Annotated in this window: 110 protein-coding genes and 1 riboswitch (1 of these 111 running past the window's edge); of the genes, 46 read left to right on the plus strand and 64 right to left on the minus strand. The window is 65.1% G+C overall.

The annotated features are described in order from the left end of the window. Positions 1-327 (plus strand): hypothetical protein (locus Q322_RS0101590; RefSeq protein ID WP_029475275.1); only part of this gene is annotated, 327 nt, incomplete at its 5' end. Here the strand turns inward: Q322_RS0101590 and Q322_RS22110 are convergent. The 9 genes from Q322_RS22110 to Q322_RS22980 form a co-directional block, all read right to left on the minus strand. After that, on the minus strand, positions 314-760 hold the full coding sequence (locus Q322_RS22110) for a GIY-YIG nuclease family protein (protein WP_084147713.1): 447 nt from the start codon (positions 758-760) through the stop codon (positions 314-316). The two genes, Q322_RS0101590 and Q322_RS22110, sit on opposite strands and share 14 nt — an antisense overlap. 17 nt (positions 761-777) lie before the next feature. After that, positions 778-1,959 (minus strand): acetyl-CoA C-acyltransferase, encoded by a 1,182-nt coding sequence (locus Q322_RS0101595; RefSeq protein WP_029475277.1) that lies wholly within the window; start codon positions 1,957-1,959, stop codon positions 778-780. Between the two features lie 55 nt (positions 1,960-2,014). Beyond that, the gene (locus Q322_RS22970) at positions 2,015-2,275 is read right to left on the minus strand and encodes a hypothetical protein (protein ID WP_156952821.1); all 261 of its coding nucleotides are present in this window, start codon (positions 2,273-2,275) and stop codon (positions 2,015-2,017) included. A 68-nt stretch (positions 2,276-2,343) separates the two neighbouring features. Next, positions 2,344-2,853 carry a hypothetical protein gene (locus Q322_RS22975; protein WP_156952822.1) on the minus strand — a complete coding sequence of 170 codons (510 nt, stop codon included), beginning with the start codon at positions 2,851-2,853 and terminating at the stop codon, positions 2,344-2,346. Positions 2,854-2,869: 16 nt separating this feature from the next. Further along, positions 2,870-4,963 (minus strand): 3-hydroxyacyl-CoA dehydrogenase NAD-binding domain-containing protein, encoded by a 2,094-nt coding sequence (locus Q322_RS0101605; protein WP_029475279.1) that lies wholly within the window; start codon positions 4,961-4,963, stop codon positions 2,870-2,872. A 205-nt stretch (positions 4,964-5,168) separates the two neighbouring features. Then, positions 5,169-5,642 (minus strand): OmpH/Skp family outer membrane protein, encoded by a 474-nt coding sequence (locus Q322_RS0101610; RefSeq protein ID WP_029475280.1) that lies wholly within the window; start codon positions 5,640-5,642, stop codon positions 5,169-5,171. 94 nt (positions 5,643-5,736) lie between these two features. Beyond that, a complete protein-coding gene (locus Q322_RS0101615) occupies positions 5,737-6,228 on the minus strand; it encodes an OmpH/Skp family outer membrane protein (protein WP_029475283.1) in 492 nt (163 codons plus the stop codon). Between the two features lie 78 nt (positions 6,229-6,306). Beyond that, entirely contained in the window at positions 6,307-6,891 is a 585-nt protein-coding gene (locus Q322_RS0101620) for a 3'-5' exonuclease (protein WP_051667991.1), read from the minus strand. A gap of 9 nt (positions 6,892-6,900) precedes the next feature. Next, the gene (locus tag Q322_RS22980) at positions 6,901-7,497 is read right to left on the minus strand and encodes a hypothetical protein (RefSeq protein WP_156952823.1); all 597 of its coding nucleotides are present in this window, start codon (positions 7,495-7,497) and stop codon (positions 6,901-6,903) included. A gap of 149 nt (positions 7,498-7,646) precedes the next feature. Between Q322_RS22980 and fdhF the strand changes: the two genes are divergently transcribed. The 5 genes from fdhF (at position 7,647) to Q322_RS24740 (ending at position 13,865) form a co-directional block, all read left to right on the plus strand. Continuing rightward, positions 7,647-10,718, plus strand: a complete 3,072-nt coding sequence (fdhF, locus tag Q322_RS0101630; protein WP_029475289.1) for a formate dehydrogenase subunit alpha — start codon at positions 7,647-7,649, stop codon at positions 10,716-10,718. Positions 10,719-10,776: 58 nt separating this feature from the next. After that, entirely contained in the window at positions 10,777-11,280 is a 504-nt protein-coding gene (locus Q322_RS0101635; protein ID WP_029475291.1) for a helical membrane plugin domain-containing protein, read from the plus strand. Positions 11,281-11,300: 20 nt separating this feature from the next. Further along, positions 11,301-12,104 (plus strand): formate dehydrogenase accessory sulfurtransferase FdhD, encoded by an 804-nt coding sequence (locus tag Q322_RS0101640; RefSeq protein ID WP_029475293.1) that lies wholly within the window; start codon positions 11,301-11,303, stop codon positions 12,102-12,104. 192 nt (positions 12,105-12,296) lie between these two features. Then, positions 12,297-13,718, plus strand: coding sequence for an OFA family MFS transporter (locus Q322_RS0101645; RefSeq protein WP_029475296.1), 1,422 nt, complete (start codon positions 12,297-12,299; stop codon positions 13,716-13,718). A gap of 18 nt (positions 13,719-13,736) precedes the next feature. Beyond that, positions 13,737-13,865 (plus strand): MFS transporter small subunit, encoded by a 129-nt coding sequence (locus tag Q322_RS24740; protein WP_281173605.1) that lies wholly within the window; start codon positions 13,737-13,739, stop codon positions 13,863-13,865. Positions 13,866-14,027: 162 nt separating this feature from the next. Here Q322_RS24740 and Q322_RS0101655 read toward each other — a convergent pair whose 3' ends face one another. Beyond that, on the minus strand, positions 14,028-14,828 hold the full coding sequence (locus Q322_RS0101655; RefSeq protein WP_245593101.1) for an alpha/beta hydrolase: 801 nt from the start codon (positions 14,826-14,828) through the stop codon (positions 14,028-14,030). A gap of 69 nt (positions 14,829-14,897) precedes the next feature. Here Q322_RS0101655 and Q322_RS0101660 point away from each other — a divergent pair, with 69 nt between their 5' ends. The 9 genes from Q322_RS0101660 to Q322_RS22985 all read left to right on the plus strand — a co-directional run bounded on the left by Q322_RS0101660 (position 14,898) and on the right by Q322_RS22985 (position 24,748). Next, positions 14,898-15,641 (plus strand): AzlC family ABC transporter permease, encoded by a 744-nt coding sequence (locus Q322_RS0101660; protein WP_029475298.1) that lies wholly within the window; start codon positions 14,898-14,900, stop codon positions 15,639-15,641. Further along, positions 15,638-15,934 carry an AzlD domain-containing protein gene (locus Q322_RS0101665; RefSeq protein WP_029475300.1) on the plus strand — a complete coding sequence of 99 codons (297 nt, stop codon included), beginning with the start codon at positions 15,638-15,640 and terminating at the stop codon, positions 15,932-15,934. Before Q322_RS0101660 ends, Q322_RS0101665 begins: the two co-directional genes overlap by 4 nt. Before the next feature lie 383 nt (positions 15,935-16,317). Next, entirely contained in the window at positions 16,318-18,093 is a 1,776-nt protein-coding gene (locus Q322_RS0101670) for a PASTA domain-containing protein (RefSeq protein ID WP_029475302.1), read from the plus strand. A 46-nt stretch (positions 18,094-18,139) separates the two neighbouring features. Then, complete coding sequence (locus Q322_RS0101675) at positions 18,140-19,273, plus strand: cysteine desulfurase family protein (protein ID WP_029475304.1); 1,134 nt, start codon at positions 18,140-18,142, stop codon at positions 19,271-19,273. Then, positions 19,258-19,869, plus strand: coding sequence for an HD domain-containing protein (locus Q322_RS0101680; protein ID WP_029475306.1), 612 nt, complete (start codon positions 19,258-19,260; stop codon positions 19,867-19,869). The genes Q322_RS0101675 and Q322_RS0101680 overlap by 16 nt, the downstream gene beginning before the upstream one ends. Before the next feature lie 50 nt (positions 19,870-19,919). Next, positions 19,920-21,512, plus strand: coding sequence for a GMC family oxidoreductase (locus Q322_RS0101685; protein ID WP_029475308.1), 1,593 nt, complete (start codon positions 19,920-19,922; stop codon positions 21,510-21,512). A gap of 121 nt (positions 21,513-21,633) precedes the next feature. Then, the gene (locus Q322_RS0101690; protein WP_342667649.1) at positions 21,634-22,023 is read left to right on the plus strand and encodes a ComEA family DNA-binding protein; all 390 of its coding nucleotides are present in this window, start codon (positions 21,634-21,636) and stop codon (positions 22,021-22,023) included. Positions 22,024-22,026: 3 nt separating this feature from the next. Further along, entirely contained in the window at positions 22,027-24,246 is a 2,220-nt protein-coding gene (locus Q322_RS0101695) for a DNA internalization-related competence protein ComEC/Rec2 (protein ID WP_084147719.1), read from the plus strand. Positions 24,247-24,550: 304 nt separating this feature from the next. Continuing rightward, positions 24,551-24,748, plus strand: coding sequence for a hypothetical protein (locus tag Q322_RS22985; RefSeq protein WP_156952824.1), 198 nt, complete (start codon positions 24,551-24,553; stop codon positions 24,746-24,748). Here the strand turns inward: Q322_RS22985 and Q322_RS0101705 are convergent. Together Q322_RS0101705 and Q322_RS0101710 are read right to left on the minus strand one after the other, a co-directional pair. Then, the gene (locus Q322_RS0101705; protein WP_029475316.1) at positions 24,745-25,746 is read right to left on the minus strand and encodes a Gfo/Idh/MocA family protein; all 1,002 of its coding nucleotides are present in this window, start codon (positions 25,744-25,746) and stop codon (positions 24,745-24,747) included. The two genes, Q322_RS22985 and Q322_RS0101705, sit on opposite strands and share 4 nt — an antisense overlap. 45 nt (positions 25,747-25,791) lie before the next feature. Then, a complete protein-coding gene (locus Q322_RS0101710; protein WP_029475318.1) occupies positions 25,792-26,871 on the minus strand; it encodes a methyltransferase domain-containing protein in 1,080 nt (359 codons plus the stop codon). 218 nt (positions 26,872-27,089) lie between these two features. Between Q322_RS0101710 and Q322_RS0101715 the strand changes: the two genes are divergently transcribed. The 3 genes from Q322_RS0101715 to Q322_RS0101725 all read left to right on the plus strand — a co-directional run bounded on the left by Q322_RS0101715 (position 27,090) and on the right by Q322_RS0101725 (position 30,798). Beyond that, complete coding sequence (locus Q322_RS0101715; protein WP_051668024.1) at positions 27,090-28,499, plus strand: TrkH family potassium uptake protein; 1,410 nt, start codon at positions 27,090-27,092, stop codon at positions 28,497-28,499. Positions 28,500-28,626: 127 nt separating this feature from the next. After that, entirely contained in the window at positions 28,627-30,003 is a 1,377-nt protein-coding gene (locus tag Q322_RS0101720; protein ID WP_029475323.1) for a TrkH family potassium uptake protein, read from the plus strand. Positions 30,004-30,138: 135 nt separating this feature from the next. Next, positions 30,139-30,798, plus strand: a complete 660-nt coding sequence (locus Q322_RS0101725; RefSeq protein WP_029475325.1) for a potassium channel family protein — start codon at positions 30,139-30,141, stop codon at positions 30,796-30,798. Positions 30,799-30,857: 59 nt separating this feature from the next. Here the strand turns inward: Q322_RS0101725 and Q322_RS0101730 are convergent, their stop codons facing one another. Further along, positions 30,858-31,631 carry an SDR family NAD(P)-dependent oxidoreductase gene (locus Q322_RS0101730; protein WP_029475327.1) on the minus strand — a complete coding sequence of 258 codons (774 nt, stop codon included), beginning with the start codon at positions 31,629-31,631 and terminating at the stop codon, positions 30,858-30,860. Between the two features lie 43 nt (positions 31,632-31,674). Next, positions 31,675-31,824: a hypothetical protein gene (locus Q322_RS22990; RefSeq protein ID WP_156952825.1), complete on the minus strand. Its 150-nt coding sequence runs from the start codon at positions 31,822-31,824 to the stop codon at positions 31,675-31,677. A 191-nt stretch (positions 31,825-32,015) separates the two neighbouring features. On the opposite strand from Q322_RS22990, the gene Q322_RS0101740 reads away from it, so the two are divergent. Together Q322_RS0101740 and Q322_RS24020 are read left to right on the plus strand one after the other, a co-directional pair. Further along, positions 32,016-33,335 carry a S8 family serine peptidase gene (locus tag Q322_RS0101740; protein WP_245593102.1) on the plus strand — a complete coding sequence of 440 codons (1,320 nt, stop codon included), beginning with the start codon at positions 32,016-32,018 and terminating at the stop codon, positions 33,333-33,335. A gap of 105 nt (positions 33,336-33,440) precedes the next feature. After that, positions 33,441-33,611 carry a hypothetical protein gene (locus Q322_RS24020; RefSeq protein WP_169739072.1) on the plus strand — a complete coding sequence of 57 codons (171 nt, stop codon included), beginning with the start codon at positions 33,441-33,443 and terminating at the stop codon, positions 33,609-33,611. On the opposite strand, the gene Q322_RS0101750 is transcribed toward Q322_RS24020, so the two are convergent. From Q322_RS0101750 to Q322_RS0101760, 3 genes are read right to left on the minus strand one after another with little or no spacing between them, the layout of a single operon-like run. Continuing rightward, positions 33,612-34,448 (minus strand): hypothetical protein, encoded by an 837-nt coding sequence (locus Q322_RS0101750; RefSeq protein WP_029475332.1) that lies wholly within the window; start codon positions 34,446-34,448, stop codon positions 33,612-33,614. A 4-nt stretch (positions 34,449-34,452) separates the two neighbouring features. Then, on the minus strand, positions 34,453-35,076 hold the full coding sequence (locus Q322_RS0101755) for a deoxynucleoside kinase (RefSeq protein WP_029475335.1): 624 nt from the start codon (positions 35,074-35,076) through the stop codon (positions 34,453-34,455). A 40-nt stretch (positions 35,077-35,116) separates the two neighbouring features. Then, on the minus strand, positions 35,117-35,728 hold the full coding sequence (locus Q322_RS0101760; protein ID WP_029475337.1) for a deoxynucleoside kinase: 612 nt from the start codon (positions 35,726-35,728) through the stop codon (positions 35,117-35,119). An 81-nt stretch (positions 35,729-35,809) separates the two neighbouring features. Here Q322_RS0101760 and Q322_RS0101765 point away from each other — a divergent pair, with 81 nt between their 5' ends. After that, entirely contained in the window at positions 35,810-36,049 is a 240-nt protein-coding gene (locus Q322_RS0101765) for a hypothetical protein (protein WP_156952826.1), read from the plus strand. Between the two features lie 3 nt (positions 36,050-36,052). Continuing rightward, positions 36,053-36,334 (plus strand): hypothetical protein, encoded by a 282-nt coding sequence (locus Q322_RS0101770; RefSeq protein ID WP_029475341.1) that lies wholly within the window; start codon positions 36,053-36,055, stop codon positions 36,332-36,334. 204 nt (positions 36,335-36,538) lie between these two features. Here the strand turns inward: Q322_RS0101770 and Q322_RS0101775 are convergent, their stop codons facing one another. Beyond that, positions 36,539-37,651 carry a S1C family serine protease gene (locus Q322_RS0101775; protein ID WP_029475343.1) on the minus strand — a complete coding sequence of 371 codons (1,113 nt, stop codon included), beginning with the start codon at positions 37,649-37,651 and terminating at the stop codon, positions 36,539-36,541. Next, entirely contained in the window at positions 37,648-37,977 is a 330-nt protein-coding gene (locus Q322_RS24880) for an FmdB family zinc ribbon protein (protein WP_029475345.1), read from the minus strand. The genes Q322_RS0101775 and Q322_RS24880 overlap by 4 nt, the downstream gene beginning before the upstream one ends. Positions 37,978-38,588: 611 nt before the next feature. On the opposite strand from Q322_RS24880, the gene glmS reads away from it, so the two are divergent. Next, the gene (glmS, locus tag Q322_RS0101785; RefSeq protein ID WP_029475348.1) at positions 38,589-40,409 is read left to right on the plus strand and encodes a glutamine--fructose-6-phosphate transaminase (isomerizing); all 1,821 of its coding nucleotides are present in this window, start codon (positions 38,589-38,591) and stop codon (positions 40,407-40,409) included. Positions 40,410-40,664: 255 nt separating this feature from the next. Continuing rightward, on the plus strand, positions 40,665-41,855 hold the full coding sequence (locus tag Q322_RS0101790; RefSeq protein ID WP_245593103.1) for an O-antigen ligase family protein: 1,191 nt from the start codon (positions 40,665-40,667) through the stop codon (positions 41,853-41,855). On the opposite strand, the gene Q322_RS0101795 is transcribed toward Q322_RS0101790, so the two are convergent. From Q322_RS0101795 to Q322_RS0101860, 17 genes are all read right to left on the minus strand, one after another. After that, positions 41,773-42,690, minus strand: coding sequence for a hypothetical protein (locus Q322_RS0101795; protein ID WP_029475352.1), 918 nt, complete (start codon positions 42,688-42,690; stop codon positions 41,773-41,775). The genes Q322_RS0101790 and Q322_RS0101795 overlap by 83 nt on opposite strands. A 37-nt stretch (positions 42,691-42,727) precedes the next feature. After that, on the minus strand, positions 42,728-43,477 hold the full coding sequence (locus tag Q322_RS0101800; protein ID WP_029475354.1) for an SDR family oxidoreductase: 750 nt from the start codon (positions 43,475-43,477) through the stop codon (positions 42,728-42,730). Next, the gene (locus Q322_RS0101805) at positions 43,474-44,028 is read right to left on the minus strand and encodes a dTDP-4-dehydrorhamnose 3,5-epimerase family protein (protein WP_051667993.1); all 555 of its coding nucleotides are present in this window, start codon (positions 44,026-44,028) and stop codon (positions 43,474-43,476) included. Before Q322_RS0101805 ends, Q322_RS0101800 begins: the two co-directional genes overlap by 4 nt. Next, the gene (rfbA, locus tag Q322_RS0101810; protein WP_029475357.1) at positions 44,025-44,924 is read right to left on the minus strand and encodes a glucose-1-phosphate thymidylyltransferase RfbA; all 900 of its coding nucleotides are present in this window, start codon (positions 44,922-44,924) and stop codon (positions 44,025-44,027) included. The genes Q322_RS0101805 and rfbA overlap by 4 nt, the downstream gene beginning before the upstream one ends. After that, positions 44,921-45,955 (minus strand): dTDP-glucose 4,6-dehydratase, encoded by a 1,035-nt coding sequence (gene rfbB / locus Q322_RS0101815; RefSeq protein ID WP_156952827.1) that lies wholly within the window; start codon positions 45,953-45,955, stop codon positions 44,921-44,923. Before rfbB ends, rfbA begins: the two co-directional genes overlap by 4 nt. Positions 45,956-45,966: 11 nt before the next feature. Next, the gene (locus Q322_RS0101820; RefSeq protein ID WP_029475361.1) at positions 45,967-46,890 is read right to left on the minus strand and encodes a glycosyltransferase family 2 protein; all 924 of its coding nucleotides are present in this window, start codon (positions 46,888-46,890) and stop codon (positions 45,967-45,969) included. Then, entirely contained in the window at positions 46,887-47,813 is a 927-nt protein-coding gene (locus Q322_RS22125) for a glycosyltransferase family 2 protein (protein WP_084147721.1), read from the minus strand. The genes Q322_RS0101820 and Q322_RS22125 overlap by 4 nt, the downstream gene beginning before the upstream one ends. Continuing rightward, the gene (locus tag Q322_RS22995) at positions 47,806-49,023 is read right to left on the minus strand and encodes a hypothetical protein (protein WP_156952828.1); all 1,218 of its coding nucleotides are present in this window, start codon (positions 49,021-49,023) and stop codon (positions 47,806-47,808) included. Before Q322_RS22995 ends, Q322_RS22125 begins: the two co-directional genes overlap by 8 nt. A gap of 58 nt (positions 49,024-49,081) precedes the next feature. Then, positions 49,082-50,164 carry a glycosyltransferase family 4 protein gene (locus tag Q322_RS22130; RefSeq protein ID WP_084147723.1) on the minus strand — a complete coding sequence of 361 codons (1,083 nt, stop codon included), beginning with the start codon at positions 50,162-50,164 and terminating at the stop codon, positions 49,082-49,084. Beyond that, positions 50,157-51,401 (minus strand): oligosaccharide flippase family protein, encoded by a 1,245-nt coding sequence (locus Q322_RS22135; protein WP_084147725.1) that lies wholly within the window; start codon positions 51,399-51,401, stop codon positions 50,157-50,159. Before Q322_RS22135 ends, Q322_RS22130 begins: the two co-directional genes overlap by 8 nt. A 3-nt stretch (positions 51,402-51,404) precedes the next feature. Beyond that, a complete protein-coding gene (gene wbaP, locus Q322_RS0101825) occupies positions 51,405-52,781 on the minus strand; it encodes an undecaprenyl-phosphate galactose phosphotransferase WbaP (protein ID WP_245593104.1) in 1,377 nt (458 codons plus the stop codon). A gap of 68 nt (positions 52,782-52,849) precedes the next feature. Next, positions 52,850-54,514, minus strand: coding sequence for an AAA family ATPase (locus Q322_RS0101830; RefSeq protein ID WP_084147727.1), 1,665 nt, complete (start codon positions 54,512-54,514; stop codon positions 52,850-52,852). A 966-nt stretch (positions 54,515-55,480) separates the two neighbouring features. After that, positions 55,481-55,789 carry a c-type cytochrome gene (locus Q322_RS0101840; protein WP_029475366.1) on the minus strand — a complete coding sequence of 103 codons (309 nt, stop codon included), beginning with the start codon at positions 55,787-55,789 and terminating at the stop codon, positions 55,481-55,483. Positions 55,790-55,848: 59 nt separating this feature from the next. Continuing rightward, a complete protein-coding gene (locus Q322_RS20495) occupies positions 55,849-57,363 on the minus strand; it encodes a cbb3-type cytochrome c oxidase subunit I (protein WP_245593105.1) in 1,515 nt (504 codons plus the stop codon). Between the two features lie 74 nt (positions 57,364-57,437). Next, complete coding sequence (locus tag Q322_RS0101850; protein WP_051667995.1) at positions 57,438-58,013, minus strand: cytochrome c oxidase subunit II; 576 nt, start codon at positions 58,011-58,013, stop codon at positions 57,438-57,440. Continuing rightward, the gene (locus Q322_RS23000) at positions 58,014-58,190 is read right to left on the minus strand and encodes a hypothetical protein (RefSeq protein ID WP_156952829.1); all 177 of its coding nucleotides are present in this window, start codon (positions 58,188-58,190) and stop codon (positions 58,014-58,016) included. It lies immediately after the preceding gene. Then, complete coding sequence (locus Q322_RS0101860) at positions 58,187-58,624, minus strand: CBS domain-containing protein (protein ID WP_029475370.1); 438 nt, start codon at positions 58,622-58,624, stop codon at positions 58,187-58,189. Before Q322_RS0101860 ends, Q322_RS23000 begins: the two co-directional genes overlap by 4 nt. Positions 58,625-58,770: 146 nt before the next feature. Between Q322_RS0101860 and Q322_RS0101865 the strand changes: the two genes are divergently transcribed. Both Q322_RS0101865 and Q322_RS21480 read left to right on the plus strand, forming a co-directional pair. Then, positions 58,771-60,120: a M17 family metallopeptidase gene (locus Q322_RS0101865; RefSeq protein ID WP_029475372.1), complete on the plus strand. Its 1,350-nt coding sequence runs from the start codon at positions 58,771-58,773 to the stop codon at positions 60,118-60,120. Next, entirely contained in the window at positions 60,120-60,935 is an 816-nt protein-coding gene (locus Q322_RS21480; RefSeq protein ID WP_029475374.1) for a GNAT family N-acetyltransferase, read from the plus strand. Before Q322_RS0101865 ends, Q322_RS21480 begins: the two co-directional genes overlap by 1 nt. Positions 60,936-60,960: 25 nt before the next feature. Here Q322_RS21480 and Q322_RS0101875 read toward each other — a convergent pair whose 3' ends face one another. Next, the gene (locus Q322_RS0101875; RefSeq protein ID WP_245593106.1) at positions 60,961-61,917 is read right to left on the minus strand and encodes a transcriptional regulator; all 957 of its coding nucleotides are present in this window, start codon (positions 61,915-61,917) and stop codon (positions 60,961-60,963) included. Between the two features lie 305 nt (positions 61,918-62,222). Between Q322_RS0101875 and Q322_RS0101880 the strand changes: the two genes are divergently transcribed. Further along, positions 62,223-63,866, plus strand: a complete 1,644-nt coding sequence (locus Q322_RS0101880) for a peptide chain release factor 3 (RefSeq protein ID WP_051667999.1) — start codon at positions 62,223-62,225, stop codon at positions 63,864-63,866. A 24-nt stretch (positions 63,867-63,890) separates the two neighbouring features. Here the strand turns inward: Q322_RS0101880 and Q322_RS21485 are convergent, their stop codons facing one another. From Q322_RS21485 to Q322_RS0101905, 5 genes are all read right to left on the minus strand, one after another. Beyond that, positions 63,891-64,775 carry a GNAT family N-acetyltransferase gene (locus Q322_RS21485; RefSeq protein ID WP_051668001.1) on the minus strand — a complete coding sequence of 295 codons (885 nt, stop codon included), beginning with the start codon at positions 64,773-64,775 and terminating at the stop codon, positions 63,891-63,893. A 47-nt stretch (positions 64,776-64,822) separates the two neighbouring features. Beyond that, entirely contained in the window at positions 64,823-65,161 is a 339-nt protein-coding gene (locus Q322_RS0101890) for a (2Fe-2S) ferredoxin domain-containing protein (protein ID WP_029475382.1), read from the minus strand. A 19-nt stretch (positions 65,162-65,180) separates the two neighbouring features. Next, the gene (locus tag Q322_RS0101895) at positions 65,181-65,969 is read right to left on the minus strand and encodes an ABC transporter ATP-binding protein (protein WP_029475384.1); all 789 of its coding nucleotides are present in this window, start codon (positions 65,967-65,969) and stop codon (positions 65,181-65,183) included. 142 nt (positions 65,970-66,111) lie between these two features. Continuing rightward, the gene (locus Q322_RS0101900; RefSeq protein WP_084147737.1) at positions 66,112-67,080 is read right to left on the minus strand and encodes a FecCD family ABC transporter permease; all 969 of its coding nucleotides are present in this window, start codon (positions 67,078-67,080) and stop codon (positions 66,112-66,114) included. A 107-nt stretch (positions 67,081-67,187) separates the two neighbouring features. After that, entirely contained in the window at positions 67,188-68,048 is an 861-nt protein-coding gene (locus Q322_RS0101905; RefSeq protein ID WP_029475388.1) for an ABC transporter substrate-binding protein, read from the minus strand. 365 nt (positions 68,049-68,413) lie between these two features. Here Q322_RS0101905 and Q322_RS0101910 point away from each other — a divergent pair, with 365 nt between their 5' ends. Both Q322_RS0101910 and Q322_RS0101915 read left to right on the plus strand, forming a co-directional pair. Then, positions 68,414-69,751 carry an HD domain-containing protein gene (locus Q322_RS0101910; protein WP_029475390.1) on the plus strand — a complete coding sequence of 446 codons (1,338 nt, stop codon included), beginning with the start codon at positions 68,414-68,416 and terminating at the stop codon, positions 69,749-69,751. Between the two features lie 40 nt (positions 69,752-69,791). Then, positions 69,792-71,270 carry a glycoside hydrolase family 13 protein gene (locus tag Q322_RS0101915; RefSeq protein ID WP_029475392.1) on the plus strand — a complete coding sequence of 493 codons (1,479 nt, stop codon included), beginning with the start codon at positions 69,792-69,794 and terminating at the stop codon, positions 71,268-71,270. Between the two features lie 60 nt (positions 71,271-71,330). On the opposite strand, the gene Q322_RS0101920 is transcribed toward Q322_RS0101915, so the two are convergent. Next, positions 71,331-72,503 (minus strand): MFS transporter, encoded by a 1,173-nt coding sequence (locus tag Q322_RS0101920; RefSeq protein ID WP_029475394.1) that lies wholly within the window; start codon positions 72,501-72,503, stop codon positions 71,331-71,333. A 165-nt stretch (positions 72,504-72,668) separates the two neighbouring features. Between Q322_RS0101920 and Q322_RS0101925 the strand changes: the two genes are divergently transcribed. After that, positions 72,669-73,247: a hypothetical protein gene (locus Q322_RS0101925; protein ID WP_034417287.1), complete on the plus strand. Its 579-nt coding sequence runs from the start codon at positions 72,669-72,671 to the stop codon at positions 73,245-73,247. A gap of 18 nt (positions 73,248-73,265) precedes the next feature. On the opposite strand, the gene Q322_RS0101930 is transcribed toward Q322_RS0101925, so the two are convergent. The 6 genes from Q322_RS0101930 to Q322_RS0101955 all read right to left on the minus strand — a co-directional run bounded on the left by Q322_RS0101930 (position 73,266) and on the right by Q322_RS0101955 (position 78,419). Next, on the minus strand, positions 73,266-73,793 hold the full coding sequence (locus tag Q322_RS0101930; RefSeq protein WP_029475398.1) for an isoprenylcysteine carboxyl methyltransferase family protein: 528 nt from the start codon (positions 73,791-73,793) through the stop codon (positions 73,266-73,268). A 9-nt stretch (positions 73,794-73,802) separates the two neighbouring features. Continuing rightward, positions 73,803-74,693 carry a hypothetical protein gene (locus tag Q322_RS0101935; RefSeq protein WP_156952830.1) on the minus strand — a complete coding sequence of 297 codons (891 nt, stop codon included), beginning with the start codon at positions 74,691-74,693 and terminating at the stop codon, positions 73,803-73,805. Positions 74,694-74,728: 35 nt separating this feature from the next. Beyond that, complete coding sequence (gene meaB, locus Q322_RS0101940) at positions 74,729-75,670, minus strand: methylmalonyl Co-A mutase-associated GTPase MeaB (RefSeq protein WP_029475401.1); 942 nt, start codon at positions 75,668-75,670, stop codon at positions 74,729-74,731. A gap of 124 nt (positions 75,671-75,794) precedes the next feature. Then, on the minus strand, positions 75,795-76,535 hold the full coding sequence (locus tag Q322_RS0101945) for a histidine phosphatase family protein (protein ID WP_156952831.1): 741 nt from the start codon (positions 76,533-76,535) through the stop codon (positions 75,795-75,797). After that, the gene (gene purM, locus Q322_RS0101950) at positions 76,532-77,596 is read right to left on the minus strand and encodes a phosphoribosylformylglycinamidine cyclo-ligase (protein WP_029475405.1); all 1,065 of its coding nucleotides are present in this window, start codon (positions 77,594-77,596) and stop codon (positions 76,532-76,534) included. The genes Q322_RS0101945 and purM overlap by 4 nt, the downstream gene beginning before the upstream one ends. Positions 77,597-77,669: 73 nt before the next feature. Continuing rightward, the gene (locus Q322_RS0101955) at positions 77,670-78,419 is read right to left on the minus strand and encodes a TVP38/TMEM64 family protein (RefSeq protein ID WP_029475407.1); all 750 of its coding nucleotides are present in this window, start codon (positions 78,417-78,419) and stop codon (positions 77,670-77,672) included. 274 nt (positions 78,420-78,693) lie between these two features. Then, a riboswitch (ZMP/ZTP riboswitch) is annotated at positions 78,694-78,780 on the plus strand. A gap of 59 nt (positions 78,781-78,839) precedes the next feature. Here Q322_RS0101955 and purH point away from each other — a divergent pair. Genes purH through Q322_RS0101970 form a run of 3 tightly spaced genes read left to right on the plus strand, consistent with a single transcriptional unit; the run spans position 78,840 to position 82,423 of the window. Next, a complete protein-coding gene (purH, locus tag Q322_RS0101960; RefSeq protein WP_029475409.1) occupies positions 78,840-80,372 on the plus strand; it encodes a bifunctional phosphoribosylaminoimidazolecarboxamide formyltransferase/IMP cyclohydrolase in 1,533 nt (510 codons plus the stop codon). Between the two features lies 1 nt (position 80,373). Further along, on the plus strand, positions 80,374-81,258 hold the full coding sequence (locus Q322_RS0101965; RefSeq protein ID WP_051668003.1) for a bifunctional 5,10-methylenetetrahydrofolate dehydrogenase/5,10-methenyltetrahydrofolate cyclohydrolase: 885 nt from the start codon (positions 80,374-80,376) through the stop codon (positions 81,256-81,258). Positions 81,259-81,310: 52 nt separating this feature from the next. Beyond that, positions 81,311-82,423, plus strand: a complete 1,113-nt coding sequence (locus tag Q322_RS0101970) for a glycosyltransferase family 4 protein (RefSeq protein ID WP_029475413.1) — start codon at positions 81,311-81,313, stop codon at positions 82,421-82,423. On the opposite strand, the gene Q322_RS0101975 is transcribed toward Q322_RS0101970, so the two are convergent. Together Q322_RS0101975 and Q322_RS0101980 are read right to left on the minus strand one after the other, a co-directional pair. Beyond that, a complete protein-coding gene (locus Q322_RS0101975; RefSeq protein ID WP_029475415.1) occupies positions 82,416-82,967 on the minus strand; it encodes a flavin reductase family protein in 552 nt (183 codons plus the stop codon). The two genes, Q322_RS0101970 and Q322_RS0101975, sit on opposite strands and share 8 nt — an antisense overlap. Before the next feature lie 23 nt (positions 82,968-82,990). Continuing rightward, complete coding sequence (locus Q322_RS0101980) at positions 82,991-84,226, minus strand: phosphotransferase (RefSeq protein ID WP_029475417.1); 1,236 nt, start codon at positions 84,224-84,226, stop codon at positions 82,991-82,993. A 112-nt stretch (positions 84,227-84,338) separates the two neighbouring features. On the opposite strand from Q322_RS0101980, the gene gltX reads away from it, so the two are divergent. After that, positions 84,339-85,772 (plus strand): glutamate--tRNA ligase, encoded by a 1,434-nt coding sequence (gltX, locus tag Q322_RS0101985; RefSeq protein WP_029475419.1) that lies wholly within the window; start codon positions 84,339-84,341, stop codon positions 85,770-85,772. Positions 85,773-85,943: 171 nt separating this feature from the next. Here gltX and Q322_RS0101990 read toward each other — a convergent pair whose 3' ends face one another. Both Q322_RS0101990 and Q322_RS0101995 read right to left on the minus strand, forming a co-directional pair. After that, the gene (locus Q322_RS0101990; protein ID WP_029475420.1) at positions 85,944-88,118 is read right to left on the minus strand and encodes a glutamine synthetase III family protein; all 2,175 of its coding nucleotides are present in this window, start codon (positions 88,116-88,118) and stop codon (positions 85,944-85,946) included. A 293-nt stretch (positions 88,119-88,411) separates the two neighbouring features. After that, positions 88,412-90,652: an ATP-binding cassette domain-containing protein gene (locus Q322_RS0101995; RefSeq protein ID WP_029475422.1), complete on the minus strand. Its 2,241-nt coding sequence runs from the start codon at positions 90,650-90,652 to the stop codon at positions 88,412-88,414. Between the two features lie 190 nt (positions 90,653-90,842). Between Q322_RS0101995 and Q322_RS0102000 the strand changes: the two genes are divergently transcribed. The 7 genes from Q322_RS0102000 (at position 90,843) to Q322_RS0102030 (ending at position 99,665) form a co-directional block, all read left to right on the plus strand. Beyond that, entirely contained in the window at positions 90,843-92,201 is a 1,359-nt protein-coding gene (locus Q322_RS0102000; protein WP_029475424.1) for a glutamine synthetase family protein, read from the plus strand. A gap of 478 nt (positions 92,202-92,679) precedes the next feature. After that, on the plus strand, positions 92,680-93,837 hold the full coding sequence (locus Q322_RS0102005; RefSeq protein WP_029475426.1) for a branched-chain amino acid ABC transporter substrate-binding protein: 1,158 nt from the start codon (positions 92,680-92,682) through the stop codon (positions 93,835-93,837). Positions 93,838-94,209: 372 nt separating this feature from the next. Then, on the plus strand, positions 94,210-95,223 hold the full coding sequence (locus Q322_RS0102010; protein ID WP_029475428.1) for a branched-chain amino acid ABC transporter permease: 1,014 nt from the start codon (positions 94,210-94,212) through the stop codon (positions 95,221-95,223). Next, positions 95,220-96,857, plus strand: coding sequence for a branched-chain amino acid ABC transporter permease (locus Q322_RS0102015; RefSeq protein ID WP_029475430.1), 1,638 nt, complete (start codon positions 95,220-95,222; stop codon positions 96,855-96,857). Before Q322_RS0102010 ends, Q322_RS0102015 begins: the two co-directional genes overlap by 4 nt. Then, positions 96,854-97,702 carry an ABC transporter ATP-binding protein gene (locus tag Q322_RS0102020; RefSeq protein ID WP_029475432.1) on the plus strand — a complete coding sequence of 283 codons (849 nt, stop codon included), beginning with the start codon at positions 96,854-96,856 and terminating at the stop codon, positions 97,700-97,702. Before Q322_RS0102015 ends, Q322_RS0102020 begins: the two co-directional genes overlap by 4 nt. A gap of 83 nt (positions 97,703-97,785) precedes the next feature. After that, positions 97,786-98,496, plus strand: coding sequence for an ABC transporter ATP-binding protein (locus Q322_RS0102025; RefSeq protein WP_029475434.1), 711 nt, complete (start codon positions 97,786-97,788; stop codon positions 98,494-98,496). 149 nt (positions 98,497-98,645) lie between these two features. Next, positions 98,646-99,665 (plus strand): lipocalin family protein, encoded by a 1,020-nt coding sequence (locus tag Q322_RS0102030; protein ID WP_051668004.1) that lies wholly within the window; start codon positions 98,646-98,648, stop codon positions 99,663-99,665. A 25-nt stretch (positions 99,666-99,690) separates the two neighbouring features. Here Q322_RS0102030 and Q322_RS0102035 read toward each other — a convergent pair whose 3' ends face one another. The 3 genes from Q322_RS0102035 to Q322_RS0102045 form a co-directional block, all read right to left on the minus strand. Further along, the gene (locus Q322_RS0102035; RefSeq protein ID WP_029475439.1) at positions 99,691-100,281 is read right to left on the minus strand and encodes a hypothetical protein; all 591 of its coding nucleotides are present in this window, start codon (positions 100,279-100,281) and stop codon (positions 99,691-99,693) included. Between the two features lie 268 nt (positions 100,282-100,549). Then, a complete protein-coding gene (locus Q322_RS0102040; protein ID WP_051668006.1) occupies positions 100,550-101,176 on the minus strand; it encodes a YczE/YyaS/YitT family protein in 627 nt (208 codons plus the stop codon). 19 nt (positions 101,177-101,195) lie between these two features. After that, the gene (locus Q322_RS0102045; RefSeq protein WP_029475444.1) at positions 101,196-101,798 is read right to left on the minus strand and encodes a hypothetical protein; all 603 of its coding nucleotides are present in this window, start codon (positions 101,796-101,798) and stop codon (positions 101,196-101,198) included. 168 nt (positions 101,799-101,966) lie between these two features. Here Q322_RS0102045 and Q322_RS0102050 point away from each other — a divergent pair, with 168 nt between their 5' ends. Both Q322_RS0102050 and hisG read left to right on the plus strand, forming a co-directional pair. Continuing rightward, positions 101,967-103,124, plus strand: a complete 1,158-nt coding sequence (locus Q322_RS0102050; RefSeq protein ID WP_029475445.1) for an ATP phosphoribosyltransferase regulatory subunit — start codon at positions 101,967-101,969, stop codon at positions 103,122-103,124. Beyond that, on the plus strand, positions 103,121-103,774 hold the full coding sequence (gene hisG, locus Q322_RS0102055) for an ATP phosphoribosyltransferase (protein ID WP_029475448.1): 654 nt from the start codon (positions 103,121-103,123) through the stop codon (positions 103,772-103,774). Before Q322_RS0102050 ends, hisG begins: the two co-directional genes overlap by 4 nt. A 13-nt stretch (positions 103,775-103,787) precedes the next feature. Here the strand turns inward: hisG and Q322_RS0102060 are convergent, their stop codons facing one another. Together Q322_RS0102060 and Q322_RS0102065 are read right to left on the minus strand one after the other, a co-directional pair. Continuing rightward, the gene (locus Q322_RS0102060) at positions 103,788-104,987 is read right to left on the minus strand and encodes a MalY/PatB family protein (protein ID WP_034417289.1); all 1,200 of its coding nucleotides are present in this window, start codon (positions 104,985-104,987) and stop codon (positions 103,788-103,790) included. 219 nt (positions 104,988-105,206) lie between these two features. After that, positions 105,207-106,850 (minus strand): ABC transporter ATP-binding protein, encoded by a 1,644-nt coding sequence (locus Q322_RS0102065; protein WP_029475450.1) that lies wholly within the window; start codon positions 106,848-106,850, stop codon positions 105,207-105,209. Between the two features lie 159 nt (positions 106,851-107,009). On the opposite strand from Q322_RS0102065, the gene Q322_RS0102070 reads away from it, so the two are divergent. Further along, the gene (locus tag Q322_RS0102070; protein ID WP_051668008.1) at positions 107,010-107,849 is read left to right on the plus strand and encodes a phosphatase PAP2 family protein; all 840 of its coding nucleotides are present in this window, start codon (positions 107,010-107,012) and stop codon (positions 107,847-107,849) included. Between the two features lie 89 nt (positions 107,850-107,938). Here Q322_RS0102070 and Q322_RS0102075 read toward each other — a convergent pair whose 3' ends face one another. Further along, positions 107,939-108,265, minus strand: coding sequence for an HNH endonuclease (locus Q322_RS0102075; protein WP_029475454.1), 327 nt, complete (start codon positions 108,263-108,265; stop codon positions 107,939-107,941). 133 nt (positions 108,266-108,398) lie between these two features. Further along, positions 108,399-109,427: a DUF1517 domain-containing protein gene (locus Q322_RS0102080; protein ID WP_156952833.1), complete on the minus strand. Its 1,029-nt coding sequence runs from the start codon at positions 109,425-109,427 to the stop codon at positions 108,399-108,401. A 71-nt stretch (positions 109,428-109,498) separates the two neighbouring features. Here Q322_RS0102080 and Q322_RS0102085 point away from each other — a divergent pair, with 71 nt between their 5' ends. Further along, positions 109,499-109,888 carry a hypothetical protein gene (locus tag Q322_RS0102085; protein WP_029475458.1) on the plus strand — a complete coding sequence of 130 codons (390 nt, stop codon included), beginning with the start codon at positions 109,499-109,501 and terminating at the stop codon, positions 109,886-109,888. A 57-nt stretch (positions 109,889-109,945) separates the two neighbouring features. Next, positions 109,946-110,872, plus strand: a complete 927-nt coding sequence (locus Q322_RS0102090; RefSeq protein ID WP_029475460.1) for a hypothetical protein — start codon at positions 109,946-109,948, stop codon at positions 110,870-110,872. Positions 110,873-110,926: 54 nt separating this feature from the next. Here the strand turns inward: Q322_RS0102090 and Q322_RS0102095 are convergent, their stop codons facing one another. From Q322_RS0102095 to def, 4 genes are all read right to left on the minus strand, one after another. Next, the gene (locus Q322_RS0102095) at positions 110,927-111,688 is read right to left on the minus strand and encodes a phosphotransferase family protein (protein ID WP_245593107.1); all 762 of its coding nucleotides are present in this window, start codon (positions 111,686-111,688) and stop codon (positions 110,927-110,929) included. Positions 111,689-111,806: 118 nt separating this feature from the next. Further along, positions 111,807-112,643 carry a 2,5-didehydrogluconate reductase DkgB gene (dkgB, locus tag Q322_RS0102100; RefSeq protein WP_051668010.1) on the minus strand — a complete coding sequence of 279 codons (837 nt, stop codon included), beginning with the start codon at positions 112,641-112,643 and terminating at the stop codon, positions 111,807-111,809. A gap of 76 nt (positions 112,644-112,719) precedes the next feature. Beyond that, complete coding sequence (gene fmt / locus Q322_RS0102105) at positions 112,720-113,664, minus strand: methionyl-tRNA formyltransferase (RefSeq protein ID WP_051668013.1); 945 nt, start codon at positions 113,662-113,664, stop codon at positions 112,720-112,722. A gap of 10 nt (positions 113,665-113,674) precedes the next feature. Continuing rightward, positions 113,675-113,699: the 3' end of a peptide deformylase gene (def, locus tag Q322_RS0102110; RefSeq protein ID WP_051668015.1), read on the minus strand. The gene runs 656 nt beyond the window's last position; only the last 25 of its 681 coding nucleotides appear in the window; its start codon lies off the right edge, out of view — the gene reads right to left on this strand; the stop codon is at positions 113,675-113,677.

Consider the following 113,699-nt stretch of genomic DNA (forward strand, 5'->3'; position numbering starts at 1 on the left):
ATCGCGCAGTATCTGATCAGGCCCGCCAATCTGCACGACACCACGGTGAGTTACGAGCTCAACCGCCGATGGCCCGACTTCGACGGGCCAAAAATCGTGGGCGACAAGGGGTACTGCTGCGTGGGCTACATCTACCCGCCCAAAGTCAACTCCCGATACGACACCGGATGGCGGCCAGACCGCCATCCGAAATTACGAAAACGCATTGAAACGGTGTTCTCGCAACTTGTTGCTGAGGGGATTCGGTCTGTTCAGACCAAAACGCTGGCCTCATTGCGGTTGCGCGTCGTCCTGGCCGTCATTGCCCACAATCTCACCAAGCCCTAAACGGGGTAATCAGCTTAATTTTATTTTGAGAAATTTTAGTCTCTCTGGAGATATCCAAGACCGAAACAGATCTTTCAGACACTCTAGCTAGGATTGTTTCTCTGATGGCATCTTCAGTAACAGAGCCTTCACTCAGCTTCCTTGGACTAGGGTCAACTAAATCCACCGCATAATCCATAATACTGAATAATAAATTCATTTGATCTACAGACTCTCCAAGGTCAAACCACTCACCCAGCTTGCGCGCCCCACTGAACTGCTCGTGAACATAGTTTTCAGCGTATCTCGGGTATGGAGCAAGTCTGTAGTGAATTATCTCCAGTCTCTCTCCCGTCTTCCTCTCCAAATAATTACGCCGTTTATTTACATCTTTGGTATAACCAACCTTGATGTTCCCAGAACGATTAGCTTTCTGTATGGCATATAAATACATCAGCTTTGACTCCTCGTTTACAGCACTTCAAACAACCCCGCCGCGCCCATGCCGCCGCCCACGCACATGGTCACCACCACATGCTTCGCACCCCGGCGTTTGCCTTCCAGCAGAATGTGGCCGGTCAGGCGTGCGCCGCTCATGCCGTAGGGGTGGCCAATAGAGATGCTGCCGCCGTTGACGTTGTACTTCTCCGGATCAATGCCCAGTTGGTCCCGGCAGTACAGCGCCTGCACGGCGAACGCCTCGTTCAGCTCCCACAGATCAATGTCGTCCACGGTGAGGCCGTGGCGTTTCAGGAGCCTCGGCACGGCGTAAATCGGGCCAATGCCCATCTCGTCGGGTTCGCATCCGGCCACAGCAAAGCCCTTGAACAGCCCGAGCGGTTGCAGGCCGCGCTCGCGGGCCATATCCGCGTCCATGACCACCACCGCCGCCGCGCCGTCCGACAGTTGCGAGGCGTTGCCCGCCGTGATCACGCCGCCCTCAATGACGGGCTTGAGTTTCTGGAGGCCCTCCAGCGTGGTTTCCGGGCGGTTGCCCTCGTCCAGCTTGCGCGTCACTTCCTGCTCGGAGATTTCGCCCGTCGCCTTGTCCTGCACCTTCATCGTGGCGGTCATGGGGACGATTTCGTGGTCAAACTTCCCGGCTTCCTGCGCCGCCGCCGTGCGCTGCTGGCTGGTCAATGCGTACTCGTCCTGCGCCTCACGCGAGATGCCGTAGCGCTGGGACACGACTTCCGCCGTTTGCAGCATGGGCATGTAGATGGCGGGCTTGTGCTCCATCAGCCACTCGCCGCGCAGATGGAAGGTGTTGGCGTGTTCGTTCTGGGTCAGCGAAATGCTTTCCAGACCGCCCGCCACGAAGATCTCGCCCTGTCCGGCCATGACGTGGTTGGCCGCCAGCGCAATGGTGTTCAGGCCGCTGGAGCAGAAGCGGTTGACGGTCACACCCGCCACGCTGACCGGAAATCCGGCACGCAGGGCGATCTGGCGGGCAATGTTGCTGCCCGTCGCGCCTTCGGGGTTGCCCGCGCCCATGATCACGTCCTCAATCTCGGCGGGGTCAATTCCGGCCCGCTGAACGGCGTGCGTGACGGCGTGTGCGCCCAGATCAGAACCGTGCGTGTCGTTGAGGAAGCCCCGGTAGGCTTTGCCGATGGGTGTGCGGGCGGTGGAAACGATGACTGCTTCGGGCATGTGTGTGACTCCTATAGAAGGTTGTGGGACTTAGGTTATTAGTCGTGGGGGAAAATCAGAAACTAGGGTTCAGAGACGCGGGTTTAAGAAAAACAATTTCTTCAGACCCGTCTAACTCGCCTTTCAAGCCAGGGCTAAGCTCCGTGACTGAACGGATTTTGGGGGCAGTGATTGGAACGCCCTCCAAGGCAACGGCGATACTTTCGCTAACCAGCTTGAGCAGCTCCTCACGGTCAGGCGCAGTGACGATGCAATGCAATTCAGGAACGAGGGCGTTCCAATTCCGTTTACCGCTATTGATGATGGTTAAGTGCATTCACGCCCCCCCGACTCAGACGATAACTACTGCAAATATTTATCGACACCAAAGTTTACAAAGACATGTTAAACATCTATCGTTCGCAGCTCCCTAATCTGGTCTATAGACTCCATCCAATAGAAACCGTTGGTTACTTCTACCAGTTCTCCTCCTTGGCCATAGACCATTTTTATGGTGGACGAGCCTTTCGCTCGAATGATTGCCTGTGATCCATCAGTGTAGATGGCGAGTTTATGCTCAATTTCAGATTGAGCCAGAAGCTCAGAAATATCTTTAAGCGATTGAAGACTTGCCCAACCAAACCAGCCTAAGTTCACTTGTCGAAACCACTGTACTTTAGGTTCCACCTGATGGGGAATTTTTACAATTTCAAGGACCGTTTTGTCTTCATCACTGAAGTAGAAAATGACTCCATCCAGAGAAGCGATGATCTCACCAGCTTCGATTTCCAGATTCTGTGCATAACTGCCTAGCATTTTTCGAATTTCAGTCAACCCAGTTTGAATCCTGAATAAACCAAACTTTGCGTTCCGCATAGCCGATAAAAATTGTAGCTGTGCTTCAGAAGACTGCATGACAAGTCCTTGAGCCTCAGCTTCTCCCCTTCGCCTTATCCCAGCCCCCAAACGTCCCACCCTCATCGGCCAGCTTCTGAAGCAGGGGCGCGGGCGTCTGGCCGTACTGTTTCAAGTCGGCCACCACGCTTGCCAGGCCCTGCTCATCGGCGTACTGCATGGGGCCGCCCCGGTAGGCGGGAAAGCCGTAGCCGTAGATGTAGATCACGTCAATGTCGCCCGCCCGCTGGGCAATGCCTTCCTCCAGAATCTTCGCGCCCTCGTTGACCAGGCTGTAGGTCAGGCGTTTGGTGGCCTCGTCCTGGCTGATCTCGCGCGGCGTGATGCCCTTCTCCTGGCGGTAATCGGCAATCAGTTGGGTCATCTCGGCGTTGGGTTTGGGCTTGCGGTCCTCGCCGTAGTCGTAGACGCCCGCAGCGGTTTTCTGACCCTTGCGGCCCGTCTCCACGATCCGGTCAATCCAGCCGTCCGGCTTGGGCTGCCCGGCCACCTTCGCCTGATGCTGGCGGATGGCGTAGCCGATGTCCAGGCCCGCCATATCGCCCATCTGGAACGGCCCCATCGGCAGGCCCAGCGCGTTCATGGCGGCGTCCACGTCCTGCGGGTTCGCACCTTCCTCCACCAGTTTGCGGCCCTCGTCGCCGTAGCGGTGAACCATGCGGTTGCCCACGAAGCCGTCGCAGACGCCTACCACCACGCCCACTTTCTTGATCTTCTTCGCCAGCGCCATGCTTGTCGCTAGCACCGAATCTGAGGTCTTGTCAGCCCGCACGATTTCCAGCAGCTTCATCACGTTGGCCGGGCTGAAGAAGTGCAGCCCGATCACGCTTTCCGGGCGCTTGGTGACGCTGGCAATCTCGTTCACGTCCAGCGTGGAGGTGTTGCTGGCGAGAATCGCGCCCTGTTTTGCAATGCCGTCCAGTTTGGTGAAGATTTCCTTCTTCACGTTCATGTTCTCAAAGACCGCTTCAATGATGATGTCGGCGTCTTTCAGATCACCCATGTCCAGCGTGGGCGTCAGCATGGACATGCGTTTTTCCACGTCCTCCATGCTGATGCGGCCCTTTTTGGCGGTGTTCTCGTAGTTCTTGCGGATCACGCCCAGGCCACGGTCCAGCGCGTCCTGCTGGGTCTCTACGATGGTTACGGGAATTCCAGCGTTCAGGAAATTCATGGCGATGCCGCCGCCCATCGTCCCCGCGCCGATGATCCCGGCTGCCCTGATCTCGGTGGTGGGCGTGGATTTGTCAATACCGGGAATCTTGCCCGCCTCGCGCTCGGCGAAGAAGATGTGGCGCAATCCGCGCGACTGCGGGCTGTTCATGGCCTCCATAAATTTGCCGGATTCGGCGTCCCAGCCTTCCTGGAAGGGTTTATTCGCGGCCATTTCCGCCAGATCAACAATCAGCGAGGGCGAGAGCTGGCCCCGGTGCGATTTCTTGATGGCGTCGCGGGCGTCGGCGAAGACTTCGGGGGTGCCGCCTTCTACGCCCTTCTCGCTAATGCGCGGCAGCGGGCGGGCGTCGGCGTGGCTGCGGGCAAAGGCCACCGCTCCGGCCAGCAGATCGCCGTCCACAATCTCATCGATCAGGCCCAGCTTCTGCGCCTCGCCCGCCTTGATCGGGTTGCCGGACAGCATCATTTCCAGGGCTTTCTGTGCGCCCACCACGCGGGGCAGGCGTTGCGTGCCGCCCGCGCCCGGCAGCACGCCCAGCTTGACTTCGGGGAGGCCCACCTGCGCCTCTTTGACGGCCACGCGGTACGAGCAACCCATCGCCAGTTCCAGACCGCCGCCCAGCGCCGTGCCGTGAATGGCGGCGACGGTGGGCTTGCCAAAGGCGTCCAGCTTCTCAATGGTGCCGCGCAAGTCGGGGGCTTCCTCGCGCGGGCGGCCAAAGGTCTTGATGTCGGCCCCGGCCACGAAGGTGCGCCCGCCGCCGATGATCACCACGGCCTTCACGCCATCGTCTGCCGCCGCAACGTCCAGCCCGGCTTTCAGACCTTCCGGGACGCCGGGTGAGAAGGCGTTAACGGGCGGATTGTTGATAGTCAGAATTAAAATCTCACCGTCACGGGACTGTTGAACCATTTCTGCTTGCGCGCTGGTCATGTTTGGAGCCTCCTTGAGTTGTGCCTGGTCTTAAATTGTGCGCGGTGCTGAGGCGTCCATGCTTCCATGCCGCCCGCCTGCGGTCAAATACGTCAACGTTCAGAGTTGACGTGCGCGTTCACTCTGCTGGGGACAGGGCGAGGACGGCAACAAAAAAAGCACGTCCGAGACGTGCCTTTGGTTCAAGACCAGAAGAGGGCGAAAACTACTTCAGGGCCTTGATCACGGCGGCGGTCAGGTCCGTGGTGCTGGTGTTGGCATAGATGACCAGGCGGTTCTGGGCGGCCACGCGCTGGTCCATGACCACGCTGTAGCCGTTGGCCCTGGCGACCTGGGCCACCGCCGCGTTGACCTTGGCGGCCAGCGGCTGGAAGGCTGTGGCAATGCGCCCACCGTAGCCGCTCTGGGCGGTGTTGTATGCCTGCTGGGCGTCCAGCAGCGCCTTGCGGTCCGCCGCGCTGCCGGTGGCCCCGGCCCTGGCCGCCAGATCGTCGATCTTGCCTCGCTTGGTCTTCAGGTCCGCGTCCACACGGGCCGTGAGGTCCAGGTACGCCTTGCTGGCGGGTAGCGCCCTGACGGCGGCCTGCACGTCGACCAGGCCGAGTCGGTTCTTGGCCGACTGGGCCTGCGGCACCGTGGCCAGCAGCGCCAGCGGAAAAAGAATCAGGAATCTATTCATGGAACCAACCTCCGACTTGCAAGCTTGCCTCAGGGGGCATGAAAAAGCCCCGCGCTGGGGCATGCGGGGCATCCTCCCAGCCTGAGCGGCAGAATCAGGGCTTCAGGGCCTTGACGGCGGCGGCGGTGACGTCGGTGCTGGGATCGGCGTAGATCACCAGACCGCTCTTGGCGGCCACGTCGCGGTCCATGACCACCGCGTAACCGTTGGACTTGGCAATCGCGCCCACGGCGGTGTCCACAGCCTTCTCGACCGCCGTGATCTTGGGATCGATCTGCTTGTCGTAGTCGGCGGCCTTGGCCTGGATGGTCTTGACCAGGGTGTCGCGCTGCTGCTTGTCGGCGGCGGTGGCGCTGGCCCCCTTGGCGTCGATGGCCTTGACCTGCTTGTCCAGCGGAGTGATCTCGGCGTCGGCCTTGGTCTGAATGGCCTTGATGTCCTTGTCGTTGGGATGGGCCGCCAGCAGGGTGGCCACATTCACGAAACCAATTTTCTGGGCGGGGGTCTGGGCGTGCGGGGCAAGGGTGCCCAGTCCGAAAGCGGCGACGATGGCGACAGGGGCCAAAGCTCTGGCAGTAATCTTCATGGAACGAAAACTAGCACGCTGTTTCCTGAGCGGAATGAAGTCCTTCACAGCCGCTTCACATGCGCTGTCAGGCCGCCGTCAGCCACCGGACGGGTCAGGGGAGGCCCCGGCTCCGGCCCCCACCAGCCGCAGCAACTCCACATACACCTTGGCCGTCGCGGTGGCGTCCTCCAGCGCGTGGTGGGCGGTGTACTCGATGCCAAAATGCTCGGCCAGTTGCGCCAGCGGCGTGCCCACCCCGTGGGGCAGCACTCCGGCGTGGATCAGGAACTGGGCGGTCAGCTTGGTGTCCACATAACTGCTCCGGAACACCTTGCGGAGATCGGGCAGCAGTGGGCGCAGAAAGCGCAGATCAAAGCCAAAGTTATGCCCGCCCAGCATCACGCGGCCTGGCCCGGCGGCGTACTCGCGCAGGGCAGTGGCCACCTCCTCCGGCGGCTGTGCGGCGCGGTCATGTTCCAGCAGATCAATACCCGTCACTTTCAACGCACCCGGCTCCACGCAGTATTCAGGGTGCCTGACCAGTAGATGAATGGGCCGCGAAATCTGGCCTTCCTCGCCCAGCGTCACGGCCCCCACCGTCAGCAGCGGGTGACGGGCCGGGTCACGGCCCCCGGTTTCCACGTCCAGAAAGATGATCGGCTGACGCAGGGTGATGGACATGGGAGAAGCCTAGCGCCCCATCTGTAGGCGGCGGCGGATCAGCGGGTGCGGGTCTGTTCGCAGACGGCTCAGCACTTCGGGCAGCAAATCAGGCCGGGCCGACAGGGCGAGGCGCACGCTGTACTCGGCGTCGGCAGACAGTTGCGCGATCAGTTCGGCGCTCAGGTCCGGATGTTGCGCCACCGCCGCGCGCAGTTGCCATTCACCCCGCCCGGCCAACTGCCTGAGCCGCTCCTGGCTCAGGCGAGCGCGGCCTGCCACCGCCCAGCGGGCCTGCGGTTCGGGGTGGCGCATCGCCAGGTCCTGCACCCACTCCGGGGCCGCGTCCACCGCCGCCAGCCGGGAGACGGCCAGCCCAGGCCACGTTCTGATCTGCTGCCCGTGTGCCAGCCGCAGCAGCGGCAACGCGGGATTGTCCAGCACCGCTTCCGGATAACGCGCGGCCAGCTCGCCCAGCACCGTGACCGGTGTATTGGGGTGGCGGGCCACGGCCTCCAGAACTCTGGGCGACGCGGCGCTGTGGGCCAGCCGGGTCAATTCGGCGGCGGTGGCATTTGGCGCGGGCAGATCGGTGTTGGGCGGCGTCAGCAGGGCGGGACCGGGCATCACCCGTATTCTGCCGCCCACGCACCGCCGGGAACAGCGCCGCAGACACCATCGCACGCCGCCGTCTTTCCTAACCGGGGGTCCATCTTCTGTGACTCGGCGGCTCCTATACTTCGGGGGCCAAAGGCAATTCAGGGAGGCATTCAAGCATGCAGCAAACGGACCACCTACCCGTTTCCAACGACGCCCATCTCCGTTCCACGGTGGGGCCGACCCGTCTGGCCACTGGGCCAAGTGTAGACATTCAAATCGACGGTGCCGCGTTCACGGCCTTCACGGGCGAACCCCTGGTGGACGCCATCAACCGCGCGCAGATCACGCTGGCCCAGGTCTGCTACCACCCGCAACTGGGGCCGATCCAGACCTGCGACACCTGCTCGGTGGAGATCGACGGACAGCTCGGACGGGCCTGCGGCACAAGGGTAGCAGCGGGCATGGTGGTGCGGACGCAGACGGTCGCGGCGCGCGCAGCCCAGCGGGACGCCTATGACCGGATCGTGGCGAACCATGACCTGTACTGCACGGTCTGCGACAACAACAACGGCAACTGCACCGTGCACAACACGCTGGGCGTGCTGGGCATCGACCACCAGACCCGGCCCTTCCAGCCCAAGGGCTACGCCAAGGACGAGACCAACCCCTTTTACCGCTATGACCCGGACCAGTGCATCCTGTGCGGGCGCTGCGTGGAAGCCTGCCAGAACGTGCAGGTCAACGAGACGCTGAGCATCGACTGGGAGGCCGAGCAGCCGCGCGTGCTGTGGGACGGCGGCAAGCCGATTGGCGAATCGAGCTGCGTGAGCTGCGGTCACTGCGTCACGGTCTGCCCGTGCAACGCCCTCCAGGAAAAGTCCATGCTGGGGCAGGCGGGCCTGTTCACCGGCATTCCGCTGCCGGTGTGGGACGCCGCCATCGACGTGGTCAAGGGCGTGGAGATCAGCGCGGGCCTGAAACCGATCATGAACGTCTCGGACATCGAGTCGGCGGCGCGCGACCGCTACATCAAGAAAACCAAGACGGTCTGTACGTACTGCGGTGTGGGCTGTTCCTTCGACGTCTGGACCGACGAGCGGCACATCCTGAAAGTCGAGCCGGGGCTGGGCCACGCCAACGGCATCAGCACCTGCGTGAAGGGCAAATTTGGCTGGGACTACGTGAATTCCGGCGACCGCCTGACCACGCCCCTGATCCGCGAGGGCGAGGCCTGGCGCGAGGCGACCTGGGACGAGGCGCTGGACTTCGTGGCACGCCGCTTCACCGAGATCCGGGCCAAGCACGGCCCGGACGCGCTGGCCTTTGTGGCGAGCAGCAAGGCCAGCAACGAGGAAGCGTTCCTGGTACAGAAGTTCGCCCGGCAGGTCATCGGCACCAACAACGTGGACAACTGCTCGCGCTACTGCCAGTCGCCGGCATCCAAGGGCCTGGGGCTGACCGTGGGGATCGGCGGTGACAGCGGCACCATCAGGGACATCGAGAATGCCAGCCTGATCATCACGGTGGGCAGCAACACCGCCGAGAGCCACCCGGTTCTCGCCACCCGCGTCAAGCGCGCGCAGAAGCTCGGGCGCACCAAAGTGGTCGTGTTCGACATCCGCGAACATGAACTCGCCACGCGCGCCGATCAATTCCTGCGGCCCAAACCCGGCACGGACTTCGTGTGGCTGGGCGCGATCAGCAAGTTCATCCTCGACAACGGCCTGGAGGATAAAGCCTTCCTGGCAGAGCGCGTGAACGGCCTGGATGAGTTCCGCGAGTCGATCAGGGACTTCACGCTGGAGTACGCCGAGAGGGAAACCGGCCTGAGCGCTGAGGCGTTGGAGGCCCTGGCCCGTCAGATCGCCGCCGAGGAGCGCGTGTGCGTGCTGTGGGCGATGGGCGTCACGCAGCAGTGCGGCGGCACCGATACCAGCGCCGCGATCTCCAACCTGCTGCTGATCACCGGGAACTACGGCAGGCTGGGGACCGGCGCGTACCCGTTGCGTGGGCATAACAACGTGCAGGGCGCGTCCGACATGGGGGCCATGCCCGATCAGGTCAGCGGCTACCAGCCCGTGACCGACGAGCTGACCGTGCAGCGCCATGAGCGCGAGTGGGGCATGACCCTGCGCGCCCAGCGCGGGCTGGACAACACGCAGATGCTCGACGCCGCCATCCACGGGCAACTCAAGGCCATGTGGATTACGGGCGAGGAGATGAGCCTCACCGACGCAAACGCCAACCATCTTCAAGTGGGTTTCGAGGCGCTGGAATTTTTAGTGGTGCAGGACCTGTACTTCACGAACACGGCGCGTTACGCGGACGTGGTCTTTCCAGCCGCCGCGTCGCTGGAAAAGGAGGGCACCTTCACGAATACCGAGCGCCGCATCCAGCGCCTGTACGAGGTCATGCCGCCCCTCGAGGGGACCAAGCCCGACTGGCAGATCTACATGGGCGTGGCCGACCGCATGGGACACCGCTGGGGCTACACCCACCCGTCCGAGATCATGGCCGAGATCGCGCGCCTGACGCCGTTCTTCGCGGGCGTGACGTATGAGCGCCTGGAAGGCTATAAGACGCTGTGCTGGCCGGTCGCCGAGGACGGAACCGATCAGCCGCTGCTGTACACCGAGCGCTTTCATTTCCCGGACGGCAAGGCCCGCCTGTACGCCGGGGAGTACCGTCCCCGCCAGGAGGCCCCGGACGCCGAGTTCGACCTACACCTGAACTCCGGGCGCATGCTCGAACACTTCCACGAGGGCAACATGACCTTCCGGGTGGAGGGCATCGCCCTGAGCGCGCCCGACACCTTTGTGGAGGTCAGCCGTGAACTGGCCGCCGAGCGGCAGATCCAGAGCGGGCAGTGGGTGCGGCTGATCAGCGCGCACGGCGCGGTCCGGCTTCAGGCCCTGGTGACTGGGCGGGTCAGCGGCAACGAGCTGTACGTGCCCATGAACGCCCGCAAAGCCGAGGACGCCGTGAACCACCTGACGGGTTCCGGGGGCGACTCGATCACCAACACGCCCGCCTACAAAGACACCAGCGTCCGCATGGAAATCCTCGGCGAGGTGGGTGAGAACCCGCTGCCCGCCCGGAACTTCCGCTGGGGGCACCCCACGCCCCAGACGGGTGTGGAGGTCGAGCGCAAGTGGTCGCGGCCCGATTACGTCTACCCGGGCGGCGCTCTGCCGATGCTGGGCGATAGCCTCAATGCCCGGACCGACGCCCTGGGCGCGGACGACTGATGTTTGCCACCACCTGATGTTTGACACCACCTGATGTTTCTCACCACAAGGAGTTGCCATGGCCAGAGCGCTTGATTTCACGCCCCGCGAACCGACGCCGCAAGAACGCCTGCACTCGGGCGTCGAGGACTCGACCGCCGCGCTCGAGGAGGGGCTGTACCTGCTGCGGCAGCTCCACGAGCACGGTGTGCTGGACGTGCTGGGCAAGACCGTGCGCGGCGGCGAGGGACTGGTCGCGTCGCTGCTGCACATCAGCGGCGGAGAAAGCGGCACCACCCTGCTGCGCAATGCTACCGAGCTGGGCAAGACGCTGGCAGCCCTCGACCCGCGTGAGGTCAGCATCCTGGGCAGCGCCGTGACGACCGGCGTGAACGAGGGAGCGCGCCACGTCGCCGCCGGGAAGGGCATCGGCCTGGGCGAGCTGCTGGGCCTGCTGAGAGACCGGGACGTGCAGGTGGCGCTGGGGGCGCTGATGGCGGTCCTCAAGGGCGCGGGCCGCGCGCTGCGCGAGGCGAGCGGCGAGACCGAGAAGACCGCCAATCAGGCCGAGGTAGGCCGCTGAACGATCCAGCGGACGGGCAGGTGGATGCAGCGGGCGTCGTCCACCTGCCCGCCTGGCTGTACCGGGATGAAGGGTGGGCGCACCGTGACGACGCCGTCGCGGTCGAGGAACCGCTGGAGTTGCGCCTGCACACCCCTGGGCGCGAGCTGCCGCTGGGCGTGCTGATGCGGACTCCTGGCCACGACCGGGAGCTGCTGCTGGGGTGGCTGGTTTCCGAAGGCTTATGGCCGCAGCACTTCACGCTTGACGCCGATCCAGAGAACGCCAACGTCTGGCACCTGCACACCCCCGAGCACGCGCGGCTGGCGGCGGGGGCCAGGCTGGCCGTGTCGTCAAGCGCCTGCGGGGTGTGCGGGTCGGGGAGCGTCGAGCAGCTCCTGAGCCGCGCCTCTGCCACGCTGTGGACGGCTGGACTGGCCCGCGCCGCCCTACTGGCCGGTCTGCCGGAGCGGCTCCGGGAAACCCAGGCTGGCTTTGGCAAAACCGGCGGGATGCACGGCGCGGCGCTGTTCACCTCGGCGGGTACGTTCGTCTGTGCCCACGAGGATATCGGTCGGCACAACGCCGTGGACAAGGTGGTCGGCTCCCAGATTGCCAGCCTGCCCCTGGTGGACCACGTGCTGGTCGTCAGCAGCCGGGCGGGTTTCGAGATCGTGCAGAAAGCCGTGACCGCCGGGATCGGGGTGGTTGTGGCCGTGGGGGCAGCCACCAGTCTCGCGGTGGATACGGCAGCCGCCTTCAGGGTCACGCTGTGCGGCTTTACCAGGGAAGGGCGGCTGACGGTGTATGCGGGAGCAGACCGGGTGGCGGGACCTTCCGGCTGAACTGCACGGGCTGCTCAAGACCTTCCGTCGGGGACGCGGCGGGTGGTCGTCTCTGGACCACGGCCCGGCAGCCAGCAGGGCATTTGTAGCCGTTTCCACTTCATGAAGAGGGAATCGCTGGCGCGTTTGACACAGCCGCCCGATCACCCGCTAGTATCGCTTCACATCACATAAAAGAGGGCAGGAGATTCTATGGGATTTTTGGACCGTGAACATTCCGTCGCCGGGCCGGGCTGGAGCCGCTGGCTCGTGCCACCAGCGGCGCTGGCTGTTCACCTGAGCATCGGGCAGATCTATGCCTATTCGGTTTTTAACAAACCTCTCTCACGGCTGATCAGCGGCGACGTCAAGGCCGAGGCGGGCGCGCCCGGCGACTGGTCCCTGTTTCAGGTGGGCCTGATCTTCAGCGTGGCGCTGTTCTTCCTGGGGGCGAGTTCGGCGCTGTTCGGCAAGTGGGTCGAGCGCGAGGGACCGCGCAAAACCATGTTTGCCAGCGCCCTGCTGTTCTGCGGCGGCTTCCTTGTCGCGGCCCTGGGCGTCAGACTGCATCTGCTGTGGCTGGTGCTGCTGGGTAACGGCGTGATCGGCGGGATCGGTCTGGGGCTGGGCTACATCAGCCCCGTCAGCACCCTGATCAAGTGGTTCCCGGACCGCCCCGGACTCGCCACCGGGATGGCCATCATGGGCTTCGGCGGCGGCGCATTGATCGGCAGCCCGCTGGGAACGGCGCTGATGTCGCGCTTTATCGGTGACGGCACGCTGGGCGTCGGCTCGACCTTCCTGATCATGGGCGCGGTGTACTTTCTGTTCATGGTCTTCGGCGCGTTCATGGTCCGTGTCCCTGCCGAGGGCTGGGTGCCGGCGGGGTATGTCCCAAAGGTCAATGCGGCGGGCGGCATGATCTCCAACCACAACGTGCTGGTGGACCAGGCCTTCCGCACCCCGCAGTTCTGGCTGCTGTTCGCCGTGCTGTTTCTGAACGTGACCGCTGGGATCGGCGTCCTCGGGCAGGCCAGCGTCATGATCCAGGAGATGTTCAGTGACAAGGTCCTGGGGGCAGGCAACGGCGTGACCGCCGCCGCCGCCGCCGGGTTCGTGGGACTGCTCAGCATCTTTAACATGGCGGGCCGCTTCTTCTGGTCGTCGACCAGCGACCGGCTCGGGCGCAAGCCCACCTACATGATCTTCTTCGCGCTGGGTGCGGTGCTGTACTTCCTGATTCCGCAGTTCGGGAACATGGCCAGCCTGGTGCTGTTCGTGGCGGGCTTCTGCGTCATCCTGAGCATGTACGGCGGCGGCTTTGCCACCGTTCCGGCTTACCTGCGCGACCTGTTCGGCACCGCGAACGTGGGCGCTATCCACGGGCGGCTGCTGCTCGCCTGGAGCGCGGCAGCCATCGTCGGCCCCACCCTGGTGAACGGCTTTCGCGACAGCCAGATCAAGGCCGGGGTGCCCGCCGCGCAGGCCTACTCGACGGTCATGTACATCATGGCGGGCCTGCTGATCGTCGGCTTTCTCGCCAACCTGCTGATCCGTCCGGTGGCCAGCCGCTACTGGGCCAGCGCGCCGGCTGGTCAGGGTTCACCTGCCGGTCAATCCGCTGCCGATGACTAAGCACCCCAGGAGACTGACATGACCCACCGAACACAGGCCGAACAGACCTCTCCCCTGACGTATCTTGCGTGGCTGGTTCCCGGCATTCCCCTGGTGTGGGGCGTGTGGCAGACCCTCATTAAGGTGGCGCAGCTCTTTCAGGGATAGCAGGTCCAGCTCCGTCAGTTGCAAAAATGATGACCTTAAGGCGGGATGCGTGGAGTGTTCAGGAACTAACCGCAAGCCGCAATGACAGCCCCCGCTTGAGAGCAATGGCTCTGAAACCATCCAAGGCCATTGCTGCTTGCTAAAAACGCTCCGCTCTGTTCCTCATGGCGTGAGAATTCCATTCAGAAATGCCCTGACCACCTTCAGGATCTCGTCTTCCGCCGCCGCATGGGTCACGGTGGGCAGGCCGTCGCCCTTCTGAGGCCCGTAGCGCCCGAAAAAGCTGTGAACCGCGCCGGGAATCACGGTCAACTGGGCGCTGGCGGGCAGGCGGTTCAGACCGCCCCGCACATCGGCAGGATTGGCCACCTTGTCCTGCTGGGCCAGCAGCGACAGCACGGGCAGGGTGGTGTCCCTCAGGCTGACGTTGCCTGCCGGGTACGCACCCATGAGGATCATGCCGTTCAATTGATCGGTGTGGCCCCGGGCGTACTGCGCCGCCATCGCCCCACCCAGCGAATGGCCCGCGATAATCACCGATTTGCCCAGGCCAAATTTCTTGATCAGCGCGTCGGCGCGGTTGATGCCCGTCACGGCCAGATCCAGGTGAAAGACGGGGATGACGGTCTGCACGCCGTCTGCGGCCAGAGCGCGGCCCAGCCACTCGTAGGCCTGCGGGCGAACGAGACCGCCGGGATAGTAAACGAGCAGCGTCTTCGCCTCTCCGCCGGGCTTGATGTCGATGAACGCGCCGCCCTCGTTCTCCAGCGTAGATGTCACGCCCACCGCTTGTCCCGCTGGCGGCACCGCGTCCTGTCCCACCACCAGCGGAGGCCGCGCAATAAAACCCTGGGCCAGTGCGATCAGATACCCCAGGACCAGCGCCAGGATCAGGCCCAGCCAGAAGCGCACACGTGGCGGCAGGGCAAGTCGGGTGCGGTTGCGCGAGGTCAGGCGGGTCATGGAAGGCAGGATAGAGGGTGATCCTGATCCCCGCTCCTGACCGGATGGCCAGCCGCTAAGCTCTCGGTCATGCCCGCATCTCCTCAAGCTCCACCTTTCTGGCACGCATTCTGGCGCGGCTTCCGGATCATGGGTCCGCTGTGGCTGGGGATGCTGCCGTTCGCGGTGGCCTACGCGGTCACGGCGCGGGCCTCGGGCCTGAGCGTATGGGAAACCCAGATGATGAGCCTGACCGTCTTCGCGGGAGCCTCGCAGTTCGCGGCGGCGGGCCTGTTCGCGGGGTACGGCGCGGCGGGCGGGGCCTCGGCGCTGGGCATCGTGGCCACCACCTTCTTGCTCAATGCCCGGCACCTGCTGTACGGCCTGAGCCTGTCGCGGCAGGTGGCCCTGAGTCACCCGCAACGCCTGATCGCCGCGCAATTCCTAACCGACGAGTCATATGGCATGGTCACGGTCAGGGGGACGCAGGAGCCGGGCGGCCCCAGCTTCGGCTACGTGCTGGGCGCAGAACTCAGCCTGTACACGGTCTGGAACGCCTCCACGCTGCTGGGCGCGGTGGGCGGCGCGGTGCTGCCCTCGCCGGAAGCGCTGGGCGTGGGCGTGATCTTTCCGCTGGCCTTCCTGGGCCTGCTGGTGCCGATGCTGCGGGGCCGCATGACCATGCTGGTGGCGCTGCTGTCGGGGCTGGGCGCGTGGGGCCTGTCGCGCCTGTTGCCCGGCGGCCTGGTGATCCTGCTGGCGGGCATCGGCGGCGCGTTGCTTGGCGCGTGGCTGACGAGCAAGAAGACCGCCGTTCGGGAGGCGGGCGCATGACCATCGCCGCCGTGATCGTGCTGATGTGGGCCGTGACCTATCCGGCCCGCTGGCTGGGCCTGAATCTGGGCCGGGTCAAGTTGCCGCCGTTCTGGCTGGCCTTCCTGAACTTCGTGCCGGTCAGCGTGATCGCCGCTCTCATTGTTCCCGAGGTGCTGGGCAGCCCGGAATGGCTGCGCCGCCTGCTTGCCAGCGTGGTGGGCGGCCTGACCGTGTGGCGAAGTGGAAACCTGGCACTGGGCATTCTGGGCGGCTTTGCGGCCTACTGGGTGGTGCGGACGCTGGGGGGATAGGGAGCTGGGGAATGGTCTGACCGCTGAAAGGTCTGGAGGTCAGACTGCCGGAGCAGGAGCGGGCTTTTGTCTTTTGCGGTGAAACGGTTTGACTGTTCGCCTTTTCGGGCACTGGTCAAAAGAGCTATCCACTGTTGACCGACCGGGCGGGCAAGCGTCCACCTCGCGAGGAGGAGCGGCCTCATGGGTGTCTGACCATGACGACCGTCTGTTCTGCCCAGGACAGGGAGCAGATTTGACTGAGCCTTGGGGAGCATGGAGGCTTTCAGTTGTCCTCTTTTCTGATGCTGTCATTCGGGCAGTTGCCCTAGACATTCCTTCTCTCTCACCACACGCGCCACACCCCACATCCCACACGCGGCCCGCGCTATGCTGGGCAACGAATGACGGGGCAGGCAAGCGAGGTGGGGGCGACCACCAGAATGACCACCATCGACGGCAAGTACGGCGTGCTGCGGGAGCTGTCTCACCACGGCAACGTGACGCTGTCCGAGGTGCGGGCCGCCGAGGGCGTGACCCGGCAGGTGGCGTGGTTCGAGATTTCCACCCCGGCGGACCGGCAGGCGTTCCACGCGTACCGCTCGGTGCTGCGCGCCCTGAATCCGGCGGGCCTGACCGATATCGTGGCGCGGCCCGGCGCGTATTACGCGGTGTGGCAAACCGTGGGCGGCATCCCGCTGGAGGGCATGCTGGCGCAGCCCAAGAAGCGCCAGGAGACGTTGGACAACATCCGCACCCTGGCCGCCCGGCTGGCCGAACACGGTTACGCCCTCATGGACGCCGACATTGTGATAGAGGGCGACGAGCCGCGCGTGGCCTACCTGCGCGCCCTGCAACTGCCGCGCACTCCCGAGGACATCGCCGCGCGCAACGTGGCGGTACTGTCGGCCCTCAAGGACGGCAAGGTCAGGCGCAAACGGCAGCCCGGCGCGTGGCTGGCCTTCATTCCGGGGTTGCTGTTTCTGGGCGGCGCGGGGTATCTGGGCGCGCAGGCCGCGCAGATCTACCTGAATCCTCCGGTGCGCGAGGTGGCGGGCGTGGGCGGTCAGGAGGCGCGGGCCGCCGCCAGAAAACTGACCGAGGCGGGCTTCCGGGTGGCCTACACCGAGGGACAGGTGGGCAACCAGGGCGTCGGCACGATTATCCGGCAGGACCCGGCAGCGGGCACCAACCTGCCGATAGGCCGTCTGGTCACGCTGACGGTCAACAACCCGCCGTCCATCGAGGTTCCCAAGCTGGAGGAACAGAACCTGGAGCAGGCAAAGAATATCCTCAAGGACCGCTCGATGGTGCTGGGCAAGGTGCTGAAGGTGGACGGCACCCTGACCAACACCCCGGAAGGCCGCATCGTCTCGCAGTTGCCCGAAGCCGGTTCGCCCGCCCAGCGCGGCCAGCCCATTCAGGTGATGGTCAGCACCGGCATCAGCGGCAAGGTGACATTTCTGCCCAATCTGACCGGCCTGACAGTCGAGCAGGCACGCGATTACGCCCGCGCCGCCGGGCTGGTGATCACCAGGGTCAGCGAGCAGCCCAGCGATAAGCCCCCCGGCAGCGTGCTGGAACAGACCCCCGCCCAGTTCGTGCAGGTCGATGTCGGCAGTCCGGTAACCCTGAGCGTGGCAGTGGCCCGCTACAGCGCCCCCAGCCGCGAGGCGGGCAGCCTGCCCCTGCCGCCGCCGCCCCCGGTGCCCACACCGCCTCCCGAACCCGAGGTGCCCAGCGGGCCGCTGCCGCTGCCGCAGGATCCCTCGCCCCTGCCGCTGCCCCTGCCACAGGAGCAGATTCCAGCCCCGCAGGAGCCGCCGGACACCACCGTCCCCACACGCGTCCCCACACCGGACGAGGTTCCGGCCACGCCGCCCGGCACCGCGCCGGACACCACTTCACCGGACACCAATTCAGCAGCCGCCCCAGACACCACCGCGCCGCCCTCCCGCACCGTCAGCTTTCAGTACACCTTCCCCGCCGATCTTCCGGCAGGCACTTATAATGTGGTGGTCAGCGACGCCAGCGGCGAACGCCAGATCCTGCAACCCACCGACGCCTCGCAACTGGCCGGGCGCAACGCCAACAGCTCGCAGCCGCTTCAGGTCACCGGGGAAGCGGTCTTCATCGTGCGGCGCGACGGCGCGGACTACGATACCGTCGACCCCAATTGACGCGCGGCCAGCATGATTTATCTGGCCCTATGATTTACCTGGCCATATGATTTATCTGGACTATGCCGCTACCCATCCCATGACTGCCGGGGCGCTGGCGGCCTACGCGCGGGCGGCGGCGCTGCCCGGCAACCCTGCCAGCATCCACGCGGCGGGGCAGGCGGCGCGCGAGGTGCTCGAAGAGGGCCGCGCCCGGGTCGCCGCCGCCTTTGGCGTGGACGCCCGTACCCTGATCGCGGGCAGCGGGGGCACCGAGGGCGACAACGCCGTGCTGCTGGGCGTGGCGCGGGCCTGGCAGGAGGGGCGCGGCAGGCCCGGCCACCTGATCACCACGCCCACCGAACACTCCGCCGTGCTGGCCCCGGCCCGCTGGCTGGAGGCGCGTGGCTGGGAGGTAACGTGGCTAAGACCTGATCCATTCGGACGCTACTGGCCGCAGGAGCTGGAGGCCGCCCTGCGCCCGGACACCGCGCTGGTGTCCATCCATCACGCCAACAACGAGCTGGGCACCGTGCAGGACACGCCCGCGCTGGCCGCCGTTGCCGCCGCGCGGGGCGTGCCCTACCACAGCGACGCGGTGCAGGCCCCCGGCATACTGCCCGTGAATCTGCTCCAGTGGGGCGTGACCTACGCCACCTTCAGTGCCCACAAGTGGGGCGGCCCGCGCGGAGTGGGCTTCGTGTACGTGCGGCGCGGCGCGGAACTGCCCCCCGTGACCTTCGGCGGCGGGCAGGAGGGCGGCACCCGCCCCGGCACCCAGGACACGGCAGGGGTTTACGCCGCAGGCGTGGCCCTGAGCGCGGCGGAGGCCGAGCGCGGCGAGACGTTCGCCTGGCTCTCTCAACTGCGCGAACGCTTTGTGGCCGCCGTCTCTGATATTCCGGGTCTGCGAATCAACCACCCGCCGGACGCCAGCCCCAAGGTGGCCTCGGTGACGCTGCCGGGGGCGGACGGCGAGGCGCTGCTGATGAATCTGGATCTGCTGGGGGTGGCCGCCAGCGCCGGAAGCGCGTGCAGCGCGGGAACCATGCAGCCCAGCCACGTGCTGACGGCCACCGGCCTGAGCGAGGCGGACGCCCGCGCCAGCCTGCGCTTCAGCTTCGGGCGGGCCACCACCGAGGCGGAGATCGATGGAGCTGCCCAGGCCCTCCGACAGGCGGCTGAATGGAGCCGCCCCTGAAAGTGCCGGACCCTCAGACCGCCGAGGGGCTGCTGCTGGACGCCGCCACCCTGAACCCCGGCGCATGGGTAGATCATTCGCGCCACGTCGCCCTGGCCGCACGGCACATCGCCGCAGCTCACCCCCACCTCGATCCCGCGCGGGCCTACACGCTGGGGCTGCTGCACGACATCGGGCGGCGAACGGGGCCAAACCGCGACCGCCACCTGCTGGACGGATACGATTTTTTGACGGCCCTGGACCACACCGACGCCCGCATCGCCCTGACGCACGCCTTTGTGATTCTCGACATGGACACCTTGCAGGGCGATTGGGACGGTACACCGCAGGAATGGCAGCGCCTGGAGGGTCTGGTGAACAGCGCCCAGCAGACCGACGAGGACCGCCTGATCCAACTGTGCGACATGCTGGGACTGGCAGACGGTTTTTGCACCGTCGAGGAGCGGCTGATGGACATTGCCCTGCGTTACACCTTCAATGCCCGCACCCCCGACAAATGGCGCGCGAAGCTGGCCCTGAAAGCCGAGTTTGACCGCGAATGCGGCGGCAACGTTTACCGGCTGCTGCCGGGATTGGTTGAACGGCTGCTGGCCTAGCTTGGGGACCGATACAGCTCCTCGTACTCGGTTCTCTATACTCAGTCTAAATGACAGCAAAAACTAGGGCAGATGTGATCATCGTCGGGGCCGGATCGGGCGGCTGCGTGGCGGCGCGGCGGTTGCTGGACGCGGGACTGCGGGTGCTGCTGCTGGAGGCCGGAGGCCACGATACCCATCCGTTGATCCGCGCCCCGGCAGGGTTTCCGCGCCTGTTCCGCACGGCGGTGGACTGGAATTTTCAGACCGTGCCGCAGGCCCGCGCCGACGGACGGCGCTTCTACTGGCCGCGCGGCAAGGTGCTGGGCGGCTCCAGCGCCATCAACGCCAGCATCTACATTCGTGGCTCCAGGCGCGATTACGACGGCTGGGGCGAGGGCTGGACCTGGGGGGACGTACTGCCCACCTTCCGGGCGCTGGAGAACTTCCGGGGCGGCGCATCGGCAACGCGCGGCACGGGGGGCGAGTTGCCCGTCGGCGCACGGGCGGCCTCGCACGGCCTGAGCGAGGCGTTCGTGACGGCGGCGGCTGGCGCGCTGCACATCCCGGAGGCCACCAGCTTCAACGACGGCACGCTGGAGGGCGCGGGCCTGCTGGAAAGCAACCACCTGCGCGGCGAGCGCTACAGCGCCTTCCGGGCCTTTCTGAAACCGGTCCTGAAGCATCCCAGCCTGACGGTACTGACCGGCGCGCAGATGCTGGAACTGCTGTGGGACGGCCCGGCTGCCACAACACCACGGGCGGTGGGCGTGCGCTTTCGCTGGCAGGGGCGCACGCTGGACGCCCCGGCAGGCGGCGTGGTCCTGGCGGCGGGCGCGGTGCAGACCCCGCAGTTGCTGATGCTCTCGGGCATCGGGCCGCGCGCCGAACTGGACAGGCACAGCCTGACGGTGCGCCAGCACCTGCCCGGCGTGGGCGAGGGTTTGCAGGACCATCTGGCCGCCCCCGTCATCTTCCGCTCTCACACGCCGTCGCTGGAGGCCATGCCCGAGGCCCTGGCGCTGGCCCACTACCTGCGAAACCGCAGCGGCCCGCTGTCCAGCAACATCGCCGAGGCCGCAGCCTTTGCCCACGCGCGCCCCGGTCTGAACCGGCAGACGGACCATCCGGACCTGCAATACCACTTCGGACCGGCCTATTTCCGGGACCACGGCTTCACCCGGGAGCCGGGTCATCACTTCTCGGTGGGTCCGGTCCTGGTAGGCCCGCACAGCCGGGGGCGTGTCACGCTGGCCTCTGGCAATGTGGGAGACGCGCCGCTGATCGATCCGCAGTATCTGAGCGACGACCGCGACCTGCAAAGCCTGGTCGCCGGGGTCCGGCTGGCCCGCGAGATCGCCGACACCCCGCCGCTGCTGGCCCACCGTCAGGCCGAGGCGCTGCCCGGCGGCGGGATTCGCAGCGACGCGGCCATCGCCGCCCACATCCGGGCCGAATCTGCGACGCTGTATCACCCTGTGGGCACGGCGGCGCTGGGCGACGGGGATGACTCCGTGGTGGACCGCAAGCTGGCGGTGCAGGGCACGCAGGGGTTGTGGGTGGCCGACGCCAGCGTGATGCCGCGCATCATCCACGCCAACACCAACGCCACCGCCATGATGATCGGCGCGCGGGCGGCGGAATTTGCGGCGCGGGGGCTGTAGTGCTGCCAGGCGAAGTTACAGATGTGGACCTTCCGCCTTCATTCAGGATGACAGTTTGACGCCCCCGCTCGTGAATGATCCCCCGACCCTCCGTGCCCGTCTCCCCTACAATGAACGTGTGGTGAGCAATGGGCGCGGCTGGACCCTGGGCCTGGGCGCGGGCGTACTGCTGGTGGGCGCGCTGGCGCTGGGACCGGTGGTGCTGCCCCGTCCGCAGGTGCCGACGGTAACGCGCGTGGCGCTGGCCGCTCCGGGCGCGCCGGCCCTCCCGGGTGCCAGCGCCGAGCCGCCGACATATCCCACCACTGCCAGCATCCAGCCGCTGATTTCGGGGCGGGTCAATCTGAATACGGCCACCCAGGAACAGCTCGAGGCCCTGCCCAAAATCGGCCCGGCGATGGCAGCCAGGATCATCGCCGCGCGGCCCATCCGCTCACAGACCGATCTGGACGCCATCAAGGGTGTGGGCGAGGCGACGCTGAAAGTGCTGGTCCCTCTGGTCAGCTATTAAGACATGACACGGGAAGCGGCCTTTTCCATCACGTCGCTGACCTCCGAAGGAACGGCGGGGCGGCTGGCGTGGTCCGTTCCCGCAGTGTTTGGCGTGATGGGCGGCATTCAACTGGGGCTGGGCGTGTGGTGGGGGGCACTGACGCTGCTGCTGGGCAGCGTGCTGGCGCTGCGTGACGCCCGCCTGCCCCTGGCCGCGCTGGCGCTGCTGGGCGCGGCCCTGGGCTTCGGCTCTGAGCGGCTGGTCACCGGGCGGGCCGATCCGCTGGCCCCCTGGCTGGGCGCACAGGTCACGCTGAGCGGCGAGTGGGACGGGCAATTCCTGACCCTGAAGGCCCCGCGCGCGCGGCTGGCGGTGGCCCCTAAACCCGCCGTCAGGCCGGGCAAACTGGTGGTCAGCGGGCGGCTGGTGGCCCCGGAAGGCCAGCGCACCCCGGGCGGCTTCAATCAGGCGGCGTGGCTGCGCGCCCAGGGCGGCATTTTTCTGACCACGCCGACAGCGGTGCTGGTGGCCGCCAAAGTGCGCGACAGTCAGGCCGAGACAGGACTGCGCGGCTGGTTCCGGCGGGGACTGACGGCGGGCCTCCCACAGCGTGAGGCGGCGCTGATGACCGCCATCGAGCTGGGGGACCGCAACGACATTGGCCGCGAGGAATTTGCAGCGGGCTACGGCATCCGCGACGCCTTTACCCGCTCTGGCCTGGCACACCTGATGGCGCTGTCGGGGCAGAACGTCGCGCTGATCACGGTGGTGCTGATCTGGGGGCTGGGGTGGTTCGGGTTGTCGCCGCTCCTGCGTTACGGCATTCCCGCTACCCTGCTGCTGCCGTATCTGGCGCTGGTGGGCGTCTCCCCCAGCATTACCCGCGCGGTAATCATGGGCTTTACGGTGTTGTTGGCGCTGGCCCTGGGACGCGGGCGGCCCGATCCCTACGGCCTGATGGCGCTGACCGCCGCCGTCTGCCTGCTGCTGTTTCCACTGTGGCTGCTGGACATCGGCTTTCAGTTGTCGTTTCTGGCGGTGCTGGCCCTCACGCTGTCCATGAAGGCCGCCGGGCGGTTGCCGGACCGCTGGCCGCTGTGGCTGCGGCTGGCGCTGGTGGCCACTGTACTGGCCGAGTTCGGCACGCTCCCGGTGATCGCCGCCACCTTTGGGCAGATGCCGCTGGTGGGTCTGCCCGCCAACCTGGCAGCAGGGGTGGTCATGACCGCACTGGTGCCGCTGGGCTTTCTGGCCGGGCTGCTGGGGCCAGCGGCCATTCTGGTCAACTGGCTGGTGGGACCGCTGGCGGCGCTGCTGCTGGGCATCGTGGAAACCTTTGGGCAGGCTCCGGTGCTGACCTGGGGACAGGTCTCGCCCGCCGGATTCGTGGCCTACGCGGTATGCGCGGCGGCAGGGGTGCTGTGGCTGTGGGGCCGGGTGCGTTTCCGGGCGGTGCTGGGCGTGGTGCTGGCCTGCACGCTGCTCACGCTGTTGCCCGCACGACTGCACCCGGCCCGCGAGCTGGTCTTCGTGGACATCGGGCAGGGCGACTGTACCCTGATCCGCCTGCCCCACCTGACCGTGCTGGTGGACGCGGGCGGTTCAGTCGGGTCCGATTACGATGTGGGAGGCCGCACCGTCGTTCCTGCCCTGCGTGCGCTGGGCGTGCGGAAAATCGACGTGATCATCGGCACCCACGCCGACACGGACCACATGGAGGGCATCAGCGGCGTGCTGCGCGCCCTGCCGGTGGGCGAGGTATGGATCGGGCAGCGCAAGACCGATGATCCGGTGCTGACCACCGTGCTGACTGTGGCAAAGGAGGAGGGCGTCCCCGTGCGCGAGGTCCGGCGCGGCGATCAGGTGGCCTCGGACGGGGTAACAGTTACGGTGCTGTGGCCGGTGGGCCAGGTCTGGAGCACCGAGGACAACGAGAACAGCGTGGCCGTGCGCGTGCAGTCCGGCGCGTGGAGCACCGCCATTCTGGGAGACCTGCCGGACCCCACCGAGAACTACCTGGGTCTGGGCCACCTGAGCCTGCTGAAAGTCGCGCACCACGGCAGCCGCTTCAGCACCGACGCCGAGCTGCTGGAGGAAACCACGCCCGGCGACGCCGTCATCAGCGTGGGCCGCAACAATTACGGCCACCCGCACCCGGACGTGCTGGAGCGGCTGGCGACGGCGGGGGTAAAGGTCTGGAGGACCGATCAGATGGGCACGGTCAGGTGGCCGATTCCGTGAACAGGAGCCATCAAAAATGCTGTCATCTTCCAACTCTGCCCTGACTATTGCCACACAGACGACCAGACTCACCCTGAACCGCGAAGGGGCAACCCTGGTGATGTTATGAGATCAACTTGTGCATCTCCGAAACACCGTTGACCAGCTTCCAACGACGATCTGCTGGCCGGACGACTTCGGAGCTTCTCCCACGGTCATGCACCGATACAGGGAACTGAGAACGGTCATCCAGCCACAGTGGCCCGAATTGGGCTTTTATGACATGACAAGTCTGTCTGCCGAAATAACGGCTGACACTTCCGAGATGGGCGACGACCTCGATGACCTCTCTGACCTTGTCAAGGACCTGAGTGAAGCGGTCCAGCTTGCCGCGACTGATCTGGCCGGAAGTCTATCCTGGCTGCGCTTCACGGCTGACACGCATTGGGGTTATCACGCCGACGATCTGATACGCCATCTCAATTTCGTGGTCGCGTATGGAGCGGCCACCGAGCAGGATTAAATTTCCACCCGGTCCCCGGTCCGCGCTGCGCCAAACAGGGCGTCCAGCACCCGCGCGTGCCTCACGCTGTCTTCGGGGGGATACCAGGCGTCTTTCTCACCCAGCACGACTTGCTGAAAGTGTTCCACCATCGCGGTGTAGGCGTTAAAGGGCGGAAATTCCTCCTCGCGGACTCCGGCGGCACTGGTGATGGTGAACTTCACGGGGGCCTGCGGGTTGCTGTTGTACACGCCGTTCATGTCCAGCGTGCCGTGCGTTCCCAGGATGGTCAGGCGCTCGGTGGCCGTGTCGCCCCAGTCGAAGGCGCACTCCACACTTGCCAGCGCCTGCGGATACTCCAGCACACCGCTGAGGCCCAGATCCACGTTTCCTGGCGTCCAGCGGGCGCGGGCGACGGCGGCGGCGGGTTCGCCCAGCAGCAGGCGAATCAGATTGACCGGATAGGTGCCCACGTCATACAGCGCGCCGCCGCCCTTGTCGGCCAGCCAGCGGAAGTCCTCGGGATTGTTCAGCGTAAAGCCGTAGGCCGCCCTGACGGCCCGAATCTCGCCCAGCTCACCGCCCTGCACCAGCTCGCGCAGCCGCGTGATGTGGGGGTGAAAACGGTACGCGAAGGCTTCGAGCAGCACCCGGCCCGTTTCCGCCGCCGCGTCGGCCAGCGTCTGCGCCTCGGCGGCATTCAACACCAGCGGCTTCTCGGTCAACACATGCTTGCCCGCGCGCATGGCGGCCAGGGACCAGGGCAGGTGCAGGTCATTGGGCAGCGGGTTATAGACCGCGTCCAGCTCGGCGTCCAGCACCTCCTGATAGCCGCCTACAATCGGAACCTGCCATTCCCCGGCAAAGGCCCGCGCCCGTTCGGAGGCGGGATCGCGCACGCCCAGCGCCACCACCTCTCCCCCGCTGGCCCGGATGGCCGGAATCAGCGCCCGCGCAATGCGCGCCGCACCCAGCAGGCCCCAGCGGAGTCCGGCACCGGAACGGTCAGTTGTTGTCATGGCTGAGCATGACACGGCGGCGGACAGAGGTCGGGCTTTTCCCACTCACCGCCGATTCAGCAGATACACCTTGGGGTGATGGCCGCCGCTGGACACCTGCAACAGCTCGCGGGCGTTCCACTGGGTATGACCAGTCAGCAGGTCCTCGAACAGGCGGATTTCGTGCGTGATGACGGCCATGCGGCCCTGGCGGCTGAGCAGGCGGTGCATCTCCTGCAAAAAGGCCGGGTACAGCGCCGCGTTGCCGCCGTGGGTGCCGACGGCGTCGCCCCACGGCAGGTCCGCCACGATCAGATCGAAGGAGCGGGCGGAGAGGCCGGTGTGCAGGGCGTCGATGCGCGCCACCTCGATGTCGCGTCCGGCAGCCTCGATGTTGGTCTTGGCGCAGTCCACCGCCGTCCCGTCAATGTCCACGCCCACCAGCGCGTCGCACGGCCCCAGCAGGTCGCGTTCGATCAGCAGGGTGCCGCTGCCGCACATCGGGTTGAAGATACGGTCCACGTCGCGCTGCCCGGCCAGTTTGTGGGTGGCGTAGGCCAGCGTGGCGTTCAGGCCGCCGTGCATGTTGCACACCCGCCAGGGCCGCGCGCTCAGCGGCTTGGGCGTGGTGCGGGCCAGCACCTCCCAGCCAGGGCCGTCCGTCTCGGGGCGCAGGCGGATCAACAACTGGCCGTCTTCCTGGCGGTAAGGCAGCTCCAGGGCGTTCTCCAGTTCCTCGGCCAGGCGCTGCATCACGCCGGATTCCTTGCCCGCCGCGCCCAGCCGGAAGGAGGTCTGACCGCCCACCGCCAGAACCTCACGCAGAAAATCGGTCAGCTCGCCCAGTTGCTGGTGGCCCAGCAGCCCACGCGGGCGCGGCACGTCCCAGGCGCGGATGCGGTACACGGCCAGCGCCGAACGCAGGCGGGTCAGGCGTTCGGGATCCCCGGGAAACCAGAAGCGCAGGCCCCGGAGATCGCGGGCCAGCGGCACGGCCCCCAGTTCGGTGGCGGCGACGTGTTCCAGCCCCGGCAGCACCTCCAGCTCGTACTCGTGGGCGGGCTGGCGGGCGCGGTAATCGGTCTTGGGACGACTTTTCCTCTTCCCGGCGGGCTGAAATCGGTCTGATGGGTGGGGGCGAGGCATAGCAGGGCAGTATAGCCCCCCGTGCGGGTGGGATGGAGGTCCGAGGATCTGGGGAAGGCATTCGCGGCTGACGGGCAGCGTCTCACCGCCAGAAGATGGCGCACTGCTCTGGCGGCTTGCCGGTCAGACGGTTTGACCACACGACCGCCCAGACCGGCTCCACCACCCCACCGCCACACACCGCCTGGCAGCAGGCGTACAATCCGGGCCGCATATATATGACCCGGCCTTCCGCCCCCGATCCGCGTTTTCCGACTCCCAGCGCCACGGGACTGCGGCGCAAGCCCTGGCTCTCGCGGCTGCGCCCACCGCAACTGATCGCGCTGACCTTTCTGCTGGCGATCCTGGTGGGGACCGGCCTGCTGCTGCTGCCGATCAGCCTGGAGCCGGGCCAGAGCATCCGCCCGGTGCAGGCGCTGTTCATGGCGACGAGCGCGGTGTGCGTGACCGGGCTGGCGGTGGTGGACCCCGGCAGCACCTTTTCCAGCTTCGGCGAGGTGGTGATGCTGCTGCTGATCCAGATCGGCGGGCTGGGGCTGATCACGCTGGGCACGCTGTTCGCGCTGGCGCTGCGGCGGCGGGTGGGCATTGCGGACCGCATTCAGGTGGCGCAGCAGGTCAGCGCCCTGGAGCTGGGCGGCGTGGTGAAACTGGTCCGCACGATTGTCCTGAGTTCGGTGCTGGTGGAGCTGGCCGGAACGGTGCTGCTGTCCACCGTCTTCGTGCCGCAGGAGGGGCTGGGACGCGGGCTGTACTACTCGCTGTTCCATTCAGTCAGCGCCTTTAACAACGCGGGCTTCAGCCTGTACGCCACTGGATTGACCGGCTTCGTGACCAATCCGCTGATCAACCTGATCATTCCGCTGCTGATCGTGCTGGGCGGCATGGGTTTTCTGGTGCAACTGAATGTGCTGGCCTACCTGCGTGACCGCCGCCGCAACCGCCTGAACGCCAACAGCAAGTTGTCGCTGACCATGATGGCCGCGCTGCTGATCTTCGGCACCGTCAGTTTTGCCGTGCTGGAGTGGAGCAATCCGGCCACGCTGGGCACATTGCCGCTGGGCGACAAATTGCTGGCCGCGTGGTTTCAGGGCGTCACGCCGCGCACCGCCGGATTCAACACGCTGGACTACAGCACCATGCACTACGGCACTCTGTTCATCACGATTTTGCTGATGTTCATCGGGGCCAATCCCGGCTCCACGGGCGGCGGCATCAAGACCACCACCTTTTACGTGATGATGGCCTCGGCCTGGGGTATGGTGCGCGGGCGGCACGACACCACGCTGTTCCGGCGGCGCATCGACACCACCACCATCCTGCGGGCCATGACCGTGGGGCTGCTCAGCCTGGGCCTGGTCAACCTGGGCTTCTTGCTGATGCTGCTGCTCAACACCAACCCGGACCTGCGGTTCAGCCAGCTCTTCTTCGAGACGATCAGCGCCTTTGCCACCGTCGGCCTGAGCATGAACGCCACGCCGCTGCTCAACCCCGATCAGGAAATCGTGCTGATCTTTCTGATGTTCCTGGGCCGGATTGGCCCGCTGACCTTCGCGGTGGCCTTTAGCCGCCCGGATTCCAGAACGCTGGTGCGCTATCCGGCAGAGCATGACATCCTGATCGGGTGATGGGAGGCATGCGGCGTCTGAAAAAGCAGAGAGGCCCATTCCCGGTGCTCGCGGGAGCACGGCTGGACATCCCACTCTCCCGCCCGTTTGACCCCCTGCCCCCCGCACTCTTAGACTGCCCCGACACGTGACCCGTCGCCCCTCTTCACTGCCCCGCCGCGCCCTGAGCGCCCGCCTGACGCCGCCGCAACTGCTGGCGCTGGTGTACGCGGCGGGCATCTTGATCGGCACCGGGCTGCTGCACCTGCCGGGGGTGCAGCGGGCGGGGGCCACGGCGCTGGACAGCGTAGAGCTGCTGTTCACGGCCACCAGCGCCATCTGCATCACCGGGCTGGTGGTGGCCGACACCGGCGAGGCGTTCACGCGGCTGGGGCAGGTCATCATTATCGCGCTGGTGCAGATCGGCGGGCTGGGCATCCTGACCTTCGGCACGCTGTTCGCCTTTCTGACCGGGAGGCGGCTGAATTTCAGCGAGCGCCAGGGCCTGGTGGCGCAACTGAACGCGCTGAACGTGGGCGGGGTGCTGCCGCTGCTGCGGGCCATCCTGACCTACACCCTGGTCACCGAGCTGATCGGCGCGGTGCTGCTGTCCTTCCGCTTCGTGCCGCAGTACGGGCTGGGCGAGGGGCTGTATCAGGCCGCCTTCCACGCGGTCAGCGCCTACAACAACGGCGGCTTCGTGGTGCTGGCGGGCGGCATGGCCCCGTATGCGGCGGACCCGCTGGTCAGCCTGACCATCAGCGTGCTGGTGATCCTGGGCGGACTGGGCTTTCTGGTGCAACTGAATTACGTCTCGCACCTGCTGCGGCCCCGGCAAAACCGCCTGCTGGTCTACAGCCGCCTGACCATGCTGACCACGGCCATTCTGCTGACGCTGGGAACAGTGATCATCCTGATCCTGGAGTGGCAGAACACCAAGACGCTGGGCGCGCTGTCCACCCCCGGCAAGTTCCTGGCCGCCTTCTTTCAGAGCATGACGCCGCGTTCGGGCGGCTTTGCCACCGTGGATGTCGAGTCGATGAACACCGCCACCATCTTTACCATCATCGGGCTGATGTTCATCGGCGCGAATAGCGGCTCCACCGGCGGCGGCATCAAGACCAGCACCTTTGCCATCCTGGTGGGCAGCGCGTGGAACATGGTGCGCGGGCGCGGCGAACTGATCCTGTTCCAGCGGCGGGTGGAGGGCGAGAACGTGGTGCGGGCGGGCAGCATCACCACGCTGTACACGTTGCTGGTGGCCGGAGCCTTTTTCCTGCTGCTGGCCACCAATCCCAAGCTGGGCTTCACTCACCTGCTGTTCGAGACCGTCAGCGCCGCCGCGACCGTGGGCCTGAGCATGAACACCACCCAGCAGCTCAACGATCCGGGCCTGCTGATCGTGACCGCGCTGATGTACCTGGGACGCATCGGCCCGCTGACCTTTGCCGTGGCCTTCAGCCTGCGCAGCACCCAGCACCGCAACGTCAAGTACCCGCCGGAGCGCGATATTCTGGTGGGATAAGGACTGTCTAACCGTCGAACGGTCTAACCGTCTAAAGCTAAAAATCTTTGCGGTTTGACGATCAGACCTTTAGACGGTTAGACCTCTTCAAAAAAGTGCCAAGCCTCCACCTCCGATCAAAGGAAACCCCATCCCATGAAGACCAAACAATGCCTCGTGATCGGCCTGGGCCGGTTCGGCACCGCCGTCGCCACCACCCTCTACGAGATGGGCCACGAAGTGGTGGCGGTGGACCACAACGAGGAAAACGTGGAACGGGTCATGAATCTGGTGACGCACGCGGCCATCGTGGACGCCAGCGACGAGCGGGCGCTGCGCTCGATTGGCGTGGGCGATTTCGACGTGGTGGTGGTGGCGATTGGCACCGACGTCCAGGCCAATATCCTGGCCACCATGAACGCCAAGAGTCTGGGCGCGTCCTACGTAGTCACCAAGGCGGTGGACGAGATGGCCCGGCGCGTGCTGGAGCGCATCGGGGCGGACCTGGTGATCCGGCCCGAGCACGACATGGGCGTGCGGCTGGCCCGCCAGATCGCCACTCCCAACATCGTGGACACGCTGGACCTGGGCGGCGACTACGCCATCGTGGAGATCGAGGCCAACGAGCGCCTCAAGGGCAGCCTGCGCGATCTGAACCTGACCGGGCGGTTCGGCGTGCAGATCATCGCCATCAGCCGCTCGGGCAAGATCGAGGTCACCCCCCGCGCCGAGGACGAGCTGCGCCCCCACGACAAGCTGGTGTTGATCGGCACCAGCCACAATCTTGATGAGCTGCGGCGGTATCTGGGAGAGTAGCCCCTCTGGCCTACTCAGCGAATCGAACCTCTCTCTGTGGGCTTGTCTGGGACAACTTTTCAGCGGCTTCCATACCGCCGCTCAATGACCACCCGCCGCACAATGCGGTCCGTCAAACCCGGCAGCAGGCTATCGAGCAGCGCTACCGCGCGGTAAATCCCCGGCACGGTCACCTCGCGGCGGGGGCGGTCGAGCACGCTGGCCACGGCGCGGGCCACCACTTCCGGCCCCGGCATGGGCAGGCGGGCGCGGGCGGTCATCTCGCTTTTCACGAAGCCAGGGGCGATCAGGCTGACGTCCACGCCGCTGCCCAGCAACTCGCGCCGCAGGCCCAATGAAAAGCCGCGTATTCCAAATTTGCTGGCGCTGTACATGCCGTTGGTGGCCGCCCGCCCCGCCACCGAGCCGATGTTGACGATGTGGCCGCTGCCGCGCGAGCGCATCTCGGGCAGGACCAGCCGCACCAGTTCGATGGGCGCTTCCAGATTCACGCGCACGACGCGCAACGGATCGGGATCGTCCCACCACCAGCCCTGCTCCACCGTGACCCCGGCGTTGTTGATCAGCACGTCAATGCGCCCGAACCGCGCGTGGGCCGCGTCGATCAAGGCGCGGCGCGAACCGGCGTCGGTCACGTCGGTGGGAACAGCCAGGACGCGCGAGCCGCTGGGATCGAGTTGATGGGCCAGCGCCGAGAGCTGATCTTCCCGGCGGGCCGCCAGCACCAGCGCATGCCCGCGGGCCGCCAGTTCGCGCGCCGTCGCCAGGCCGATGCCACTGGACGCGCCGGTGAGGACCACCACGCGGCGGGCAGGGGTTGAGGTTGAAGTCATGGCCTGGATGCTAGCGCCCCGCCTCCAAGCTATCTGCTGAAGATCAGTACGAGAGGCTGAAGATATACGATCCCCCATTCTGTTCGCGGTCAAGCCCCACCCGTTGCCAGCCCGTCGCACCAAGGGCATTGAAAATCCCCATCATGGGCTGGGTGGACGGCGGGGCATGGATGGCTGTGGCGAAGGCACCCATGCTGGGGAAGTTATCGACCCGATGACCGTCCTCAACATGCACCGTACCGTCGTTATTGGTTAATACTGCAAGGTATCGATGTCTCATAATTGACCTCCACAGCCACCTTAGAAAATAGGGCGTCAAGTCAGCGTCAAGTCGGAGCACCACCCCCTCAGCCGGGCATCAGGCAAAGGCGGCAGACTGGCGGGGTGAAGCCCTGGCCCCCGCTCAAATCAGCCCTCCTGACGCTGCCGCTGCTGTGCGCCGCCCTGCTGAATGTGGAGGGCCGGGCCGCCACGCCCGGCAGCATTCCCGCGCTGCCGCCGGGTGTGGCAGCACCTGTGCCCAAACCTCCAGCGCCCAAACCCCCAGCGCCCAAACCCCCAGCACCCAGACCTCCTCCAGTTGGGACCCCGCCCGAAATCGTGCCCTCGGCCCCGGTCCATCCGCAGACCGCGCCTCCGCTGGTGCCGCTGCCCAGCGCGCCCCGGTCCATGCCAGCGCCGACTGTGCCGAGACCGCCCGCCTCTTACCGGCCCAGCGATCCGCTCTACTCCCAGCAGTGGGACATGACCACCATTGGTATGCCGCAGGCCTGGGCGCAGACAGGCGGAGTCGGCTTGAACACCCTGCCCATCACGGTGGCCGTGCTGGACACCGGCTTCGTCAACTCGCCGGAACTGGCCGGGCGGGTGGTGGGCGGTTACGACTTCGTGCATGATCCCGCACGGGCCGGGGACGGTGACGGGCGCGACGGAGACGCCTCCGGGGTGGGCCAGTACGCCTACCACGGCGAGGTGGTGGCCAACATCATCGCCGCCGCGCATGACGGGCGGGGCATGGCCGGGATCAACCCCTCGGCGCGCATCGTCCATGTGCGGGTGGCGGGCACCGACGGCCTGATCGATCCGCAGGACCTGGCCGACGGCCTGCGCTGGGCGGCGGGCATCACGGTGCCGGGCGTTCCGGCCAACGCAGACCCGGCCAGGGTGCTGAACCTGAGCCTGTACGCGGATTTCATTCCACTGACCGGCTGCGACGCGCGTATTCAGAACGCCATCGACGCCGTGAACGCCAGGGGCGCGCTGATCGTGGTGGGGGCGGCCAACGACGGCGCGGACGCCTCGGGCTACTCGCCAGCGGGCTGCCGGGGCGTGCTGACCGTGACCAGCGCCACCCAGCAGGGAACGCGCCCCGGGTACGCCAACTGGGGCCGCCCAGTGGCCCTGGCCGCGCCGGGAGGCGAAACCGGCCACGGCATTCCCGTCAGCAGCCTGAGCGGGCCGGGGGGCGTGCGTGCGCCGGAAGGCACCAGCATGGCCGCGCCGCATGTGGCCGGAGTCGCCAGCCTGCTCCTGAGCGTGCGCCCCCGCCTGACGCCCACACAACTCCGGGGCCTGCTGACCCGCACTGCCAGCCCGTTTCCGGGCGGGCGCTGTGACCCGGACCCGGCCCGCACCTGCGGAAGCGGCACCCTGAACGCGGCGGCGGCGGTGCGCGCGGCGCTGGCATCCAGTCTGGGCAGATAACCGGGACTGGGGTCAACCCCACACACCTCCAGCGCTCCAACCCTTCGGCCCACCAAGCCACGTCCCGCGCTCTGGCCGCTAGGATGGGGCCATGAGGTTTCAAGCATGAACGCTCCCGCCTGGCGCGTCTGGCTGGTCACGGCGCTGGTGTGCGGCTGGGGCATCCTGACCATTCGTTTCGTGACCCAGAGCAACTGGCCGCTCGCCATTGTCAGTCTGGTGCTGGCCGTCTTCAATGGCTACACGCTGTATCAGTTGACCCGCCGGGGCAAATAGCTACCGCAGGCGGCGGCGACTCAGTCGGTTGCCCCACTGACGGGCGGCGCGTTTCAGGTCATCCGCGGCCAGCACCACGCGCGGCGAGGTCCAGACCTGCGACGCCTTCTGAACGGCCCAGCCCTCTCCCAGCGTGACGGCGGCATGCTGCGCCAGACCGTCCGCACTGCACCACAGCAGGACGGTTCCGGGCTGATCGTCGTTGCCGCCGGGCCGGGTGCGCTCCTCCAGGAACGCCTCGAACGGTTCGCGCTGCATCCACTCGTTTTCGGCCCCAGCCATGCCCGCCGCGCCCATCACCGCGCCGAAGCAATTTGCGCCGCTGTGGGAGGCGAAGGTTGCGGCCAGTTCGCGGACACGGGGTAAACGGGCAGAGGCGGCTTCCCAGACACCCTCCGGCACCTGGGGTTTCTGACAGGGCGGATCACCAGCGCCGACGACACGCTCTAGCACGGCGTCGGTCAGCAACTCAGGCGTCCAGAGAAAGCGGGCCTGTGGCAGACCGGGCAGCAGATCGGCAAAATCGCGGCGGCGCGGGATGTTGCCCCGCTTGTGCCGAACCTGGACTGACAACAGCTCGCGCTGACGCCTCGGGCCAAGGCCCTGCCATTCCGCCAACTCCAGCCACGCCACCCGGTCCGCCCCCGCCGCGATGCCCCAGACGGCGTTGGTGTCGCGTTCTTCAGGCGTCAGCCCCACCGCCTTGCGTGAAACGGTGGGAAGGTCAAATTCTGTGGCCTCCTCCCCGGTCAGGAAGAACAGCAGGCGCGGCGGCGCGAGCCAGCCTCGCCACAGGGCTTGCAATTCATCTGGGACGGGAATATTCAGGACTCGCATCATCTCAGCGCAGCAGCGGCAGGCCGAAGCCGTGCGCCTGCACGCGGTCGCAGACGCGCCCAAAGGCCCCCGGATCGGCCACAAAATCCAGCTCGTCGCCCGGCACGCGCAGCACCGGGCAGGCATCAAAGGCGCTGATCCAGGCGTCATACAGACGGTTGAGGCCCGCCAGGTAAGCGCCCGGGATGTCCTGCTCGTAGCTGCGTCCGCGCAGGGCGATCCGGCGGCGCAGGGTGGGCAGGCTGGCGTCGATGTGGATCAGCAGGTCCGGCACGCGCAGGGCGGGCAAAATCCCCTCGTACAACCCGCAGTAGGTGGCCCAGTCGCGCGCCTCCATCTGGCCGCTTTCATACAGATTGCGGGCAAAGATGCTGGCGTCCTCGAACACCGTTCGGTCCTGAATGACGTAGCGCGCCCCGGTCACCAGATTCAGGTGCTGTTCCAGGCGGCGCGACAGGAAATAGATCTGCGAGTGGAACGAGTAGCGCCGCATATCGCGGTAAAAGTCTTCCAGATACGGATTGTCGGCGTAGGGTTCGTAGACGGGCCGCAGGCCGTAGCGCTCGGAAAGCATGCGCGTCAGCGTGCTTTTCCCGCTGCCGATGTTGCCGGAGACGGCCAGGTACATCAGCGCCCTCCCCGTGCCAGATCCACCATTGCCGGGCGCATCAGTCCGCCGCCTGCCCCGCCGTCAGCGCCGTATGCACGCGGGCCAGGATCAGTTCCTCGTGTGCGGGGTTGCCCACGAAGTCCAGATCACCGGCCTGCACGGTCAGCAGCGGGTGGGCGTAGCTGCGAAAATATTCATCGTAGCGGGCGGTCAGGTCGGCCAGGTAGGCGGCCTGCATGTCCTGCTCGAAGGGGCGGCCCCGGCGGGCGATCCGGCGCAGCAGCTCGCCCGTGTCGGCGCGCAGGTAGACCACCAGATCGGGAGTGGGCAGACGCGGCGACAGGTGCGCGTACAGGTCCTCGTACAGCGCAAATTCGGCGTCTTTCAGGTTCATGGCCGCGAAGATGAAATCCTTGGCGAACAGGTAGTCGCTGACCACGTTGCCGCTGAACAGCCCCGGCTGCGCCAGCCCGGAAAGCTGTTTAAAGCGCGACAGCAAAAAGAAGACCTGCACTTGAAAAGCGTAGGCGTCCGGCTGCTCATAAAAGCGGGCCAGGAAGGGGTTTTCCTCCACCACTTCCAGATTCAACTCCGCGCCGTAGCGCGCCGAGAGCCGCCGGGCCAGACTCGTTTTTCCCACCCCGATGGGGCCTTCAATCACCAGGTACATAAACAGGAGGGAGCATAGCGCGGGATGGCGGTCAACGAAGGAGCCGGGCGGGGCTTGACAGACGAGACGCTCTCCTGGGGCATGTCCCAAACACCCGTGGCACCCAGGCCGCAGGACGCCTGGCACATGCGGGGCTGGCCGCTGGCCAGGGCGCTGCTCGTGGCCCCCGCCCAGGTCCTGTTTCCGGTAGGCGTCTTCTCTCACGCGGTTTACGGCAACAAGGAGTGGCTGCGGCTGGATCTGCGAGTGAGCCTGATTCTGGCTGGACCCACTTGGCTTATTGGCCTCACCGAGAATTACAGAGTCAGCCAATTACACTGAAGCGTGCCCCGCAAATCCGCCCGCCTCCCCTTCGAGCTGGCCCTGCAACTGCGGCTGCTGTCGGCAGCGGGAGCAGCGCTGATCTTCACGCTGCTGTGGGCCGGGTTCATCTATCCCAGCCTGATCACCCTGCCCGCCCTGCTGGTGACGCCGGCTCTTTTTCTGCTGCTGGCCGCCGTGGTCAACCCGCAGTTCGTGGAGGCCCGCCCCTGGCTCAGAACTTACCTGCTGCTCAGCGTGGGGCTGGCAGTGGTGTGCTGGGTGTTCATTCTGGTTTGGTTCTAGCGGACGTGAACCCTCACCCGTTGCTGGCGCGGCACCTTCCACTCCTGCGGAATGCGACAGAGGCAAGGACCGCTTTACTCCGTCTCGCATCCGCTCGAATGAACCCGTTTGTGCAAACGCTTGGACCGGAGTCGGTAGCAGCAAGAACGAACAGGACGGGGCCACCCAGCGGCCCGTCTCCCCTGTTCAGTCCTGCCCCAGCGTCTAGCGTCCGTTCTGTTGCAGGGTACGCTTGAGGAGCGTGACCTTCACGTCCACGCTCTTCTTGTTGCGCCACACGCGCAGGCCCACGGTCTGGCCGGGGCGTTTGGTGGCCACCAGCCGGGTCACGTCAAACGAATTCTGCACGCGCACGCCGTCCACCGCCACGATGATGTCGCCCAGCGGGGCCAGCAACTGATCGCTGCTGTTGCGCAGGCTGCCGCGCAGGCCCGCGCGGGCGGCGGCGCTTCCGGCAGGGACGTCCATGACCAGCGCGCCCTCGGAACTGGACAACCCCGCCAACTGGCGCAGGGCCGGGGGCAGGGTGGACAGGTCGATCAGCGTCGCGCCCAGCGTGCCGCGCTGCGGAACCCCGATCTTTTCCAGATCGTCCAGACTCTGCTTGACCACGTCGCCGGGAATGGCGATGCCAATCACGCCGGGCACCAGATTGTTGGGGGCGGCGTTGGCGTCGGCCACGCCCACCACCAGCCCGCGCGAATCCAGGATCGGGCCACCGCTGTTGCCCTGCTGAATGCTGGCGGTGGTCATCAGGTACTCGCCGATTTCCATGCCCAGGTTGTCGTTGCGCGGCACGTTGTCCGCCGTCGCCATCACGCTGAAGATGCCGGTGCTGACGAAGTTGGGAATTTTGAGGGGTGTGCCCATGGCCGTCAGCTTCTGGCCGGGAATCAGGCGGGCGCTGTTGCCAAAAGACAGCGTTTTGGGCGCGGTCACGCCGGTCACGCGCAGGATGGCGATGTCGATGCCAGGATCGACGCCCTCGATCCGGGCCGAGACCTTGCGCCCGTTGTACAGCGTGACGCTCAGCGAGTCCTGAAATTCGATGACATGGTAATTGGTCACGATCAGGTCTTTCTTATAGAAAAACCCGGTGCCGGTCTCGATGGGATCGTCACCGGGCTGCAACTGATCGCGTTGCAGGCGGTTGTCGATCCGCACCACCGCTTGCAGGGCGTTTTGCGTGACCTCCACGGTGTTGATCTCGTCGGGCGTGACCAGCGCGCGCTGGGCGCTGACCCGGCCCGAGACATACGCGCCAGCCACGGCTGCGCTCAGCAGCAGCGCGGCCCCCACAACGTGCGCGGCGTTCACCCCTCGCCGCCACCCTTGCTCTTGCTGGCTCCCTCACTTTTGCTGGCCCGCTCGCTTTTGCTACCCCGCTCGCTTTTGCCAGAGGAGCCGCCCTCAGCTTTGACCGCAGGCTTGCTCTCGCCGCTGCTGCCACCCTCGGATTTCTCGCGGGGGCGCGAGTCGTTGGCGTAAAAGCCGCTGCCCTTAAAGGCGATGCTGGGCCGCGCCAGCACGCGCTTGACCGGCACGCCCGTTTCAGGGTGGGCCGCGTAGGCGTCGTCGCGCATGCTCTGGCGCAACTCGTAAATTTCTCCGGTGTTGGTGTTCTTGTACAGGTAGGTGGGCATGGGCAGGGGTTCCTTGGGGCGGGAAGACGGGACCGGGGGCAGATTGATCAGAACGCTGGGCCAGGTAGGGTTCAGTGCGGAGCGGCCTCTGATACGCGCAGCCGATCAGCTACAGGCAGGTAAGCACAGCCGAGTGAGCACAGGCAGGTAAGCACAGCCGAGTGAGCACAGGCGGGTAAGCACAACCGAGCAAGCACAGCCTAGCAAGCGCAGCCGGGGACGGAAGGGACCTGTCTCACCCCAACCTCCTTACCCCCACCGGCCCCCCCCAGCGTACTCCCTGAGGCATCACAGCATCTTACTCACCAGAGGGAGCGGGGCGGTGTTATGATCTGGCGGCGAACCCTTCATATGCCGGGGCACTCGCAACACAACCGGGCAGCGCAAGGCCCAGCCACAGCAGCGGCTGGGATACGAGGTGGAGGTCAGCGAGCATTCTGCGGATGCCTCCAGGTGTGGGCGACACCTACCCGCCGCGTCTCCCTGAACAGGGGATGCGGGAAGTCCAGAGCGATAACCCCCGTGGCAACGCGGGCATAAGGCCGGACCCGCCACACACAATCAACCAGGCATCTGCGTTTCCCTGACCAGGGAGGCGGGCAGGAGTTCTTATGTGCGGAATCGTGGGTTATATCGGCGGGCGGCAGGCGCAAGGCGTGCTCATCTCGGGCCTCTCCAAGCTGGAATACCGGGGCTACGACAGCGCGGGCGTGGCGATTGGCGACGGCGCATGCATCGCCGTCAAGAAAAAGGCGGGCAAGCTGGCCAACCTGGAGGCCGAGCTGGAGGGCCACCCGATGAGCGGCACGCTGGGCATCGGGCATACCCGCTGGGCCACCCACGGGCTGCCCAACGACACCAACGCGCACCCGCACGCCACCGAGGACGGCAAGATCGTCATCATTCACAACGGCATCATCGAGAATTACCTCAAGCTGAAAGAGGCGCTGATGTCGCGCGGCCACGAGTTCAAGTCCGAGACCGACAGTGAGGTGCTGGCCCACCTGATTGAGGAGGCCTACAGCGGCGACCTCTACGAGGCGGTGCGTGCGGCGCTGGGGCAGGTGCGCGGCGCTTACGGCATCGTGGTCACGCATGTGGACCACCGCGAGATCGTCGCGGCCCGCACGGTCAGCCCCCTGGTGATGGGGGTGGGCGAGGGCGAGATGTTCCTAGCCTCGGACGTGCCCGCGCTGCTGGCCTACACCCGCAAGATGGTCTTCCTGCACGACGGCGACATGGTGGTCATGAGCGACGACGGCTTCCGCGTGACCGATCTGGACGGCAACGAGCAGCAGCGCGAGATCGAACACATCGACTGGGACGCCGAGGCCGCCGAGAAGGGCGGGTTTGACACCTACATGCTCAAGGAAATCTACGAGCAGCCCACCGCCCTGACCAACACGTTAATTGGCCGCCTGCACGACGACACCGGCGAGGTCAATCTGGACATCAACCTCGATCCCTCCTCGTTCAAGCGCATCAGCATCATCGCCTGCGGCACGGCCTTTTATGCCGGGCTGGTGGGCGAGTACCTGATCGAGCAACTGGCGCGCATTCCGGTGGAGGTGGACGTGGCCAGCGAGTACCGCTACCGCGATCCACTGGTCAACGAACACACCCTGGCGATTGTGGTCAGCCAGTCGGGCGAGACGATCGACACCCTCGAAGCCCTGCGCGAGGCCAAGCGGCACGGCGCGAAAACGCTGGGCGTGATCAACGCCAAGGGCAGCAGCATGACCCGCGAGCTGGACGACACGCTGTACATCCACGCCGGGCCGGAAATCGGGGTGGCCAGCACCAAGGCGTACACCTCGATGGTCAGCGCCTTCGTGATGCTGGCCCTGTGGCTGGGCCGGGCGCGCGGCACCCTGAGCGAGGAGCAGGGCGCGGAACTGCTCAAGGCCGCCCGCGAACTGCCCCGGCTGGTGGAGGAAGCCCTGGCACCGGAGCGTGTGGAAGCGATTAAACAGGTGGCCGAGAAGTATCACCAGGCACGCGATTACCTGTTCCTGGGGCGCGGCGTCAACAGCCCCACCGCCTACGAGGGCGCGCTGAAGCTCAAGGAGATCAGCTACATCCACGCCGAGGCATATGCGGCGGGCGAGATGAAGCACGGCCCGATTGCGCTGATCGACGCCAACCTGCCCGTCGCCGTGATCGCCACCGAGAGCCGCCTGCTGGAAAAGACCATCAGCAACGTGCAGGAGGTCCGCGCCCGCGCCGGGAAGGTGATCCTGTTCCTGAGCGACGGCGACACCGAGAACGCCCGCCACGGCGATGACGTGATCTACGTGCCGCGCGCCCACGAGATGGTCAGCCCGGTGGTCAATGCGGTGGCGATGCAGTTGCTGGCCTACTTCACGGCCACGGCGCTGGGCAAGGACGTGGATAAGCCGAGGAACCTGGCGAAAAGTGTGACGGTCGAATAATTTAAGAAATTTTACGAGGAATGAGGGGCGGTAGAGTGGCTTCGCACGGACGCGCGGGGCCGTTCTCCTTCGCTTCTGCGCTGGCCCGTTCCTTCGGCGGAAGGCTGCATGCTGCCGCCATCTCAGCTCCCAGACCTCTGATCGCCTGAGCAGGGTCTTTGCTCCCACACTACGGAGTTGCTCCTCTCGAATGCCGGTCAGCTCTGGCCTCTGGAGGGGCCACGGAAGGTTTCATCAGATGCCTTACACTGCCGCGTGAGTTCCCGCCCCCGCCCCTTCATGCCGCCCCGCCAGGTGAGCTGGCTGATCGCGCTGATCCCGGTGTTTCCGCCACTTTATCTGGCGGCCCTGGGCGCGCTGGGCCACCTGCGGACACTACCGCTGGCCGCGCGTCAGGTGCTGTTCTTCTTCGCCAGCACCCAACTGATCGCCGCGCTGTTCACCCCCCGTCCACTGCTGTCGCTGGGCCTGGCGGCAATCCGCACCCTGTTGATCCTGGCGATGATCGCGGCGGGGGTCTACCTGCGCGCGAGCCGCAATCTGAGCCCGCTGCTGTGGGGGCAACTGGCGATCTTTGTGACGGCGTGGGGCTACACCCTGACCACGCAGGGGCTGGCCGGCGTTCAGGAGCGGCTGGGCCACCCGTACTACTACGTGGTCTCGCTGGGGCTGGTGGCGGTGGTGGCGCTGTGGATCACGGTGTTCTGGCGGGCTGGCGGGTGGTGGCGCTGGCCCGCCGGGGGACTGGCGCTGGCCACCCTGCTGGCGGCGGGGAGCCGGGGACCGCTGCTGGCGCTGGGGGTGGGCAGCCTGGCCGCGCTGGCCTTTGCGGGCCGGGGGCGGCGCTGGTGGGCGCTGCTGCCCGGCGCGCTGGTGCTGGGCCTGGCCGCGCTGACCACCACGCTCGACATTCCTTTCAAACCCATCGAACGCCTGCTCAACGACCAGACCAGTGGGCGCGAATACATCTGGCGCGACGCCGCGCAGGGCTGGCAGACCTCGCCGCTGGGCGGTGTCGGGCCGTACCAGGGCGGCCCCTACCTGACGTACCTGTTCAAGGACGGCTGCCAGCTCACGCCTACCCTGGCCCGCAACGACATCGCCTGCCCCGAGGGGCTGGGCCGCTGGTCGAGCGTGTGGCTGATCGCCCACAACGCCTGGCTGCACTGGCTGCTGGAAACCGGCGTCATCGGGACCCTGGGACTGGTGGCCGTGATGGGGTACGCGTTATGGCGGGCAGCGCTGCTGGGTGACGCGCTGACCACCGCCGTCCTGTACGGTTTCACGGCCATGAACGTGGTGGATGTGGTGATCGCGCTGCCCAGCCAGCATTTCGCAGAGTTGTGGTGGGCGGCGGTGGGACTTAGCCTGCTGCCGCGCCCCGTCCCGGAGCCAGCCGGAGCCAGCGCCATAGCCCGGTCAGGACAAGCAGCGCCGCCAGTGTAGCCCCGCCCGTCTGCGCCCCGTAATCCGGGTTAGCGATGAGAACCACCACCTGCGGGAGATAGAGAAAAGCGCAGTCCTGCCCAGCTTCAGCGTGGCCAGATTCCCCTTTCTCCGCCGACATCCGCTTCAGACAGTCCACTTCCACGGTCAAGGACTGGGTTTTCGGTTGCCCTAACACTGAGACAGCGGGCGAGACTGCATGTGAGCTGTCGCCGCTCTGAACGTCCAGCACCTCGCCCCCGCCGCGCGTGGTCACGCGGAAGGGCTGTGATGCGTAGATCAACAGACTGGCACTCAGCACCTCGCCCTGGCCCGGCGTCCAGGACAACTCGAACGCTTTCTCCGGGAGCCGCCGCACGAAACTGGTGCCGTCGAAGAACAGCGGACCAGCGCCGGTGATCTTCAGCGGACTGTCGGGGGCGTCCAGCCACCAGCGCTGCGCCCCCAGCCCCGCGTCCTGCCGGGCCGTGACCCCCTGACTGGGAAGCTGGCCCAGCCGGGTCCAGTACTGACTGAGCGGCGCAGCACACGGCTGAGCCTGACAGCGGTACTCCAGCGTGAAGCGGTGCGCGCCCGCAGAGACGAACGCCCCGGTCACGACATTGGGAATGAACTGGCCTGCCGGAAAGGTCGTCTGGTCCAGCACGCGTCCGTTCAACTTCAGGATCCCGGTCACGTCGCTGGAGGGAGAATAGAGCTGGTATTCCAACTGGACAAACTGTTTGCTGCGGGCCGTGAAATCAACGGTGCTGAAGGGCGCGGTGGGCGTGCGAAAAAAATTCACGCCGTCGAAGCGCGGTGCCGAGAGACCCGCCAGGCTCACGTTCGGCGGCACTGCCGTCCTCAGGTCAGACCGCTGAAAACTCGAGGCTTCAGCCACGGACAGATGCGGCGAGCAGTTGTGGGCGCAGGCGGTCCCAGCGCTCGGTGTTCAGGCTCACGTCCCCCGGCAGGGTGACGTCTGCCGAGGCCCGCGTGCCTTCCTGCACCCCAGGCCTGCGCCGCCGCGCCAGCTCGTAGACGCTCTTGCGACCGGTGACGATATGCAGCACTGCATCCTCAATTTCGCAGGCATGGCGCACGGCCAGCGCAACCTCAGGCGCGATGATGTCCACGTAATCCTGCCCGGTAAACACGTCGCTGTAGGCCACCGGATACTGGAACTCGCGCGGGCGAAAGCTGGTGCGAATGATCAGGTGCCTTGCGGCGGCGCGGGCCGCTTCCTCGGCCACCAGCTTGCTCAGGGCGTAGAAGTTGACAGGCGGGCCGGGCGTGTCGTCCTCGCGGTAGTTGCCGGACTCGCCGCTGAACACGTAATCGGTGCTGATCTGGACCAGCTTCGCGCCCGCCGCGTTGGCCGCCCGCACCATGTGGCGGGTCCCCCCGACATTCACCGCCCAGCACCGCTCCCGCTGCCGCTCTGCGCCGCCCACATCGGTGTAGGCCGCCGCGTGAATGATCACGCCGGGGCGTTCGCGGCGGACCACTTCCCGGACCTGCGCGCCGTCGGTGATGTCCAGTTCCGCCGAGCTGGGGGCCACGACCTCGGCCCCCAGGTCCGGCAGCAGGGCGCGCAGTTCGGTTCCCAGCCGCCCTCCACCCCCGGTCAGCAGAACCTTCACCCCCGGTCCTCGGCCCACAGTTCGGCCCCGAAAAAGTCCCAGGGCAGGCGGCCCTCGTTGGGGTCTGTCAGGTTAAATTGTGCGTCCATCGTGTACAGCAGCGTCGCACCTTCCGGCCCCGCCTGATACCCGTGCGCCACGCCACTGGGGATATGCACCAGCGTGGGCTGCTCGCCGCTCAGCACCAGCTTGCGCTTCACCCCCAGGGTTGCGCCGCCCTCACGGCAGTCGACCAGCCAGACCACCAGTTGCCCGCTCAACACGCACCACAGCTCGTTCTGCTCGCCCTTGACGTGAATATGAAAGGCGTTGACACGCGCAGCAGCGGCCCACGACACGCTGATCTGGTGCGGGGTGAGCGGGCCGGGCAACCCCTGCACACCCGCCTCGTCCAGGCGCAGGTATTCCATGAACGCGCCGTTCTCGCTGCGGTTCTTTTTCAGGGCGTGGACCCACACCCCATCGATCTGCGGCGCAGCCGGGTAGCTCTCGAAAGTCAGGGCGGCGGCGTAATCGGGGGCCAGCGGAATGCGGAGGTCTGGTGTGGTCATGCGTGGTGGGTTTCCTTGCTGATCTTGAGAAGATACTGACCGTACCGGTTCTTGGCGAGTTTGTGCGCCTGCTCCAGCAGCATCTCGGTGCTGATCCAGCCGCTGCGCCACGCGGTCTCCTCGGGCGAGGCCACCTTGAGGCCCTGACGGTGTTCGATGGTCTGGATAAAGGAACTGGCTTCCAGCAGGCTCTCGTGCGTGCCGGTGTCCAGCCAGGCAAAGCCCCGGCGCATCAGTTGCACGTCCAGCAGCCCCGAGTTCAGGTAGTGGGTGTTCACGTCCGTGATCTCCAGTTCGCCGCGCGCCGAGGGCTGAATCCCCTTGACCACTTCCACAATGTTCTGGTCGTAAAAATACAGACCCGTGACGGCGAAGTCCGATCTGGGCCGGGCGGGTTTTTCCTCAATAGACAAGGCACGGCCCGTTTCGTCGAAGTCCACCACGCCGTAACGTTCGGGATCGCTGACCTGGTAGGCGAACACGGTCGCCCCCTCGGTCTTTTGCCCGGCGGCGTTCATCAGGTCCGACAGATCATTGCCGTAAAAGATATTGTCTCCCAGGATCAGCGCACTGTCGTGGCCGCACACGAAGTCCTCGCCGATCAGGAAGGCTTGGGCCAGTCCCTCGGGCTTGAGCTGCACGGCGTACTCCAGCGTCAGGCCCCACTGCGAGCCGTCGCCCAGCAGTTGCTGAAAACGGGGGGTGTCCTCGGGCGTGGAGATCACCAGAATCTCGCGCATGCCGCCCAGCATCAGGGTGGTCAGCGGGTAATAGATCATCGGCTTGTCATAGACGGGGAGCAATTGCTTGCTAACCGCCAGCGTCGCCGGATACAGCCGCGTGCCGCTGCCCCCGGCCAGGATGATGCCCCGACGATTGGAGGGAGGTGCGGTCACTGCCGCGCCCCGGCCAGCCGCTCGGCGTACTGCTTTTCGTAGTACTCGCGGAATTCGCCGCTACGGATCGGCTCCCACCACGCGCGGTTCGCGGCGTACCATTTCGCGGCCTCAGCCACCGCTTCTTTCGGATCGTATTTGGGCTGCCAGCCCAGACTTTTCAGCTTATCCACGTTCATGCTGTAGCGCCGATCATGGCCGGGCCGGTCAGTGACGTGCCGGACCAGATCGTGCGACTTGCCCAGCGTGTCCAGCACGATGTCCACCATCTCCAGATTGGTCATCTCGCGCCCGGTGCCGACGTTGTAGACCTCACCGATCTCGCCCCGCAGCAGCACAGTCTCGATTCCGGTGCAGTGGTCATGCACGTGGGCGTAGTCGCGCATCTGGAGACCGTCGCCGTAGACCGGAATAGCCTCGTCCAGAATGGCGTTGGTGGAGAACAGCGGCACCGCCTTTTCGGGGTACTGGTACGGCCCCACGTTGTTGGCCCCGCGCGTGATGGTCACGGGCAGACCGTAGGTGATGGCATACGCCTGCACCAGTTGATCGGCGGCGGCTTTGCTGGCAGCGTATGGGCTGCGCGGCGCGAGTTCGTCGGTTTCCACGCTCTGATGATCGTCGCGGATATGCCCATATACCTCGTCGGTGCTGATGTGGTGCAGGCGGATACCCAGTTCGCGGGCCACTTCCAGCAGCACGTGGGTGCCGCGTACGTTGGTGTCGGTAAAGATTAGCGGCCCCAGAATGCTCTGGTCCACATGGGTTTCGGCGGCAAAATTGACGATCAGGTTCACACCTTCCCGCTGGCAGGTGGCCCGCACCAGGGCTTGATCGCCGATGTCGCCCACCACCAGTTTCAGGCGGGGGTCTGCCCACAGGTCCGCCAGATTTTCCTTGCGGCCCGCGTAGGTCAGCTTATCAAAGACCACTATGCGGCTGCCCGGGTGCTGAGACAACCAGTAGCGCACGAAGTTGCTGCCGATGAAGCCGCAGCCCCCGGTGACGAGTAAAGTCATTTCATCATTCATTTCTTCTCCTTCTAATCCCAATGGTAACTGTGCATGCTCAGTTTCTTTTTCAGAGGCAGAGGCAACAGGTGGTGGCGTTTGCCCAGTTGAAAGGCACTGAACTTGGCCGCCGCCTCCGCGATCACCAGCGGAATGAGGTCGGCCCGCCGGTGCCGCAGCACGTACCGCAGTTGTTCGCGTACAAAGCGCAGGCCCTCGCCCCCCACCTTTGCCCCGGCCAGCTCCGGCCCCGCCCCCGCAAAAAAGGCCCCGACATCGAAGTTGCGGCGGAACTGCTGGGCCAGGGTGTAATCGTGCGAGTGGACCACCTGCGCCCCCGCCACATATTCGATGGCGTGCCCGGCGCGCAGCAATTTGGCCGCCAGGGTCATGTCCTCGTTCATGATGATGTGTTCCGGGAAACCGCCCACTTCCCAGAACACGTCTGCGCACACCGCCGAACAGACATTCGAGAAGAAGAACGCCTTGACGCCCAGTTCGGGTATATCGGCCTCGGTACGCCGCCTGCTGTGGCTTGGATAGTTAAAGTACCGCGAGAACTGTTCCAGCAACGACGCCTCTGGCCGGGGCAATTGTCGGGCAAAGGTTGCCACGGCCTGACCGGACACGATGGGCGCGGTCAAGGCTTCCAGCCAGCGGTCATCGGCGGGAATGGCGTCCTGGGTCATGAAGACCAGAATCTGCGCGCCCTGTTCGGTAGCTAAGCGTGCGCCTAAATTGCGGGTGCCGCCGTGGTCAAAGGTGTTGCGATCAATTGCTCTTACGCCAAAACCACATCCCTGCCACAGCTCAGGGCTGCCATCCTGAGACACAGAATCAAGAATGAAAACCTGTTGAGAAGACAGATGCCGCTGCCTGAAACTGGACGCCAACTTGGAAACGTAGCGAGACGCATTTAGGGCTGGGACAATCACTGCCAATGCAGGAGACGTCATATCAAGCCCACCCAGGCCAGATTGCGGAGCGTACCAACCTTAAAAAACCGTTCTCGCACAATGGTTTGACGTCGCTGCCAGTAATTCATATCTGGCAACTGTGCGTAGCGTGCGGCTTGGGCCGCGTGACGCGATGTTGGAAAATTCTCAGCGAAAACCGCCGCCTGTGCGGCGGTTAAATTCAGACTTGTTTGCATTTCTCCGAACATACTTAACTTTGAAGCGATATAGCGGGCGTCGAAGCGTTTTGCGCCAACCGCATTGTTGTTGTGCTGGCGGTACAAAATGGTTGCCTCAGGAATCCAAATGATTTTCCCAAAAGAGCAAGCAACTAAGGCTAGCCACCAATCATGCATGATGGCCTCCCGTGGAATAGGCATAGATTTGTTTATTAGAGCACGGTTAACAAGCATAGAGCATCCAGTAACTACATTTTGCGTCAAGATTAAGTTGAACTGATCTCCCCATTCAGGATTGAGGTGTTGATAGTTCCAAAACGATTTATCCATTAAGTTTCCATGGGCATCTATGACACATAGATCACTATGGGCCAGCAAAGGCATGTCATTACCATATACGCTCTCGTAAAAATGCATCGCTTTCAAAAGACATGCAATCTTGTCTGGAAGCCAGATATCGTCTTGATCGGAACAAAGTACATAATCTGCTTCAGAATTCTCTAGTAGAAATGAAAAATTCTGACTCGCTCCGCCAAGAGAGTGGTGTGAAATCACTTTAAATCTCTCCTCTTCCAGTGTGTATTTCTGTAGTATTACCTCGGTGGTGTCACTCGACCCATCGTCATGGCAGAGAATGCCACAGGTAACAGTTTGGGTTAATAGACTTTGAATCTGTTCGTGCAAGTATCTCTCGCCGTTGTATGTCGCCAGCACAATATCAATTTTTTCAGATGTCTCAATCATTTTTTATACCGCCTGTAATTGAAAATTTGTCGATAAAAAATGTTAAAAGCGTAAGAATGGCAAGCTGCGGAACCAAAATATTGAAAACCGCCATCGCAGGCCATGCAACTAAAAGACCATAGAAGCCGCACCACAGTGCATTTTTAGGACGCCCCAAAGCGTTTTTTAAGATATAGGAATATAAATATACGAATAACATCAGACCCACAATGCCTTGATATGTAATAAATTGGAGAAAAGAATTATCTATCAAAAAGCTGGCAATTTTATTTCCTGCTTCTGCTTGATATCTGCCATCTCCGAACAAAATGCTCAGCATTTCACCATTGGAAAGTTTTTGCCAAATATCAGCCCATACCTGTTGCCTTATGTCCAAAGAGGCGGAATTTGATAAATTTAGATTACTTTTTTCAATTATATTTCCAGAAATAGAAATTAGAAAGCCTAGTGCTAGAGATAAAAGTGGTAAAACTAAAAGTATGTTCCTCTTTTTAAGCTGAAGATAGGCTAGAGACGATAGCACGGTGATGATCACTCCAATATAGATATTTCTAGTTAAAGTGCTGTAGGCGCTTACAATAAGTATGATAAAAATTATCATGGCAAAGATATTTTTAGAATTTGTCAATCTGAAATCTATTTTCTGAAGTATTATCCCTAAGCAAAAAATTATAAATATCCCAAAATCAACAGCATTGCTGAACAGGCTATATCCTCTAACTTGATATATACCATTATTCCAAAAAAGCCAACTAAGAACTTTAAATTGACCGTTTGCACTTTCTAAAGGTAAAATTGTGTTCCCGGTAAAATGTTGAGTTATGGCTAAGCTGGCCAATGGGATGGCTATATAAATAAACATTTTTTCAAAATTTTTATTTAACTCAAATCTTTGAGTAAATATTAATATATATAGTAAGATTAAATAAAAATACATCAGAATCCCTTGAATAGAATAGCTTAAATCATATCTTATAGAATTAATAAAAAAAGTTAGAAACGCGTATGCTATAAATATAATTAATGCTGTTTTCAATCCCACGTTAGTATTATCTATCTTAGAAGAGGTTAAAAACAAGGTGAAAAGGTTTATAAGTAGAATTAAACGGGCTAGATTATTTATGTTATAAATATAATCGCCAAATATAAAAATATTGACTTGGGGAACGAGTCCAGTTATTAGTAAAATAGCAAGCATAATTATATTCATATAAAAAACTATTCTTTTTAGATAAGATCCGCGAGAAACTATGAATATGGGGGAGTAATTATTCATTAGCCCTGTCTTGTAAGCTAATTTGTATAAATTTTTCCACTGCTACAGTCCAATTATACTGTTTTACAAATTCACTTCCAGTTTTAGCTAGTTTAAGGCGTAACTGATCATCATTTATAAGTTTCAGGATATTTAAGGCCATACCTTGCCAATCACCAGGCTGCGACAGGAGTGCATACTGTCCACTTTTCGAAAAATCTTCATGACCTGGAATGTTAGTGATAGCAAGAGCGCAGCCGCACTGCATAGCCTCAGTAGGAGCGAGGCCCCACCCCTCTGAATAGCTTCCCGAAACAAAAATGGTAGATTCATTATAGAGTCGCCTCAAAACTTCCTGTGAGGGGAGATGAAAATATGTCATCCATTCTGGCACTTTTCCCTTTGATTTATAAGCTCCAAAAGCAACAAATCTTGCATCAGGGTGATTTTCTCGCACTACTTTACACGATTTTACAATATCCGCGAAACCCTTTAAAGTTGCTTCGTGAAACATTGTTAGAATAGTGTGCTTGAGACGTAATTCTGGAGCAATACTAATATAAAAAGTATTGGCATCAAGCGAATTTGGGAGGTATTCACAATCTGCTCCACAATCAGCTACAATACCTTTCAACCACTTAGAAACGGCTATATTTTTTAGCCCGATTCTGTATGTCGCAAATAACTCCTCTTCCGACGCACTCCAACTTTCATAACCTTGGATTAAATATAAGCCCCCAGCAGTATGACGTTCCGCGAGCGATTTAGTGATTATTGCTGTATCCCACGCTGTTGCAATGTAACAATTTGATATAATACTATCGTCAAGTAAAATTTTATCTTCATCTAACTCTATAAACTTTATTTCATTTGCCACTGGAAACCAAGATAGATTTTTTTTCAATACAATTCGATTGTATGCAAGAAGAAAATCTATTTTGATCCTCCTGACTAGTATTTTGCCCTTCTTCCTTACATGTATAATTGCGACCTTATAGCCAAGCTCGGTCAATCTATTGGAATACTCATATACAATTTTATAACCCCCAATAGGACGCAAGGATATTTGCGGAAGGATGAAAATATAATCAAACATAATTTTTATCTGCTTTAAGTAAGTTATAAGCAATAACTATTAAAATAGCACTCTCTCCCAATACAAGACCCAACACTGGTGCATAATAGCCAATTAATTTTGGGGTCAGAAAATAAATCAACATAGCAAGACAGGTTCCAAATAACACTGCACCACTATACTCTTTCTGTCTCCCAGAAGTTGTCATATAAATCACACCTACGAAAGTGTTTACGGCGGATGCAAATATAAATATAGCAAGAAGACTCAATGCATCCGAGAATTTTACATATATTTGACCGAAGAGAAGTTTCACTATAAATGGACTGCCAATTGCCAAAGCAATGCAGACTAGCAAAAAAAATGGTAAAAAGATTGCGGCATATTTCTTGATTACCTGCACACCCTCGGCATGCGAACGAGACATTGCTAGTGCAGCTTGAGGATAAACAGCTTGATTAACAGCACCATTGATGCTCGCCACCGCTTTAGCCAAGCGGTCCATAACAGCATATCCCCCCACAACAGCCTGACTCTGATAAAGTCCGAGTGCTACTAGACCCATTTGGGTGAAGAAAATACTGTAAAACGTAGGGGTAAAGAAGTGCCAGCCATTTTGGGCCTCTTCTTTTACGCTTGAGAATTTTGGGATCTCGTAACGCCACAACAATTTTTTTGAGAAATAATATAAACAGTATATTGCTCCGGCCAGTTGGGGCAAGATGTTGATCCACAACGCCGCACTCAAGCTCTTCGGACCGGAAACCAGTAAAAATAATAATATAACTGAAACGACACGGCTCGTCACGAGAATTAGTGTAAATTGGGGCATACGTTCAATACCCTGAAAGAACCAAGGGAAATTGAGTGAACCTAGCAGCGCCATTGTCAATACTGAAAGTAAGCTCAATAACTCTACTTGACCACTCGGCAATGCAAAGGCAAGGTAGAAGATACCGACACATGATGCTAGGCACGCGATCAGAAGCCGCAACGAGAGCGACGCGTTAATCAGTTTTCCCAGATAGACATGATCGTCCCTATGAACAGAGACCCTCTGTGTGCCAGTGGTGATATAACCGTAATCAGCGATAACTGTAACGATGATCGATATAGCCTGAACAAGTGAGAAAATACCCAGAACTTCAATTCCAAGGGTTCGGGCCAAATAGGGAAATGAGATCAGTGGAAGAATAAAGCCCGAAGCTTGCAAACCGAGGAGGAGGAGAAAATTTTTAAGTATCTTGGGTTGCTGCATAATTCAATACGCGCCCCGTCCTTTGACCACAACCCGCACCGTCTGAAGCAGCACCACCAGATCAAGCCAGGGGGACCAGTTGGTCACGTAAAACTGATCCATCGCCACGCGCTCATCGTAACTGGTGTCGCTACGTCCGTTGGCCTGCCAGTAGCCGGTCATCCCAGGACGAACCTGTTTGAACGTGGCATAGGCTTCACCATACTTCTCGATTTCGGCCTGTACGATTGGGCGCGGCCCCACCAGACTCATCTCACCGCGCAGCACGTTCAGCAACTGCGGCAACTCGTCCAAACTGGTCCGGCGCAAAAAGGCCCCCACGCGCGTGACTCGGGGATCGTCCTTGAGCTTATGGGTGGCAGCAAATTCGGCCTTCAGGACCGGATCGGCGTCCAGCACCTCCTGCAACTTGGCCTCCGCGTTACTGTGCATGCTGCGGAATTTCAAGCAGTCGAAGGCATGGCCGCCGCTGCCCAGGCGACGGGCACGGTACACGGCGGGGCCAGCACTGTCCAGACGGATCGCCAGCGCGATAGCGCACACGATGGGAGAAATTAATAGCCCCCCCACGCCTGCGCCCAGCAGATCGAAGACGCGCTTGGTCAGGCGGGCGCGGCTGCTTCTGAGGTTGTTGCGGATTTCCAGGCTGGCAATCGTACCGATATTGTGCGTGTGCAGGGCCTGATTGGGCACACCGAACAAATCAGGAATCACCCAGGTCAGTGGAAAAGCGTTATAGATGCTGTTGACCAGCCAGCGCTGAATGTCGGCCCGTGCGCCGGGAATGGAAATCAGGGCCTGCTGGGTTCGCGGCGCAGTCAGGGCCAGCTCAATCGGCCCCAGCACAGGTATCCCCCGAACATGGCGGCCATGCAATTCCGGGTTGTCGTCGTAAGCGTACGCCGGGTTGAGACCGTAGGCGGGATGCTGACACAGATGGGCAATCGCCAGTTCGGCGGTGTGGCCCGCCCCGATCACACTGATCGGACGGCCGTACTGTCCCATGCGGATCAGCAGACTGCGCAGCGCGTAACGCATCAGCAGGGCGACCCCGAGCAGAATGGCCCACAGGACTAGGGCACTGGGTGCCGCCGGAGCAAAACGCTGTATGGCCAGAGCAGAGGCCATCTGGACCCCCACAACCTGAAGGGTCCCCACCACATGCAGCCTCAATTCGGTCTGGGGCGAACGCCCGTATCCGGGATAGAGGCCCTGATACCCCCGCGAGACCAGCCACAGCGCGCCCCACACCAGGGTGTCCGGGAAGTCGATGGACCGCCAGCCCATAGCGCGGGTCAGCGTCAGCGTCAGGGCACAGGCCAGCAGCAGACTCAGGGTGTCGCCCAGAACCAGCGTCAGGCTTTGCGGCACGCTGGACACGGGGGCGGTCCGCTGGCGCTCCGACTGACGGACCGCAGAAGGATTCGGGGACAGGATTCCCACAGGGCCTATCCCTTCAACCTAGGGGCATAATCGTACCCGTAGCTGCGGCTTACCGAGGTGGCCGCCACCTTGTTCAGCACAAACCCCAGGATGTTCAGGTTCCCACCCTGGGCACGGCGCAGGCTGTGCTTGACCGCCTGCAAACTGGTCTTGCCTTCCTCAACCACCAACAGAACATGATCGACATGTTGGCCCAGCACCAGGGCGTCCGCCAGGGCCAGCAGCGGGGGGCTGTCGATCAGCACCAGATCGTAGTTTCTGCCCCACTCGGCCAGGCGTGCGCCCAGGTCGGCGCGGTTGAGCTGCCCCAGGCTGTCGTGCATCCCAGGTCCGGCGGGCAACAGGTGCAGGTTGGGTTCGGCCTCCATGACCTGAACGTTGCCGGGGTCGAGCAGGGCCTCCTGCAAGGTCCGCGCGCCGCCCACGCCCACCAGTTGGGACCACTGATGATCGCGCTCGTATTTGTCCCAGACGTCCTGCTGGGTGCCCCGGCGCATGTCCGCGTCGATGATCAGCACGCGCTTGCCGCTGGTCGCCAGGCCGTCGGCCAGGGTGGCCGTCAGGCTGCTCTTACCCTCACCAGGAACAGTGGAGGTGATCATGACGCTCTGGCCGGGCCGCTCCCCGATGCGGGTCAGCAGATTGACCCGCAAGAAGCCCACGGCCTCGTACAGACCAGCCTCGCGCGCCGCCCGGACGATGCCGCTGAACACGATGTCCCGTCGGCGCAACTGGGGAATGCTGCCCAGGGTGGGCAGACCGAAGGTCAGCAGGTCATCCTCGCTGCGGGCCGTGCGGTCAGTCACTGTCCGCAGGGCCGCGAAGCCCAGTCCCAGCAGCAAGGTCAGCAGCCCGGCCAGCACCGCGTTGCGGGTGGGTTTGGGGGCCACCCGGTCCAGTGGAACGACTGCCGGGGCCACCAATTCCAGAAACCCAGCGGCCCCCTGCGCCTGGATTCCCGCCTGGGCCAGGCTGCGCTGGGCGCTGGCGCGGGCGGCCACCAGGGTCTGGCGCTCCAGGGCGGGCAGGTTGCCCTGGACCAGTTGCCGGTCGATCTCTGCAAGCTGGGCACGTAAGCCCCGCTCGGCCCGCCCGACGCCGGACAGCGCCCGGCCCCGGTCCCAGTTCAGCAGCGCCTGGGCACTCACATTGGTCAAGATGGTGGCGGCCTGCGGGGTGGGCGCCTGGGCCGTGACCGTGTAGATCCCGTTGCCGCCCGGATCAAGGCGGGGCTGCAATTCCACCGTCTTCAGCTTGCGCTTCTGCAACTGTTCTTGCAGGTCACGGGCCAGTTCTCCGCGAATCTCCGGGGCAATCAACGCCTCAGCCTCAATCCGGCGGATAATCTCGCCCAGCACGATGGGACCCTGCAACGCCTCCTGCAAGGCCCCCTGCGGCAGCGGCGACGCGGTGACCAGCGAGTCACCCAGGCTGCCGGTATTGGCGCTGCCCGCCGTCACCAGGCTCGACGACGCCTCATAGACGTCCGGCTGCGCCCGCGACCACAGATATACGCCCGCCGCGACCAGCGCCGTGGCCCCCAGAATCCAGGGCAGGCGACGCCGGACACCCAGCCACAGCGCTCCCAGTTCGATTTCATTGTCCGATTCGGGAGATGGCTCGGGAGGTGCTCGGCGTCTGGGCGGTGCTTCGGGCGGAAAAACGCTCACCCGAGGCGCTCCGGGGAGGGCGTGGGCCGAAAGACCGCCCGGAGGCCACCCGGCGAGACGGACCCGACAGATGCTGCCTCACGGGCACCAGGGAGCGGTTCGGCGCGGGTCAGGCGCGTCACGAACGCTGCCTGGATCGCGCTTGTCCGGATTGACCTGTCTCCGGGAGCGCGGCAAGGAAAAGGAGGACAGAGGAGAACAGAACGGCTCCTGCGGCGCTTGAAGTGGTTATGGCGGCTCTTTGCATAGGGGAACTCCACACGTCCAGGACGGGCGTCGGCACATCTTACGACTTTGGGGGAGGGAGGGAGTAAGGCCCACCCCACCTGTCCAGCCTTGACCAGCCAGAATACTGAGACGGACTCCGTCTATCACGCGCACAACCTGGGAAAGCGCCGGTTTGCACAGGCCACCCCCGGAAGAATGTTCTACTCCCGAGATTCGCAGGCGAGTGTTACGGGGAGAGGGGGCGACCAACTTTTGCAAGTGCCAGCCCTGTACCACGCCGTACTGCGCCACGCCATCGGGCCAGCGCCTCTGCAACTGATCAGCGATGCGGTGCTCAATACGACAGCGCCGATTTGAAGCTGTCGACCAGTTTGTCATAAGCATCGCGTTAAATTCCAGAACATGCAGGAAAGCGCCAGATGTTCTTCCAGACCACGCAACGTGTCTTCTTTGCTTCTCCTTCCAGTCGGGTTGAAGTGAGCGCTTCAACCGCAATTCGTACCAGGCAGCACTCAGCAACCTCAGCAACCCAGCCATTGCCGATCCTCCAGATGCTGTGGTCCTGAAACTTGAAGAACACCGGATCAGCCAACTAGAAAGGGGCGGAGTGCCAGACATGCTCCGCCCCTCCCCTTTGCTTGAAACGCTATTGCAGGCTTTTCACATAGGCGTGGATGGCCTCCACCTGCCCGTCGGTGGCCGTCTCGCCGCCGAAACCCAATTCAGCGAAGCGCGGCATCACCGGGGCCAGGGCGCGGCCCCATTGAATTCGGCGGGTGTCCACGCGGCTGACTCGCCCAGCGCCGGACCGATGCCATCCACCCCCCCAGCGCCGTGGCAGCTCACGCAGTTGCTGGCGTACAGCGACTGACCGTTAATCGGGGCGCTGGCCACTGCCGCCGTCATCTCACCCGCACCTGCGCCGCCGGACATCCGCGCCCTGGTGTGGAAGGAGGTGAAGGCGATCACCCCCGCCAGCACCATGAAGGTCACGGCGGCCCCGATCTCGCGGCGCGAGAAGCCGCGCTCATGACTGATCTCGCTCATCAGTACAGCCTCCCTATCAATACAGCCCCCATCAGTACAGCCTCCAGCCGGGCACGAGTTCAGCGTTGGCAAACAGGCGGGCCAGCACTGGGCCGTACATCATCAGCACCAGCAGCAGCGCCACACCCCATACCCCATAGCGCCAGCAGCGGCTCGGTGAAGCGCACCAGGGCGCTTGAGCCGGCCAGGTCCTGCCCGGCGGGGCTGATGACCTCGCTGTAAGGGATGGGCGTGGTCACCTCACCGTCATCCACACGCTTTGAAAGCAACATGCGGAACAGCACGTAGAAGTACATCACGCCGCCGATAGCGGTTAGCACCTGCGGAATCTGAATCAGCCAGAAGGAGATGCCCATGAAGGTCAGCGTGGTGGCCGTGCCCACGGTGATGTGGAAGTGGCCGGGAATCCAGGCGGTGTTGTGGATGACGGGCGCAAAGGCCGAACTGGCGTTCACCACACCGCCCGCCCCACCCAGGATGAACGAGATCATCGCCAGCACCGGGGCGCTGAAGGTGGGTTTGCCCCAGGGCAGTTTGAACATCCAGCCGAACAGGCCCCGGCCCCCCCGTGCCCGCGCCGCGTCTTCCAGCGAGGCGGCCACGCTGAAGGCGGTCAGCAGGCTGGGAATGGCGATGAGAAAGGTCAGAAACATGTGCATGGTTTTCCAGGTGACCGAGATGTTGGGGTCCGCGTACTGGTGATGCAGCCCGACAGGCGTGGAGTTCAACAGGAACATCACGAAGGTCAGCCGGACCAGCGGTTCGGAGACGATGCGGCCCCCGGCGTGGTTGGGCAGGAAGGCATACCACGCGATGTAAGCGGGCAGCACCCAGAAGTACACGATGGCGTGGCCGGTCCACCAGAACAGCGTCTTGGAGATCAGCGGGTCCACGCCAGCCACCCAGCCCAGCGACCAGGGGATCAGCAGGAAGACCACCTCGGTCACGATGCCCAGTGAGGCCACCGCCCACATCATCCAGGTGGCGACGGACATGAAGGCCACCAGCGGCGTGACGCGGCCCGGATTGGCACGCTTCCAGCGAATCCACATGTTCACGACCTGCCCCACCACCAGCAGGCTCGATCCCACCATGACCGCCGCGCCAATATAGAACAGCGGGCTGCCTTCCATCGGCGGGTAAAAGGTGTACAGCAGCGTGGCGTCGTTGGTCAGCAGCGGCACGGCGGCCACCAGCAGCCCCGCCGTCATCAGGGCGTACGTGAACCACGCGAATTTCATATTGATCCGCATGCCCAGATCCCGCGCGGGCAGGTACAGCAGGAAACCGCTGATAAAGAACTGCGTGAACACCAGCGCGTTCAGCACGCCATGCAGGCTCAGGCCCTGGTAATACGATTTGAGCAGCCCCTTGATAATGGGCGTGTCGTAGACGTTGATACCGCCGTAGTTCAGCGCCTGGAGCGGCCCGATCAGCACGCCGATAAAGAGCGCCAGGAACGCGGTGACGATGTAATACTGCGTGACTTTCTTGAGGCTCGCCAGATACGCCGCGTCCGAGATGACGGGCGTTTCGCGGGCAGCGTGGGGAGAATGGATTGGAGATGTGGTCACAGGTTGAAACTCCTTTGAAGGATGGAGGATAGGCCGTTCAGCGTTCGGACATTTAGACGTTCAGACCCTCTTTCCTACGGCTCCTGGACCTCCACCTTCACGCCACCTAACATGTTGTGATGCCCCGTGCCGCAGTACTCGTTGCAGACCACGTTGAGGGTGCCGGGGCGGCGGAAGGTGGTGGTAAAGCTGGACACCTGACCCGGAATGGCGGTGGTGTTGATATTGGTCCCCTCAATGAAATAGCCGTGCAGCACGTCCGCCGAGGTGACGTGGATGGTAATGGGCTGGCCGACAGGCACTTTCAGCACAGCAGGTTCGAACTGGAAGGCTTTTGCCACTACGAAGGCTTCATACGTGCCGTCGGCGTTCTGGCGCAGACCGGGGGTGGCGAACGGCGTGGCCGCGAAGTTCTTTGGGTTCAGCCGCCCGTTCTTGACGCCAGTGATGTGGTGGCCGCCCTCCCCGGTCAAGGACGGGTAGGTGCCGCTGGAGAAACTCGCCAGCACGGTCACGAACAGAAAGAGCGCCATGACGGTGGCAATGCCGAACCAGATGTTCTCGTACTTTTCCAGCGTGTGGTGGTCCAGACGCTGACCGGCGGCGCGTGGGCCTGCGGGACGCTGACTGACAGGACGTGGCGACGACACCTAGGCTCGCCCCTGCTGAATGCCCAGCACCAGCATCCACAGCCAGATGATCGACAGCACCACCAGCGCCACCACGACCAGCGTGCCGATGGGAGCCGGGCCACGCGCCTCCGACTGCGCGGGCAGGGCTTCCTCACGAACCTGAATCTTCACGACTTCGGGCGGTTCGGGGGTCATGGTCTGGCCTCCAGGCCGTTCTGAACGTCGGATGGGCGGGCGTAGTCGCGCAGCACGTCACTGACGGTCAGCAGGCCGATTACGGTTCCGGCGTCGTCGATCACGGGCAATGCGCCCACGCGGTGGTGCAGCAGGGTGTGGGCCGCGTCGCGGGCGTCGGCGTCGGGCGTGGTGGTCAGCACGCTGCGGCGCATCACGTCCTGCACGCTCACGGCGGCCAGGCGGGTGGTGGCCTCCCACGGCGAGAGGCTGCTGACCTTGCTGGGCAGCGCCTCGCGCAGATCGCGGTCGGTGACGATGCCCACCAGCCGGGACCCGTCCACCACCGGCAGACGGCGAATCCCGCGCGATTTCATCAGGTGCGCCGCGTCGGGCAAGGGCAGCGAGGGCGGCGCGACGACGGCTGGGGCGCTCATTAACTCATGGACCAGCATGTTGTTCCTCCATGCCCGCAAGGGTGAGGGAGGAGCATTACGGGGGCATTACGGCACGGCCAGGAGGGCGAAGCTGAGGGTGCGGTGCATGCGATTGCTCTGAGCTTCGCGTCCCAGACACCACCCACCCGTGCTTTACTCCACACATGCAACTCGTGGATTCGCTGGAGCGCACTGACCTCTCGCTGACCTTCACCGGAATGGGGATGGACTGGCCCGAACGCCTGAGCCGTGGCCTGGAGGCGGGCGAGGTCCGCCTGATCTCGCGCGGCGCAGACGGGGACACGGCGCTGGCCCTGGCTCCCGCGAACGCGCAGGACGCCCGCGAACTGGGCGCGGCGCTGGCGAAACTGGCGCGCGAATTGAAGGCGGAAACGATCAAGGCCGCCACCAATGATCACGCCTCTGCGCTGGCTTCTGCGGCGCTGACCGCAGGCTGGCAGGACCGCCGGTATAAAGGCGGAGGTGATCAGCAGTCGGAAATGCAGCTTCAGGTTGATGGGCTGGACGCCGCCACCTCGGCACGCATCCGGGGCATGGCGGCAGGAGTGACTTTCGCCCGCGAACTGGTCAGCGCGCCTGCCAACCACCTCAACCCGGCAACGATGGCGCGTGAAGCACAGACGCTTTCTGCCCACGGCATAGAGGTAGAGATCTGGGACGGCCCCACCATCGAGGCGCGTGGCATGGGCCTGCTGGTGGCGGTGGCGGCGGGCAGCGTGACGGGGCCACGATTGATCCGCCTGACCCTGCCCGCGAAGGGCGAGGCGACACGGATCATCGCGTTGGTGGGCAAAGGAATCACTTTTGACACCGGGGGCTACAGCCTTAAAACTTCGCAGGGCATGTATGGCATGAAGAACGACATGGGCGGCGCGGGCGCGGTCCTGGGGGCCATGCGCGCCCTGGCCGCCCTGCGCGAGAGGATTCCAGACGGCACCGAGGTCCGCGCCTACGTGGCCGCCGCCGAAAACATGGTGGGACCCCACGCCATGCGCCCCGGCGACGTGTGCCGCGCCGCCAACGGTAAGACGGTGGAAGTGACCAACACCGACGCCGAGGGCCGCCTGGTCCTGGCCGACGCCCTGGCCGTGGCCTGCGACGAGGGGGCCACCGACGTCGTCGATCTGGCGACGCTGACTGGCGTGAAGGTGGCGGCCCTGGGCAACGACATGGCCGCGCTGTTCAGCTCTGACCGTGCGTTGGCGGCCCGCTTACAGGCAGGTGCAGAGGCCGCCGGGGAACTGCTGTGGGAGTTGCCGCTGCACCAGCCGTACCTGAAGTCGTACCGCAAGAACACCATCGCGGACCTGAAGAACAGCGATATGGTGCCTGCCGGGGGCAGCATCAAGGCTGCGCTGTTCCTCCAGCAGTTCGTGACCCGTCCGTGGGCGCACCTGGACATCGCCGGGAACGCCGCGAAGCAAGACGTGGCGACGGGCTGGGGCGTGGGGACGCTGGTGGAATATGTGCTGGGAGGCGGGACGCAGCATTGATGGCTGCGCCGCCGCTCACACCGGAGCTGATTGAACGACTTGAAGGGGCAGTCCGCGAAAAGGGCTGGGACGCCCTGAGCCGCGCTTCCCGGCTGGAGGACAATCCGTATGGCGTGACCCTGTACGAGCGGGGCGGTTTGTGGGCCTCGGTGGTATGCGCCCTGCCGGAATTGCCCTGGTTCAATACGGTCTCTGGGCTATCCCAGGACCGACTGACTGGGCTGGACGAGGTGCTGGCCCTGTACCGATCTCAGCGGATCGCACCACGCCTGAGCGTCTGGGCGACGCACCTGACTCCGGTACTGGGCGCGGCGCTGTTCGACCGGGGGTTTACGCCAGTTGGCGTGGGGACAACCCTCTATGCGGCGGCGACGGCTCCCGCGCCCCGCACATTTGCGGGAGTGGAGGTGCGCGAACTGGAACCGAGCGGGCGGAGGGAAGCCTTCAACACCGCCTTGCTGGCGGGCTACGGCTTCACTGATCCAGTCCAGAGAGCGCTGGCGATTCTTGAACATGAGGGGCCGGGCGTGCGCCGCTATCTGGCCTGCGTGGACGGACAGCCCGCTGCTGCCGCCGCCCTGAGCGTGCATGACGGTGTGGCGTTCCTCGCTGGAGCAGCCACCCGGCCCGACGACCGGCAACGGGGCGCGCAGTCGGCCCTGATTCACCGCCGCCTGGACGACGCGGCCCGGTCATGCGAGCTGGTCACGGTGACCACCGCCTTTGCCTCGGCCAGCCAGCGCAATCTGGAAAGGCACGGCTTCCGGGTGGCCCAGCTCAAGACCTCGTGGGCGGCGCGCAGCAGCGTGAAATAGCCGCTTTGTATCGGGGCCGCCCGACCTACATCGCCGAATCGAGCTTGCCCCTCAGGAGCAGTCGCATGCGCTGTCCCAGGCGTTTGTAGGCCGGGGGCGAGTGGCGCTTGCTGAAGTCGCGGGCGGCTTCCTCACTGCCCACGTCAGCGCCGTACTTCTGGGTCAGGAAGTAGCGGTGGTCCATGGTCCACAGGTACAGGTCCGCCTCGGTGCGGCCCGGAAAGCGGAACATGACGTGGTGCAGGTCCAAGTTGTCCACGATCCGCAGGTACAGGCGCTCGTACCAGCTCACCACCGCCTCCTCCCAGGTGACGGGCGGCAGTCCAGTGCGCTCCGGCTTGCGGTCCAGAAAATACTGCCGGGTGCGGATGTGGTCCAGCAGTTTGTCGTAGCGGCCCGGCGTGGTGAATAGAATTTCGCGGTGGCCCGGCACCAGCAGGTCCAGGTTGGTGGCCCGCAGGAACTGCGCGTACTCACCCTTGATGATCAGGTCCGGCAGGGTGTCGCTCTCCTCCGGCGGCACGGTCACGTTCAGCTCGATCACATGCGCGTCGATATACGCCTGTCCCTGGCGGCGGGCCACCGAGACGCGGTGGTTGCCGTCCTTGACGAAATACAGTTCGCCCACCTTGTACACCTGAATGGGCGGCAATTCCTTGCCCTGAAGCTGCGCGCTGCGGACACCGATCCAGCGCTCGTCCAGGTGCTTTTCCTTGGGCAGGTAATGGCGGTCAAATTCGCGGTAGCGGTCCACCGAACCGATGATATGACTGACCTCGATGGCCTGCACGCCCAGGCTGTGTTCGCCCAGCGGAGCCAGGTGTTTGACCCAGTCGAAGGGCAGCAGTTCGTTGGGCTGACGACGCAGGATCGCCACCAAATCGCGCACGTCGCTCATCAATCGGGCGCGTTCCACCTCGACGCGCGCCGTGCTGCGCGACATCGACGTGGCCTGCGGTGTACTGGATTCTGGGGGAAACATAGGGCTGGCACTCTCCTGGCGCGGGTGCGCGAGTCGCCGGGGCCTGTCACACCGGGGAATAGAGGAACCCCGGAACGTGCCTCCAGGATACCGCAGCCGGGGGTGAGAGCGATATGGGCAGAACCGGATGCCGTCTCGCGGAAAGCTGGATCAGGACGCCGCCTTCAGACGCTGCCCCAGTGACGCGCTAGAATGCTGCCATGACCGTTCTCCTTCCGCCGCCCTAGCGAGAGTCGAGGACGCCCATTTCTGCCCCACTTTCGATCAAGCGGCGCTGTCACAAGAAGCTTCCGCAGGAGCCATCCATGACCACCACCGAACCTCACCCCACGGAGACCCAGGCTGCCGCACCACAGGCCGCCGAGGTCCACGACGCCGTGCTGGACGCCGAGATCGCCCGCCGCCGCACCTTCGCCATCATCTCTCACCCGGACGCAGGCAAGACCACCATCACTGAGAAGCTGCTGCTGTACGGCGGCGCGATTCTGGAAGCAGGTTCCGTGACCGCCAAGGAAGGCCGCGCCCACACCAAGTCCGACTGGATGAGCATCGAGCAGCAGCGCGGAATTTCCATTTCCAGCTCGGCGCTGACCTTTGAGTACGAGGGGCGGCACATCAACCTGCTGGACACCCCCGGTCACCAGGACTTCAGTGAAGACACCTACCGCACCCTGACCGCCGCCGACTCCGCGCTGATGGTGCTGGACGCGGCGCGCGGCGTGCAGATGCAGACCGAGAAACTGTTTGCGGTGTGCCGCAACCACCAGACGCCGATCCTGACCTTTATCAACAAGATGGACCGTCCGGCGCTTGACCCCTTTGACCTGCTCCAGCAACTGGAAAACGTCTTGCAGATCACAGCGGTGCCGCTGACCTGGCCCATCGGGGACGGCCCGGATTTCAAGGGCGTGTATGACCTCCAGACCGGGCAGGTACTGGCCTTCGAGCGCACCTCCGGCGGCAAGCACCGCGCCCCGATGCAGACGGCGGGCCTGGACGATCCGCGCCTGATTGGCCTGGTGGGCGCAGAGCTGGCGGCCAAACTCAAGGAAGACGTGGAGCTGATCGAGGCCGCCATGCCCGAATTTGACGCGGCGGGCTTCCTGTCCGGCGAGCTGACCCCGGTGTTCTTCGGCAGCGCCATGAACAACTTTGGCGTGGAACACTTCCTGAGCAACTTCGTGGAGCTTGCGCCCCCGCCCGGCCCCACCGAGACGACGCTGGGCGAGCGTGACCCCGAAGAACCGTTTGCCGGATTCATCTTTAAACTCCAGGCCAACATGAGCAAGCACCACCGCGACCGCACCGCCTTTATGCGCGTGATGAGCGGTCATTTCGTGCGCGGCATGGACGTGACGCACACCCGCAGCGGGCGCAAGCTGCGGCTCTCACAGGCCCACACCCTGTTTGCCCAGGACCGCGAGAAGGTAGAGGAGGCCTACCCCGGCGACATCGTGGGGCTGGTCAATCCTGGCGTGTTCCAGATTGGCGACGTGATCAGCCTGGACGCCAAAGTCGCGCTGCCGGGCTTCCCGCGCTTCACGCCCGAAACCTTCGCCACGCTGGCCCTCAAGGACGTGGGCAAGCGCAAGGCGTTCATAAAGGGCCTGACCCAACTGGCCGAGGAAGGCGTGGTGCAGACCTTTTTTCCCACCGACGGCGCGCGTGACCCGTATCTGGGCGCGGTGGGTCCGCTGCAATTCGAGGTCTTCCAGGCCCGCTTGCAGGAGGAATACGGCGTGGATGTGGAGCTGAGCATCACAGGCTACGGGCTGGTGCGCTGGCTGGCCGGGGACGCCAGCAGTGTGGCCCGCTTCGCCCGCCATGTGGAGGACGACCAGGGCCGTCCGGTGATGCTGTTCCGCAGCAAATACGATCTGGAATACACCGCCGAGCAGCACCCGGAGATCGAGTTTTTGCCGCTGCCTAAGGATTTGACGCGGGTATGAGCAGGAACAGATGTTCACGCAAGGTCACCGGCTGTAGTCGCAAACATACCCGGTGATCCTGAAATTTGCGGAAGCGTAGAGCCTGACCGCGCCCGCGTTCGATTCCGGCGTACGAATGATGATCCGTTCGGCTCCGCATTCAGCCAATCGCCGGTTGACTTCCCGCACGGTCAGGCGGCCCAAGCCCTGCCCCCGGTGACCAGGATGCGTGCCAACGGGTTCCATGACGCCGATGCGCGTCCGGGGATCAAACCAGCCCAGCGCGTAGGCGACGAGTTGCCCTCCTGGACCCACCAGTGCCACATCCAGCTCGGAATCGTAGGCGGGCGAGGCGCGCAGATGATCGTAGGCCGCCGCCGTGACCTGCGAGGGATGCCAGACAGCCTGGTGCAGCTCCACCCGCCGGGTTTTGAGCTGATGGTCATCTGGAATGGCGGTCAACGAGAATCCTGCGGGCAAACGGGGAGCGTCTGGGATGCCTTGATCGGCAGGGCAGTACTCGAATTGCACCGTCCGCCTGTCGGTGCGCGTGAAGCTGTGGCGCTTCAGGGCAGCTATGAGCGCACCGTCACCTTCGAACGCCCAGACCGTCAGCTCTGCGTTTCCGGCCCGCCCGCGTGCGTGGCCCAGCATGTCGTCCAGCAGGCTGCCGGGAACTCCGGGCAACGCCTGAACCACGGCCCAGGTGGGCGGATCGCTGAAGACGAAACCCAACATCTGACCCGCGCTGTCCTCAAAAATCTCAATGCTGTCCTGCGGCTTGAAGACTTCGTTTTGTCGAATCCACCAGCTCAGGTCTCCGGGCTGGATGTACCCGGCGCTGGGGTCCGCCGCGTTGCACGCGCTCAACAAGGCCAGCAGCGCCAGAAAATCCGCTTCTCCGTGGTAGGGCCGGTGGGTCCAGTTCATCACTCAAGTGTGCAACAAGGGGCGCGGGCCGTCGTCTGCCATTCGCCTTATTCCGGGCCGTACTGTCCCTCTTGCGGCAACGCGGCCCCGTCATGCACGGCCTGGGCAATCCGCGCGGCCTGCGGAAAGTCCACCGCCGCGTACCAGCCTTCCTCTAGACCCTCCTGCGTCTGGCGGTAGACGCACAGGCTGGGGCCGTAGCTGCATGAACCCAGGCAACCGCTCTCGGTCAGACGCACGCTACCGCCCGTTTTGTAATAGGCCAGCGAGGCCGTTTCGAGGTGTTTCCACAGCGCCTTGTGCAGCAGCGCCGAGCCGCGCGCCTGGCAGTTCGGCCCCTGGCAGACCAGGAGGTGACCGGAAGTTTTGAAGTATCTGGGGACCATAGTGTGCACCTCTCTGGGTCTAATCCTCCGGGATGACCAGCAGGCGGTCTGCGTCCCGCACCACTCTTGCGCGGACGCCGTAAGCGGCCAGCAGGTTTTCAGGGGTCAGCACCGTTTCAGGCGTGCCTGTCGCCAGCACCTCGCCCCGGTGCAGCAGCAGCAGCCAGTCGGCCCGCGCGGCCAGGTTCAGGTCATGCAGCACGGCCACCACGCCCAGGCCACCCGCCACCTCGCAGCGCAGGTAGCGGATCACTTCCAGGGCGTAGGCGAGGTCCAGATGGTTGGTGGGTTCGTCCAGCAGCAAAAAGCGCGGCTGCCCGGCCAGGGCGCGGGCCAGGGCCACCCGCTGCCGCTCGCCGCCAGAGAGTTCGGCCACCTTGCGGGCCTGGAAGCGGCGGGTGTCGGTGCGGTCCAGGGCGCTGTCCACCGCCGCGTCGTCGTCATCGGTCCACGGGCGGGTAGGGAGCAGGCCGAAGCGCCACTCGCCTGCGCCGCGTCCCAGCGCCACCACATCACGCACCTTCGTCGCATCCGGCAGGCCCTCGCTCTGGGCCAGGTACGCCAGCGCCCGCGAACGCTCCGGGCAGCTCCAGCTTTGTAGCGGACGCCCGAACAGGCAGACCTCACCGGATTCGGGCTTATTCAGGCCCAGCAGCGCCCGCAGCAGGGTGCTTTTGCCCGCACCGTTGGGGCCGATGACCGCCGAGAAAGTGCCAGTACCAAAGCTGGCGCTGACGCCTCGCACAGCGGGGAAGGTTCCGGCGTGGACGTGAAGGTTGACGGCCTCCAGGGTGTCGGAGGGGGTCAAGAGGCTCTCCAACTTGATTCGTTTTGAGGCTGCTGGGTGGCCCCCTCACCCCCCGCCGCTGCGCGGCTCCTCCCTCTCCCACAAGGGGAGAGGGGATAAAATCGCACGCATTCAGCCCCTTTGACCCTTTGACCTCTCGCTCTCATATCTCTTTCTCCCGGCGCAGCAGCCACAGGAAAAAGGGGCCGCCCAGCAGCGTGGTCACGATGCCCACCTGCGACAGCGGCGAGGTGCGGGCCAACAGATCGGCGTAGACCAGCAGCGCGCCGCCCAGCAACGCCGAGAGCGGCAGCAGGATACGGTGGCTCGCGCCGAAAGCCAGGCGGACCATGTGCGGCACGATCAGTCCCACGAAACCGATCACACCCACATAGGCCACTGCCCCCGCCGTGGCGACGCTGGCGGCGATGACCACGATCAGACGAAGACGTTCCACAGGCACGCCCAGCGAACGGGCGGTCAGGTCGCCCAGTTGCAGGGTGTCTAGCGCGCGGGCCAGCAGCAGCAGCGCGCCGCAGCCCAGGGCCGCATACGGCAGCACGGTCAATACATCGCGCCAGCCGCTGAAACCCAGATCACCCAGGGTGTAGGCCAGCACCTGCCGGGCGCGGTCCTCACCGCGAAGGATCAGGGCGGTGGTGGCGGCACTCAGGACGCTGCCCACCACCACCCCGGCCAGGATCAGGCGGGTGGGCGGAAAGCGGCGGCCCTCGCGCGCCAGCGAGAGCGTGGCGGTCACGGCCAGCAGCGCAAGAAAGAGCGCCGACACCGGAATCAGGGCGCGCGGCCAGTCCAGCACAATCGCCAGCGTCGCCCCCAGCGCCGAGCCGCTCGCCACGCCCAGCAGGTACGGATCGGCCAGCGGGTTGCGGAAGACGCCCTGAAACGCGCCCCCACACACCGACAGGCTGGCCCCCACCAGCACGCCCATGACCACGCGCGGCAACCGGATCTGCCACACGATCACGTCGTTGCTGATCAGCTCCGCCCCGGTGAACTGGCTGGAAAAGCCGCGCCACAGCGCCCCCAGCACGTCGCCCGGCGCGATGTTCACGCTGCCCAGCCCGGTCCCGAAGACGATGGCCGACAGCAACAGCAAGAGCAGCAGCAGGGTACGCGGCCAGACCCAGCGCGGGCGTGACACCACATTGGCGGGGGTCAGGCGCTCAGGTTGCGGTGCGTCTCGCCGCACGTCGCTCCTCACTTCAGCCACGCTCCTTACCTGAACAGTTCCGGGTGAATGATCTTCGCCAGTTGCGCCAGCGCCTGCGGCATACGCGGGCCGGGGCGCGAGAAGATGGTTCCCAGCTCTTTGGGCAGGTCCATCGTCTTGCCGGATTTGATGGCCGTCATGCCTCTCCAGCCGGGGCGGGCGGCTGCCGTTCTGGCGTCCACGCCCAGGATCAGTTGCGGATTGGCCTTGACGATAAATTCGGGGTCCACCTTGGGAAAGTCGCCCATGCTGGCGGGAATGATGTTGCGCGCCCCGGCCTTGGTCAGCAGCACGCCCATGAAAGAAGTGGGGCCGATGCTGTAGGGCGTGGGGTCCACCTCGTAATAGGCGGTGGGCTTCCTGACTGCGTTCTTGGTCAGAATCTCAACTTTGGCGATATCGCGGCGCATCTGGATGGTCAGATTCTTGGCCTGCGCCTCGCGGTTGACGATCTTGCCCAGCACCAGCGTTTTGGAGAAGACTTCCTCATAGGTCTCGGGATTCACGGCGATCACGGTGATTCCGGCCTGCGTCAGCGACTCGGCGATCTTGCCGTACTTGCTGACCAGCACCAGATCGGGCTTTTGCGCCACGATGGCCTCGATCTTGGGATCGTACAGCCCGCCCATTTTGGGCAGTGTGGTCACCTGTTGCGGGAAGTCACTGTAATCGTCCACGCCCACCAGTTTGTCGCAGGCCCCGATGGCGCATAGGGTCTCGGTGTCGCTGGGTAGCATGCTCACGATGCGCTGCGGCTCGGCCTTGAGCGTGACCTTGCGCCCCAGATCGTCGGTCAGGGTCAGCGGGTAAGAGGTGGCTCCGGCCAGGCTGGCCAGCGCGAGAGAAAGGCTCAGGATTGATTTCATGGTGACTCCTCGCCTCCCCCACGTACAGAAAAACCGCCCCGTTGTCTGGGGCGGAAAGTAGAATCGTCCGGCGCTGTGGGCCAGAGGAAAACGGCCCCGCACGGGCGTTCCCTCCTTTCCGCGAGAGGTCAGCCGCACGCTTCCGCACTGGGAAACGTGGACGGGGCAGGTGTTCGGACTCTCCGCATCCTCTCGAATCGGGAGGAGCGGATTACCGTTGCGCGACAGTGCCGGGGTGTGCCTGGAAGGTTGGTCCCCCACCAGGGCAGTCACCGGCTTTCCCCACGCCCGTCACCGGGGAGTATAGGGCAGCCGGAACACGAGGATTGAGACACCTGCGGCCCCGGCCCCTTACCATGTCCTCCATGTTTCGCCGCCGCCCGCCGCTGCCCCCCTTTCCGCCCGGCGGCCTGCTGGTGGGCGGCGCGGCGCGCGACTGGCTGCGCGGCGCGGCACCCAAGGATTACGACTGGGCGGTGCCGGACCCGGCCCACGCGGCGCGGGCGATGGCGGACGCACTGGGCGGCTCGGCCTTCCCGCTGGACGAGGAACGCGGCTACTGGCGGGTCCACCTGCCAGGCGAGGCCCACCACGCCCCCCACCACGACTTCGTGCCGCTGCCTGCCGACGTGAACGAGGATCTGCTGCGGCGGGATTTCACGGTGAACGCGCTGGCCGTTACTGAAGATAGGAGAATTCTCGATCCGGCGGGTGGGCAGGCCGACCTGAAAGCGCGGCGGCTGCGAATGGTCTCGGCGGCCAACCTGCGGGCCGATCCGCTGCGGGCGTGGCGGGCGGCGCGGCTGGAGACGACGCTGGGATTTCTTCTGGAACCTGTGACCGAAGCAGTGGTGAGGGAGGTAGCGGCGGACCTGACAGACGGCACGCTGAGAATGCCCGCCGCCGAACGCATCCGCGACGAGTTGCACGCCCTGCTGCTGCACCTGGACGCCGCGCACGGCCTGAGACGCCTCGAAACCCTGGGTCTGCTGGCGCTGACCCTGCCCGAACTCCGCGAGGGCGTCGGCCTCCAGCAGGGCGGCTTTCACCATCTGGACGTGTTCGAGCATGGGCTGGAGGCGCTGCATCAACTCCTCGCCCGCCTGCCGGACGCGCCGCTGCCCCTGCGCTGGGCCGCCCTGCTGCACAACGTGGGCAAGCCCCGTTCGCACACAGTTGACCCAAACACGGGCCGCACCCACTTCCACGGCCACGACAAGCTGGGCGCATCTCTGGCAACGCAGATGCTGGGCTGCCTGAAGCTGCCAGGGGACGACATCAGGCACATCGCGCGGCTGGTGGAGGCCCACATGGTCCCGCTGCCCGCCGGGGAAAAGGAGGCCCGCCGTTTCGTGCATCGCCGCCGTGACCTGCTGCCGGACCTGCTGTGGGTGATGCTGGCAGACCGCGAGGCCGCACGGGGGCCGAGCAGTTCCGAGGCCAGCCGCCACGCCTACGCCGCTGCCATGAACCGCGTGCTGGCGGCGCTGGAGGACCGTCCAGCGCCGCCCGGACCGCTGCTGACCGGGGCGGACGTGATGGCGCTGATGGGAATTCCGCCCGGTCCCCGTGTAGGCGAAGTGATGCGGGCACTGAATGAGGCCGCAGCGCTGGGCGAGGTGCAAGGCGAGGCGGAGGCGCGGGCCTTTGTAATGGAATGGAGGGCAAAGGGCACCGACGAGTCACAGGCATCCACGGACTGAATGACCTTTGTCAGTCCCGCTCCGCTATGCTGGCGCGCAGATGACCGCCGTGCAGAACGCCGCCCCCCACTCCGACACACAGGCCGCCCATCCCACCACGCCCGACTGGGTCAAGGACGCCGTGTTCTACCAGATCTTTCCGGACCGCTTCGCCCGCAGCGGACGGGTCAGCGGCCTGAATTTGCAGCCGTGGGGCGACACCCCGGAATTCAACCGCTACATGGGCGGCGACCTGTGGGGCGTCATGGAGCGGCTGGACCACATTCAGAATCTGGGCGTGAACGCCGTCTATTTCTGCCCGGTGTTCCAGTCGGCCTCAAATCACCGCTACCACACCCACGATTACTTTCAGGTGGACCCCATGCTGGGCGGGAACGATGCCCTGCGCGCCCTGATCGACGAGGCCCACGCACGCGGCATGCGGGTGGTGCTGGACGGCGTGTTCAACCACAGCAGCCGGGGGTTTTTTCAGTTCAACGATCTGCTTGAGCAGGGCGAGGCCAGCGCCTACCGCGACTGGTTTCACCCCGAGGGCTGGCCGCTGCACGCCTACGATGACGCCCGGCCTGCCGGATACGCCGCGTGGTGGGGCAACCGCGCCCTGCCCAAATTCAATACGGGCAATCCCGCCGTGCGCGACTTCCTGTGGGCCGTGGCCGAGTACTGGACCCGGTTCGGCATCGACGGCTGGCGGCTGGACGTGCCCAACGAGATCGACGACGATTCCTTCTGGCAGGAGTTCCGCCGCCGCGTCAAGGCGGTCAACCCCGAGACGTATATCGTCGGCGAGATCTGGGGCGACGCCCACCGCTGGCTGCGCGGCGATCAGTTCGATGCCGTGATGAACTACCACTTCACCCGCCCCTGCCTGGCCTTTTTTGGCGCGCGGACGCTGGACCACCCCATGAACGAGCGCAGCGGCACGGGCCGCGTGGACCCTGTTGGCGCTCCCGCCTTTGCCGCCCGCATGGCCGAGGTGGCCCGCATGTACCACCCCGAGATTGTCAGCGCCCAGCTCAATCTGCTGGACTCGCACGACACCGCCCGCTTCATCACGGCAGTGGGCGGCGATGCCAGCGCGTACCGCCTCGCCACCATCTTCCAGATGACCTACCCCGGCGCGCCGTGCATCTACTACGGCGACGAAATTGGATTGGCCGGCGGCCCCGATCCCGACTGCCGCCGCGCCTTTCCCTGGGAAGGTTCAGAGTGGGACACGGTCACGCTGGAGCTGACGCGCAAGCTGACGGCGGCCCGCCACGCCAGCCGCCCGTTGCAACGCGGGAATTTTGAGGTTCTGCACGCCGAGGGTGAAGCCTTGCTTTATGCCCGCTGCCACGAGGGCCGCTGCGCGTATGTGGCCCTCAACTGCGCCGGGGAGTCGGTACATCTGCCCTTGAACGGTGTGGAGGCGGGGACGTACCGGGATGTGCTGAGCGGACAGACTTACCGGCTGATGGACGGCGCGGAGCTGGAAGTGGGCGCGCGGGGCGGCGTGGTGCTGGTCCGGGAGAGCTGAAAAAGCGCGGGTAGGTTCATTTCCCCGCGCCTCAGTCTCGTCTTCCTCAAGCGGCAGGCCCTACCTAAACTCCGCCTTCTCCGGCTCCGGCAGCCTGTAGGCGATCACAGCGCTGGGAATCAGCAGGCTGATGCTGACCAGGGCCGCCGTGGTGGGCGCGGTGGCGTCGGCCAGCATGCCCACCAGGAAGACCAGCAGGCCCGCAAAACCCCAGGAAAAGCCCATCATGATGCTGCTGGCCACCGCCACATGTTCCGGGGCGTATTCCTGCGCGGTCACCACGCCCACCGGAATGCTGGCGTTGACCGCCGCGCCCACCACGAACGTCAGCGGGTAAAACCACCACTGGCCGGGATGCGACAGGATCAGCACGGCAAAGAACGGAATGGTGGTCAGGATGGCGGCGCGCAGAATGGGGGTGCGCCCGTAGCGGTCACTCAGCCGCCCGCCCACGATGCCGCCAATGGCGCTGGCAATGGCGTAGATGGCTAGGGTGAGGCCGACCTCGCGCTGGCCGAAGCCCCGGCCCAGCAGCATAAAGGGCAGCATGGTGTTGTAGCCCATGCTGGCCAGGGAACGCAGCACCGCCATGCCCCACAGCCACTGCATCGGGCCTCTAAAAATCTGGACGTACTCGCGCAGCTTGAAGGTCCTGGCCTTCTGCGTTCCCGGCGGCGTGACCGCAAAGGTGATGGCCGCAAACACCACGCCGATCAGTGCGAACCACGGCAGATGCGTCAGGCCCACCCCGGCGAAGACCGGTCCCAGCGCCATGCCCGCCGTGCCGCCCGCGCTAAAGATGCTGGCCCACAGGCCCCGTTTGTCGGGCGGGCTGTTCTGCGCCACATAAGCCGCTCCCGCCGGGTGAAAGAAACCGCTGCCAAAACCCGCCACCGCCACCAGCAGAACCAGCGCCCCGAACAGCGGCACGAAACCCATCAGCGTCAGGCCCAGGCCGGTCAGCAGCGGCCCCAGCGCAGCGGCGTAACGGCGGTCCAGCCGCTCACCCACGATGCCCAGCAGCGGCTGCATCACTGAACTGGTCAGGCTGTAGACGCTGGACAGCAGCGTGACGGCGGCGATGCTGACGCCGTACTTGCTTTGCAGCGCGGGCATCAGCGGCGTGAGCATCGCGCCGTAAGCGTCGTTGATGAAGTGGCCCGCCGTGACGGCCAGGGCGATGGCCGTGCCGTGCTGGATCACGGGAGTCGGGGAACTGACACGCACCTGCATGGAACGCAGGTTACCCTGCGCCGCGTGGGCCGGGGAGCGGGCCGTCCGGCCAGCCGGATCGACCTCCCGGCGGACGGCCACGCCCCCACCATCCCCCCCAGCAAAAGCTTGCACTAATCTGAACAGAGTGTGTCCGCTGCCGCCGAAAACCCGGTAGTCTGTCGCATGGCCCACCCGCTTCTCGCTGTGATCACCCGGGCCTTGCCCAGCGAGACCCAGTTCGAGAATCGCCTGCGCGACCTGAGCCTGGGTGACCGCGCCGCCGTACTGGACCATTTCGATCTGCTTTTGCCGGACTTCGATGTGGTGATCGCCCTGCCGGACGCCGAGAAGATGGCGCGCGGCCTGGCGCGCCTGCGGGGGACGCCGGTGGTCCTGGCCCAGCCGTATGGGACGGCACCCCCGGACGCCCGCCAGAACCGTCCTGACGGGCAAGTTCTGAACCTGCCGGACGCGAACTCCAACCACTGGTCCCTGCCGACGCCGGACCCCCTGCCTGAAGACCTCCAGACCGCCGTGCTCCTGACCCGGCAGCTCCAAGACGGCCTGCCCGAACTGCTCGTCGCCCTGCTGGCGGCCAAACGTGGCTGGACCGTGGGCACGGTGGCCACCGTGGTGGAGCGCACCAATTTCCGGGGCCGTACACGTCTGGAGTTGCAGGCGATGACCGTCCACGCCGCCTTGCAGATCGCCGACACGCCCAGGGGGCTGGAACTGGAACGGCGCTTTCCTCATCCCGAATAACAGGCGCTGGGCCGCCGTTCAGGTTCGTTCAGACTGGGCGGCGTATTGCGCCAGCGCCCGCTCCTCTGCCGGAATGCGGATCAGGAGTAGCAGCGCGGCGTTCAGCAATGAAAAGGCCAGGGCCGTGCGCCACGCGCCCACCGCCAGCGGCGCGGCAGCCAGTTCCAGCGCCACCACCGCGTAATTGGGGTGCTTCAGAGACCGGAACGGCCCGCCCGTGACCCGCTCGCCGCCTGGCACGATCAGGATGCGGGTGTTCCAGTAGCGGCCCAGGGTGCGAATCACCCAGTACCGCAGCGGCTGCGCCAGCACGAACAGCGCCAGCGCGGGCCAGTTCACCCGCCGCCCGGACGCGCGGCCCTCCAGAACGGTGCAGAGCATCCAGGCCGGGTGCAGCACGAAGAACAGCGGGTAATGGTCCCGCCCGTATTCCACCGCGCCGCGTTCGCGCGCCCAGCGTTCGTTGGCGCGGGCCAAACGCAGCTCCAACAGGCGCTGAACGCTTAAAAAGGCCAGGAGAAGGGGGGCGAGGGTGCGGGCGCGCATGGAGTCAGCTTAAGTGCTGGTCAGCGTGTACATGGAAACGGCATACGCTTCGGGCAGCTCGAAGGTCATGTGAACGAGCTTGGCACTCAGCGCCTCGCCTGCCCGGTCCAGGCCCAGCGCGCCGAAGCCCTGCGGAGTCTGTAGGGCCAGCCGAGCGCTGTTTTCCGCGTTTTGTTGATCAATGGGAAGTACGGTCCAACTCTGGGCGGCCAGTTGAGGTTTGAAACTCGCGAGCAAGGCACCGAGATCAAGAGTCTGACCCTCCGGCGGAATCAGCAAAGCGCTCTCCGAGCGGTCTACACCGCCGCTGCCACCCTGCGGCACCACCTGCCAGCCCGGCGGAGCGCTCAACGTGGGCAGCGGAGCCTGGTCAAAGTTCTCGAAATGCGGGTGCGGACGCTGTCCCAGCCAGTGGCCGATGACCTCTTCCTGCTGATCCTCCACCGTCAGCCAGACCTGGGTGAGCGCCCCGGCATCTGCGCCACGGGTTTGCAGGGTCAGCAGGCGAGCGGCGGCGGCGTGAACCGCGTTCCAGGTGGTCTGGGCGTGTTCGACGAACGCCTGTTGCCACATCTGCCCGGCCTGCCAACCCTGGCGCGTGAACTCGGCCCTGAGCGTCTCCATGACCTGCGGCTGGGGGGCGGCCACATCCAGGCAGACGCGCCAGCGCGTGAGTTGCCGCGCGACAGGCGGTTGCTGCCGGTTGCCATAAGAGAAAGTCCAGCGGGTTGCGGCGCTGCGGACGCTGCCCCACAGGCGCGTTCCGGGAAGGTCCGGCCAGCGAAGCGGGAAATCACCCGGCCAGGCGTCAGGAAACACGGCCACACCCGCCTCGCCGTCCTCGCCAGACCCCAGCAGGCGGCGCAGGAACTCCAGCTCAAGCTCGATTCGCCCAGTCATGCGGCCAGTTTCGCGCCCGAGCATGAGACCTGGTTCTAACTGCCCAACAGCTCGTCCGCCGCCGCCTCGGCGTCCAGTTCGCCGCGCGCCACCCGGGCGTAAAGATCACCGCCAGCGTCGCGGGTGCGGCGCAGCAGGCGCTCTTGCACCAGCGAACGGACCTCGAATTCGGCGCGCAGGCGGCGGCGTTCCTGCAAGCCCGCCTCACCCAGATGGGCGCGGTGTTTTAAGACCGCCTCGATCACGCTCTGGACACCCTCAGCCTCAGAGGCGATGGTCTTGCGGACCGGGGCCAGCCAGGTGTGCTCGTCGTGCCAGCCCAGCGCCTGCGCCGAGGTCAACTCACGCACTGTGCGCGAGGAGCCGGGCAGGTCCGCCTTGTTCACGGCGATCACGTCTGCGATTTCCATGATTCCGGCCTTGAACGCCTGCACGCCGTCACCCCCGGCGGGCGTGACCACCAGCAGGGTGTGGTCACAGGCGGCGGCCACGTCCACCTCCGACTGCCCCACACCCACGGTTTCCAGAATGATCCAGTCGAAGTGTTGTCCTGTGGGGCCGCCGCCCTCCAGCAGCGCCAGCACCGCCATCGTGCGGGCCGAGAGGCCGCCCAGCGCGCCCCGGCTGGCCAGGGAACGCACGAACACCCCGGAATCGGCGTGGTGGCGCAGCATGCGGATGCGGTCTCCCAGAATCGCGCCGCCGGAATACGGGCTGCTGGGGTCCACCGCCAGCACCGCCACCCGCTGGCCCTGCGCCCGCAAGGCAGAAATCAGCGCGTCGGTCAGCGTGCTCTTGCCGCTGCCGGGGCTGCCCGTGATGCCCAGCACCACCGAACGGATGCCGCCCGAACGCGCGAGTTGCAGCAGGGGCCGGGCGGCGGGCAATCCCGCTTCGGCCAGCGTGACGGCGCGGGCCAGGGCGCGGGGATCGCCCGACTGGTAGCGGGCGGCGAGGTCCGGGGCCGGGCTGGTCACCGGAGCCTCCGGGAGATGGGGCGGGTTCGCCGCTGACCGGCCCCCCCTCCCCGCCTCTCCCACGCGCGGGAAGCAACAGAGAAAAACCTTTGATCCCCGGACCCTTCCACCCTCAGACTGCCCCTCACTGCGTCTGCCCCAGCACGTCGTCGGCCTCCGTCGCCTCGATCAGGTCCTCCAGGTGCGCGTCGTCGTTGAAGCCCAGCAGGGTGCCGCTGTTCTCGCCCAGCAGGACGCGGGTGATGCTGGTGTTGGTGACGCTCAGGCGTGCCCAGGCGTTGGCGGGAACGCCGCCCAGGGCCAGACCCACGGCCACCCGCACCACGCCGCCATGCGTGAAGACCAGCACGCGCTGCCCCGGATGCCGGGCGCGCAGGGCCTCCAGCGCCGCGCCGCTGCGGGCGTACAGGTTCTCCATGCTCTCGCCACCGGGCCGCCGGGTGGCCCAGGGATCGGCCTTCAGGTCTTCCAGATAGTCCGGGTACTGCTCCCGGATGTCCGCGATCACCAGGCCCGACAGCTCGCCCACGTCGATCTCGCGCAGGCCGGGATCACGCTGTACCGGGGGCGGCCCTTCCAGGCGCTCGGCCACCGCCTCCGCCGTCTGGGAGGCACGCAGCAGGTCACTGGTATACACCGCGCCAAAATGCTGCCCGGCCAGCCGCTCGGCCAGGCTGGCGGCCTGGAGAATGCCGATGTGGCTCAGGGGCACGTCGGCCTGCCCCTGATAGCGGCCCTCGGTGTTCCAGGTGCTCTCGCCGTGGCGCACCACCCAGAACTCGGTGGCGCTGCGGCGGTCCGGCGGCGTGAAGCCGAAGGGGGCCAGCCGCCCCTTGAGCGCCCTGGGTGTGGTGGAAGAGGTCAAGCCGTCCCCCCGTCAAACGTCACGCCGTCCCCCGCCACCATCTGCCCGATCACCCAGGGCTGCTCTCCGGCGGCGCGCAGGGCCGACAGGGCCGCCTCCGACTCGGCAGCAGGCACGATGAACACGAACCCCACGCCCATGTTCAGGGCGCGGAAGGCCTCGGCACGCGCCACCTGCGCCTCCTTCAGGATCAGCTCGAACAGCGGCGGCACGGTCCACGATGAGGTGTCGATCTTCATGCCCACCCCTGGCGGGAACACGCGCGGGGGATTGTCCACCAGACCGCCGCCCGTGATGTGGGCCATGCCGCGCACGTCCACCCTTGCCCCGCTCAGTGCGCCGTGGGCCGACAGATAGGACCGGTGCGGCACCGGCAGCAGCTCGGCCAGGGTCTGCCCGTCCAGATCGGCGCGGGCCGCGTGCCAGTCCAGCCCGTCCAGCGCCAGCCGCGCCAGCGAGAAGCCGTTGGTGTGCAGCCCGGCGCTGGGCAGGGCGATCACGCTGTCTCCGGCCTGTATGCGCGAGCCGTCCACCAGCGCCGAGCGGTCCACCATCCCGACAACCGTGCCCACGATGTCCAGCTCACCGTCCACGTACACGCCGGGCATCTCGGCGGTCTCGCCGCCCAGCAGGGCCACGCCCAGCGCCTCACAGGCCCGCGCCGCGCCGGTCACGACGGCGGCCACCGTTTCGGGGTCCAGTTTGCCCATCGCCACGTAGTCGAGGAAAAACAGGGGCCGCGCGCCCTGCACCAGAATGTCGTTGACACAGTGGTTGACGATGTCCGCGCCCAGGCCGCCGGGCTGCCCCAGGCGCACGGCCACCCTGGTCTTGGTGCCCACACCGTCGGTGGAGGCCACCAGCACCGGGTCCGCCAGTCCCGCAAAGGCCGAGGCGCTGAACAGCCCGCCGAAGCCGCCGATGCCGCCCAGCACGGCGGGCGTGTGGGTGCGGGCCACCGCGCCTTTCATTAGCGCCACGGCGCGCTGCCCGGCGTCGATGCTGACGCCCGCGCGTTCGTAGGCGGACGCGGCTGGCACGTCGTTGTCGGTCTGAGTCATGAACCTCCTGCCCCGCCGCGTGGGCGGGCCTGGGGCGCAGTTTACCCGAGCGGAACAATCGGCGGCGGGGGTCTCAGGTTCTGGGCTGGACATCCTGGGCGGCGGCGTCCTCTGCCAGGCCCTTTCCCCCGCCCTGCGCGCCCGCCGCGCGCCGCGCCAGTAGCCAGCGCACAAGCGCCACGCCGCCCACCAGCAGCGACATGATCGCCAGCCCCCAGAACAGCCGCCGGGCCGACCCGCTGAGCCACACCACCAGCAGCGTGACCGGCAGCACGCCCACGGCAGTGGCCAGCATGAAGGGCCGGAAGCCCATGCGCGCCGCCCCCGCCACCAGGCTCAGGACCTCGGCGGGCAGCACCGGCATCAGGCGCACCAGCAGCACGCCCTGCGCGCCGTACCGGTTCATGAAGTCCTGCGCCCGCGTCCTGGCCCGCTCCCCGGCCAGCGCACGGATCATGGGTTCGCCCAGCGCCCGCCCCAGGCCGTAGCCCGCCGCCGCCCCCAACAGCGCCCCGGCGAACACGATAAAAAAGCCCGCCACCAGGCCGTAGGCCCGCACCGTCACCGCCGTCAGCACCAGCGAGGGCAGCACCGGGATCACCGCCTGGATCACGTAGGCCACCAGCAACGCCACCGGCCCGGCCCAGCCCAGCGTATCCACAAAACGGTGCGTGACCTCCGGGTTTTGCGAGGTCAGCGCCGCGTAGCCGCGTCCCAGGAACACGCGCACCTCCGGGACCAGCAGCAGGCCCAGCAGCAGCGCCACCATCGCGGCCATCAGGATCAGGCGCAGATGGCGCGGAGGGCGCAGGGCGGCAATCATCGCCTCCAGTGTAGGGCCACCGGGCCTGAGCTGCGCCTGACTATTGGATGACCTGTTGGGGGGGAGTGGAGGGGGACAGGCGTTGCGGCGAAATGGACGCTGAGCTGCTCCAGTCGGCTTCGCCGTCCACTGCCTTTGACGGGGAGCTGAGGGCTGGACTTGCACCGGACTTGCAAAGCGGCGAAGCAAAGGGGTCAACCTGGCCTGGCGACCCCAGAATCTGGCCCCACTGTGGTCCCCTCAGCCCGCCCCCGTCTGCGCTATGCTTGGCCCCACAGCGGGCGGCAACTGGCGCTGAACGTGGGCCAACCACGGGGAAGCCGTCCCGAATTTAGCTTGATCGCGCGCCTGGGTCGGACGGTTGCCGCACACGCGGCGCGTCCGGAGTCTTTTCTCGGAATATCCAGAGGTGGTAAGAACATGGGCAGACGGGCACTGATCTCGGTCAGCGACAAGACGGGCGTGGTGGAGTTCGGGCGGGCACTCACGCGGCGCGGCTGGACGCTGCTCAGCACGGGCGGCACCTTCGCGGCCTTGCAGCAGGCGGGCGTGCCCGTCACGGCGGTCAGTGACGTGACCGGCTTTCCCGAGATGCTGGGCGGGCGGGTCAAGACCCTGCACCCCGCCATCCACGGCGGCATCCTGGCCCGGCGCGAGGACGGGCATCTGGCCGAGCTGGCCGCGCAGGGCCTTTCGACCATCGATCTGGTGTGCGTCAACCTGTACCCCTTCCGCACAACGGTGGCGCGCGGCGCACCCGACGCGGACGTAATCGAGAACATCGACATCGGCGGCCCGGCCATGATTCGCTCGGCGGCCAAGAACCACGCGGGCGTGCTGGTGCTGGTGGACCCGGCGGATTACGAACTGGCCCTTGACGATGAGGTCAGCGGGGCCGACCGCCGCCGCCTGGCCGCCAAGGCCTACCGCCACACCAGCGAGTACGACGCCGCCATCACCGCGTATCTGGAAGGCGATGCGGACGAACTGCCCACCAGACTCCCGCCTGAACTGACCCTGAACCTGTCCAGGGTGGCCGAGGTCCGTTACGGCGAGAACCCCCACCAGCCCGGCGCGATCTACCGCTGGGGCGGGGCGCGGGGAGCAGTGATCGACGCCCGCGTGGTGACCGGAAAACCCATGAGCTTCAACAACTACGCCGATGCGGACGCCGCCTGGACGCTGTGTACGGAGCTTGGGCAGCAGGAAGAGGGCACGGTCTGCGTGGCCGTCAAGCACGGCAACCCCTGCGGCGTGGCGCGGGCGAATACTGCAAGGGCCGCCTGGGAGCTGGCGCGCGACGCCGATACCCTCAGCGTCTTTGGGGGCGTGGTGGCGGTGAGCGGCACGGTGGACCTGTCGGCGGCCCAGGCCATGCGCGGCACTTTTCTGGAAGTGCTGATCGCGCCGGACGTGACGCCGCAGGCCGTGGCATGGTTCGCGGCCAGAAAACCCGATCTGCGCGTGCTGATCGCCGGAAAAGCCGAGTCGGTCAGCGTGCTGGACCTGCGCCCCCTGGCGGGCGGCTTCGCCGTGCAGGAGCGCGACGCCCGCCCCTGGGACGACCTGTGCCCGGAGGTGGTCACGGCGCGGCAGCCCAGGGACGAGGAGTGGAACGATCTGCGTTTCGCCTGGGCTACTGTTAAGCACGCCCGCAGCAACGCGGTGGTGCTGGCGCGCGGCGGCGTCAGCGTGGGCCTGGGCGCGGGGGCCGTGAGCCGTATCTGGGCCGCCGAACGCGCCGTGGCGAACGCGGGCGAGCGGGCGCGGGGGGCGTCGCTGGCCTCCGAGGCGTTCTTTCCCTTCGACGATGTGGTGCGGCTGGCCGCCAGCGCCGGGGTCACCGCCATCCTGCAACCGGGCGGCGCAAAACGTGACCCCGAGGTGATTGACGCCGCCAACGAACTGGGCCTGAGCATGGTCTTCACGGGTTCGCGTCATTTCCGGCATTAAGGTGGAACAGCAACAGGACGGCGACAACAGTTTTTCTCCCTCTCCCCTCCTGGGCAAACCGCTGGCCGCTGAGGTGACCAGCGGCGTCAGGTCAGCGCTGGCACAGTGGGATTTCCGCCCGCACCTGGTCAGCGTGCTGGCCTCCGACGACGGGGCTTCGCGGGTGTATGTGGACAGCAAGGCGCGGCGGGCCGGGCGGCTGGGCGTGGAGTTCAGCCTGCGCGGGCTGGGGACGGGGGCAACCCAGCAAGAGTTGGAGGCGACGCTGCGTGAACTCTCGGCAGATCAAAGCGTTCACGGCGTCGTGCTGGAACTGCCCCTCGCGCGCGGACTGGACGCGGACGCCGCGCTCGTGCATATCGCGCCGCGCAAGGACGTGGAGGGACTGACCCCGGCCAACCTCGCTCTCATCGCGGCGGGGCGGGAAAGCGAGGCGCTGCTGCCGCCCACGCCGCGCAGCGTGCGCTTCTTGCTGCGGCGCGTGCTGGGAGATGATCTGCGCGGCCTGCGGGTGGCCGTGATCGGGCCGGGGCGCACGGTGGGCCGCCCGCTGACCTTCATGCTGAACAACCGGGGCGTGACCGTGACGCTGTGCAACGAACACACCCGCGAACTGGCGGGCGTGCTGGCCCCGCAGGACGCGGTGGTGGTGGCGGTGGGCCGCGCCGGACTGCTCAGGGCGGAACACGTCTTGCCCCATCACGTCGTGATCGACGCCGGAATCAATGTGCAGGACGGGGGCCAGATGGTAGGGGACGCCGTGCCGGACCTGCCCGTGCGGGCGCAGACGCCGGTGCCGGGGGGCGTCGGCCCGCTGACGGGCGCGCTGATGTACCAGAATCTGGTGCGCGCCGTGAAATTGCAGCGCGGCGAGGCGGTGGAATAGTGTTGTTCAGACGCGGTCAGGGTCATTCGGTGCCCACCCCCAGCGGAAGGACATGACCCGCACGCTGAGCGCCGCCTTTCTGACCGACGCGCCGCGTGTGGCGGGGAGCGAGATCTGGCTGCTGGAGGTGCTGCCCCGGCTGAGCGCCCACGGCATCCGGCCCAGTGTCTTTCTGCCGCAGGCCGGGCCGCTGGACGAACTGGCCGCACGGCTGGGTGCGGCGGGGGTGGCGGCCCACCGTTATGCCCGGTTCACTGACCTGCCTGCCCTGAGCGCCGACTTCGACGTGCGCGTGCTTCAGGCCTGGACGCCCGCCGCCTATACGGCGCTGTTGCCCACCCTGGCCGCGCCGCGCGTGGTGATCGTTCATGACCAACTGGACTACCATTATCCCCTGGGCCTGCGCCTCCTGTACCGCGAGATTTACCGCCACACCAAAGCACGCCCGCAACGCCTGGCCGAGCGCGTGGTCACGGTCTCCGAGTGGGGGCGCGCTTTCCTGCAACGGCTGGGCGGGGCAGAGGTGACGGCCCTGCGCAATGGCGTGGACCCGGAGCGCTTCCAGCCCGCCAGTCAGGCCGCGCGTCAGCGTCTGCGGGCCGAACTGGGCTTTGACCGTTTCACTGTGCTGGTCCCTGGCCGCTTTGCCCCGGAAAAGAACCAGCTCGCCGCAGTGCTTGCGGCCCGGCACGCGCGGGGACTGGATTTCGTATTTGCGGGCGATATGGATTCCGGCACGGGGGCGCTGGCGAGGCGGCTGGCGGGGCGGCTGGGGCTGGACAACGCACGTTTCCTGGGCCGCCGCTGGGACATGCCGGAGCTGTACCGCGCCGCAGACGCCCTGCTGCAACCCACCCTGGCCGAGAATCAATCGCTGGTCACGCTGGAGGCCATGAGTTCGGGGTTGCCGGTGGTCACCACGCCCATTCCGGCGCAGGCAGAACTGGTGGGCGGGGGCCGGGGCGGGGTGCTGGTGCCGCCCCAGCCCACGCTGCTGGCCCGCGCCCTGAACGCGCTGGCCGCCCACCCGGACCGCGCGCGGGCGCTGGGCGCAGCGGGACGGGGGCAGGTGCTGGCGCGGCATACCCTGACCCAAACGGCCACCCGGACGGCGCAGCTTTTGCGGGAGGCAGCAGAGCCGTCAGGCCGCACACCCCTCAACTGAAACTTTCGGGCACATGGATTTCCCGCTCCTGCGTGGTTGTCACGTAAGTGCTGCGCCCCAGATACACCGCCGCCTCGCCCGTGAACAGCCGCTGGCCGTCATAACAGGCGGGATCGTGCCGGACTTCCAGCACCTCGCCCACGAACAGGTCATGGTCCCCGGTGGCGACGGTCTGGATGACCCGGCAGCGGTAATACAGGTAGGCGTCGGCCAGGGCCAGCGGCGCGCCGGGCAGGGTTTCCAGGCCCAGCCGGGCGAACTTGTCCTTGTGTGGCAGCTCGTGCAGAGACAGCACGCCCGTGCCCTGGACCTCTCTGGCACGCGCGGCAGGCAGAAAGTTGATCCCGAAAACGCCGCTTCCCGCCACCAGCGCGTGCGTGGCCCGCTCCCGCCCGATCAGCACGCCGTACATCGGCGGCTGGGCGCTCAGGGCGGTGTGCCAGCCTGCCGCCATCACGTTGCGGACCCCGGCATGTTCAGCCGTGACCAGCGCCACCGTGCCGGGGTAATAGCCGAAAAACTGCGTGCCTGTCTCGCTGAGCATGGGGGCCAGGATAGCGGGTGGGGTCAGGGACGCAGCCGCGCCAGTTCGCGCGCCGCCAGCCGCAAGGAGTACGGCACGAAATTGGGCCGCCAGTCAGGGACGGTGCCCTCCCAGTTGCCAAAGCGGGCGTCGTAGATCACGGCGCGGTGGAGAAGGGCCAGCGGGACGGCGCGGCTGAGCAATGGTGCGGCGTCCGGGCAACCCAGCGCGGACAGGTACGCCCAGGTCAACCGCTGTTCGAGGTCTGGGTGCGCCCCGCTGATGGGCTGTTCAGCCCGTGCCGGATGGAATGTAAACGCCAGAAACCACCCGGCGTCCATGAACGGGTGCGCGGAACTGGCCGCCTCGCTCCAGTCGAACCAGACCGAGCCGCGCGAGCCGCTCAGGGCGTTGCGGGGGTGGGCGTCGCCGTGCGCGGGCAGGTTGGGCAGATCGAGGGCGGCCAGTTCCCGAAAGGCCACACGGACGGCGGGACGCGCCGCAGACAGCATTTCCAGGCAGTCTTCTTCCACACCCCAGCCGCGCAAGGTGTTCAGATCGGCCAGGAAAGCGTCCACATGGTCTGCCATCTCTGACAACGGGAAGGATGGACAACTCAACTCGGCCAGCGCATGCGCGTCCGCCTGCTGCTGGAACTGTGCCAGTCGCTGCACCGCCTCGATCCAGGCATCCAGATCGGTCACGCCGTCCAGCAATTCACCACCAGACCGCGTCAGCAACGAATTGGTGGCCGGGTCTGCCCGCAGCACAGGCGGCAGCACTTCGGGCAAAGTATGGCAGAGAAACCCGGTGACCGCCGCCTCGTGAGAAGAATCGCTGACCTTGAAAAAGGCGCTGCCCAGCGTCGTTTCGACCCGCAAAACAAAACCCAGATCGTTCGCGGAAAGGACTCGCGGTTCACCACGCAGCGACAGGGAATGTGAGGCCAGGAGGTGCTCGGTCCAGGCACGCGCCCGTGCAGGCCAACCGGGAAGCTGCCAGGGGCGGGCATGGGCGAGGGGCGGCACACCCACTTCTTCCCACTTCAGGCCGTCTGGCGTGCTTTCTTGCAGGGCCTGCAACCGTGGCTGACCGCTGCGTCCGGTCAAGAGGCCACCGTCATGCAGCGTCCAGACCACCAGCCCCCAGGCTGCCTCCACAGCCTCGGCGATCTGCTGGTCCTCTTGCAGCCTGACGGCAGGCCAGCCCTCCCCACGCCGCAGCACGCGCCGCCCGTCCGGGTGCCAGATGACCGGGTGAATCCTGTGCTGGCCGTTCACAGCGGCATATGCCGTGCTTCGGAGCCGAGGTTGAAATCAGGCGTGGATGGCATCACAAAATCGTACTCCCCATGCCGGCCTGCCGCCGCGCCCACCCCGTATCCTGTGCCCCATGTCTTCCTCGCAGCCCACCGTGACCCGCATCGCCCCCAGTCCCACCGGGGACCCGCATGTGGGGACCGCCTACATCGGCCTGTTCAATTACGTCCTGGCGCGGCAGGGCAGCGGCAAGTTCATCCTGCGGATCGAGGACACGGACCGCAACCGCTACGTGCAAGGCAGCGAGAAACGCATCTTTCAGATGATGCAGTGGCTGAACCTGACGCCCGACGAATCGCCCCTTCAGGACGGACCCAACGGCCCCTACCGCCAGTCCGAGCGCACCGAACTGTACGGCCAGCATGCCCGGCAACTGGTGAAGTCCGGTCACGCCTATTACGCCTTCGAGACGCCCGAGGAACTGGCCGAACTGCGCGAGCGGGCGCAGGCGGACGGCACGGTCATCGCCGTTCCCAGCCGCGATCTGGACCCCGGACAGGCGCAGATCCGGGTGGCGGCGGGCGACGCGGCGGTGGTCCGGCTGAAGGTGCCGCGCGACGGCGAGACGGTGGTGAATGACCGGCTGCGCGATCCGATCCATTTCCAGAACGCCGAGATCGACGACAAGGTGCTGCTCAAGGCCGACGGCTACCCCACCTACCACCTGGCCAACGTGGTGGACGATCACCTGATGGGCGTGACCGACGTGGTCCGCGCCGAGGAATGGATCACCAGCACCCCTGTTCATGTCCTGCTGTACCGCGCCTTCGGCTGGGACGCGCCGCGTTTTGCCCACATGCCGCTGCTGCGAAACGCCGACAGGTCCAAGATCAGCAAGCGCAAGAACCCCACCAGCGCCGAGTGGTACATGGATCAGGGTTATCTGCCCGAGGCGATGCTGAACTTCCTGGCGACGATGGGCTGGACCCACCCGGACGGCACAGAAGTCTTCGATCTGGACGAGTTTCAGCGCACCTTCAGGCTGGAGGACGTGACGCTGGGCGGCCCGGTCTTCGATCAGGACAAGTTGCGCTGGTACAACGGCAAGTATCTGCGCGAGGTACTGAGCGAGGAGGAAGTCACCAACCGTCTCCACGGCTACCTGCTGGCCCACAAGTCCGAATTGCCGCTGGACGATTATTTCCGCGCCGTGACCCGGCTGCTGATTCCGCGCATCGAGATCTTCAGCGACTTTCTGGACAAGACGGGCTACTTCTGGTCCGAGGACTATCCGGTCAACGAGAAGGCACAGAAGGCCATCGACAATGCGCGGGAGCTGCTGCCCGAGCTGGCGAGTCGCCTCAAGAATCTGCCGAGCTTCGATGCCGGAAGCCTGAGCGCCATGTTCCACGCCTACGCCGAGGAAAAGGGCCTCAAGCTGGGCAAGGTGATGCCGCCGGTCCGCGCCGCCGTGGCCGGAACGCTGGAAAGCCCGGATCTGCCGCAGATGCTCGAGGCGCTGGGCCGCGAGCGCGTGGTGGCGCGGGTGGAACGGGCCGGGCGCTGAGGAGGGTCCGGCAGCGCGGCGGCGCTCCTCCGCGCTGGTCATGGAAGCGGTGCGTGAAGGGGCCGCCGGGCAGGCCGTCAACCAGGGCACGCCACCAGGGCCTTTTCGCCCTCCGCCTCAACACAGAAAACCCCCGCCTACGCGCGACGGGGGAGATGAACACTGGCAGGTCTACTTCACAAACAGCATCTGGCGGTAGGTGGGCAGCGGCCACAGCTTGAAGTCGATCAGGTTTTCCAGCCTGTCGGCCACGGCGCGGACCTCGTTCATGGCGGGCAGCACGGCGTCGCGCATGTGGTGTGCCTTCTCGTGGATCTCCTCGCCGCCCTGAGCCTGGTTCTGCTCGCGCAGGGCTTGCAGGGCGTCGTAGAGCTTGTCGGCCAGCTCGCCTACTTCCTTGCTGACACCGGCGGCGGCGCGGCTGCCGTCCGGCACGTCTTTCAGGGCCGCCAGGTAGCTCAGGGCGGCGGGCAGGATCTGGCGCTGGGCCATGTACTCGGTGGTCTCGCCCTCGATGTTGAGGGTCTTGAAATAGATGTCGTACATGATTTCCTGGCGGGCGGCCAGCTCACGCTCGTCCAGAATGCCCAGCTTGCCGAACAGTTCCACATTCTTGGGGCTGTTCAGATGTTCCAGGGCGTCCACGGTGGTCCGCAGGTTCAGCAGGCCGCGCGTGTGCTCTGCCTCCTGGTGCCACTCGTCGCTGTAGCCGTCACCATCGAAAATGATGCGCCTGTGCGCCTTGTAGGTGTCGCGCACCAGTTCGGCCAGCGCGGCGGCCAGCTCCTTGCCGCCGTCCAGTTTGGCCTGAAGGTCCGCCACCAGATCGCCCACCGAGTCGGCCACGATGGCGTTCATGACCGTGATCGGGAATGAAATGCTCTGGGAGCTGCCCACCGCGCGGAACTCGAACTTGTTGCCGGTAAAGGCAAACGGGCTGGTGCGGTTGCGGTCCCCAGCATGAACCGGGATCTCCGGCAGCACGCGGCTGCCTAGGCCCATCAGTCCGGCGGCCTTGCCGCGCCCGCCCTGCCCGCTGGCCAGGCGCTCGAAGATGTCGCTCAGTTCGCTGCCCAAAAAGATGCTGATGATCGCGGGCGGGGCCTCGTTCGCGCCCAGGCGGTGGTCGTTGCTGGCGCTCGCCACGCAGGCGCGCAGCAGGTCCTGATGCTCGTCCACGGCCTTGAGTACGGCGGAGGTAAAGAACAGGAACTGCATGTTCTCGTCGGGGGTGTCGCCGGGGTCCAGCAGGTTCTCGCCCGCGTCGGTGGCCATGCTCCAGTTGCAGTGCTTGCCGCTGCCATTGATCCCGGCAAAGGGCTTCTCGTGCATCAGGCAGACCAGGCCGTACTTGCGGGCGGTGGTCCGCAGCACCTGCATCATCAGTTGCTGGTGGTCGGCGGCGATGTTGGAGTTCTCGAAGATCGGGGCCACCTCGAACTGACCGGGGGCCACCTCGTTGTGGCGGGTCTTGACCGGAATACCCAGCGCGTACAGTTGCATCTCGGCATCGGTCATGAAGCTCAGGATGCGGTCCGGGATCGCGCCGAAGTAGTGGTCCTCTAATTCCTGCCCACGCGGGGGCTTTGCGCCGAACAGGGTGCGCCCGCTCATGACCAGATCGGGGCGGCGGTAGTAGTACTCCTCGGCGATCAGAAAGTACTCCTGCTCCGCGCCCAGGCTGCTGGTCACGCGGGTGCCCTCGGACGCGCCGAACAGCTTGAGGGCCGGGGTCACGGCTTTATTCAGCGCCTCGATGGACCGCAGCAGCGGCGTCTTGAGATCCAGCGCCTCGCCCTTCCAGGACGCGAACACGCTGGGGATGCACAGCGTCGCGCCGTTGGCGTGCCGGACCACAAAGGCCGGACTGCTGGGGTCCCAGGCGGTGTAGCCGCGCGCCTCGAAGGTGGCCCGCAGCCCGCCCGACGGGAAGCTGGAGGCATCCGGCTCGGCCTGGATCAGCTCCTTGCCCGAAAAGGACATGATCGCCACGCCGTCGCCTGATGGGTTCAGGAACGAGTCGTGCTTCTCGGCGGTGCCGCCGGTCAGGGGCTGGAACCAGTGGGTGTAGTGCGTCGCACCCTTTTCCATGGCCCAGCTCTTCATGGCCAGCGCCACGGTATCGGCGATGCTGGGGTCCAGCGTCTCACCGCGCTCGGCGGTGGCCTGAAGGCTCTTGTAGGCGCTCTTGCTCAGGCGGGTCCTGAGCTGATCGAGGGTCAGCACGTCGCTGGCGAACTTCTCGGTCACCAGCTCGCTGGGGGTGGGCTGAGGATTGGCCTCCACGCGCCAGTTGCGGGCCGCCGAGTTGACATCGAAATCCTGGGTGTTGCTGGCCTGAGTCATAGTCTCTCCCCCTGGTGCAAACCAAACACGGGCGGACGCAGGGCCTGGTCGCATCCTGGCTCCTGTGGCGTCTGCATCTGGTCTGTCATCGAGGGTGAGTATAGGGGGACGGCTCAGAGGCGGTCAACGCACTTCTCTGAACAAGTGGTCTGAAAATTGAAACAAACGCAGCGAGGGCAGGATGCTCTCTGCAATCTGTCAGTACAGAACTGGCGAATTGTCTAGTCCAGGGGCAACACTTTGCAGACCGTGAGCGATAGGGCTTGTCGTCCGTGCCAGAGAACCACTCCACGCTACAGAAACTGCCCCGTGAGACTCCGCACGCTGCTTGTCAGGCCCTGTGGCGGCCCCTCGTACAGCACCTCGCCGCCCGCACTGCCGCCTTCCGGCCCCAGATCAATGATCCAGTCGGCCTGCCGGATCACGTCCAGGTGATGCTCGATCAGCAGCACGGTGTTGCCGCCCTCTACCAGCCGGTCGATCAGCCGCATCAGCATGCCGATGTCCGAGAGGTGCAGCCCGGTGGTGGGTTCGTCCATCACATAGACGCTGCCCTTCTTGTGCAACTCGGTGGCCAGTTTCAGGCGCTGGCCCTCGCCGCCCGACACCGTACTCAGCGGCTGCCCCAGCTTCAAATACCCCAGGCCCACATCGTTCATGGCCTGCAAGACGGCCCTGATCCTCTTCTCGCTGAAGAAAGCAAGCGCTCCCTCGGCGGTCATGTCCAGCACGTCTGCAATGGACTGCCCGCGCAGATGGTAGGCCAGCACTTCCTCCTTGAAGCGCTGGCCCCCGCAGACCTCGCACACCGAGGTCATGCCTTCCATGAACGCCAGATCGGTGTAGATCACGCCCAGGCCGTTGCATTCGGGACAGCTTCCCGCCGAGTTGAAGCTGAACAGAGAGGCGCTGACGTCGTTGGCTCTGGCAAATGCCTTGCGAATGTCGTCCATGATCCCCGTGTAGGTTGCCGGGGCCGAGCGGCTGTTGGCGGTCACGCGGGACTGGTCAATAACGATGGAGCCGGGGTGCTGCGCCAGAAACACGTCGTTGATCAGCGAACTCTTGCCCGAACCGGCGACGCCCGTCACCACCGTTAGCACGCCTGTTGGAATGTCCACCGTGATGTTTTTGAGGTTATGCAGGCTGGCATTCTTGATCGTCAGGTGACCCGTCGCCGCGCGCACCTTTTCCTTGACCGGCAGGTGCTGGCTCAGGAATTGCCCGGTCAGGGTGTCGGCTTTCTGAAGCTCGGCGTAGCTGCCCTCGAAGACCACCTGCCCGCCGTGCGTTCCGGCTCCCGGCCCGAGGTCCACCACGTGGTCAGCTTCCCGGATCACGTCCGGATCATGCTCTACCACCAGCACGGTGTTGCCCTTGTCGCGCAGCTTGTGCAGCAGCCCGGTCAGGCGGGCCACGTCGCGGGCGTGCAGGCCCACACTGGGTTCGTCCAGGATGTACAGCATGTCGGTCAGGCTGTTGCCCAGATGCCGGATCATCTTCAGGCGCTGAGATTCCCCGCCCGACAGCGTGGAAGTCTCGCGGTTGAGGCTCAGGTAGCCCAGGCCAATGTCCACCAGATGGTGCAGGCGTTCGGTCAGATGGGCCGCCACCCGCGCCGCCGCCGGGTCACTCAGGCGGTCTAGAAAGGCAATCAGTTCCGTGATTTCCAGCGCGGACACGTCGGCGACGTTCTGTCCGTCAATCCGGCAGTTCAGCGCCGCCTCGTTCAGCCGTGCGCCGTGGCAGACCGGGCAGGTCTGGGAGGTGGTGAACGCCTCGAAAACAGCCCGGCTGCGCCCGGACATGGCCGCCACGTCCTTCTTGAGATACATACGGGTAAAGCGCTCGATCAGGCCCTCGTACTTCAAATTGAAATCGGTGAAGGCCACCTTGTGGTTGCCCGCGCCGTACAGCAACGTCTTCAGTTCTTCGGGGCTGTACTGGTCAATCGACTTATCGTTGTCGAAGAACCCGGATTGCGCGTAGGTTTTCCAGGTCCAGTGGCTCCCCACCTTGAAATCCGGGTGCAGGATCGCGCCGCCGTTCAGTGACAGGCGGCGGTCCAGAAACCGGTCCAGATCGAGCTGTGTGGTCCTGCCGATGCCCCCGCACCCCAGGCACATGCCCTGCGGCGTGTTGAACGAAAAGGCGAAGGCGGGTCCGGCGGAGGGCTGCCCAAACCGCGAGAACAGCAACCTCAGCGGCGCGGAGATGTCGGTGTAGGTCCCCGCCGTGGAACGTGCGCCGCCGCCCACCCGCTTCTGATCGATGATGATCGGCGCGTTCAGGTGTTCGATGCGGTCCACGTCCGGCTGCCCGTAGTGCGGCAAAAAGCCCTGCACGAAGGCGGTGAACGTCTCGTTGAGCTGCCGCTGCGCCTCGGCAGCGATGGTATCGAAGACCAGCGAGGACTTGCCGGAGCCGGACACGCCAGTAAACACCGTGATCTGCCCTTTGGGAATCCTGATCGAGACGTCTTGCAAATTGTTCTCGCGTGTGCCGTGGACTTCGATGTATTGCCGCTGGGTCATGGTTGAGCCTCCTGTTGACTCCAGCCTGTCTGAGATTTGTGTGTAAACCGTTCCACAACAAGTTCATCTGGCCTTAATTTTCGGCCATCATCGGGTGACTTCAGTAGCGCTATCACGAAGTCATCACCGCCTTCCCCTCAGCCCTCCATCCCGCTACCCTAAGACACGCTCACTTTCGGAGGTAACCCCCATGACCCCAGCCCCTTCCCCCACACCCGACCGGGCCGAGATTCTGGGCCGCCTGCGAGACGGGCAGATCAAGTTTCTGCGCCTGCAATTCACCGACATCCTGGGAGCCACCAAGAATGTGGAGGTGCCGCCCTCGCAGTTTGAAAAGGCCCTGAGCGGCGACGTGACCTTCGACGGCAGCGCGGTGGAGGGCTTCACGCGCGTCGAGGAATCCGACATGCTGCTGCGCCCGGACCTAGGAACTTTTCTGGTCTACCCGCCCTTCTCGCGGGAGGAAGGCGAGCGCGGCGCGGTGGCGCGGCTGATCTGCGACGTGACGCTGCCCGACGGCACGCCCTTCGAGGGCGATCCCCGGCTGGTGCTCAAGCGCCAGATCGAGCGGGCGGGGGCGCTGGGCTACGAGATGTTCGTGGGCACCGAGCCGGAGTTCTTCCTGTTCGAGCGCACGACCGCCGGGCTGGGCAGCACCGTCACGCATGACCGGGCCGGGTACTTTGACCTCGCGCCCATCGACAAGGGCGAGCGCATCCGGCGTGAGATCGCCAACAAACTGGTCGAGATGGGCTTCGAGATCGAGGCCGCCCACCATGAGGTTGCCCCCGGCCAGCACGAGATCGACTTCCGCTACGCCCCGGCGCTGGAAACGGCAGACCGGATTGCCACCTTCAAATTCGTGGTCAAGCGGGTGGCGCTGGAATACGGTTTGCTGGCCAGCTTTCTGCCCAAGCCGCTGGCCGGCGTCAGCGGCAGCGGAATGCACTGCCACCTGAGCCTGTTCAAGGGGGGGAAGAATGCCTTTGCCGACGAGAGTGGCGAGTATGGCCTGTCCAAAACTGCCGAGGGCTTTATCGCCGGGCTGCTGGACCACGCCGAGGGCATGACCGCCATCACCAATCCGCTGGTGAACAGCTACAAGCGGCTGGTGCCGGGTTTCGAGGCCCCGGTGAACATCGCCTGGAGCACCAGCAACCGCTCGGCATTGATCCGCATTCCGGCCAAGCGCGGCAATTCCACCCGCGCCGAGTTGCGGATGCCGGACCCCAGTTGCAATCCGTATCTGGCGCTGGCCGCCATGCTGGCCGCTGGCCTGGACGGCATCGAGCGGGGATTGGAGCCACCGCCCGCGATTGCCCGCAACATTTTTAAAATGACCGTGCGAGAGAAACGCCACCACCGCGTCAAGGAGCTGCCCACCGACCTGCGCGAGGCCATCGACGAGTTGGGCAAGGACGAGGTGCTGAGGCAAGCGCTGGGCGAACACGTCCTGGACCACTTTGTGGCCGCCAAACGCGCGGAATGGCGTGAATACAGTTCAGCCGTACACGCCTGGGAACTGGAACGGTATCTGGATCTGGTGTAGGGACCGGCAAAAAAGCCATGCGCTCTTCTGCATTCACGACCAGGGTGTAGCACGCGCGCGGCATTGGGGCTGAACGTCCTCAGTAGTCAGGATCTGGGTGTCTACCTGCAATGCGGCACGTGGTCGTCAGCCCCAGGCCGGCATGCGACGGGATCTGAGAGCCGACCCATAGCTTGAGCAACTTCGGGAGGTGGCTAGTCAATGGACCGGGCCAATGGCGATCCCTTTGGACCCCCAGCTTGATTAAGACGATGGGGTGAGGAATCGCACACCCCCATCTCATCGCACCTTCGTTGCTCAAACCGGGCCGCATGGCGCAATTATTCTTCTGCTTGCGGCTCATCTTCACACCGACGTTCCAAAGGTCAGATGAGGGACGCATTGACTTCACCTTAACTCGTCTCTAGAATCTGCTGTATCGCAACCACAGCGCCCCCAGGCCCCAGGGTCCGGCGGCGCATCTATACCCGGAGGAATTATGAAGAAGACTGCACTGAGCCTTTCTGTACTCGCCGCCCTGGCCCTTGGCACCGCTGGCGCGCAGACCACCATCAAGATCGCCACCATCAGCCCGCTGTCCGGCGGCCAGAGCAACCTGGGCACCCAGATCCGCAATGGCGTGCAACTGGCTGTCAACGAGTACGCCGCGCTGTTCAAGAAGGCGGGTTTCAACCTTCAGCTCGTGCCGTACGACGATCAGGCCGATCCCGCGACCGGCACTGCCGCTGCCCGCAAGATTGCCGCTGACAACCAGATCCTGGCCGTGGTGGGCACCCTGAACAGCGGCGTGGCGATTCCCGCCAGCGCCGCACTGTTGCCCAGCAACCTGGTGATGGTCAGCCCGGCCAACACCGCCAACCAGGTCACCGACCGGGGCCTGGCCAACATGAACCGCATCGTGGCCCGCGACGACTCGCAGGGTCCGGCAGGTGCCAACTTCATCACCGATACCCTCAAGGCCAAAAAGGTCTACGTCCTGAACGACAAGACCGCCTACGGTGAAGGTCTGGCGGGCGAAGTCGAGAAGGCCCTGAAAGCCAAGGGCGTGACCATCTCCGGCAACGAGGGCACCGAGGAAAAGAGCGACTTTTCCAGCATCGTCGCCAAGATCAAGCTGACCAAGCCTGACGCCATCTACTTCGGCGGTATCTACAACCAGATCGGCGTGTTCATCAAGCAGTTGCGCGGCGCGGGCATCACCACCCCTGTCGTCGGCGGCGACGGTCTGGACAGCAGCGAACTGGCAACCATCGTCGGCAAGGCCGGGGCCAACAACATCTACTTCACCACCGTGGCCGCGCCGCTGGAAGCGCTGCCCGCCGCCAAGGTCTTCGCGGCAAGCTTCCAGAAGACCTTCAACACGCCCGCCCAGGGCTTCGGTGCCTTCGGCTACGACGCCGCCAAGGTGACGTTGCAGGGCATCCTGGACGCCGCCAGGGCCAACGGTGGCAAGGCCCCCAGCCGCAAGCTGGTCATGGACACCATCCGCAAGGGCACCTACAAGGGCCTGCTCTCGGGTGAGGTCAGCTTCAACAGCGTCGGGGACCGTAAGGCCGCCACGCTGTACGTGATCGCCATCAAGGACAGCAAGTCGGTGCTGGAAACCAGCCTGCCCGTCAAGCCTCCCAAGAACTGATCCCCAGCACTTTTTGACCGTGGGGCCGGGCTACGTGCCTGGCCCCCTCTTTTTGCGAACACAGCGTTTCAACGCCGGCTTTTTGATACGGATTCCGTCTGTTTCGTGCAGAAATCAGGACAGCGCCGCTTCCTGCACTCCACGCCCAGAACCCGTTTTTCTCCTTCTCACTCCGTTCGGATTGAAGGGTGTTGGAAACACCCTTCAATCGGAGTCTGTACGAGACATCGGGGACACAGAGAGAGGTTCTGGAAGTGATTCCACATTTAACCCGCGCCCCACCCCAAGAGTAGAATGCAGTTGATTTCACAACCATTGTTTTGTCCCGTGTCCCACCGCACCCCCTTCATTCATTGAAAGGAGCTGGTTTTTTTGGAACTTTCTATCCTGTTGCCCTTTATCGTCAACGTGATTATAGGCGGCCTGGTTCTGGGCTTCGTCTACGCCATCATCGCGCTGGGGTACACCATGGTGTACGGCGTGCTGCAACTGATCAACTTCGCCCACTCGGAAGTGTTCATCACCGGAGCGGTGGTGGGCTTCGAGGTCTTCCGCATCCTCCAGGACTCGGCCATGAACGGCTACCTGAAGCTGCTGATCGCGCTGCTGGCCGCCATGGCAGTTTCGGGGCTGCTGAACGTGCTGATCGAACGGCTGGCTTACCGGCCCCTGCGCGGGTCGCCCCGGCTGGTGCCGCTGATCACGGCCATTGGCGTCTCGCTGATCTTGCAAGACACCCTGCGGTTCCTGGAGGGTTTGCAGGGCCGTTTTGACCTGACTTACACGCTGCCTGCCGGATTTGGCGACAAGTTCTGTGCTGCGGAAAGTACCTGTGCCCCGGTGGGTAATTTTTTACGGACCATCGGTGTGGACGTGCAGCTCAAGGACGTGATTCTGGTGGTGGTGGCCCTGGTCAGTCTGGGCGCGCTGAATTACGTGGTCAACCGCACCCGGCTGGGCAAGGCCATTCGCGCCGTGTCCCAGGACCGCGTGACCGCCGGACTGATGGGCATCGACTCGAACCTGATGATCAGCGCCACCTTTTTAATCGGTGGGGCGCTGGGCGGCGTCAGCGGCGTGCTGTTTGGTCTGAAGTTCGGCACGATCAACGCCTACAGCGGCTTCGATCCGGGCATCATCGCCTTCACGGCAGCGGTGCTGGGCGGCATCGGCAGCATTCCCGGCGCGGTGCTGGGCGGCCTGCTGCTGGGCGTGATCCAGAACCTGATCGGCGTGACCAACATCTTCGGCAACCTGCTGGGGCTTGCCAACCTGGGCACCATTGACGCCAGTTATTCCAAGATTGGACCGTTCATCGTGCTGGTGCTGATCCTGATCTTTAAACCCACCGGCCTGCTCGGCAAGAGCAACGTGGAGAAGGTATGACGGTCGCCAGTCCCGTGAAACCCGCCGTCCGCCGCCCACTCGTCAAGCCGGACCGGACCATCTGGCTGGTGCTGTTCTTCATCGTGACCAGCGTACTGCTGCTGATCTCGCACGAAACCGACATCATGAGGAACCTGGGGCCTCTGGGCGACGTCCTGCGCAACAAGGTGGTGGAGGCGCTGGTCGTCTCGCTGTTCCTGGCAAATGTGCTGTTCGCGTACCTGTGGAAGGCAGCCAACTGGGCCAAGTTGCTGGTGGGCATCGGCAGCCTGCTGTTCGTGCTGCCGCTGGCCGGTCAGGCGGACACCAGTCTGCTGGACCTGAGCATCCAGATCATGATCTTTGCTGCGCTGGCACTGGGCCTGAACATCGTGGTGGGGCTGGCCGGACTGCTGGACCTGGGCTACGTGGCCTTCTTCGCGGTGGGGGCCTACACCTGGAGCATCTTTGCCAGCCCGCGTTTCGGGGAGGTGCTCAAGTATTACGGCGAGAACTCCGGCACCACCGGCAGCGGCACCCTGGCTATCGGCCTGGTGCTGGCGGCGGTCACGGCAGGCAGCATGATCTATATCCGGGGGCTGCACGGGCGCGTCGCCCCCACCCGTCTGAGCAACCTGAGCTTTCTGCTGGCGGGCTTTGGCCTGCTCTCAGGCATCATTCTGATAGGTCGCTCCATTCTGGTGCTGTTCTCCGGGTCGGCAGACGCCGTGGCCAGCGGCATCAATCCCGGTTTCTTCTGGCTGTTCCTGGCCCTGAGCGTCATGACTGCCGCCCTGGTGGGCGTGCTGATCGGGTTGCCGGTGCTGAAGCTCAAGGGCGACTATCTGGCGATCATCACGCTGGGCCTGGGCGAGGTGATCCGGGTACTGGCCAACAACCTGGGTCTGTACACGGCAGGTTCGCAGGGCATCACCCCCATCGGCACGGCCTCGGTGCCGTGGTTCAACAGCCTGGTCGGGGCGCTGGGCTTCCGGCCAGACCAGTATTACCTGATGTTCCTGTACGTCCTGGTGCTGATCGTCATTGCTGTGATCCTGCTGGTGAACGTGCGTCTGGACAACAGCCGGATCGGGCGCGCGTGGATCGCCATTCGCGACGATGAGATCGCGGCGCAGGCGATGGGCGTGCCGCTGATGCAGACCAAGCTGATCGCCTTTGCCACCGGGGCCTCCTTCGCCGGGGTCATGGGGATGATCTTCGCGGCCAAACAGACCTTTATCAGCCCCGAGAGCTTCAACCTGCTGCAAAGCATCACCGTGCTGAGCATGGTGGTGCTGGGCGGCATGGGATCGTTCAGCGGCGTGATCCTGGGCGCGGCAGTGGTCACGCTGCTGAACCTGCGGATTCTGCCGGGTCTGGGCGAGGCCAGCGCCAACGTGTCCTGGATTCCGCAGGAGGTCAACCCTGCAAACTTCAACCGCTTCATCTTCGGTTCGATCCTGGTGGCCATGATGCTGCTGCGTCCCGAGGGCCTGCTACCCAACAAACGGCGCACCCGCGAGCTGCATCATGAGGACGATCAGGAAGACGAGAGCGTCGACGGTAACGCCAGTGGTCTGAATGCAGGCGGCGACGTGTACAGCGCCGGACTGGCCACCACCAAGGAAGACGACAAGACCGGAGGCGACCGATGATCAAGACCACGACCCGCCTTGGTACTACGGCCCCGGCCAGCGGCGGCAGCATTCTGGAAGTGGACGCGCTGACCAAGGAATTCGGTGGCCTGACCGCCGTGAACTCGGTGACCATGCACGTTCCCGAACGCAGCATCGTCAGCGTGATCGGCCCCAACGGCGCGGGCAAGACCACCTTTTTCAACATGATCACTGGCATCTACGCGCCCACACGCGGCAGCATCAAGCTGGCCGGGCGTGAGCTGGTGGGCCTGCGCCCCGATCAGGTCACCGAAGCCGGAATCGCGCGGACCTTCCAGAACATCCGGCTGTTTTCCAGCATGACCAGCGAGGAAAACATCATGGTGGGGCGCAATACCCGCCTCAAAAGCACCTTCGTGGACGCCGTGCTGCGGACCCGCCGCTTTCACGAATCCGAACACGAGGCGCGTGAGGCCGCCCGCCTGATGCTGGACTTCGTGGGCCTGAGCCAGTGGCGCAACGAGATCGCCACCAACCTGCCCTACGGCGATCAGCGCAAACTGGAAATCGCCCGCGCCCTGGCAACCACGCCCAAGCTGATCCTGCTCGACGAACCCGCCGCCGGGATGAACCCCCGCGAAACCGAGGACCTCAAAGCCCTGATCCGCCGCGTGCGCGACGAGCTGGGCGTGACGGTGTGTCTGATCGAACACGACATGCGGCTGGTCATGACCCTCAGCGAGTACATCACGGTGCTGGATTACGGCACCAAGATCAGCGAGGGTCTGCCCCACCAGGTCCGCAACGATCCCGCCGTGATGGAAGCGTACCTGGGACGCGGAGCTGCCGCCGGTGAATACGGCAAGGAGGAAGCCCCCAAATGACCCAATCCACCACCCAGCCCAGCACCCAGCCCACCACTGCACCCACCCCCAGCCAGACCACCCCCGACATTTCGGGTTCGGCCATGCTGGAACTCGGCGACATCCACTCGTACTACGATCACATCCATGCCCTCAAGGGCATTACCCTCAAGGCCTACGAGGGCGAGATCGTGGCCCTGATCGGCGGCAACGGGGCGGGCAAGACCACCACGTTGCGGACCATCAGCGGGATGATGAAACCGCGCACCGGCACCCTGACCTATCTGGGCGAGGACATCGCCGGAAAACCTGCCCACAAGACCATGCAGATGGGCATGAGCCACGTGCCGGAGGGACGGCGCATCTTTCCGCAACTGAGCGTCCGTGAGAATCTGGAGGTCGGCGCGTACACCATCACCGACCGCAAGCTGATCGAGGAGCGCGTGCAGGAGGGCTTCGCTTACTTTCCCCGCCTGAAGGAGCGCGAAAACCAACTGGGCGGCACCATGTCCGGCGGCGAACAGCAGATGCTCGCCATTGCCCGCGCGTTGATGGTCAATCCCCGCCTGCTGCTGCTGGACGAGCCGAGCATGGGCCTGTCGCCGCTGTTCGTGGAGGCGATTTTCGACATCATCGTCAAGCTGAACAAGGACCACAACACCACCGTATTGCTGGTGGAGCAGAACGCCAACATGGCCCTGGCGATTGCCCACCGCGCCTACGTGCTGCAAACCGGCGAGATGAAGCTGAGCGGCAAGGCCAGCGACATCGCCAAGGACGAGAGCGTGCGTAAGGCGTATCTGGGCGACGAGTAAGACTGGTTGATGGTAGAAAGTTGATGGTTAAGGGGGAAGGGCCGGGGTGAACGCTCCGGCCCCTGCCATTTGCACGGGGCTAGTGATATTGAGCTGGCTTTGGGTCAAATCTTCAGGTCATGCCGGATTAGGGCGGCTACCCTGTAGGCATGAACAGATTGCACCTCGCCGCCGCCCTTGCCACGGGCAGTCTCCTCCTTACCGCCTGCGTGCCTGCGCCGATGGCCTTTGATCCGGCGCGTGTTCCGGCGGCGGATGATCTGGGAGCCAAAAATTCTGGGACCGAGTGGTGGTACGTGTCCGGTGTACTGCCCGACTCTGATCTGGCCTTTCACTGGGCGCAGTTCAAGGTGAATTACCGGGGACTGCCGTACCACGCCTCGCATATTGCCGTGGCGGACCTCAAGAACAACAAGCTGTACTTTGTGGAAAATGGTGATCAGAAGGCCACCTTTGGCTTTCCGCCCCTGAGCGTGTCGCAGGGCGACTGGAAGCTGGTTCAGGGCACTGGAAAAGACGCACCCTTCAAGCTGACGGCTGGCCCACTGAACCTGACGCTGACCCCGGCCAAAACGGCAGTGGTCCATCCGCCCGGCTACTCCGGTACCGCCGAGATTGGCCGCATGTACTACCAGAGCGTGACCCGGCTGGACGTGGGCGGCACGGTGCAGGTGGGCGAGGAAACCCGCCAGGCCAGCGGGCAGGTCTGGCTGGACCACCAGTGGGGTGATCAGCAGCCAGGCCGGGAGGCCAAGTGGGACTGGTTCGGCCTGCACCTCTCGGACGGCTCGGACCTGATGCTGTACCGGGTCAGGAACTCGGCAGATGAGGTGGTGCAGGTGGCCGCCTCACTGGTCAGCCCCGAGGGCGTGGCGCGTGGGGTGGGGGACGTGACCATGACGCCGGGCCGCGTCTGGAAAAGCCCCAGCGGACGCGACTACACCCTGAGCTGGAAGGTGGGGGGCGAGAATCTGGCGCTGGACCTCAGTCCCCTGCGCGACGAGCAGGAACTGCTGAGCAAGACCACTTCGGTGGCGTACTGGGAAGGGCCGGTACGCGGCACGGGAACGCTAGACGGGCAGGCCATCACGGCTGAAGGCATGGGCGAATTCGTGGGCGGCGTGCTGACGAAAGAAGAGGGCGGGCAGTTCAGCATTCCGGCCAAGTAGGCGCTGGGAGCCGACGCCCCGCCCATCATCTGGGGGTAGGGCGCTGCCGGAGCTGGCCCAGGAACCGCAACGCCAGCGGCATCATGGCGAGCCACAGGATCACGGCACAACCCAGGCTCAGCACGGCAACCCTGATCTCGACGGGTAGAAACAACGCCGCTATCCCCAGAAGGCAGAACGCTACGGCCACCCAGGCGTAAATGCCATTGCGGAAGGCTGAGATAAGACCAATGAAATGCAGGCCCATGATGATCACGGCGGCGGGCATGATGGCGTCCTCCAGCCCGTTGGCGGTCAGGGTTCTGGCGGCGACGGGGAAGGCGATCAGCATGACAATCACGGAAACCCAGTAGGCGGTGGTCAGGAAGGGGTTGGGCAGGGGCGCGTCAGCACCGACAGACGCGTGGGCCGCCGCCCGGTGGAAGTTCAGCGCCACCCAGACCAGCGCCGCCGTGATCACTGCCACCACGCCCAACGCCGCAACACGCCAGCCACCCGACAGCGCCAGACTGCCGTTGATTCCCCAGATCACGGCGAAGATGGTGCTGATCAGGATGGACGTGGCCGCGCCGAGCAGGTGGGACCGGCTGGGATGTGTCTGGGATGCAGTGGGCACGGTGCGGCATGGTACAGGAAAGGTCTGAATGGCAGAATTGACACAAATGAGAGGGAGCAGCTCTGGACCTCACTTTCTATTCCTAGCCGGAACAGAACTCAAAAACATCTATGCATGTGACAGCATCAGAGACAAGGACGATTGAATGCCCTGCCCCCTCTTCATGTCCATACTCGACAAGTACCCCGTGGACGCTTTTTGTCGCTTTCGACTGATGATCTCTGGGCCTCGGCAATTGCCCAGACTCTTGCCCAGTCTGTCAGTCGCCTTACCCCTTCTTCCCTACCCCGAACAGGCCCAGCCCCCAGCCCATCGCCGGACCCACCGCCAGCGCGAAGACCAGCGTGCCCCAGCCCAGCGGCCCGCCCAGCGCCCAGCCGAGCAGCAGCACGGCCAGCTCGATCCCACTGCGGATGCGCGGTACGGGCCAGCCAGTCAGGCGGCCCAGGGCCAGGGTCAGGCCGTCGCGGGGGCCAGCGCCCAGACCCGCCGCCACATAGGCCCCGGTGGCAAAACCCAGCAGCCCCACGCCCAGCAGGAACTGCACCCAGCGCCATCCCACAGAGACGGGGTTAGGGACCAGTGGGGCCAGCAGGTCCAGAAAGACCCCGATCAGCACGACGTTGAGCAGGGTGCCCAGGCCGACGCGCTCGCGCAGGCGCAGGGCCGTGAACGCCACGATCAGCACCCCGGTCAGAATGCTGACCACGCCCACCGTCAGGGGCAGGTGACGTGTGAGGCCCACGTGCAGCACTTCCCACGGGGCCACGCCCACGTTGGCGTCCAGCATCATCCGCAGGCTCAGGCCGTACAGGAACAGACCCACCAGCAGCAGCGCCAGGCGGGCAGGCCGCGAGGGACGGACCAGCCCGGCCAGCAATGCGGAGGCCGTCACCTGGCAACCGGGCAGCCGATCAGCGCGCCCGTAGGGTGGCCTGGTTCCCAGCGGTGTCGATCACGGTGATGTCGGCCCAGATGCCGGTGCTCTCGGCAAAGAATTCCACGCGCTGGCCGGGGGTGATGTTCAACCTGTTGCCGTCCACCAACACCTGCGCCACCCCGGTGTTGTCACTGGCCACGCCGGAGACCCGGATGGCGTTGCCGCTCTTCTCGAAGCGCGTGACCTCAATGGTGGGTTTGACCGTATCCACGCTGATCGGCAGCACCAGCGTGGCCTCGTTGCCCGCCGCGTCACGCGCCTTGATGGTGTATTTACCCTGCGAACCCTCGATCAATGTCTTGAACCGAAAGCGCGCCAGCTTGCGGCTGCCCGGCAGGATCGGAATGGGTTTGCCGTCCACCGTGATCTGCGTGACCCCGGTGTCGTCCAGCGCGTAACCGTCCACCAGGAACGACTTTTCCCGGCTCACCGAGCCGCCGGTGGTGCTGCTGATGCTGATGCGCGGCTTAAAGGTGTCGGTGGTGCGGGCGCAGCCGCCCAGGAGCAGCAGCCCCAGAATAGGCCCCAGGGCAGGCAACAGCGCGGCGGCAGGCAAAAAGGGCGGACGGCGGCGCATGGCCCGGAGTATAACGGGTAGGGCGTGTGTGGACGGCACTCTGGAGGGTCAGAGGAGACCCGGACGGGACGGGCAGCAGACCTGGGAGATGTTCAATCTCACGGGAGACGAGGCGCTCGCCTGCTGTGAACCCGCCTCGCCGCCCCTCCCACCCACGCAGCCCCTACAATGCCCCCCGTGAGTTCGCCCACCCGTGCCCCCTCTCCCCCACCGTCCGCCCCCATTCCCGAGGGCACGCGCGACGTGCTGCCGCCCGAATGGGAGCAGCGCGAGGCCCTGCGCACCCGGCTGTCGGGGCTGTTCGGCAGTTGGGGTTACCGGGGCGTGGAAGTTCCGGCACTGGAGTACGCCGACGCCCGCCACCCGCAGGACGCCCGCGCCTTCAAGCTGATCGATTCGGGCGGGCAGGTACTGGCCCTGCGCAGCGAGTTCACCACCGCGATTGGCCGCATGGTGCGCGCCAGATTCGCGGGCGGGCCGTTTCCGCTGCGCCTGCACTACAGCGGGCGACTGTGGCTGCGCGCCCTGACCAGCGAACTGGGCCGCCTGCGCGAGTTCGGGCAGACCGGCGTGGAATTGATCGGCAAAGAGGGCGCACGCGCCGACGCCGAGCTGCTGCACCTGGCGGCGGCGGCGCTGATGGAGGTGGGCGTGAGCGCTGAGTTGGAAGTCGGCTTCCCCGGTTTCGTGGACGCTGTTCTGGAGGACGCTGGCCTGCACGGCTCGGCCCGCGAGGCGCTGCACGGCGCGGTGGACCGCAAGAGCGGCGCGGACATCGATCTGCTCTCATCCCAGCACGGACTGTCGGGCGAGGTGACGCGAACCCTGCACGCCCTGACCGATCTGTACGGCGGCCCCGAGGTGCTGGACGCCGCTGCCGGGCTGGCGCAGGGAGGGCGGGCACGCGCGGCGGTGGGGCATCTACGGGACGTCGCGGCACTTTACAATCACACCCTGCTGTATGACCTGGGAGCCAGCCGCCGCTACGACTACTACACCGGCCTGACCTTCCGCGCCTACGCGGCGGGACCCAACCAGCCGGTGCTGGGCGGAGGCCGCTACACGCTGGACGGCGGGCTGCCCGGCGCGGGCTTCGCGGTAGGCCTGGAACGCCTGCTGCGCGCCGCCGCCCCCCAGTTGCCCCCCCAGCCGGAGGTGGTGCTCGCACTGGACGCTGCCGGGGCCGGGGCCGCGCGCGGGGCTGGCCTGTGTGCCGAGCTGGCCTGGACCGACGATCTGGCCGAATTGCAACAGTATTCGGTGGCGCGGGGCATTCGGCGCTGGGCGCGGGGTTCGGACCTGTTTGACGCGGGGGTAAACCCGTGACCCCCGCCCCCATCCGCGCCCCCGATCACCTGACGCTGGCGCTGCCCAAAGGCCGCATTCTGGAAGAGGCTATCTCACTGCTTTCACGGGCGGGCCTACCGCTGACGCTGCCCCAGAAGTCCCGCGCCCTGCGCCACGAATTTCCCGGCATAACGGTCCTGGAACTGCGAAATCAGGACGTGCCAGTGTACGTCGATCTGGGCGTGGCCGACGCCGGAATCGTGGGCAAGGACGTGCTGACCGAATCCGGGCGCGAGGTCTACGAACCCGTCGATCTGCGCTTCGCCGCCTGTCGCCTGTCCCTGATCCGCGAGGTGGGGGCCGCTGCGCCCCTTGTGCGGGTGGGCACCAAGTACCCGCGCGTCGCCCGCGCCTACCTGAACGCGCGCGGCATTCCCGCCGAGGTGGTCAAGCTGGGCGGCAACATTGAGCTGGCCGCCCTGACCGGTCTGGCCGAGGCGGTGATCGATCTGGTACAAACGGGCAGCACTTTGCAGGCCAATAACCTGGAAGAGGTGGACGTGCTGTTCGAGTCCAGCGCCCGCTTGATCGTCAACCGCGCCGCCCTGAAGCTGCGGCGAGGGCGACTGCGGCCTTTAATCGAGAGGTTGAGGACAATCGTGGGCGAGGAATCCCAGACCAGGAGATAGACCGGGTCACCGCTTACTGCGCCCCGGTCAGCGCCCCGGTCAGCGCCCGCCGCATCCGCTCCAGCGCCTCGGTCAGGATTTCGCGGCTGGTGGCGAAGTTCAGACGGATAAAACCCTGCGTTTGCGGCTTGAATTCTTCCGGGGCGAAGGTGGGGCCGTCGTGCATCGCGACTTTCGCCTCTTCCAGCAAATATTTCTGAATGTCCCCGGCGTGCGGGCAGTCGCGCAGGTCCAGCCACGCCAGATAGGTACTTTCCACCGGATGGAACTTGACGGCGGGCAGGTGCTCGCGCAGATAATCCGTCAGAAAATCGCGGTTGGCGCGCAGATAGGCCACCGTATCGGCCAGCCAGAGGCCGCCGCCTTGCAGGGCGGCCTGCCACATGGTCACGCTGATGGCCCCCTCGTGGCCCATCAGACCCCCGGCGGCGGCGCGCACGCGCTTCACGAGTTCGGCGTCGTGGCCGATCATTGCGCCGATGCCCAGGCCAGCGGTATTGAACGCCTTGCACGGCCCGGTCACGGTGATGGTGCGGTCATGGACGCGCTCGGCGGCGGCAAAGGACTCGAAGGCATCATCAGTGAAGCGCAGATCGGCGTGCAATTCGTCGCTCAACACGTACAGGTCATGCTTCACGGCCAGATCGCGCAGTTTCTCCAGTTCGTCATGTGTCCACACGCGCCCGGTAGGGTTGTGGGGGTGGCACAACAGCAGCAAACCCGTGTCCTGCGCGGCAGCCTCCAGGCCCTCCCAGTCAATCTGATACCCATCGGGGCAGTCCAGCAGCGGCACCGCCGAAACCTCGCGCCCCTGCCCGGTAATGCTCAGGTGGAAGGGGTGGTAAACGGGCGTCATGGTCAGCACCCGCTCGCCGGGCTGCGTCAGCGCCGCCACCGAGGCGTAGATGCCTGGCACCACGCCCGGAAGCATTGCGACGCCGCCTTCGGGCAGATCGCTCAGGCCGTGTGTGGCGAGTTTGGCGCGCAGCAGACCGTCCAGCACCCTGTCGCCCATCAGTTGGTGGTAGCCCAGACCACGCTCCAGCCGCTCACGCAGGGCCGCCATGATCGCGGGAGCCACCGGAAAATCCATGTCGGCGATCCACATCGGGATCACGTCCTCGCCGTACAGCGTCCACTTCAACGAATCCGGGTGACGCAGCTCGGTGGGGCTGAGGGTGGGGTAGGCGGGCGGTTTCTCCGTCTGGGTCATGGGAAAAGGATACGCCGTGGCGGGTCTAGGGGTCTGCGAGTCGAAGGGATTGAGACATAGATTCTCCGTCCGCCGCCACGGTTTAACCCCTCCGCCCCTTCGGGGCACCTCCCCTTAGAAGGGAGGCAAGGGGATCACTGTGCTGGACAGTCTTTTACGCTCCTTGGCTCCCTTTTGAGGGGAGCTGGCTGCGCAGCAGACTGAGGGGTTTCTTTTGCCCTACCGCCGTTCCCCTTCCGCCCGCGTCTCGCTGACCTCGCCGCTGCGCCTGCCGGACGCGCCACTGCCCCCCCCATCGCTGCTGGCGCTGCTGCCGGTCATCAGCAGGCCCAGGCCGGTTTCGGTGGCCTGGCTGGCGGGAACCTCGCCCACCACCTTGCCCTCGTACATCACCAGGATGCGGTCCGCCAGATTCATCACCTCGCCCAGATCGGCGCTGATCAGGAGGACGGCCAGGCCCTGATCGCGGGCCTCCACGATGCGGGCGTGGATGAATTCAATTGCGCCGATATCCACCCCACGCGTGGGCTGGCTGGCCACCAGGATCTTTGGCCCCTTGCGCATCTCGCGGGCCACGATCAGCTTTTGCGCGTTGCCGCCGCTGTACTGCCCGGCGCGCAGGCTGGCGCTGCGGGGGCGCACGTCGTATTTCTCGCTCAGATCGCGGGCGTTCTTGGCGATCACCTCCAGATTCAGAAAGCCGAAGCGTCCGGCAAAAGGGGGGCGGTCCTGCTCGCCCAAGATGTAATTCTCGGCGGTGGTCATGTCCAGCACCAGGCCGCGCTCGTTGCGGTCCTCGGGAACGTGGGACAGGCCCGACGCCTCCACCTCGCGCACGCCCCTGGCCGCCTTGCCCAGATAGGTGATGGTGCCGCCATACGGCGTCAGGCCGGTAATGGCCTCCACCAGTTCACTTTGACCGTTGCCCTCCACACCCGCGATGCCCACGATTTCCCCGGCGCGCACCTGGAAACTCACGCCGTCCACGGCGTTGCGGTGCTCACCTTTGACCACTACCCCTTGAATGTCCAGCGCCACCTCGCCAGGTTGGGCCGCCGTCTTCTCTACCTTCAGCGTGACCTCGCGGCCCACCATCATCTGCGCCAGGGTTTCGGTGGTTGCGCCCTGGGCGGGAATGGTGCCGATCATGCGCCCGTCGCGGATCACGCTGATGCGGTCACTGATCTGCAAGACCTCGTGCAGCTTGTGCGAGATAAAGACCACCGCGTTGCCGCTCCTGGCATACTGGCCCACCAGGAACTCGAACAGCTCGTCGGTCTCGCTGGGGGTCAGCACCGCCGTCGGCTCGTCCAGAATCAGGATGCGCGCGCCCCGGTACAGGGTCTTGAGGATTTCCACCTTCTGCTGCAAGCCCACCGGCAACTCGCCCACGGTGGCGTCTGGATCGAGGGCGAAGTTAAACTGCTTGATCAGCTCGGACACGCGCGCCCGTGAGGTGGCGTAGTCGATGGCCCCGCCCCGCGTCGGCTCCGCGCCCAGGATTACGTTTTCAGTCACCGTCAGCGTTTCCACCAGCATGAAGTGCTGAAAGACCATGCCAATCCCGCGCTTGATGGCGTCGGCGGGGTCGCCAAAATCCACCACCTCGCCGTCCACCACGATCTGGCCGGAGGTGGGCGGCTGGATGCCGTACACGATCTTCATCAGCGTGCTCTTGCCCGCGCCGTTCTCGCCGCACAGCGCGTGGACGCTGCCCCACTTCACCTGCATGGAAATGTCGTCGTTCGCCAGCACCAGCGGGAATCTCTTGGTGATCCCGCGCAGCTCCAGCGCGTACTCGGACTGGTGCCGGACCTCTTGCAGCACGTCGGGGGCCGTCTCGGCAGGATTGGGAACGGTCATGGAACAAGTGTAGGGCAGGAGCTGGGCAGCGGAGTGTGGACCGGAGGACACCACGCCCCCGGCTGAACCCGGTCTGAACCGGACCCCGATTGATCGGACACGCCTATGGCAGGGGCAACCCCCTTCCGCTGAGCCACACGCAAGCCTCAGAATGCCCGCATGCAACCCTTCTGGCTGGCGGTCACGAACCTGGGGCGCGACGAGGTCTTTATCATCGTGCTGGCGCTGTATACCTGGCTGTGGAATCCGGGCGGGGGGCGCACGCTGGGCGTGGTCTTCGCGGGCAGTTATCTGGTCAACAGCGCCCTGAAATACGGACTGAATCTGCCGCGCCCCTTCACGGGCGATCCCGGCCTGGTGACGGATGCGGCGCGGGCGACGGCGGGCGGGCCAGGGCTGCCCAGCGGCCACGCGCAGATGTCGGCCACGCTGTGGGCGGGCATTGCCGCGCAGATGCGGCGGCCAGCGCTGTGGACCGTCGCCATTCTCCTGGTGGCCCTGATCTCGGCCTCACGACTGGCGCTGGGCGTGCATTTCCCCGCAGACGTGATCGTGGGCCTGCTGCTGGGCGGGATCGCGGCCATCATTGCGGGCCGCGTGGCCCTTGCTAATGCTGGGACATGGCGCTGGGCCGTGCCGGTGGTGGCGCTGCTGATCGCTGGCTTTTTGCCCGCTGGCATCCCGCGCGAGTACGGCACCGGGCTGGGGCTGTTCGCCGGGTTCTGGTATGCGCGCCCTACCTTCGCGCCGCCGCGTGATCTGGCCGGGCGGCTGATCGTGGGCGTGGTGGGCCTGCTGATCGTATTCGTGGTGTTCTTCGGGCTGGGGGCGCTGCCCAGTGCAGTCAAGGATATCGGGCTGGTCCGGGCGCTGCGCTACGCCGTGCTGGTGGTGGTGGCGGTGGAAGTTGTTCCCGCCGCGTTGCGCCGCTGGATGCCGCGCACTGCTGTGTCAGACGGCAGGGGACGCGCTCCAGCCGAAGCGGTGCCTCCACGCTGAGGGGTGAGGGACGAAACAAGCGCACAGCTTTGCTGCGGTCCACTCGTCTCTCTTCCCACAACCCCCAGGCTACGCGCCACAGGCCCGCCTCACCGCACCCGCACGCCTCGGCTGGCGGGTTGTTTCTGAATCCAGGCGACGAATCGGCGCACGTCTGGGTGCTCCAGCAGGGTGCCCACAGCGCTGTAATCCTGCGCCAGTTCGGCGTTGCTGAAGGTCCGGTGCAAAAACCTGTGGCACGGCCCGCACAACATGACTGTGGGCAGTTCGCAGACCCTGGCCCCACGCCGCCGCCCCTGCGAACGCGGAATCAGGTGATGCTCGGTCAACTGCGGCGCAGCCCGCCCACAGAGCGCACAGACGGGCGCGGCCTGCGGGGGGGGCGGCCAGTTGGATTGGGATTGGCGGCGGGCCATCGGGGCTGGAGGATAGCCGGGGCGGACGGGCAGAAGTGTGGCGCGGGGCAAGGTAGCGAAAGAGAAGAGGCCAGGGAGTCGCCTCGCCTGACCTCCGCCCCGCCCCTACAACTTGGTCCCTACGACTTGGTCCCTACAGCTTGGTCATCTTCGGATATTTCATGATCGCCTCGTCCTCGCTTAAGAACTCGCCCGGCGAGTCGGGACTCCACACCACTTCGGCACGGATCAGGTCCGAGGCATTGACGCTGCTGATGGTCCCCAGGGCGGCGCGGGCCTCGGCGGCGGTGGTGACCCCGGCGGGGGGCAGGTTGCCCAGCGCGTGGGCGGCCACCGCGATGGTCACGGCCAGGTACACGTCGCCCGCGTCGCCCTTATAGGTGTAGTCGCCCCGGTGGGCAAAGCCGCTGTTGGGGTCCCTGTTCTGGTAGTTGCTGGTGGTCTGATCGGTAAAGGCCGCGCGGGCCTCGGTGGCCCAGGCTCCCACCTGGCCGTCGGCGGAGTTGGGCGCACCCTGGGCGCGTTCCACATTGCCGTAGACCCAGCGCTCGGGGTGACGCAGCGCCACCAGCGCGGCCTCCTGAAGCATGCGGGCCAGTCCGGCGTTGGTGTCGGGATCGCCGCTCTGCGCCACCTGTTGCAGGGCCTTCTTGACCTCGTCACCCTCGGCCAGCAGCAGTTGCACGCTGACCGCCTGGGCGGTGCCGCTCAGCGATCCCAGCGTGCCCAGCCCGCGTCCATCGCCCGTTCCACCGGCGCTGAGGCTCCTGCGCATGTACCCCACCACCGCGAAAACCAGCGCGCCGACGATGATGATCCCGATCAGGCCCGAGCCGCCGCCCCCACCGCCGTAGCCGTAGCCCCCGCCTCCGTTGATGATGATCGGGCCGGAGTACCCGCCGCCGGAATAGCCGCCCCCGCCGCGCGAGAAACCGCCGCCGGAGTTGCCACCGAAGCTGCCGCCGCCGCCCCCTCCACCGCCACCGCCCGAACTGCTGCCGCCAAAGCCGCCTCCAGACTGTGCCAACGCCGTTCCTCCCAGACCCGACAGGCCCAGCGCGCACAGGGTCAGCACCAGGGCGACTAGTCGGGTCAGCGGGCCGCGCGATTGGAGACGGCGGGCAGAGGGTCCAGAGGCATTCATACCCGCAGTCTCGTTCATACCCGCAGTCTACGGCCCGGGCGCGTTAGGAGTTCCCACATCCACGCACCCAGGGCCGGTTAGACTCGGCTGTGACTCTTGAATCCTGCCCTACCATCACGCTGACTCCCGGGGAGTGGCAAGCCTTTCAGGACCGCCTGTACGAGCGTGACGACCGCCTGGAGCTTCGCGCGCCCGGCACCGTGCTGAAGCGTGGTGAGGAGGTGGACCCCTACGTCCTGAGCGCCCACGCCGAGGCCCTGCGCAGCGGCGAGGTGGACGGTGACGTGTGGGACACGCTGGAAGACATCGACGAGACCGCCGGGGACGAGGAGGAGGCGTGGCAAAAGATCACGGCCTTCTATCTGGGGCGGGGCGGTGTGCTGATCCGCGTGACTGGAATGGACGAGCCGGAGGACTGGCTGTTCACCGAGGATCTGGCGCGGCGGCTGGGCCTGATCGAACAGACCGGAGAGGGGTAAACCCGTTCTGAAGTGTGGCTCATCTCGCACAGATGAGGGACGCGTAGGCTGCTTCTCATGTCTAACACCAAACCTCATTTCCCCATCAAACGTCTGCTGGCCCTGGGCGCACTGATCGGCGCAGGCGCGTATTACTTCAGCCGCGAGCAAAACCGCAAGGCGCTGGACGCCAAGCTGGCCGAACTGGGTCTCAAGGACGCCGCGCAGGACGTGGGCAGCAGCGTGACCAAGAGCTGGGAGAAGACCAGAGACGCCGCCGTCCAGGCCGGAAACGTAATCGCCGACAAGGCGAGTGAGGTCAAGGACGCCGCTGCTGAAGGTGGGGCCGGAGCCGCCGTGGACAAGGCCAAAGAAGTTGCGGGCGACGTGGAGGACGCCGTGGGCCAGGCCGCCGGGCAGGCCAGGGAGACCGCGCAGGATGCGGACAAGGCGGCCCAGAACAGCCTCCAGGACGTGTCGAAGGAAGTCAAGAAAGAGGACCAGGACGCTGCCGCCGGGGCACAGGACCGGGCCGAGCAACTGAAAAACAAGGCGTCGGATGCCGTGAATCAGGCCAGAGACAGGGCACAGGATGCGGCGGCGCAGATGCAGGACAAGGCCGAGCAGGTCAAAGACATGGCAAACGACGTGGGCAAGCAGGCCCAGGCAACAGCGAAGCAGGCCCAGAGCAAGGCATCGGACGCCGTGGATCAGGCCAGGGATTCCGCTCAGAAAGCCGGGGCGGCTGCGCAGAACAAGGCCGCCGACGCACAGAGCGGCACCCGCGACTTTATTGCCGAGGCGCGCGCCCAGGCCGAGAAGCAGGCCGAGAAGGACGCTGACGCGGCCATCCACCAGGGCAGCGATCTGAGCAGCAACGCCCGCAACGCCGCGCAGGGCGTGAAGGCCAACATGCAGAACGTGGCCCAGGACGCCAAGGACACCGCACAGAAGACCGCGAACGATGTCAAGAACGCAGCCCAGGACATCAAGCGCAACATCTGAACCCGGGCCAAAGTGAAGCCTCCCCATGTGGGAGGTTTTTTTGTGATCCGAACGCTAGAGATGTTCCAGCGCAGCGTTCACGAACGCCCGGTGTCGCTGGCGCATCCGCCGCTCTACCCCAGCCTCCAGTCCCCAATTGCCCAGCCGTCCGCAGGGACGCAGGGCAGCGCGCAGGTCCCAGTACGGCAACCAGGCAAGGTGCGCGCCACTCAGAGCAGCGTACTCGCGCGTGAAGGCCTGCATGGCCCCTGCGCCCAGGAAAAACAGCAGTTCCAGCCGGGCGTTGCCCAGATCGGCCAGCGGATCGCCGTGCACGGCGTCTTCCCAGTCGATCACAGCGGACAGTTGGCCCCCAGACCACAGCAGGTTGCCCGGCCAGAAATCGCCGTGCAAGACAGCGGGCGTCTTCAAAGCAGGTGAGCCGAGCCGCTCCAGCGCGTTACGAATACGGCTTTCGGACAAGGATTCGTCGGCAATGGCGGGGCGTGGGGCGGGCGGCGCGAGAAACCGCAGGAACGGGAGATCGGTGCGGGCAAGAGCATGCAGACGGGCTAGAAAAGCGGCCATCTGGCGCACGCAATCCGGCCCATCGGCAGGCTGAAACTCGGTAGCGCCAGGCATGAAATCCGTGACCAGCAAGCCCGCCTCGAAATAATGCGGCAGAGGCACGGGCAGGCCAGCCGCGTGGAGCGCCCGCAGCAATGCGTCTTCCTGCCGGGCAATGTCAGGATTAGCCCGCAAGTCGTGCTGCCCATACTGGCGCACCACAAGACGTCCAATTTGCCCATTGGCCCGGCGAAATTCCAGCGCCGTCACGCGGGCGGAAACGCCGCCAGTCAGGGGCCAGGAGTGGAGAAGTCGCGCTCCTGGCTGCACTTTCTGGACAAGCACCCTAAACTCAATCGGCGTCGCGTCTTCCACGCTCCATCAACGCTCAGTCCCAGTCGGGGGCGACGCTGGCCGGGTTGGCGAGGCGTTCGCCCTGACCGTCCAGCGCGGCAATCCGGCCCATGTCCTCGTCGGAGAGCCTGAGGTCCAGCGCCTTCATGTTGCTTTCCAGATGTTCGCGCCTGGTGGAGGACGGAATCACCGAATACCCCTGCCCCATGGCCCAGGCCAGCGCCACCTGCGCGGGCGTGACGTCGTGCGCTCTGGCGATGTCCTGCAAGACCTCATCCTCCATGACCTTGCCCACCGCCAGCGTCATGTAGGAGGTCAGGTGGATGCCCTCCTGGCGCGCAAATTCGGCCAGCTTGCGGTTTTGCAAGTAGGGGTGAATCTCCACCTGATTGGTGGTGATGGGCAGATCACCCAGCAGTTCGCGGGCCTGTTTCAGCAGGGCAACCGTGAAGTTGGAGACGCCGATCTGGCGGGTCAGGCCCTGCGCGTGGGCGTCGGCCAGCGCGCCCAGGTATTCCCCGGCGCTCACCGGGCCGCGCGGGGCGGGCCAGTGGATCAGGGCCAGGTCCACGGCGTCCACGCCCAGCTTGTCCAGGCTCTCGCGCAGGCTGGGAACCAGTTTGTCTGCGCTGTAGTTGTCGGGCTTGATCTTGGTGGTGATGTACAGCTCACTGCGGTCCACACCGCTGTCGGCGATGGTCTGGCCGATCTCGCCCTCGTTGTCGTAGCCCTGCGCGGTGTCGATGGCGCGGTAGCCAAGTTCCAGGGCCTCCCGGACGGAATCCTGGACCACCTGGCCCTTGAGGCGAAACGTGCCCAGTCCGAAGGGCGGCACAGTCGATGTTGACGCAGGCCAGTTTGATGCAGTCATCCCGCCATGATGCCGCGCCGGGCAACCAGCGGACAAGGATCGTTTTTCTTTATGCGGCGTCTGCTCCCAGACCTGTCTACATCCGGGCTGGGGTCCACACCTCAAAGCAAGCGCCCACCTCCACCCCCGCCGAGGCCGCCCAGACCTGAGCGGGCTGGGCGCGGCGGGTCTCGGGCTGGACGGTCTCCACGCCCACCGCACCGTCCGCACAGGCGATGACCAGCCCGTTCGCATCCACACCCAGAATCTCGCCGGGCTGCCCCGCGCCCTCCGCCATTTTCAAGCCTCCCAGCTTGAGGCGTGCGCCGTCCAGAAACGCGGTTGTCTGCGGCCAGGCGGCCACACCCCGGGAGCGGTTGACCACTTCCCGCGCCGAATCGGTCCAGCGCACGAAGCCGTCCTCCTTGACCAGCATCGGCGCGTGGCTGGCCCCCGAGTTGTCCTGGGGCGTGGGGGTCAGGTCTCCCCGGCCCAGCCGCTCCAGCGCGGTGACGATCAGCCGCGCCGCCTGCCCCGCCAGCGCGTCCGAGAGGTCCAGACTGGTCCACTGCGGGGCAATCGGCAATTGCTCTTGCAGCAGCACCGGGCCGGTGTCCATGCCGGGATCGGTCTGCATGATGGTGGTGCCCGTGACCGTTTCGCCGCCGATCAGCGCCCACTGGATCGGCGCAGCCCCCCGGTAGGCAGGCAGCAGGCTGGTGTGGGTATTCAGGAAGCCGTATCTGGGAATGTCAAGCAGGGAGGCGGGCAGAATCTTGCCGTAGGCGCAGGTGACGGCCACGTCCGCGCCGCACGCCCGAAGTACCGTCCCAAACTCCGCGTTGCGCCGCAGCCGGACGGGCTGGGCCAGCGGCAGCCCCAGTTCGGCGGCCCGCGCCGCGACGGGTGGGGGCGTCAGTCTCAAGCCGCGCCCGACCGGTTTGTCCGGCTGGGCCACCACCAGCACCACCTCAAACTGGCTGCGAATGGCCTCCAGCACGGGCAGCGCGAAGGCCGGGGAGCCGAAGAAGGCCACCTTCAAACCGCAGTCCTCATGTGCCGCCACGCTCGCGGCGC

This window comes from Deinococcus frigens DSM 12807 (assembly GCF_000701425.1).
Lineage (GTDB): Bacteria > Deinococcota > Deinococci > Deinococcales > Deinococcaceae > Deinococcus > Deinococcus frigens.

Excerpts from the sequence above, each read along its gene's own strand:
- Q322_RS22110 (WP_084147713.1), bottom strand. The coding sequence starts at position 760 with ATGTATTTATATGCCATACAGAAAGCTAATCGTTCTGGGAACATCAAG.
- Q322_RS0101595 (WP_029475277.1), bottom strand. The coding sequence starts at position 1,959 with ATGCCCGAAGCAGTCATCGTTTCCACCGCCCGCACACCCATCGGCAAA.
- Q322_RS22970 (WP_156952821.1), bottom strand. The coding sequence starts at position 2,275 with ATGCACTTAACCATCATCAATAGCGGTAAACGGAATTGGAACGCCCTC.
- Q322_RS22975 (WP_156952822.1), bottom strand. The coding sequence starts at position 2,853 with ATGCAGTCTTCTGAAGCACAGCTACAATTTTTATCGGCTATGCGGAAC.
- Q322_RS0101605 (WP_029475279.1), bottom strand. The coding sequence starts at position 4,963 with ATGACCAGCGCGCAAGCAGAAATGGTTCAACAGTCCCGTGACGGTGAG.
- Q322_RS0101610 (WP_029475280.1), bottom strand. The coding sequence starts at position 5,642 with ATGAATAGATTCCTGATTCTTTTTCCGCTGGCGCTGCTGGCCACGGTG.
- Q322_RS0101615 (WP_029475283.1), bottom strand. The coding sequence starts at position 6,228 with ATGAAGATTACTGCCAGAGCTTTGGCCCCTGTCGCCATCGTCGCCGCT.
- Q322_RS0101620 (WP_051667991.1), bottom strand. The coding sequence starts at position 6,891 with ATGTCCATCACCCTGCGTCAGCCGATCATCTTTCTGGACGTGGAAACC.
- Q322_RS22980 (WP_156952823.1), bottom strand. The coding sequence starts at position 7,497 with ATGCCCGGTCCCGCCCTGCTGACGCCGCCCAACACCGATCTGCCCGCG.
- fdhF (WP_029475289.1), top strand. The coding sequence starts at position 7,647 with ATGCAGCAAACGGACCACCTACCCGTTTCCAACGACGCCCATCTCCGT.
- Q322_RS0101635 (WP_029475291.1), top strand. The coding sequence starts at position 10,777 with ATGGCCAGAGCGCTTGATTTCACGCCCCGCGAACCGACGCCGCAAGAA.
- Q322_RS0101645 (WP_029475296.1), top strand. The coding sequence starts at position 12,297 with ATGGGATTTTTGGACCGTGAACATTCCGTCGCCGGGCCGGGCTGGAGC.
- Q322_RS24740 (WP_281173605.1), top strand. The coding sequence starts at position 13,737 with ATGACCCACCGAACACAGGCCGAACAGACCTCTCCCCTGACGTATCTT.
- Q322_RS0101655 (WP_245593101.1), bottom strand. The coding sequence starts at position 14,828 with ATGACCCGCCTGACCTCGCGCAACCGCACCCGACTTGCCCTGCCGCCA.
- Q322_RS0101660 (WP_029475298.1), top strand. The coding sequence starts at position 14,898 with ATGCCCGCATCTCCTCAAGCTCCACCTTTCTGGCACGCATTCTGGCGC.
- Q322_RS0101665 (WP_029475300.1), top strand. The coding sequence starts at position 15,638 with ATGACCATCGCCGCCGTGATCGTGCTGATGTGGGCCGTGACCTATCCG.
- Q322_RS0101670 (WP_029475302.1), top strand. The coding sequence starts at position 16,318 with ATGACGGGGCAGGCAAGCGAGGTGGGGGCGACCACCAGAATGACCACC.
- Q322_RS0101675 (WP_029475304.1), top strand. The coding sequence starts at position 18,140 with ATGATTTATCTGGACTATGCCGCTACCCATCCCATGACTGCCGGGGCG.
- Q322_RS0101680 (WP_029475306.1), top strand. The coding sequence starts at position 19,258 with ATGGAGCCGCCCCTGAAAGTGCCGGACCCTCAGACCGCCGAGGGGCTG.
- Q322_RS0101685 (WP_029475308.1), top strand. The coding sequence starts at position 19,920 with ATGACAGCAAAAACTAGGGCAGATGTGATCATCGTCGGGGCCGGATCG.
- Q322_RS0101695 (WP_084147719.1), top strand. The coding sequence starts at position 22,027 with ATGACACGGGAAGCGGCCTTTTCCATCACGTCGCTGACCTCCGAAGGA.
- Q322_RS22985 (WP_156952824.1), top strand. The coding sequence starts at position 24,551 with ATGGGCGACGACCTCGATGACCTCTCTGACCTTGTCAAGGACCTGAGT.
- Q322_RS0101705 (WP_029475316.1), bottom strand. The coding sequence starts at position 25,746 with ATGACAACAACTGACCGTTCCGGTGCCGGACTCCGCTGGGGCCTGCTG.
- Q322_RS0101710 (WP_029475318.1), bottom strand. The coding sequence starts at position 26,871 with ATGCCTCGCCCCCACCCATCAGACCGATTTCAGCCCGCCGGGAAGAGG.
- Q322_RS0101715 (WP_051668024.1), top strand. The coding sequence starts at position 27,090 with ATGACCCGGCCTTCCGCCCCCGATCCGCGTTTTCCGACTCCCAGCGCC.
- Q322_RS0101725 (WP_029475325.1), top strand. The coding sequence starts at position 30,139 with ATGAAGACCAAACAATGCCTCGTGATCGGCCTGGGCCGGTTCGGCACC.
- Q322_RS0101730 (WP_029475327.1), bottom strand. The coding sequence starts at position 31,631 with ATGACTTCAACCTCAACCCCTGCCCGCCGCGTGGTGGTCCTCACCGGC.
- Q322_RS22990 (WP_156952825.1), bottom strand. The coding sequence starts at position 31,824 with ATGGGTGCCTTCGCCACAGCCATCCATGCCCCGCCGTCCACCCAGCCC.
- Q322_RS24020 (WP_169739072.1), top strand. The coding sequence starts at position 33,441 with ATGAACGCTCCCGCCTGGCGCGTCTGGCTGGTCACGGCGCTGGTGTGC.
- Q322_RS0101750 (WP_029475332.1), bottom strand. The coding sequence starts at position 34,448 with ATGCGAGTCCTGAATATTCCCGTCCCAGATGAATTGCAAGCCCTGTGG.
- Q322_RS0101755 (WP_029475335.1), bottom strand. The coding sequence starts at position 35,076 with ATGTACCTGGCCGTCTCCGGCAACATCGGCAGCGGGAAAAGCACGCTG.
- Q322_RS0101760 (WP_029475337.1), bottom strand. The coding sequence starts at position 35,728 with ATGTACCTGGTGATTGAAGGCCCCATCGGGGTGGGAAAAACGAGTCTG.
- Q322_RS0101765 (WP_156952826.1), top strand. The coding sequence starts at position 35,810 with ATGTCCCAAACACCCGTGGCACCCAGGCCGCAGGACGCCTGGCACATG.
- Q322_RS24880 (WP_029475345.1), bottom strand. The coding sequence starts at position 37,977 with ATGCCCACCTACCTGTACAAGAACACCAACACCGGAGAAATTTACGAG.
- glmS (WP_029475348.1), top strand. The coding sequence starts at position 38,589 with ATGTGCGGAATCGTGGGTTATATCGGCGGGCGGCAGGCGCAAGGCGTG.
- Q322_RS0101805 (WP_051667993.1), bottom strand. The coding sequence starts at position 44,028 with ATGACCACACCAGACCTCCGCATTCCGCTGGCCCCCGATTACGCCGCC.
- rfbB (WP_156952827.1), bottom strand. The coding sequence starts at position 45,955 with ATGAATGATGAAATGACTTTACTCGTCACCGGGGGCTGCGGCTTCATC.
- Q322_RS0101820 (WP_029475361.1), bottom strand. The coding sequence starts at position 46,890 with ATGACGTCTCCTGCATTGGCAGTGATTGTCCCAGCCCTAAATGCGTCT.
- Q322_RS22125 (WP_084147721.1), bottom strand. The coding sequence starts at position 47,813 with ATGATTGAGACATCTGAAAAAATTGATATTGTGCTGGCGACATACAAC.
- Q322_RS22995 (WP_156952828.1), bottom strand. The coding sequence starts at position 49,023 with ATGAATATAATTATGCTTGCTATTTTACTAATAACTGGACTCGTTCCC.
- Q322_RS22130 (WP_084147723.1), bottom strand. The coding sequence starts at position 50,164 with ATGTTTGATTATATTTTCATCCTTCCGCAAATATCCTTGCGTCCTATT.
- Q322_RS22135 (WP_084147725.1), bottom strand. The coding sequence starts at position 51,401 with ATGCAGCAACCCAAGATACTTAAAAATTTTCTCCTCCTCCTCGGTTTG.
- Q322_RS0101840 (WP_029475366.1), bottom strand. The coding sequence starts at position 55,789 with ATGAGCGAGATCAGTCATGAGCGCGGCTTCTCGCGCCGCGAGATCGGG.
- Q322_RS23000 (WP_156952829.1), bottom strand. The coding sequence starts at position 58,190 with ATGACCCCCGAACCGCCCGAAGTCGTGAAGATTCAGGTTCGTGAGGAA.
- Q322_RS0101860 (WP_029475370.1), bottom strand. The coding sequence starts at position 58,624 with ATGCTGGTCCATGAGTTAATGAGCGCCCCAGCCGTCGTCGCGCCGCCC.
- Q322_RS0101865 (WP_029475372.1), top strand. The coding sequence starts at position 58,771 with ATGCAACTCGTGGATTCGCTGGAGCGCACTGACCTCTCGCTGACCTTC.
- Q322_RS21480 (WP_029475374.1), top strand. The coding sequence starts at position 60,120 with ATGGCTGCGCCGCCGCTCACACCGGAGCTGATTGAACGACTTGAAGGG.
- Q322_RS0101875 (WP_245593106.1), bottom strand. The coding sequence starts at position 61,917 with ATGTTTCCCCCAGAATCCAGTACACCGCAGGCCACGTCGATGTCGCGC.
- Q322_RS0101880 (WP_051667999.1), top strand. The coding sequence starts at position 62,223 with ATGACCACCACCGAACCTCACCCCACGGAGACCCAGGCTGCCGCACCA.
- Q322_RS21485 (WP_051668001.1), bottom strand. The coding sequence starts at position 64,775 with ATGAACTGGACCCACCGGCCCTACCACGGAGAAGCGGATTTTCTGGCG.
- Q322_RS0101890 (WP_029475382.1), bottom strand. The coding sequence starts at position 65,161 with ATGGTCCCCAGATACTTCAAAACTTCCGGTCACCTCCTGGTCTGCCAG.
- Q322_RS0101905 (WP_029475388.1), bottom strand. The coding sequence starts at position 68,048 with ATGAAATCAATCCTGAGCCTTTCTCTCGCGCTGGCCAGCCTGGCCGGA.
- Q322_RS0101910 (WP_029475390.1), top strand. The coding sequence starts at position 68,414 with ATGTTTCGCCGCCGCCCGCCGCTGCCCCCCTTTCCGCCCGGCGGCCTG.
- Q322_RS0101915 (WP_029475392.1), top strand. The coding sequence starts at position 69,792 with ATGACCGCCGTGCAGAACGCCGCCCCCCACTCCGACACACAGGCCGCC.
- Q322_RS0101920 (WP_029475394.1), bottom strand. The coding sequence starts at position 72,503 with ATGCAGGTGCGTGTCAGTTCCCCGACTCCCGTGATCCAGCACGGCACG.
- Q322_RS0101925 (WP_034417287.1), top strand. The coding sequence starts at position 72,669 with ATGGCCCACCCGCTTCTCGCTGTGATCACCCGGGCCTTGCCCAGCGAG.
- Q322_RS0101930 (WP_029475398.1), bottom strand. The coding sequence starts at position 73,793 with ATGCGCGCCCGCACCCTCGCCCCCCTTCTCCTGGCCTTTTTAAGCGTT.
- Q322_RS0101935 (WP_156952830.1), bottom strand. The coding sequence starts at position 74,693 with ATGACTGGGCGAATCGAGCTTGAGCTGGAGTTCCTGCGCCGCCTGCTG.
- purM (WP_029475405.1), bottom strand. The coding sequence starts at position 77,596 with ATGACTCAGACCGACAACGACGTGCCAGCCGCGTCCGCCTACGAACGC.
- Q322_RS0101955 (WP_029475407.1), bottom strand. The coding sequence starts at position 78,419 with ATGATTGCCGCCCTGCGCCCTCCGCGCCATCTGCGCCTGATCCTGATG.
- purH (WP_029475409.1), top strand. The coding sequence starts at position 78,840 with ATGGGCAGACGGGCACTGATCTCGGTCAGCGACAAGACGGGCGTGGTG.
- Q322_RS0101970 (WP_029475413.1), top strand. The coding sequence starts at position 81,311 with ATGACCCGCACGCTGAGCGCCGCCTTTCTGACCGACGCGCCGCGTGTG.
- Q322_RS0101975 (WP_029475415.1), bottom strand. The coding sequence starts at position 82,967 with ATGCTCAGCGAGACAGGCACGCAGTTTTTCGGCTATTACCCCGGCACG.
- gltX (WP_029475419.1), top strand. The coding sequence starts at position 84,339 with ATGTCTTCCTCGCAGCCCACCGTGACCCGCATCGCCCCCAGTCCCACC.
- Q322_RS0101990 (WP_029475420.1), bottom strand. The coding sequence starts at position 88,118 with ATGACTCAGGCCAGCAACACCCAGGATTTCGATGTCAACTCGGCGGCC.
- Q322_RS0101995 (WP_029475422.1), bottom strand. The coding sequence starts at position 90,652 with ATGACCCAGCGGCAATACATCGAAGTCCACGGCACACGCGAGAACAAT.
- Q322_RS0102000 (WP_029475424.1), top strand. The coding sequence starts at position 90,843 with ATGACCCCAGCCCCTTCCCCCACACCCGACCGGGCCGAGATTCTGGGC.
- Q322_RS0102005 (WP_029475426.1), top strand. The coding sequence starts at position 92,680 with ATGAAGAAGACTGCACTGAGCCTTTCTGTACTCGCCGCCCTGGCCCTT.
- Q322_RS0102015 (WP_029475430.1), top strand. The coding sequence starts at position 95,220 with ATGACGGTCGCCAGTCCCGTGAAACCCGCCGTCCGCCGCCCACTCGTC.
- Q322_RS0102020 (WP_029475432.1), top strand. The coding sequence starts at position 96,854 with ATGATCAAGACCACGACCCGCCTTGGTACTACGGCCCCGGCCAGCGGC.
- Q322_RS0102025 (WP_029475434.1), top strand. The coding sequence starts at position 97,786 with ATGCTGGAACTCGGCGACATCCACTCGTACTACGATCACATCCATGCC.
- Q322_RS0102030 (WP_051668004.1), top strand. The coding sequence starts at position 98,646 with ATGAACAGATTGCACCTCGCCGCCGCCCTTGCCACGGGCAGTCTCCTC.
- Q322_RS0102045 (WP_029475444.1), bottom strand. The coding sequence starts at position 101,798 with ATGCGCCGCCGTCCGCCCTTTTTGCCTGCCGCCGCGCTGTTGCCTGCC.
- Q322_RS0102050 (WP_029475445.1), top strand. The coding sequence starts at position 101,967 with ATGCCCCCCGTGAGTTCGCCCACCCGTGCCCCCTCTCCCCCACCGTCC.
- Q322_RS0102060 (WP_034417289.1), bottom strand. The coding sequence starts at position 104,987 with ATGACCCAGACGGAGAAACCGCCCGCCTACCCCACCCTCAGCCCCACC.
- Q322_RS0102065 (WP_029475450.1), bottom strand. The coding sequence starts at position 106,850 with ATGACCGTTCCCAATCCTGCCGAGACGGCCCCCGACGTGCTGCAAGAG.
- Q322_RS0102070 (WP_051668008.1), top strand. The coding sequence starts at position 107,010 with ATGCAACCCTTCTGGCTGGCGGTCACGAACCTGGGGCGCGACGAGGTC.
- Q322_RS0102075 (WP_029475454.1), bottom strand. The coding sequence starts at position 108,265 with ATGGCCCGCCGCCAATCCCAATCCAACTGGCCGCCCCCCCCGCAGGCC.
- Q322_RS0102080 (WP_156952833.1), bottom strand. The coding sequence starts at position 109,427 with ATGAACGAGACTGCGGGTATGAATGCCTCTGGACCCTCTGCCCGCCGT.
- Q322_RS0102090 (WP_029475460.1), top strand. The coding sequence starts at position 109,946 with ATGTCTAACACCAAACCTCATTTCCCCATCAAACGTCTGCTGGCCCTG.
- dkgB (WP_051668010.1), bottom strand. The coding sequence starts at position 112,643 with ATGACTGCATCAAACTGGCCTGCGTCAACATCGACTGTGCCGCCCTTC.